The organism is Rhodococcus sp. IEGM1428 (assembly GCF_050321865.1).
In the GTDB taxonomy this organism is placed as follows: Bacteria; Actinomycetota; Actinomycetes; order Mycobacteriales; family Mycobacteriaceae; genus Rhodococcoides.
The window spans coordinates 522662-638004 of the sequence record NZ_JBNQFW010000001.1 but is presented as its reverse complement, the minus strand read 5'-3'; the positions used below and the strand labels follow the sequence as shown (position 1 = coordinate 638004).

General features: G+C 64.6%; 76 protein-coding genes (2 of these 76 running past the window's edge). 18 read left to right on the top strand and 58 right to left on the bottom strand.

Features of this window, described 5'->3' with window-relative positions:
* From ACQR3T_RS03005 to ACQR3T_RS02990, 4 genes are all read right to left on the bottom strand, one after another.
* On the bottom strand, positions 1-8297 hold the 5' portion of the coding sequence (locus tag ACQR3T_RS03005; protein WP_428692497.1) for a non-ribosomal peptide synthase/polyketide synthase. 13474 nt of this gene lie to the left of the window's left edge; the window shows 8297 of its 21771 coding nt (coding positions 1-8297); its start codon is at positions 8295-8297; its stop codon lies off the left edge, out of view.
* A 92-nt stretch (positions 8298-8389) separates the two neighbouring features.
* Entirely contained in the window at positions 8390-29314 is a 20925-nt protein-coding gene (locus ACQR3T_RS03000) for a non-ribosomal peptide synthase/polyketide synthase (RefSeq protein ID WP_428692496.1), read from the bottom strand.
* 268 nt (positions 29315-29582) lie between these two features.
* Positions 29583-30008, bottom strand: a complete 426-nt coding sequence (locus tag ACQR3T_RS02995) for a PPOX class F420-dependent oxidoreductase (protein WP_032376623.1) — start codon at positions 30006-30008, stop codon at positions 29583-29585.
* Between the two features lie 98 nt (positions 30009-30106).
* Positions 30107-31564: an amidohydrolase family protein gene (locus ACQR3T_RS02990; RefSeq protein ID WP_428692495.1), complete on the bottom strand. Its 1458-nt coding sequence runs from the start codon at positions 31562-31564 to the stop codon at positions 30107-30109.
* A 52-nt stretch (positions 31565-31616) separates the two neighbouring features.
* Between ACQR3T_RS02990 and ACQR3T_RS02985 the strand changes: the two genes are divergently transcribed.
* Entirely contained in the window at positions 31617-32072 is a 456-nt protein-coding gene (locus ACQR3T_RS02985; protein WP_371829136.1) for an acyl-CoA thioesterase, read from the top strand.
* Here the strand turns inward: ACQR3T_RS02985 and ACQR3T_RS02980 are convergent.
* The 12 genes from ACQR3T_RS02980 to mftE form a co-directional block, all read right to left on the bottom strand.
* The gene (locus ACQR3T_RS02980) at positions 32048-33994 is read right to left on the bottom strand and encodes an acetoacetate--CoA ligase (protein ID WP_032376620.1); all 1947 of its coding nucleotides are present in this window, start codon (positions 33992-33994) and stop codon (positions 32048-32050) included. The genes ACQR3T_RS02985 and ACQR3T_RS02980 overlap by 25 nt on opposite strands.
* Positions 33995-34025: 31 nt before the next feature.
* Positions 34026-35642: an AMP-binding protein gene (locus ACQR3T_RS02975; protein WP_428692494.1), complete on the bottom strand. Its 1617-nt coding sequence runs from the start codon at positions 35640-35642 to the stop codon at positions 34026-34028.
* A 53-nt stretch (positions 35643-35695) separates the two neighbouring features.
* Entirely contained in the window at positions 35696-36469 is a 774-nt protein-coding gene (gene eutC / locus ACQR3T_RS02970) for an ethanolamine ammonia-lyase subunit EutC (RefSeq protein ID WP_032376618.1), read from the bottom strand.
* 47 nt (positions 36470-36516) lie between these two features.
* A complete protein-coding gene (locus ACQR3T_RS02965; RefSeq protein WP_032404654.1) occupies positions 36517-37929 on the bottom strand; it encodes an ethanolamine ammonia-lyase subunit EutB in 1413 nt (470 codons plus the stop codon).
* Positions 37926-39380: an ethanolamine permease gene (eat, locus tag ACQR3T_RS02960; RefSeq protein WP_032376616.1), complete on the bottom strand. Its 1455-nt coding sequence runs from the start codon at positions 39378-39380 to the stop codon at positions 37926-37928. The genes ACQR3T_RS02965 and eat overlap by 4 nt, the downstream gene beginning before the upstream one ends.
* 135 nt (positions 39381-39515) lie before the next feature.
* A complete protein-coding gene (locus ACQR3T_RS02955; protein ID WP_032376615.1) occupies positions 39516-40499 on the bottom strand; it encodes a cation diffusion facilitator family transporter in 984 nt (327 codons plus the stop codon).
* A gap of 84 nt (positions 40500-40583) precedes the next feature.
* On the bottom strand, positions 40584-41123 hold the full coding sequence (locus ACQR3T_RS02950) for a DUF779 domain-containing protein (protein WP_052070064.1): 540 nt from the start codon (positions 41121-41123) through the stop codon (positions 40584-40586).
* Positions 41123-42646, bottom strand: coding sequence for an acetaldehyde dehydrogenase ExaC (exaC, locus tag ACQR3T_RS02945; protein WP_032376614.1), 1524 nt, complete (start codon positions 42644-42646; stop codon positions 41123-41125). The genes ACQR3T_RS02950 and exaC overlap by 1 nt, the downstream gene beginning before the upstream one ends.
* Before the next feature lie 122 nt (positions 42647-42768).
* Entirely contained in the window at positions 42769-44064 is a 1296-nt protein-coding gene (locus ACQR3T_RS02940; RefSeq protein WP_428692493.1) for a transcriptional regulator, read from the bottom strand.
* 296 nt (positions 44065-44360) lie between these two features.
* On the bottom strand, positions 44361-45854 hold the full coding sequence (gene mftG, locus ACQR3T_RS02935; protein ID WP_428692492.1) for a mycofactocin dehydrogenase MftG: 1494 nt from the start codon (positions 45852-45854) through the stop codon (positions 44361-44363).
* Positions 45855-45887: 33 nt separating this feature from the next.
* A complete protein-coding gene (mftF, locus tag ACQR3T_RS02930) occupies positions 45888-47285 on the bottom strand; it encodes a mycofactocin biosynthesis glycosyltransferase MftF (protein ID WP_032378035.1) in 1398 nt (465 codons plus the stop codon).
* Positions 47286-47410: 125 nt separating this feature from the next.
* Complete coding sequence (gene mftE, locus ACQR3T_RS02925; protein ID WP_428692491.1) at positions 47411-48097, bottom strand: mycofactocin biosynthesis peptidyl-dipeptidase MftE; 687 nt, start codon at positions 48095-48097, stop codon at positions 47411-47413.
* 71 nt (positions 48098-48168) lie between these two features.
* Here mftE and ACQR3T_RS02920 point away from each other — a divergent pair, with 71 nt between their 5' ends.
* From ACQR3T_RS02920 to ACQR3T_RS02910, 3 genes are all read left to right on the top strand, one after another.
* Positions 48169-48894 carry a GntR family transcriptional regulator gene (locus ACQR3T_RS02920; RefSeq protein WP_428692490.1) on the top strand — a complete coding sequence of 242 codons (726 nt, stop codon included), beginning with the start codon at positions 48169-48171 and terminating at the stop codon, positions 48892-48894.
* 112 nt (positions 48895-49006) lie between these two features.
* Entirely contained in the window at positions 49007-50560 is a 1554-nt protein-coding gene (locus ACQR3T_RS02915; protein ID WP_094608118.1) for an NCS1 family nucleobase:cation symporter-1, read from the top strand.
* A 10-nt stretch (positions 50561-50570) separates the two neighbouring features.
* Positions 50571-51302: an aspartate/glutamate racemase family protein gene (locus ACQR3T_RS02910; protein WP_428692489.1), complete on the top strand. Its 732-nt coding sequence runs from the start codon at positions 50571-50573 to the stop codon at positions 51300-51302.
* 3 nt (positions 51303-51305) lie between these two features.
* Here the strand turns inward: ACQR3T_RS02910 and ACQR3T_RS02905 are convergent, their stop codons facing one another.
* On the bottom strand, positions 51306-51500 hold the full coding sequence (locus ACQR3T_RS02905; protein ID WP_428692488.1) for a hypothetical protein: 195 nt from the start codon (positions 51498-51500) through the stop codon (positions 51306-51308).
* Positions 51501-51526: 26 nt separating this feature from the next.
* A complete protein-coding gene (locus ACQR3T_RS02900; protein WP_428692487.1) occupies positions 51527-55300 on the bottom strand; it encodes a hypothetical protein in 3774 nt (1257 codons plus the stop codon).
* Between the two features lie 222 nt (positions 55301-55522).
* On the opposite strand from ACQR3T_RS02900, the gene ACQR3T_RS02895 reads away from it, so the two are divergent.
* Positions 55523-55849, top strand: a complete 327-nt coding sequence (locus ACQR3T_RS02895) for a LuxR C-terminal-related transcriptional regulator (RefSeq protein ID WP_428692486.1) — start codon at positions 55523-55525, stop codon at positions 55847-55849.
* Between the two features lie 13 nt (positions 55850-55862).
* Here ACQR3T_RS02895 and mftD (ACQR3T_RS02890) read toward each other — a convergent pair whose 3' ends face one another.
* Genes mftD (ACQR3T_RS02890) through mftA form a run of 5 tightly spaced genes read right to left on the bottom strand, consistent with a single transcriptional unit; the run spans position 55863 to position 59953 of the window.
* A complete protein-coding gene (gene mftD, locus ACQR3T_RS02890; protein ID WP_428692485.1) occupies positions 55863-57053 on the bottom strand; it encodes a pre-mycofactocin synthase MftD in 1191 nt (396 codons plus the stop codon).
* Between the two features lie 7 nt (positions 57054-57060).
* Positions 57061-58239: a pre-mycofactocin synthase MftD gene (gene mftD, locus ACQR3T_RS02885; RefSeq protein ID WP_428692484.1), complete on the bottom strand. Its 1179-nt coding sequence runs from the start codon at positions 58237-58239 to the stop codon at positions 57061-57063.
* 16 nt (positions 58240-58255) lie between these two features.
* Positions 58256-59509 (bottom strand): mycofactocin radical SAM maturase, encoded by a 1254-nt coding sequence (gene mftC, locus ACQR3T_RS02880; protein WP_428692483.1) that lies wholly within the window; start codon positions 59507-59509, stop codon positions 58256-58258.
* A gap of 34 nt (positions 59510-59543) precedes the next feature.
* Positions 59544-59837 carry a mycofactocin biosynthesis chaperone MftB gene (mftB, locus tag ACQR3T_RS02875; RefSeq protein ID WP_428692482.1) on the bottom strand — a complete coding sequence of 98 codons (294 nt, stop codon included), beginning with the start codon at positions 59835-59837 and terminating at the stop codon, positions 59544-59546.
* Positions 59838-59839: 2 nt separating this feature from the next.
* Positions 59840-59953: a mycofactocin precursor MftA gene (gene mftA / locus ACQR3T_RS02870; RefSeq protein WP_080734238.1), complete on the bottom strand. Its 114-nt coding sequence runs from the start codon at positions 59951-59953 to the stop codon at positions 59840-59842.
* A gap of 294 nt (positions 59954-60247) precedes the next feature.
* Between mftA and mftM the strand changes: the two genes are divergently transcribed.
* Complete coding sequence (gene mftM, locus ACQR3T_RS02865) at positions 60248-61075, top strand: mycofactocin oligosaccharide methyltransferase MftM (protein WP_428692481.1); 828 nt, start codon at positions 60248-60250, stop codon at positions 61073-61075.
* 33 nt (positions 61076-61108) lie between these two features.
* Here mftM and ACQR3T_RS02860 read toward each other — a convergent pair whose 3' ends face one another.
* From ACQR3T_RS02860 to ACQR3T_RS02825, 8 genes are all read right to left on the bottom strand, one after another.
* A complete protein-coding gene (locus tag ACQR3T_RS02860) occupies positions 61109-63397 on the bottom strand; it encodes a DUF222 domain-containing protein (RefSeq protein WP_428692480.1) in 2289 nt (762 codons plus the stop codon).
* 207 nt (positions 63398-63604) lie between these two features.
* Complete coding sequence (trpS, locus tag ACQR3T_RS02855; protein WP_428692479.1) at positions 63605-64645, bottom strand: tryptophan--tRNA ligase; 1041 nt, start codon at positions 64643-64645, stop codon at positions 63605-63607.
* 233 nt (positions 64646-64878) lie between these two features.
* The gene (locus ACQR3T_RS02850) at positions 64879-66144 is read right to left on the bottom strand and encodes an acyl-CoA dehydrogenase family protein (RefSeq protein WP_428692478.1); all 1266 of its coding nucleotides are present in this window, start codon (positions 66142-66144) and stop codon (positions 64879-64881) included.
* Positions 66145-66295: 151 nt separating this feature from the next.
* On the bottom strand, positions 66296-67303 hold the full coding sequence (locus ACQR3T_RS02845; RefSeq protein ID WP_428692477.1) for a helix-turn-helix domain-containing protein: 1008 nt from the start codon (positions 67301-67303) through the stop codon (positions 66296-66298).
* A 132-nt stretch (positions 67304-67435) separates the two neighbouring features.
* On the bottom strand, positions 67436-68695 hold the full coding sequence (locus ACQR3T_RS02840; protein ID WP_428693040.1) for a molybdopterin molybdotransferase MoeA: 1260 nt from the start codon (positions 68693-68695) through the stop codon (positions 67436-67438).
* The gene (locus tag ACQR3T_RS02835; protein WP_428692476.1) at positions 68695-68952 is read right to left on the bottom strand and encodes a MoaD/ThiS family protein; all 258 of its coding nucleotides are present in this window, start codon (positions 68950-68952) and stop codon (positions 68695-68697) included. Before ACQR3T_RS02835 ends, ACQR3T_RS02840 begins: the two co-directional genes overlap by 1 nt.
* 3 nt (positions 68953-68955) lie before the next feature.
* A complete protein-coding gene (gene moaA / locus ACQR3T_RS02830; RefSeq protein ID WP_428692475.1) occupies positions 68956-69993 on the bottom strand; it encodes a GTP 3',8-cyclase MoaA in 1038 nt (345 codons plus the stop codon).
* Positions 69990-70556 (bottom strand): molybdenum cofactor biosynthesis protein MoaE, encoded by a 567-nt coding sequence (locus ACQR3T_RS02825; protein ID WP_428692474.1) that lies wholly within the window; start codon positions 70554-70556, stop codon positions 69990-69992. The genes moaA and ACQR3T_RS02825 overlap by 4 nt, the downstream gene beginning before the upstream one ends.
* Positions 70557-70835: 279 nt before the next feature.
* On the opposite strand from ACQR3T_RS02825, the gene ACQR3T_RS02820 reads away from it, so the two are divergent.
* Positions 70836-71798, top strand: coding sequence for a helix-turn-helix domain-containing protein (locus tag ACQR3T_RS02820; RefSeq protein ID WP_428692473.1), 963 nt, complete (start codon positions 70836-70838; stop codon positions 71796-71798).
* 18 nt (positions 71799-71816) lie between these two features.
* On the opposite strand, the gene ACQR3T_RS02815 is transcribed toward ACQR3T_RS02820, so the two are convergent.
* The 12 genes from ACQR3T_RS02815 to ACQR3T_RS02760 form a co-directional block, all read right to left on the bottom strand.
* Positions 71817-72806 carry an NAD(P)/FAD-dependent oxidoreductase gene (locus ACQR3T_RS02815; RefSeq protein WP_428692472.1) on the bottom strand — a complete coding sequence of 330 codons (990 nt, stop codon included), beginning with the start codon at positions 72804-72806 and terminating at the stop codon, positions 71817-71819.
* Positions 72803-73117: a ferredoxin gene (gene fdxA / locus ACQR3T_RS02810; protein WP_428692471.1), complete on the bottom strand. Its 315-nt coding sequence runs from the start codon at positions 73115-73117 to the stop codon at positions 72803-72805. Before fdxA ends, ACQR3T_RS02815 begins: the two co-directional genes overlap by 4 nt.
* 34 nt (positions 73118-73151) lie before the next feature.
* Positions 73152-75332 (bottom strand): molybdopterin-containing oxidoreductase family protein, encoded by a 2181-nt coding sequence (locus ACQR3T_RS02805; RefSeq protein WP_428692470.1) that lies wholly within the window; start codon positions 75330-75332, stop codon positions 73152-73154.
* 119 nt (positions 75333-75451) lie between these two features.
* Positions 75452-76105, bottom strand: coding sequence for a MadR family response regulator transcription factor (locus ACQR3T_RS02800; protein WP_032378026.1), 654 nt, complete (start codon positions 76103-76105; stop codon positions 75452-75454).
* Between the two features lie 23 nt (positions 76106-76128).
* The gene (locus ACQR3T_RS02795) at positions 76129-77484 is read right to left on the bottom strand and encodes a MadS family sensor histidine kinase (RefSeq protein WP_032376595.1); all 1356 of its coding nucleotides are present in this window, start codon (positions 77482-77484) and stop codon (positions 76129-76131) included.
* Positions 77481-78668: an iron-containing alcohol dehydrogenase gene (locus ACQR3T_RS02790; RefSeq protein WP_428693039.1), complete on the bottom strand. Its 1188-nt coding sequence runs from the start codon at positions 78666-78668 to the stop codon at positions 77481-77483. The genes ACQR3T_RS02795 and ACQR3T_RS02790 overlap by 4 nt, the downstream gene beginning before the upstream one ends.
* A 178-nt stretch (positions 78669-78846) precedes the next feature.
* Positions 78847-80364 carry a MadC family VWA domain-containing protein gene (gene madC / locus ACQR3T_RS02785; protein ID WP_428692469.1) on the bottom strand — a complete coding sequence of 506 codons (1518 nt, stop codon included), beginning with the start codon at positions 80362-80364 and terminating at the stop codon, positions 78847-78849.
* Positions 80361-81398, bottom strand: a complete 1038-nt coding sequence (locus tag ACQR3T_RS02780; protein ID WP_428692468.1) for a MadB family AAA-type ATPase — start codon at positions 81396-81398, stop codon at positions 80361-80363. The genes madC and ACQR3T_RS02780 overlap by 4 nt, the downstream gene beginning before the upstream one ends.
* Before the next feature lie 82 nt (positions 81399-81480).
* Positions 81481-82752 (bottom strand): NDMA-dependent methanol dehydrogenase, encoded by a 1272-nt coding sequence (mdo, locus tag ACQR3T_RS02775; RefSeq protein ID WP_428692467.1) that lies wholly within the window; start codon positions 82750-82752, stop codon positions 81481-81483.
* A 196-nt stretch (positions 82753-82948) separates the two neighbouring features.
* A complete protein-coding gene (locus ACQR3T_RS02770; protein WP_230594469.1) occupies positions 82949-84133 on the bottom strand; it encodes an MFS transporter in 1185 nt (394 codons plus the stop codon).
* A 123-nt stretch (positions 84134-84256) separates the two neighbouring features.
* Positions 84257-85033 (bottom strand): glutamate racemase, encoded by a 777-nt coding sequence (locus ACQR3T_RS02765; protein ID WP_428692466.1) that lies wholly within the window; start codon positions 85031-85033, stop codon positions 84257-84259.
* Positions 85030-86202 (bottom strand): cystathionine gamma-synthase, encoded by a 1173-nt coding sequence (locus ACQR3T_RS02760; protein WP_428692465.1) that lies wholly within the window; start codon positions 86200-86202, stop codon positions 85030-85032. The genes ACQR3T_RS02765 and ACQR3T_RS02760 overlap by 4 nt, the downstream gene beginning before the upstream one ends.
* Positions 86203-86283: 81 nt before the next feature.
* Between ACQR3T_RS02760 and ACQR3T_RS02755 the strand changes: the two genes are divergently transcribed.
* Positions 86284-87456 (top strand): acyl-CoA dehydrogenase family protein, encoded by a 1173-nt coding sequence (locus ACQR3T_RS02755; protein WP_428692464.1) that lies wholly within the window; start codon positions 86284-86286, stop codon positions 87454-87456.
* A gap of 57 nt (positions 87457-87513) precedes the next feature.
* Here ACQR3T_RS02755 and ACQR3T_RS02750 read toward each other — a convergent pair whose 3' ends face one another.
* Entirely contained in the window at positions 87514-88899 is a 1386-nt protein-coding gene (locus tag ACQR3T_RS02750; RefSeq protein WP_032376587.1) for a cystathionine beta-synthase, read from the bottom strand.
* Positions 88900-88995: 96 nt separating this feature from the next.
* Here ACQR3T_RS02750 and ACQR3T_RS02745 point away from each other — a divergent pair, with 96 nt between their 5' ends.
* Positions 88996-90009 (top strand): SGNH/GDSL hydrolase family protein, encoded by a 1014-nt coding sequence (locus ACQR3T_RS02745; protein WP_428692463.1) that lies wholly within the window; start codon positions 88996-88998, stop codon positions 90007-90009.
* Between the two features lie 71 nt (positions 90010-90080).
* A complete protein-coding gene (locus ACQR3T_RS02740; RefSeq protein ID WP_032376585.1) occupies positions 90081-91301 on the top strand; it encodes an acetyl-CoA C-acetyltransferase in 1221 nt (406 codons plus the stop codon).
* Positions 91302-91367: 66 nt separating this feature from the next.
* Here the strand turns inward: ACQR3T_RS02740 and ACQR3T_RS02735 are convergent, their stop codons facing one another.
* Positions 91368-92216, bottom strand: a complete 849-nt coding sequence (locus ACQR3T_RS02735; RefSeq protein ID WP_032376584.1) for a Bax inhibitor-1/YccA family protein — start codon at positions 92214-92216, stop codon at positions 91368-91370.
* 197 nt (positions 92217-92413) lie between these two features.
* Between ACQR3T_RS02735 and ACQR3T_RS02730 the strand changes: the two genes are divergently transcribed.
* Positions 92414-92839, top strand: coding sequence for a hypothetical protein (locus ACQR3T_RS02730; protein ID WP_032376583.1), 426 nt, complete (start codon positions 92414-92416; stop codon positions 92837-92839).
* 3 nt (positions 92840-92842) lie between these two features.
* Here the strand turns inward: ACQR3T_RS02730 and ACQR3T_RS02725 are convergent, their stop codons facing one another.
* The 4 genes from ACQR3T_RS02725 to ACQR3T_RS02710 form a co-directional block, all read right to left on the bottom strand.
* Entirely contained in the window at positions 92843-93970 is a 1128-nt protein-coding gene (locus tag ACQR3T_RS02725; protein ID WP_428692462.1) for a class I SAM-dependent methyltransferase, read from the bottom strand.
* 312 nt (positions 93971-94282) lie between these two features.
* Entirely contained in the window at positions 94283-94807 is a 525-nt protein-coding gene (locus ACQR3T_RS02720) for a peroxiredoxin (RefSeq protein ID WP_428692461.1), read from the bottom strand.
* Positions 94808-94824: 17 nt separating this feature from the next.
* On the bottom strand, positions 94825-95592 hold the full coding sequence (locus ACQR3T_RS02715; RefSeq protein WP_428692460.1) for a tyrosine-protein phosphatase: 768 nt from the start codon (positions 95590-95592) through the stop codon (positions 94825-94827).
* Positions 95593-95638: 46 nt separating this feature from the next.
* Positions 95639-96211 (bottom strand): antibiotic biosynthesis monooxygenase, encoded by a 573-nt coding sequence (locus ACQR3T_RS02710; protein ID WP_094616422.1) that lies wholly within the window; start codon positions 96209-96211, stop codon positions 95639-95641.
* A 170-nt stretch (positions 96212-96381) separates the two neighbouring features.
* Here ACQR3T_RS02710 and ACQR3T_RS02705 point away from each other — a divergent pair, with 170 nt between their 5' ends.
* The gene (locus ACQR3T_RS02705) at positions 96382-96888 is read left to right on the top strand and encodes an Lrp/AsnC family transcriptional regulator (protein WP_428692459.1); all 507 of its coding nucleotides are present in this window, start codon (positions 96382-96384) and stop codon (positions 96886-96888) included.
* Entirely contained in the window at positions 96885-98030 is a 1146-nt protein-coding gene (locus ACQR3T_RS02700; protein WP_428692458.1) for an NAD(P)/FAD-dependent oxidoreductase, read from the top strand. Before ACQR3T_RS02705 ends, ACQR3T_RS02700 begins: the two co-directional genes overlap by 4 nt.
* A gap of 67 nt (positions 98031-98097) precedes the next feature.
* Here the strand turns inward: ACQR3T_RS02700 and ACQR3T_RS02695 are convergent, their stop codons facing one another.
* Entirely contained in the window at positions 98098-98715 is a 618-nt protein-coding gene (locus ACQR3T_RS02695; protein WP_428692457.1) for a TetR/AcrR family transcriptional regulator, read from the bottom strand.
* Between the two features lie 145 nt (positions 98716-98860).
* Here ACQR3T_RS02695 and ACQR3T_RS02690 point away from each other — a divergent pair, with 145 nt between their 5' ends.
* Positions 98861-100333: an MDR family MFS transporter gene (locus ACQR3T_RS02690; RefSeq protein ID WP_428692456.1), complete on the top strand. Its 1473-nt coding sequence runs from the start codon at positions 98861-98863 to the stop codon at positions 100331-100333.
* A gap of 1 nt (position 100334) precedes the next feature.
* On the opposite strand, the gene ACQR3T_RS02685 is transcribed toward ACQR3T_RS02690, so the two are convergent.
* The 4 genes from ACQR3T_RS02685 to pdhA are packed head-to-tail and all read right to left on the bottom strand — an operon-like array spanning position 100335 to position 105962.
* Positions 100335-102482, bottom strand: a complete 2148-nt coding sequence (locus ACQR3T_RS02685; RefSeq protein WP_428692455.1) for a thiamine pyrophosphate-dependent enzyme — start codon at positions 102480-102482, stop codon at positions 100335-100337.
* Between the two features lie 47 nt (positions 102483-102529).
* On the bottom strand, positions 102530-103819 hold the full coding sequence (locus tag ACQR3T_RS02680) for a dihydrolipoamide acetyltransferase family protein (protein ID WP_428692454.1): 1290 nt from the start codon (positions 103817-103819) through the stop codon (positions 102530-102532).
* A gap of 44 nt (positions 103820-103863) precedes the next feature.
* The gene (locus ACQR3T_RS02675) at positions 103864-104874 is read right to left on the bottom strand and encodes an alpha-ketoacid dehydrogenase subunit beta (RefSeq protein ID WP_428693038.1); all 1011 of its coding nucleotides are present in this window, start codon (positions 104872-104874) and stop codon (positions 103864-103866) included.
* Positions 104875-104879: 5 nt separating this feature from the next.
* On the bottom strand, positions 104880-105962 hold the full coding sequence (gene pdhA / locus ACQR3T_RS02670) for a pyruvate dehydrogenase (acetyl-transferring) E1 component subunit alpha (RefSeq protein ID WP_428692453.1): 1083 nt from the start codon (positions 105960-105962) through the stop codon (positions 104880-104882).
* Positions 105963-106096: 134 nt separating this feature from the next.
* Between pdhA and ACQR3T_RS02665 the strand changes: the two genes are divergently transcribed.
* Positions 106097-106576 (top strand): Lrp/AsnC family transcriptional regulator, encoded by a 480-nt coding sequence (locus ACQR3T_RS02665; RefSeq protein WP_032376573.1) that lies wholly within the window; start codon positions 106097-106099, stop codon positions 106574-106576.
* Positions 106577-106833: 257 nt separating this feature from the next.
* Entirely contained in the window at positions 106834-107862 is a 1029-nt protein-coding gene (locus ACQR3T_RS02660; protein ID WP_428693037.1) for a Glu/Leu/Phe/Val family dehydrogenase, read from the top strand.
* Positions 107863-107951: 89 nt separating this feature from the next.
* Here ACQR3T_RS02660 and ACQR3T_RS02655 read toward each other — a convergent pair whose 3' ends face one another.
* Together ACQR3T_RS02655 and gabT are read right to left on the bottom strand one after the other, a co-directional pair.
* Positions 107952-109403, bottom strand: coding sequence for an NAD-dependent succinate-semialdehyde dehydrogenase (locus ACQR3T_RS02655; RefSeq protein ID WP_428692452.1), 1452 nt, complete (start codon positions 109401-109403; stop codon positions 107952-107954).
* Position 109404: 1 nt separating this feature from the next.
* The gene (gabT, locus tag ACQR3T_RS02650) at positions 109405-110769 is read right to left on the bottom strand and encodes a 4-aminobutyrate--2-oxoglutarate transaminase (RefSeq protein ID WP_032378022.1); all 1365 of its coding nucleotides are present in this window, start codon (positions 110767-110769) and stop codon (positions 109405-109407) included.
* A 120-nt stretch (positions 110770-110889) separates the two neighbouring features.
* On the opposite strand from gabT, the gene ACQR3T_RS02645 reads away from it, so the two are divergent.
* Positions 110890-112392 carry a PucR family transcriptional regulator gene (locus ACQR3T_RS02645; protein ID WP_428692451.1) on the top strand — a complete coding sequence of 501 codons (1503 nt, stop codon included), beginning with the start codon at positions 110890-110892 and terminating at the stop codon, positions 112390-112392.
* Between the two features lie 52 nt (positions 112393-112444).
* Positions 112445-113155 carry a YoaK family protein gene (locus ACQR3T_RS02640; RefSeq protein ID WP_032376569.1) on the top strand — a complete coding sequence of 237 codons (711 nt, stop codon included), beginning with the start codon at positions 112445-112447 and terminating at the stop codon, positions 113153-113155.
* Here the strand turns inward: ACQR3T_RS02640 and ACQR3T_RS02635 are convergent.
* Together ACQR3T_RS02635 and ACQR3T_RS02630 are read right to left on the bottom strand one after the other, a co-directional pair.
* Positions 113152-114837: a flavin monoamine oxidase family protein gene (locus ACQR3T_RS02635; protein WP_428692450.1), complete on the bottom strand. Its 1686-nt coding sequence runs from the start codon at positions 114835-114837 to the stop codon at positions 113152-113154. The genes ACQR3T_RS02640 and ACQR3T_RS02635 overlap by 4 nt on opposite strands.
* Positions 114834-115343: the 3' portion of a carbon-nitrogen hydrolase family protein gene (locus tag ACQR3T_RS02630; protein ID WP_428692449.1), read on the bottom strand. Its footprint extends 327 nt past the window's final position; the window shows 510 of its 837 coding nt (coding positions 328-837); its start codon lies beyond the right edge, outside the window; it ends in the stop codon at positions 114834-114836. Before ACQR3T_RS02630 ends, ACQR3T_RS02635 begins: the two co-directional genes overlap by 4 nt.

The following is a 115343-nucleotide window of genomic DNA, read 5'->3' as shown; positions in this document are numbered from 1 at the left end:
GCTCCCACCCGATCGACTCCCAGCACCTCCGCGAACACGGTCGCCACGCTCTGCTCCACCGCGGTGGCCGGCTCGACGAACTCGCGTGCCTCGAACGCCGGAGCGGGAAGCGCTGCCCGATCGAGCTTGCCGACCGATGTCAGCGGCACCGCGTCGAGCACCGTGATAGATGCAGGAATCATGTAGTTGGGCAACGCTTTTCCGACGAACGCCGTCAGGTCGTCCACGTCGACCGATGCGTCGCGGACCGGAAGTACGTACGAGACGAGCGTGGTGACGCCCGAGAGCAACCGGTGTCCGAGTGTCACGGCGAACTCGACACTCGGGTACGCGGTCAGTGCCGAGTCGATCTCGCCGAGTTCGATACGGAACCCACGCACCTTCACCTGGAAATCGGTGCGGCCCACGAACTGGAGTTGAAGATCCTCGGTCCAACGCACCACGTCTCCGGTGCGATACATCCGGCCGCCGCCGACACCGTAGGGGTTGGCAACGAAGCGCTCGGAGGACAGCATGGGCCGACCGAGATAACCGCGAGCGAGAGCGCCGCCGGCCAGATAGAGCTCACCGGCAACTCCGGACGGCACCGGACGCAATCGATCGTCGAGAATCAGTGCCGACATACCGTGAATGGGCCGTCCGACGGTGATCGGTTCGCCGGGAGTCAGGTCTGCGAAGCTCGAGATGATGGTCGTCTCGGTCGGTCCGTAGCCGTTGAAGTACTTACGGCCAGGGGCCCATCGCGCGAGCAGTTCCGGTGTGGTGACGTCGCCGCCGACCGAGAGCACTTCGAGCGCGTCGAGACCCGCCGGATCCATCGTGCCGAGCACGGCGGGAGTGATGATGGAATGGCTGACCCGCTCGGCCTTCAGCAGCTCGGACAACTCGGTACCGCCCAGGATCTCGGCGGGCACGATCACCAGAGTTGCGCCTACCGAGAACGCCGCCATCCACTCGAGGACGGACGGATCGAAGTTCGGCGAGCAGATGTGCAGGAATCGCGCCGACGGTGTCAGGTGGTACAGATCGCCGGCGGCGTCGAGCACGCCCCCGAGCCCGGCATGCGTCACCACGACGCCCTTGGGCTTACCGGTCGAGCCCGAGGTGTAGATGACGTACGCCGGATTCTGGAACACCGACGGCCGCAGTCGATCTGCATCCGTGATCGGATCGGCGGAGTGAGCGCGCACCGCCGCCACCACGTCGTCGTCGTCGAGACGGATCCAGTCCGGACCGCCGCTCGATCCCTGCACCGACGCCAGGTGTGCCGCGGCGGTCAGGCCGAGTACCGCCCCGGAATCACCGACCATGTGGGCAATGCGGTCGCTCGGATATGTCGGGTCGACCGGGAGGTGGGCACCGCCGGCCTTGGCCACGGCCCAGACCCCGAGCACCATCTCGTAGGAGCGCTGGAACCCGAGCGCGACGACGGTCTCCGGCCCCACGCCCCTGGAGATGAGCAGACGGGCGAGCTGAGACGACGTGCTGTCGAGTTCGGCGTACGTGATGGAGCGATCGCGGTAGCGGATGGCAATCGCCTGCGGATCGAGAGCGGCTCCGGCAGCGAAGATCTCGGCGAGAGTGCCGCCTGCCAACACCTCGTCGCCGTGTACGTGGGTCAAGCGGTCGTATTCGTCCTCGTAGAGAATCCCCAGGTCGCCGACCGGAGTACTCGGATCCGCCACCACGCCGTCGAGAAGACGGCGGAAGCGGTCGGCGAAGCCCACGATGGTCGACTCGTCGAACAGATCGCGCGAGTAGAGCCACGCCGCGGACATACCGCCGCCGTCGGACTCACGCAACGTCAGCGACAGATCGAACTTGGCCGTCTCGACGTCGAGATCGACGGCCGAGACCTCCAACCCGGGCAGCGCGAAGGTGCTCGGCGGCAGGTTCTCGAAGGCGATCGCCACTTGGAACAGTGGGTGTCGTGAAGCGGAGCGTTCGGGGTCGAGAAGATCGACCAGACGCTCGAACGGGATATCGGCATGCGCGAAGGCCGCCAGATCGACCTCACGGACGTCGGCAAGCATGCCGTCGAAGCCCTTGCCCGGGTGCACCTCGGTACGCAGCACCAGGGTGTTGACGAACATTCCGATCACGTCGTCGAGTGCGGCATCTCCGCGGCCGGCGATGGCCGTGCCGACGGCGATGTCCGTCGAATTCGACATGCGCGCAAGGAATACCGCGAGGGCGGTATGCAGCACCATGAACGTCGTAGTGCCGCTCTCCCTGGCCAGGGCAGTGAGACCGGCATGGACGTCGGGGGCGATCTCGAATTCGACGCGGCCACCGGCCCCCGAGGACTCGGCGGGACGTGGCCGATCGTGCGGAAGAGCGAGCTCGGCCGGCATCTCTGCCAGCGTCTCGCGCCAGAACGACGCCTGCCGGGAGATCAGGCTCGCCGAATCCGCCTGGCTACCGAGTACCGAGCGCTGCCACAGCGTGAAGTCGATGTACTGAACCGCCAGTGGCTGCCAGGACGGTGACTCGCCCGCCACTCGTGCGAGGTACGCGGTCATCACATCGCGGGTCAGCGGACCCATGGACCAACCGTCGGCGCTGATGTGATGCACCACGAACACCAAGACATGTTCCTGCTCCGAGACCTCGAACAGCCTCACGCGCAACGGAACTGCAGCAGTGACGTCGAAGCCTGCGGCCACGAAGGCGGTCACGTCGGCCACGATCGAATCGGCAGTTGCCCCGACCGGCTCGAGATTCGGGACGACGGTCCGGGTGGGGAGCACGAGTTGGTGTCCGGAGCCGTCCACAGCCGGGTACACCGTGCGCAGGGATTCGTGGCGCTCGAGGACGTCCGACACGGCAGCGCGCAGCGCAGCCGTGTCCAACGAACCACGCAACCGGATGGCCACCGGAATGTTGTTCACGGCCGACTCGGGATCGAATCGGTTCAGGAACCATATCCGCTGCTGCGCCATCGACAGCGGAACCGTCTCCGGCCGAGCCTGCGGAACCAGCGGTGCCGCGGCACCGTCACCCAGGTGACTCTCCACCCGAACCGCCAGTGCCGCAACTGTACTGGCCTCGAACAGTGCACGGACCGGAACGGTGGCATCCAGTTCGCTACCCAATCGCGAGACCACCTGGGTGGCGACGAGAGAGTTGCCACCGAGGGCGAAGAAATCGTCGTCGACGCCGATGCGGTCGACTCCGAGAACGTCCGCGAACACCCGAGCGACGATCTCCTCGACGGGATTCGACGGTGCGCGATACTCGACTTCCTCGATCTCGGGATCCGGCAGAGCCTTGCGGTCCAGCTTGCCGCTGGCACCGAGGGGCAGAGCATCGAGAACGACGATCACGGCGGGCACCATGTACGAGGCGAGGCGCTCGCTCAATGCATCACGCAGAGACTGCGTGTCCACGCTCCCGGTGCCGACCACATAGGCCACCAACCGATCGGCACGGACCACGGTGACCGCCTGGCTCACCGACGGCTGCTCGAGCAGGGCCGCTTCGATTTCACCCAGTTCGATCCGTAGACCGCGAAGCTTGACCTGGAAGTCCGAACGTCCGACGTAGTCGAGTTCGCCGCCGGGCAGCCAACGCACCACGTCGCCCGTGCGATACATCCGGGCTCCGTCCTCGCCGAACGGGTTGGGCAGGAAGCGATCCGCCGTCAGATCCGGTCGCCCCACGTAGCCCCGAGCAAGCTGCGTTCCGGCGAGGTAGAGCTCTCCGTGCACTCCGATCGGCACCGGTCGCAGAGCGGAGTCCAGTACGTAGACGGCCGTGTTCCAGACCGGCGCACCGATCGGTACGACGGCGGTGTCGTCGTCGGTGACTCGGTGGTACGTCACGTCCACCGCGGCTTCGGTCGGGCCGTAGAGGTTGTGGATCTCGATGGCCGTCAGCGCCCGGCGCAGCGCCTGCGCAGTCGTCGGTGTCAACGCCTCACCGGAGGCGAACACCAGCCGCAGGGTTGCCGTGGACTCGGCGCGCGCAACGACCTCGGGCACGAACACCGACATCATCGAGGGAACGAAGTGAACTACCGAGACTTGTTCGAGCGCAATGATATCGAGCAGATACGCGGGGTCCCGATGGCCGTCCGGTACAGCGACTGCCACCGAGGCACCGTTCTGCAGAGCCCAGAAGAACTCCCAGACCGAGACGTCGAACGTCGCGGGCGTCTTCTGCAGCACCACGTCGGAGGCGGTCAGCGGATACTCGTCCTGCATCCACGACAGACGGTTGACGATCGATTCGTGCGAGACGCCGACGCCTTTGGGGCGGCCGGTGGATCCGGACGTGAAGATGACGTAGGCGAGGTTGTGCGGGCGCAACGGACCCCGGCGATCGGCGTCGACGAGGGGTTCGGCCGAATGTGCCGAGACGTCCAGCGCGTCGATGTCGACCGTTTCGAATCCGTCGAGTTCGAGGTGATCACGGGTCGAGGACAACACCAGAACCGGATTCGCCGTCTCGACGATGTAGTCGTTGCGCTCGCGCGGCTGGCTCGGATCGACGGGCACGTAGGCCCCACCGGCCGTCACGATCGCGTACATGCCCACGAACAGCTCGATGCTGCGCTCCATCGCGAGAGCGACCAACGTGTCCGGACCGACACCACGCGAGACAAGTTCTCGTGCAACACGATTGACCCGGGCGTTGAACTCGGCATAGGTAAGCCGTTCGCCCTCGAACACCAACGCCTGTGCATCGGGTGTGGCCTCGACCTGCGCTCGGAACATCTCGACCAGCGTCAGGTCCGACGACACCTCGTGGCCGGTCGCGTTCCATGCTCGAAGCACCTGCAACCGTTCCTCGGCATCGAGCACATCGATCTCGGCGATGGGCGCGGCAGGTGCACGAGTCACCGATTCGAGGACCCGCAGGAACCGTTCGCCGAATGCGGCCATCGTCGACGCGTCGAACAGATCGGCCGAGTACGTCAGCGCTACGGTCAAACCGGCCGGATCGGTCCCCTCGGCCACCGAGTTCCACAGTGTCACTTGCAGATCGAACTTCGCGAGATCGGCCTCGTAATCGAGTGCGCTCACCCGAAGACCGGGGATCTCCACGGACGTGGCGTCCAGGTTCTGGAATGTCAGCATGACCTGGAACAGTGGATGACGAGCGGTCGAGCGAGTGGGCTGGAGAACCTCGACCAGTCGCTCGAACGGAACCTCGGCGTGCGAGAACGCGGCGAGATCGGTCTCGCGTACTCGGCCCAGCAGATCCTCGAAGTCAGCCGCGGGGTCGATCGTGGTGCGCAGCACGAGCGTGTTGACGAACATGCCGACGACGTCGTCGAGAACGGCGTCGCCACGACCGGCGACCGGTGTTCCGATCGTGACGTCGTCGGTAGCGGACAACGTCGCCAGCAGAACGGCCAGTGCCGAGTGGACCACCATGAAGGTCGTGGCCCCGTGGGTACGCCCGAGTTGTTCGATCGCCGCGGCGAGGTCCGCATCGATCTCGAACAGGTGTGTACCACCGTGGGTGGTTGCCACCGCCGGCCTCGGTCGATCCGTCGGCAGGTCGAGCTGTTCGGGTGCGCCGGCCAGCTGCGAACGCCAGTAGGCCTCCTGAGCGGCGATCAGCGAGGTCGGATCGTTCTCGTCTCCGAGCACCGACCGCTGCCAGAGCGTGTAGTCGGCGTACTGGACGGGCAACGGCGTCCACGCCGGCTCCAGTCCGGAACTGCGGGCCACGTACGCGGTCACCACGTCTCGCGTCAACGGTGCCATCGAGAATCCGTCGGCCGCGATGTGATGGACCACGAGGGCCAGAACGTGTTCGGTTCGAGACAGCGCCAGTACGGCGGCGCGCACGGGCAAACCGGTCGAGACGTCGAACGGCCGAAGAGCGAACTCGAGCAACGTCTCCGGCAGCCGAGCCTCATCGACGTCCGAGAACTCCACGTCCACCGTGGCGGAGCCGGGTTCGAGCACCTGCTGGTACCCCACTCCGGCGTGATCCGGATAGATCGTCCGCAGGGATTCGTGCCTGCCCAGTACGTCCGAGACTGCCGCACGCAACGCATCGAGATCGAGCTCGCCGGACAGCGAGATCGCGACCGGGATGTTGTTGACGGCCGACTCGGGCTCGAAACGGTTGAGGAACCACATTCGCTGCTGAGCCAACGACAACGGAACACGCTCCGGCCGCGGCTGTGCAGTGAGCGCCGCACGGGGTGCACCACTCGACGCCTCCGCCGCATCGACCACAGCGGCGAGCTCGGCCACGGTGGGAGCATCGAAGAACGCGCGAACGTCCACGGACACACCGCGTTCGGCGTTGACGCGCGCGACGACTCGGGTGGCGTTGAGAGAGTTTCCCCCGACCGCGAAGAAGTCGTCGTCGATGCCGACGCGGTCCATACCGAGGACGTTCTGGAAGATCTCGACGAGCGCGGACTCGGTCTCGGTGTCCGGAGCTCGGTATTCACGGACGAGTGACCCGAAGTCGGGAGCCGGCAACGCCTTCCGGTCGAGCTTGCCACTCGAATTGAGCGGGAACTCGTCGAGCACGACGAACAAGGACGGCACCATGTAGTCCGGTGTGCGACGCCGTACCGCAGCTGCGAGATCACTGTGGTCGATCTCGGGGTCGGACGAGACGACATAACCGACCAGATGCTCACCCAGCTCCGCATGGGCCTCGTCGGAATGAACCAGCACCGCAGCCTGGCTCACGTTCGGCTCGGCGAGCAGAGCCGATTCGATCTCGCCGAGTTCGATACGCAGGCCGCGCAGCTTCACCTGGAAGTCGGTGCGGCCGATGTAGTCGATCAGCCCGTCGGAGCGCCTGCGCACCAGGTCTCCGGTGCGGTACATCCGATCGCCTGGCCCGCCGAACGGGTCGGCGACGAAACGATCCGCGGTGAGGTCGCCTCGGCGCAGATAGCCGCGCGCGAGCTGCACTCCGGCGAGGTACAGCTCGCCCTCGACGCCTCTCGGCACCCGGTGCAGCGACTCGTCCAGAACGTAGAGCTCGGTGTCGGCCACCGCGGCACCGATCGGGACAGCAGCATCCTCGACATCCTGCGTGCGGTAGTACGTGACGTCGACCGCAGCCTCGGTGGGGCCGTAGAGGTTGTGCAGCGACGCGGCAGAGATCCGGTGGAAGGCGTTGACGGTGCGCGCCGGCAGTGCTTCACCCGATGCGAACACGGTCGTCAGCGACGTCACCTGTGCTGCAGCGGGTTCGGCGACGTACACCGAGAGCATCGACGGCACGAAGTGGGCAATCGTGACGCTCTGCTCACCGATGATTCGGGCCAGGTACGCGGGATCCCGATGACCGTCGGGCTCCGCGATCACCAGCCGGGCACCGATCTGCAACGGCCAGAAGAACTCCCACACCGACACGTCGAAGGTGAACGGCGTCTTCTGCAGCACGACGTCCGTGGCAGTCATGACGTATTCGCGCTGCCGCCACGCGATGTTGGCCACGATCGCGCTGTGCCCCACCGCGACGCCCTTGGGCCGACCGGTCGACCCGGAAGTGAAGATGACGTACGCGAGATCGCTGGACGACAGTGGGGCGCGGCGGTCTTCGTCGGTCACCGGGCCGGCGGAGTACCCGGACAGATCGACCGTATCCACCGACACGGTCTCGGTGGACGCCGGCACGTCGGGGTGATCGGTGGAGGTCGTGACCACCACCACCGGCTCGGCGATATCGAGGACGTACCCCAACCGATCGGACGGATGATCCGGGTCGAGAGGAACGTACGCGCCACCGGCGGCGGTGATCGCGTACATGCCGATCAGCAGATCCATCGATCGACGAATCGACAGGCCCACTCGGGCGTCCGGGCCGACACCGCGCTCGATCAGGTGTCGGGCCAACCGGTTCACCGAATCCGCGAACTGCGAGTACGTCAGCGTCTCGCCGGCGAACGTCAGGGCAGGAGCGTCCGGGGTCCGCTCGACCTGCCCGACGAAACGCCGATAGAGCGTGTCGGCCTCGGCCGAACTCCGTGGTCCGGCCGCTGCGGCCGAAACTGCTGCCGTGTCGTGTCCCAACACCGACACCGCATCGTCGAGGAGGCCCGCCACGACGGCGTCGAGGCCACCCTCGGTTGCCTCGATCAGACCGGGGACAGCGGTGGACAGCACCACGGGCACCAGGGCGTCGGGCCCGAGGGCGCCGCCCATGGCCGTGTCGAGGGCGGTGATCTCCGCATCCAGACCGACGTACGTCAGCTCCGCACCGAGGTGCGTCAGCGCCACCCGATCCGGTTCGAGCGCACCGACGCTCCGAACCAGCCGAGGCAGATCCTCGATAGTCGAAGAGCTACCGCCGAGGCCGCCTGACGCCATCTATCCATTCCTCCTGATCGAAAACCGTGCCGTGTCGTTCTCGTTGGCCCCGCGCGGTCGGCGGGGATACGTGCCGCCGGGATCGCCGCCGCTCACGATGACGCGATCACCGACTCCGCACGTTCGATCAACGATGCCAGAGCCGTGGTGAGCCCTTGTGCACCGAGGGCCGGAAGTATGCCGGGCACCAGAGCGGACAATGTCACCGTCATGAGCGCCTGCGGCTTCATGGCACCGCCCATCGTCGCCGACGTCTGCGCCACTCTGGTGTTCATCGCCGCGAACGTCACTCGCGTCGACTCGTGCTCGAACGCGATCTCGTCCGGTGCCACGGCCGCGGCCTGCGCCACCAACTCGGGCAGGTCGTCGATCGTATTCGGAGTGGCCTTGGGTGCGAACTCGGCCTTCTCGTCGTCGGTGAGAACGTCGATGGAGCCCACTGCCACCGTCGGATCGGCCGTGACCGCCTCGAGAATCTTCCCGAAGCGCTCGGCGAAGGTCGCGACACTCGCCTCGGTGAACAGCGCCGTGGCGTAGGTGAACGTCGCCTCGATCGCAGCGAGTGATCCCGCCTCGTCGAACGACTCGACCGCGGTCAACTGCAAGTCGAACTTCGCCTGGTCGTCGCCGGCGTCGAGCGCCTCGATGCGTAGTCCTGGCAGCTCGAACGTTCCGGTGGTGTGGTTCTGGAACGTCAGCATCACCTGGAACAACGGCGTGTACGCAGTGGACCTGGCCCGACCGAGCGCATCGACGAGCCGCTCGAACGGCACGTCCGCGTTGCCGAACGCAGCGAGATCGGTCTCCTTGGCCTGCTGCAGCAGATCCAGGAACGAATCGGCGCGCTGCACTCGGGTTCGCAGAACCAGGGTGTTGACGAACATGCCGACCAAGTCGTCCAGTTTCTGCTCACCGCGACCGGCGCTCGGCGTGCCGATGCTGATGTCGGTGGAGTTGCTCAGCCGCGAGAGCAGGACGGCGAACGCACTGTGGACCACCATGAACGTGGTGGCCGCGTGCTCGCGCGCGATCGCCTCGATGCGACCGGCGACATCCCGGCCGATGGTGAACCGATAGGCCGCGCCGTGCATCGACGGCCGAGCCGGACGCGGTGAATCCGTCGGCAGTTCGAGCACTTCCGGAGCACCGGACAGTCGCTCGGTCCAGTAGGACAGCTGTCGGGCGAGTGCGCTGTCCGGGTCGGCCTCGCTGCCGAGTACCTCGCGCTGCCAGATCGCGAAGTCGGCGTACTGGACGTCGAGCGGCTCCCACGTGGGCATGCCTCCGTCGACGCGTGCCGTGTAGGCCACCATCACGTCACGGATGAGCGGGCCCATGGAGAAACCGTCGGCAGAAATATGGTGCGCGACAACGGCCAGTACGTGCTCGTCCGCACCGATCTCGAGCAGAGCTGCACGGACCGGCACCGCCGTGGTGACGTCGAAGCCGGTTCCCAGTACTTCCATCAGGCGGGCAGGCAACGCGTCTCGGTCGACCTTCTCCGGGGTCAGGTCGACCCCGACGTCGGCGACCGATCCGATGAGTTGCATCGGACCGTCCGTGCCCTCCGGATACCGGGTCCGCAGAATCTCGTGTCGGGCCACCACGTCGTCGAACGCCGCCGCGAGAGCAGCTACGTCGAGCTCGCCGGTCAGTCGGACCGCCACCGGGATGTTGTACGCGGCGGACTCCGGATCGACTCGGTTGATCGTCCACATCCGGTCCTGGGCCACCGAGAGCGGCAGCACGTCAGGCCGCGCGACCGAGGTCAGCTCCCGACGGGCTCCCCCGCCGACGAGGGGTGCGATGTGAGCTGCAAGGCCCTCGACCGTCGACGCGGTGAACACTGCGCGCACCGGAACCTGCGCATCGAGCGCCTGTCCGAGACGGGACACCAACTGCGTTGCGATCAGCGAGTTGCCGCCGAGCGCGAAGAAATCGTCGTCTCGTCCGGCGCGGTCGAGGCCGAGCAGATCGACGACGGTCTGCGCGACGATCTCCTCGACGTGTCCCACCGGTGCCCGGAACTCGGCTGTCTCGAACTGCGGGTGCGGAAGTGCCGCGCGATCGAGCTTGCCGTTGGCGTTGAGCGGAAGCCGTTCGAGCACAACGAACGCGGCCGGGACCATGTACGACGGCAGTACGCGCGCCAGATCCTTCTCGGCCGCCGCCGTGTCGGGAGCCGATCCGTCGACACCCACCAGGTACGCGACCAACTGTTGACCGACCACCGAGTCCCGGTGGACCACCACGGTGGTCTCGGCGATCTGAGGCAGTGCGCGCACGGCGGCTTCGATCTCGCCGAGCTCGATCCGGAATCCCCGGATCTTGACCTGGAAGTCGACTCGGTCGACGTACTCGAGTCGTGCACTTTCGGCACCCTCGGAATCGCCGTCCGCCAGACGCCACCGCACCAGGTCTCCGGTGCGGTACATCCGCCCGCCGTCCACCGAGAACGGGTTCGCAACGAACCGTTCCGCAGTGAGATCCTCGCGGCCGAAGTACCCGCGTGCGAGCTGATCACCGGCGAGGTACAGCTCGCCCGTGATTCCCGCCGGAACCGGGTGCAGACGCGAATCGAGAACGTGGACAGCAGTGTTCGCTTCCGGCACACCGATGGGGACGACAACCGTGTCGGCATCGGTCACCGGGTGAGCCGTCACCGACACAGCGGCCTCGGTCGGCCCGTACAGGTTGTACAGCTCGGCGGTGTTCCGACGCCGGAAGTCCTGCGCCAGAGCAGCCGGAAGTGCCTCGCCGATGGCCAGCACACGACGCAAGGAGGGTCCGAGGGAACCGCCGGCGACAGTGGTCAGCATCGTCAACGTCGACGGCACCAGATGCAGCGTCGTCACCTCGTGCTCGCGGATTGCCGCCAGGAGATAATCCGGATCGCGATGCCCGTCGGGAGCCGCGATGACGACTCGTCCGCCCGACGTCGGCTGAGACCAGAACTCCCACACCGAGAGGTCGAACGTTGCCGCCGTCTTGAGCAGCGACGCGTCCGCGGTACCGAGGCCGTACTCCTCACGCATCCACTCGAGTTGATTGACGATGGCACCGTGGCTCACCGCGACGCCCTTGGGTCGACCGGTCGAACCGGAGGTGAAGATGACGTACGCGGTGTTCTCCGGGCGCAGCACCGACGTCCGCTCGTGCGGAGCCACCGGCTCGGCGGAATAGCCGGACAGGTCCAGCTGTGTGATGTCGACGGCCGTCGCGACCGAGGCGATCCCGTCCTCGTCTGCACCGTTCGCCGCGACGAGCACACACAGGGGTTCGGCCGTCTCGAGGACGAACGAGTTGCGCTCGAAAGGCTGATCCGGGTCGAGCGGAACATACGCACCGCCCGCGGCCGAGATCGCGTACATGCCGACGAGCAAATCGACGGAGCGCCGAATTGCAAGGCCCACACGCACTTCGGGTCCGACCCCCACAGAGATCAGATGACGCGCCAGCCGTGCAACGCGATCGGAGAACTCGCCGTAGGTGAGTGTGCCGTCGTCGTGGATCAGAGCCACGGCGCTGCGATCTCGCGCGGCCGATGCAGCGAACAGGTCGGTCAGCGTGCTCTCGGAGATGCTGCGATGCGTGTCGTTCCAGCGCGAGACGATGGTCTCGCGCTCGTCGCCGAGCAGGAGATCCAGATCGCCGATGGCGGTCGCAGGCGATGCGACGATTGCGGCCAACAGTTGCTGGAACCGATCGACCAGAGTCCGGGCGGTTCGCTCGTCGAACAGATCTGTGGCGTAGGTCAACATCGCCCCGAACCCGCCGAGCTCCCCGCTCTGCGAGTCGCTCGATCCGGGCGTATCGGTGACGATCAGGTGCAGATCGAACTGAGACGTCGTCGAGTCGGTGTCGAGTGCCGAGATGTCGAGACCGTCCAACTCGAAGCTGCGGCGCACGAAGTTCTGGAAGGAGAAGCCCACCTGGAACAGCGGATGCCGAGCCGTCGAACGTGCCGGATTCACCACCTCGACCAGACGCTCGAACGGAATGTCCGCATGGGCGAATGCCTGCAGGTCGGTCTCGCGAGCCGCTACCAGAAGGTCCTCGAAACTGGCATCGGCGCGCGCGTCGAGACGCAACACCAACGTGTTGACGAACATGCCGACGAGATTCTCGATCTCCGCTTCGCCGCGGCCTGCGATCGGAGTACCGACCACGATGTCCTGCGATCCGGAAATGCGAGCCAGCAGCGTCGCGAATGCTGCGTGCACGGCCATGAACACCGTGGCGTTGTGGGTACGCGCGAGTGCGACCAGAGCAGCCCGGACCTCGGCATCGATGTGGAAATCGATGCGGCTGCCGCGGAAGGTCTGCTCGGCAGGCCGTGGGTGATCCAACGGCAGATCAAGTTGCTCGGGAAGGTCGGCCAACGCGTCCGTCCAGTACCGAATCTGTTGCGCTGCGATCGAGTCGGCATCGCCGTCGTCGCCTAGTACCTCCCGCTGCCAGAGCGCGTAGTCGGCGTATTGGACGGCCAATGGAGACCACTGCGGATCGGATCGACGGGAACGCGCGGCGTACGCCGTCATCACGTCGGTCGAGAGGGGAACCGTGGACAACCCGTCGGCGCTGATGTGGTGGATGACCATTCCGAGCACGAACTCGGTGTCGGACACCCGAAAGAGTACCGCCTGCAACGGGATCGACGCGGTGACGTCGAAGGTGGTCGCCAACAGTTCACCGACGCGGGTAGCGACGGATTCGGCATCGGTGTCCACGACGGTCAGTGCTGTGCGCACCTCGGACATCGGCACGATTACCTGATGAGGCCCGTCCGGCGAGTCCGGGTACACCGAACGCAAGGTCTCGTGGCGTTCGATCACGTCGAGGACGGCCTGCTCGAGCGCGTCGACGTCGAGGTTGCCGCTCAACCGCATCGCGAACGGGATGTTGTAGGCCGTCGACGAGTTGTCGAACCGGTTGAGGAACCACATGCGCTGCTGCGCCAGCGACAACGGGACGAAGTCCGGTCGCGGTCGCGCCACCAGTGCAGGGCGCTCGGGCCCGGAGCTGCGTTCCACACGGTGCGCCAGCGACTCGACCGTCGATGCCTCGAACAACATCCGCACCGGCACGTTTCGGCCGAGAGCGGCACCGATCCGAGAGACCACCTGGGTTGCGACCAGCGAATTTCCACCGAGCTCGAAGAAGTCGTCGTCGAGTCCGACGCGATCCACTCCCAGCACACCGGCGAAGACACCGGCAACGATCTCCTCGATCGGCGTGGACGGCGAACGGAACTGCCGAAGCTGAGCTGCGGGCGCGGGAAGCGCGCGCCGGTCGAGCTTTCCGTTGACCGTCAACGGAATGGTGTCGAGTACGACGAACGCGGACGGCACCATGTAGTCGGGGAGGTTCTCGGCGACCGACGAGCGCAGGGTGTCGACATCCACGACAGCACCCGCAGCGGGCACCACGTATGCAACCAGTCGCGCCGAGCCCGGAGTGTCCTCGCGAGCGATCACGGCTGCCTGGCCCACGGTCGCCGCTGCGGCGACAGCGGATTCGACCTCGCCCAGCTCGATCCGGAATCCGCGGATCTTGACCTGATCGTCGGCTCGCCCGACGAACTCGAGTTCGCCCGAAGCGGACCACCGTGCGACATCGCCGGTGCGGTACAGCACCGATCCGTCCGCAGCGAACGGATCGGCCACGAAACGGGTGGCGCTCAATCCTGCTCGGCCGAGATATCCGCGCGCGACCTGGCCGCCCGAGACGTACATCTCACCGGGAACTCCGACCGGAAGAAGCCCGAGCCGAGAGTCGAGTACATAGACCGCGAGTCCTGAAATCGCCCGTCCCACCAGAGATCCCGAGGCGGACGCGGCCGAGGTCACATCGAGCTCGCGGTGCGACACGTGCACCGTGGTCTCGGTGATTCCGTACATGTTGACCAGTCGCGGACGACTGTCACCGTGCCTGGCGAACCAGCCGGACAGCCTGCGCAGCTCGAGTGCCTCGCCACCGAAGATCACGAACCGCAACGCGTAATCGGCCGCTGTGGCGGCGGTTCGATCGGCCTCGTCCAGCTGGTAGAAGGCCGACGGTGTCTGGTTGAGCACGGTGACCCGCTCGGAAACCAGCAACTCGCGCAGAGCTTCCGGTGACCGTGACGTGTAGTAGTCCACGACGACCACGGTGCCGCCGGTGGTGAGCGGCCCCCACAGCTCCCAGACCGAGAAGTCGAAAGCGAAGGAATGGAACAGCGTCCACACGTCCTCGGGACCGAAGTCGAACTCGCTCTGCGTGTTCGCAAGCAGGCGAACGACATTGCGATGCGGAATCACCACGCCCTTGGGCTTACCGGTGGACCCCGACGTGTAGATCACGTAGGCGACGTGTGCGTCGGAGCGCGGTGAACGCAGTTCGGTCGGTTCCAACGGCGCAGTGTCGACCGCGTCGTCGGACGAGTCGATCTCCACGCGCGGCAATGTCGTCGGTAGATCCACCTCGACCCCGGACCAGGTCAACAGGGCGGCAGGACGCGAGTCGGTCAGGACGAACTCGATGCGATCGGCCGGGTAGGACGGATCTATCGGGACGTAGCCGCCACCTGCTTTGAGCACGCCGAGCAAGCCGACGACGAGGTCGGTGGACCGCGGAAGAACTACGGCGACAAGGCTTTCCGGGCCCACTCCGACCGTCGACAGACGTCGGGCCAGTGCATTGGATGCCTCGTTGATCTGCCGGTAGGTCCAGGTGCGATCGCCGAACACCACGGCCACCGACTCGGGTGCCTCGGCGGCGCGAGCGGCGAACAGGTCCACCAGCGTCTCCGGCGTATCCGCGACGGCGGGTGCCGTACGGGCAAGCGCCAGAACGTGGTCGCGCTCGGCCGTGTCCATCAACTCGATGGTTCCCACCGGAGCGCCGTAGTTCTCGGCGACCGTGTCGAGGATGCGCAGCAACCGGGTACCGAAGCTGCGGGCGGTGTCCTCGTCGTAGAGGTCGCGAGCATAGGTGACGTCGAGTCGCGTGCTGCCGTCGGCATTGTCGGTGAACGTGAACTGCAGATCGAACTTGGCCGTGACGATGTCGAGGTCGAGTCCGCGCACGTGCAGTCCGGGCAGCTCGAGTTCGGTCTGCTCCATGTTCTGCACCGTCAGCATCACCTGGATCAACGGGTGTCGCGCGGCCGAACGAGCCGGATCGAGAGCCTCGACGAGACGCTCGAACGGAACGTCCGCGTGGCCGAAGGCCGACAGATCCGTTTCTCGGACATGTTCCAGCGCAGCGACGAACGACGAATCCAGCGCGAAGTCCGTGCGCAACACCAGGGTGTTGACGAACATGCCGATCACATCGTCCAGTGCCGCGTCGCCGCGGCCTGCGACCGGTGTACCGATCGCGATGTCCCGCTCACCCGACAGTCGTGCGAGCAGTACGGCAAGTGCGGTGTGCAGCACCATGAACAGAGACGACCGATGATCGCGAGCCAGATCCACCAGGCTCGCCCGGGTTGCAGCACCGACAGTGAGGACGACGTTTCCGCCGCGATACGACGCGGTGTCCGGGCGAGGCCGATCACCGGGGAACGTGATTTCGTCGGGCAGTCCGGACAGCGTGTGCGACCAGTGCCGAATCTGCGTCGCGATCGGCGACTGCGGGTCGTCCTCGGAACCGAGCTCGGCGAGCTGCCACAGGGTGTAGTCCACGTAGCGAACCGGCAGTGGCTCCCAGTTCGGCGCCACGCCGGAAGACCTGGCCCCGTAGGCGATCATCAGATCACGGGTCAACGGTCCCATCGAGTAGCCGTCGGCAGCGATGTGGTGGGTCACGAACGCCAGGACGTAACGGCCCTGTTCGATCTGCAGCAACGCTGCGCGCAGCGGCGGTACCGTCGCAACGTCGAATCCGCCCATGAACAGATCGGTGAGCGCACCGACGACCTCGGCCTCGGCGACCGAACGGGCGTGCAGTTCCGGCACGACCTGCGCGGCGTCGACGATGACCTGCGACGCAGTTCCGTCGACCTCGGGATACATCGTGCGCAACGACTCGTGCCGCTCGACGACGTCGGCGACGGCGGTAGCCAGGGCTTCGACGTCGAGCGTGCCGGTCAGCTCGATGGCCACCGGAAGGTTGTTCGTTGCGGCGTCGACGTCGAACTGGTTCAGGAACCACATTCGGCGTTGCGCGAGCGAGAGCGGGATTGTCTTGGGCAACTCGCTGCGCACCAACGACTTTCGTCCACCGGAACCGGTCTGCTCGTCGAGTCGGGCTGCGAGCGCAGACACCGTGGCGGCCTCGAAGATCGCGCGAACCGACACGGTGGTGTCGAGTGCGACGCCGATACGCGACGCCACTCTCGTCGCCACCAGCGAATTTCCACCGAGTGCGAAGAACTCGTCGTCCGCACCCACTCGGTCTACGCCCAGAATCTCGCGGAACACATCGGACACAACCATTTCCGTGGCCGTGCTCGGTGCTCTGAACTCGCGCTGAACGATCTCGGGATCCGGGAGCGATCGACGGTCGAGCTTGCCGCTCGGTGTGAGAGGCAGGGAATCGAGCACGACGAACGCCGCAGGAACCATGTACGAGATCAGTGAACCTGCGGCTGTCTCGGTCAACTCGGCCGGGTCGAGGGTCGACCCAGAAGTAGGCACGACGTACGCAACGAGCTGATCACCGGTCACCTCGCTCGAATGCACGAGCACCACAGCCGATCCGACACCGGGATGGCGCCGCAACACGGTTTCGATCTCGCCCAGTTCGATGCGCAGGCCGCGAAGCTTGACCTGGAAGTCGGTGCGGCCCAGGTATTCCAGAACCCCACCCGACCCGGTGGTGCCCGGACCGTTCTCGTCACGCCAGCGCACCAGGTCGCCGGTGCGATACATTCTGTCGCCGCGCTCGCCGTACGGGTCGGCGACAAAACGGTCGGCGGTCAGATCGGAACGGTCCAGATATCCGCGCGCCAACTGCACACCCGCGAGATAGAGCTCGCCTGCGACTCCGGGAGCCACCGGTCGCAAGCGTGAATCCAGCACGTACGTGTGGGTGTTCCACACCGGAGCACCGATCGGCACCACGTCGACGTCGGCCTCGGTCACCTCGTACGAGGTCACCTCGACCGCAGCCTCGGTCGGACCGTACAGATTGTGCAGAGTCGTGTTCGGCAACACGGCCCGCAGTCGAGCGCCCACGCCTGCGGACAGAGCCTCACCGGAGGCGAACACCATCCGCAGCGACTCGGCGCGCGAAACACCGTCCTCGCCGACGAACACCTCGAGCAGTGCAGGCACGAAATGAGCAGCGGTGATGGATCGTTCGACGATGAGATCGACGAGATACGTCGGGTCGCGGTGACCGTCCGGTTTCGCGATCACCAACGTCGCACCGATCTGCAACGGGAAGAACAGCTCCGGTACCGAGACGTCGAACGTCACCGGCGTCTTCTGCAGCATCACGTCGTCGGCCGTCAGAGGGAAGTGCTCTCGCATCCACGACAGACGGTTGACGATGGACATGTGTGTCACCGCAACGCCCTTGGGGGTACCGGTGGAACCCGAGGTGAAGATCACGTACGCGGCGTTCGACGGCAGCAGTGGAGCACGTCGATCCGCGTCACCGATCGGAGCGTCCGACACGTCGAGACCCGCGGCCGAATTCTCGGCGATGTCGAGAACCGGGACGTCCGAGCCGAAGGAGAACCCGTCGCGGTCGGTCGTCAGGATGCAGACCGGAGCCGCGGTGTCGAGGATGTGGCCCGTACGTTCGGCAGGCTGGTCCGGATCGATGGGGACGTAGGCACCGCCGGCCGTGACGATGGCATGAATGGCGACGAGCAGCTCGATCGACCGACGAGCGGCGACGGCAACCGATGTTTCCGGCCCGACTCCGCGAGAGATCAGCACGCGAGCGAGTCGGTTGACGCGACCAGAGAACTCCTCGTACGTCAGCGACTCACCCTCGAACACCAGAGCCGTTGCGTCCGGGGTCTTCTCGACCTGGGCCTCGAACAACGAGACCAAGGTCTGCGAGCGGTCGACGGGATGCTCGGTGTCGTTCCACTCACGAAGGACTCGGGTGCGTTCGCTGTCGTCGAGAAGCTCGATCTCGCCGACCACGGCCGCGGGATTCTCCGCGACCGAACCCAGGACGGTGACCAACCGCTCGCACAGAACGAGGACGGTGTCCTCGTCGAACAGATCCGTCGCGTAGGTGACGTCGACGACCATGCCCTGTGGGGCACCGGCCGGACCGATCTTCTCCACGAAGGTGAATTGGAGATCGAACAGCGAGACCACGGTTTCGAAGTCGACGGTGGACACCGACAGTCCCGGCAGTTCCAGGTCTTTCTGACCCAGGTTCTGGAACGCGAGAACCACCTGTACGAGGGGATGACGCGCCGTGGAACGGGCAGGGTTGAGGATCTCGACGAGCCGCTCGAACGGAACGTCGAGGTGAGCCAGCGCAGAGAGGTCGGTCTCTCGGGTGTCGGCGAGTACCTGGTCGAACCGCCGCGACGTATCGATCTCGGTGCGCAGGACCAGGGTGTTGACGAACATGCCGATCAGGTCGTCGAGAGCCGCCTCGCCGCGACCGGCGACCGGAGTGCCGATCGCGATGTCGGCTTCACCGGACAACCGCGACAGCAGTACCGCCAGCGAGGTGTGCACCACCATGAACAGCGAGGCGTTCTCGGCTCTCGCAGCGTCGATCAGGCCGCGATGCAGATCCTCGTCGATCGAGAAGCGCACCAGCGCACCGCTGTTCGACGCAACGGCGGGCCGCGGACGATCCGACGGCACATCCAACTGGTCGGGTAGACCGGCCAATGCCGTTGTCCAGTAGTCGATCTGCTGCGAGACGATGGAGGTGGGATCGCTCTCGGAACCGAGGACCTCGCGCTGCCAGAGGCTGTAGTCGGCGTAATCGACCGGAAGCGGAGACCAGTACGGTTCCTGGTTCATCGACCGCGCGGCATAGGCATTCATCACGTCACGAGTCAGCGGACCCAGTGAGAATCCGTCGGCCGCGATGTGATGGACGACGAATACGAGCAGGTGCTCGGTGGGACTGACCTCGAACAGCCTCGTCCGGAACGGCAGGTCCTTGGACAGGTCGAAGCCGGTGGTGGCCAGTTCGCGCATCGCGTCCGCCACGTCGTGTGCGGCTATGTCGACAGGCGTCAGGTCGGGGGTGGCCGACTGCGCGTCGACGATCACCTGATGTGCGGTGCCGTCCGTCTCGGGGAACACCGTGCGCAGGGATTCGTGCCGAGCAACGACGTCGGACACCGCGATCTGCATCGCGCGGCGGTCGAGCAGACCGGACAGGCGCACGGCGATCGGGATGTTGTTGGCAGCCGATTCCACGTCGAACTTGTTCAGGAACCACATGCGCTGCTGGGCCAACGACAGCGGTATGTGTTCCGGCCGCTCCTGCGGCACCAGTGGCGGGCGACTACCGGTGGCGACCAGCGTGCCCAACCGAGCGGCGAGGTCGGCCACTGTCGACGTGTCGAAGAGCTCCCGCACCGCGATGCGGGTATCCAGAGCGACGCCCAGCCTGGACACCAACTGTGTCGCGATGAGCGAGTTTCCGCCGAGATCGAAGAAGTCGTCGTCGAGACCGACCCGCTCGATACCCAGCACCTGAGCAAAGACGTCGGCGACGACACGTTCGATGTCGTTCGTCGGCTCCCGGTACTCGGTCACCTCGAAGGCAGGATCGGGCAACGTCTTTCGATCGAGCTTGCCGCTCGCGCCCAATGGGAACTCCGCGAGCACGATGAGAGTCGACGGCACCATGTATTCAGCCAGTCGTGCCCGAAGCGCGGCCAGTACGGCTCCGGTGTCCACCGAGGCACCGGACGGTACGACGTACCCGACGAGTTGTTCGCGGCGCACGACGACGACCGCCTGGGAGATCGAACGCTGTGCCAGCAGTGCCGATTCGATCTCGCCGAGTTCGATGCGCAGGCCGCGAAGCTTGACCTGGAAGTCGGAACGTCCGACGTATTCCAGTTCGCCGTGTCGGTTCCACCGCACGACGTCGCCGGTGCGGTAGAGACGAGCTCCGCCCGTAGCGAACGGATGCGCCACGAATCGATCCGCGGTCAGATCGGGGCGACCGACGTAGCCACGAGCCAACTGTGTACCCGCCAGATAGAGCTCACCCGCGACTCCGACGGGAGTGGGGTTCAGTCGCGAATCCAGCACGTACACCGCGGTGTTCCACACCGGAGCACCGATCGGCATGACATCCGAGTCTTCGTCCGTCACAGCGTGATACGTCACGTCGACCGCGGCCTCCGTCGGACCGTACAGGTTGTGCAGCGCCACTCCCCCGATCGCGCGGCGCAGTGCCCGGGCAGTGGTGGGAGCCAGAGCCTCACCGGATGCGAACACCAGCCGCAGCGTGGCACCCGACGTCCTGCGCCGTTCCACCTCAGGAACGAAGACGGACATCATGGAGGGCACGAAGTGCACCACCGAGACATGCTCGCGTGCAATGACATCGAGCAGGTACAACGCGTCTCGGTGACCGTCCGGGACGGCGATGGCCACGGACGCGCCGTTCTGCAGGGCCCAGAAGAACTCCCACACCGACACGTCGAAGGTCGACGGAGTCTTCTGCAGCACCACGTCGTCGACATTCAACCGGTACTCGTGCTGCATCCACAGCAGGCGGTTGACAATCGCTTCGTGCGACACCCCGACGCCCTTGGGTCGGCCTGTCGATCCGGACGTGAAGATCACGTAGGCGGTGTTCGAGGGTCGTAGCGGGGCGATTCGATCGGCATCGGTCAGCGGAGCCGACGACAACGTCGACACGTCGAGCGTGTCGATGTCGATCGTTTCGACTCCGGCGAACTCCACGTGATCGCGCGTGATGGACAGCACTCGGATCGGTGCCGCCGTGGCGACGATGTACTCGTTGCGGTCGGCCGGCTGCTTCGGGTCGATCGGAACGTAACCAGCCCCCGCCTTGACGATCGCATACATACCGACGAACAGGTCGAGGCTTCGACCGACAGCGAGTCCGACGAGGGAGTCGGGCCCGACTCCGATCGACACCAGATGGCGCGCAAGGCGATTGGCTCTCGCGGCGAACTCCGCATACGTCAGCCGCTCGCCCTCGAACACCAGCGCCGGTGCATCGGGAGTCTCGGCGACCTGACGGTCGAACAGGTCGACCAGCGTCACCTGCTTCGGCACGTCGTGTTCGGTGTGGTTCCACGCCGTCACGACTCGCGCGCGCTCACCGTCGTCGAGAAGATCGATGTCTCCCACCGACACCGACGGATCGGCCACCACCGCGGTGAGCATCCGCACGAAACGATCGGAGAAGCCGCGCACCGTCTCGGCATCGAACAGGTCGGTCGCGTAGGTCAACTCGGCGGCCATGCCCTGTCCGCGCCCGTCCACTCCGATCGACTCGGTGACGGTCAGCTGGAGGTCGAACTTCGCCACCTCGGCGTCGAGTGCAACGCTGTCCACCGATAGACCCGGCAGGTCCACGTGCGTACGGGTGAGGTTCTCGAACGAGAGCATCACCTGGAAGAGCGGGTGCCGCGCCTGCGAACGCGACGGATTCAGCACCTCGACCAAGCGCTCGAACGGAAGATCGGCGTGCCCGAACGCACCGAGCGCCACTTCCCTCGCGCGCCCGATCTGCTCCGAGAACGTGCGACCCGCTTCGATATCGGTACGCAGTACGAGCGTGTTGACGAACATGCCGACCACGTCGTCGAGGGCTGCGTCGCCGCGACCGGCGACCGGGGTGCCGATCGCAATGTCCTCGGTGCCCGAGAGGCGCGCGAGCAACACTGCCAGAGCAGCGTGGACGACCATGAACAGGGACGCGTTGTGCGTATGGGCCAGCGCAGAGAGGCCGCGATGGACCTCGGCCGGCACCTCGAAGCGGATCGACGAGCCCTGGTAGGACTGGCGATTCGGGCGAGGCCGGTCGGTCGGCAGATCGAGCTGATCCGGCAACCCGGCCAGCATCTGAGCCCAGTACTCGACCTGGCCGGAGATCAGCGATTGCGGATCGTCCTCGGATCCGAGAACCGAGCGCTGCCACAGGCTGTAATCGGCGTACTGCACCTCCAACGGCATCCACGCCGGGTTCTCCCAGGCAGTGCGCGAGGCATACGCGATCATGATGTCGCGCGCCAGCGGGCCCATGGACCATCCGTCGGCCGAAATGTGGTGCACCACCATGGCGATGACGTGTTCGCGCGGGCCGATCTCGAACAGTCGGGCCTGAATCGGAACATTGACGGTCACGTCGAACGTCGTCGAAGCCAACGTGAAAACCTGCCGCTGGATGTCGACCGCAGACGTCGGAATGGGCATCAGGTTCGGCACCGTCTGAGCGGCGTCGAGAATGGACTGTTGTGGGCCGTGGGCGGTATCGGGATACACCGTGCGCAGCGACTCGTGCCGGTCGATCACGTCCATGATCGCAACCTGCAGTGCCGCGACATCGAGCTCGCCGGTCAACTTCAACGCGAACGGAATGTTGTACGCGGTGGAATCTGCGTCGAACCGGTTGAGGAACCACATTCGCTGCTGCGCCAGCGACAGCGGAATTCGCTCCGGCCGCACCGCCGCGACCAGCGCGGTGCGTCCACCTTCGCCCGCTGCTTGCTCGACCCGCACCGCGAGCAGGGCGACGGTCGAGGCTTCGAACAACATGCGCACCGGCACAGTGGCATCGAGCGCCACTCCCAATCGTGAGACCACCTGGGTGGCGATCAACGAGTTGCCGCCGAGCTCGAAGAAGTCGTCGTCGAGCCCCACCCGCTCGACCCCGAGCACGTCTGCGAAGACGTCGGCGACGATCTCCTCGATCGGGGTGGTCGGAGCGCGGAACTCGCGTACCTCGAACACCGGTGCCGGCAGTGCCCGGCGATCGAGCTTGCCGTTGACCGTCAACGGAATGGCGTCCAGCACAACGAAAGCGGACGGCACCATGTATTCCGGAAGAGCTGCAGCGATACCGGCCCTGAGGTCTTCGATGTCGACGATCGGGCGGCCCTCGACTGCCGCGGAGACCACGTACGCCACCAGACGCGCCGCACCCGGCGAATCCTCACGAACGACGACGGCCGCCTGGGTGACCGTCGGCTGCGCTGTCACTGCAGCCTCGACCTCGCCCAGCTCGATGCGGAATCCGCGCACCTTGACCTGATCGTCCGAGCGTCCGAGGTACTCGAGTTCTCCCCCGGCGTTCCATTGCGCGAGGTCACCCGTTCGGTACAGCAGCGACCCATCCTCGGACCCCGAGGCGAACGGGTTCGCCACGAAGCGGGTCGATGTCAGCGCTCGGCGACCCAGGTAACCGCGGGCGAGTTGTCCACCGCCGACGTACATTTCGCCGGGAACACCCACCGGAACCGGATGCAGTCGGGTATCGAGCACGAACACGCGCAGACCGGCGATCGGCTTGCCGACCACCGATGCACTGGTCCCCACGGACGCAGAACCGAGCTCACGGTACGACACGTGGACGGTGGTCTCGGTGATGCCGTACATGTTGATCAGCCGCGGCGCAGTGTCCCCGTGCCGCTCGAACCACCCGGTGAGTCGGCGCTGTTCGAGTGCTTCACCGCCGAAGATCACATACCGCAGTGACAGCTCACCGCCGTCGGTCACCGCGACGCGATCGGCCTCGGAGAGCTGATAGAACGCCGATGGCGTCTGGTTGAGCACCGTCACCCGCTCGTCGACGAGCAGTCGGTGGAATGCCTCGGGCGATCGCGAGGTGAAGTAGTCCACGACCACCAACGTGCCGCCGTAGAGCAACGGACCCCACAGCTCCCAGACCGAGAAGTCGAATGCGTAGGAGTGGAACATGGTCCACACGTCGTCGGCACCGAAGCTGTAGACCGAATCGGTGTTGGCGAGCAGCCGAACCACGTTGCGATGCGGCACCATCACGCCCTTGGGGCGACCGGTCGAGCCCGAGGTGTAGATGACGTAGGCGACGTTGTCGGGACGCAAGGGACGCGTCCGTTCGTCGTCGGTGACGACGCCGTCCGCCATCGACGCGAGATCGACGGTGTCCATGTCGAGCAACGTTGCGCCGGTGTGTGATTCGACATCCACCGGCAACTCGACGCCTTCGGCACCGGAGTACAGCACGGTGGTGGGTCGAGCATCGTCGAGCATGTACTCGACGCGGTCGAGCGGGTAGCTCGGATCCACCGGAAGATAACCGCCGCCGGCCTTGACGACCGCCACGAGGGCGACGATGAGCTCTGCCGACCTCGGCAGGGCGACGGCGACCAGGCTCTCGGGGCCGACGCCATGGGAGATCAGAACTCGGGCAAGACGATTGGTGCGGGCATCGAACTCGGCGTACGTCATAGACGTGCCGCCGAAGCGCACCGCGACGGCGTTCGGCTTCTCGGACGCCGCTGCGTCCAGGAGGTCGACCAGTGTGACCTCGCGAGAGACGTCGACTCCCGACGCGTTCCATTGCGATGCCACGCATTCGTACTCCGCGGCATCGACGATGTCGACGTCACCGACAGGAACCGTCGGGTCGATGGTGACAGCGTCCAGAATGTCGAGGAATCGGCGCGCGAAACTGTCGACGAGTTCTGCGTCGAAGAGATCTGTGGCGTATTCGAACACCGCGTCGATGCCCGCGGGCACTCCGTCGTCGAGGTGCTCGGTCAGCCACAGCTGGACGTCGAATTTAGCGATGGGAACATCGAATTCGGCGGCTTCCGCGCGGAGTCCACCGACTGTGAGCTCGCGCGACATCGCAGATTCCAACGAGATCGCAACCTGGAACAACGGATGCCTCGACGTCGAGCGCACCGGATTGAGCACCTCGACGAGTCGCTCGAACGGCACATCGGCATGGGCGTATGCAGACAGGTCGGTGTCGCGGACTCGTTCGAGCAGTTCCTCGAACGTCAATGCGGGATCGACGTCGGTGCGCAACACCAGGGTGTTGACGAACATGCCGACCAGGTCGTCGAGTGCGGGCTCGCCGCGGCCCGCAACCGGCGCTCCGATGGCGATGTCGGTGGTGCCGCTCAGTCGGGCGAGCAGCAGCGCGTACGCGGCCTGCATCACCATGAACAGCGAGGCGTTGTTCGCGCGCGCCAGGTGTGCCAACGAGGCGTGCAGCCCCGCCGGAACGTCGACGCGCAGCTTGCTGCCGGCGTTCGAGGACACCGCAGGGCGCGGCCTGCTCGACGGCAGGGCCAGCTGATCGGGCAGATCCTCGAGAGTCGCACTCCAGTAGGCGATTTCACGGGAGGCCATCGACAGCGGATCGGTCTCGGGGCCCAGCACAGCCCGCTGCCACAACGCATAGTCCGCGTACTGGACCTCGAGCGGCGTCCATTCCGGTGCGCGCCCGTTGATCCGGCTCGCGTATGCCACGAGCACGTCCCGTGCGAGCGGACCGAACGACGCGCCGTCGGCGGCGATGTGGTGCAGCACCATGGCGAGTTCGTGCTCGGTCGGTGAGATCTCGAAGAGCGCGATTCGGAAGGGTGTGTCGACCGTGACGTCGAAGCCCTTTCCGACCAGTTCGTGCAGGCGGCCGCCCAGGTCGCGGCGGTCGATGCGCACCGGCAGGATCGTTGCCGGGGTGCGAGCTGCCTCGAGCACGACCTGCTCGGGTGAGCCGTCCACCTCGGGGTAGACGGTCCGTAGCGTCTCGTGTCGATCGACGACGTCGGCGAATGCAGCCGACAGGGCGACCACGTCGAGAGGGCCGGTCAGACGGACGGAGAACGGCAGGTTGTACACCGCAGTGGTGGGGTCGAAACGGTTGAGGAACCACATGCGCTGCTGCGCAGGCGAAAGCGGGATGCGCTCGGGCCGTTCCTTGGCCTCCAGCACCGGTACGTCCGCGCCGAGCCGAGCCGCCGATTCCGCCCTGGCCGCGAGCGCGCCGACGGTGGGCGCCTCGAACAGTTCCCGGACGCCGAGCCGCACTCCCAGTGCACTGCCCACTCGGGTCACCAACTGAGTAGCGATCAGCGAGTTGCCACCGAGCTCGAAGAAGTCTTCGTCCAGACCGACCTTGGAGGCCCCGAGAAGATCCTCGTAGATGCCCGCCACCACGTAGTCCGCACGGCTCTTCGGTGCCCGATACTTCTTCGCGCTGCTGAACACGGGTTCCGGCAACGCTTTTCGATCCAGCTTTCCGCTGGTGTTCAGCGGGAGAGCATCGAGGACCACCACCGCCGCCGGCACCATGTACGACGGCAACGCGTGTCCTGCGAATTCGATCGCCGCTGCGGATTCGATGGATCGCCCCGGAGCCGCGACGACATAGGCCACCAACTGGTCGCCGGTGACCGTCTGAGCCACCAGAGTCACTGCCTGCGAGATGGATTCGTGGGACAGCAGAACCGTCTCGATCTCGCCGAGCTCGATGCGCTGGCCGCGGAACTTCACCTGGAAATCGGTGCGTCCTATGTAATCCAGAACTCCGTCACTACGCCAGCGCACGAGGTCGCCGGTGCGGTACATCCGGTCGCCGCCGACGCCGAACGGATTGGCCACGAAGCGATCCGAACTCAGATCCGGCCGGCCCACGTACCCGCGCGCGAGCTGCACTCCGGAGAGGTAGAGCTCACCCGACTCGCCGATCGGTGTGGGGCGCAAGCGACTGTCGAGAACGAACGCCTTCGTGTTCCATTCGGGCACACCGATAGGAACTGTCCGACTGTCCTGCGGGCCGCTGGGGTAGTACGTCACGGAGACGGCAGCCTCGGTGGGGCCGTAGAGATTGTGCAGTCCCGCAGGGGATATCGCCCGGAACGACGCGGCGGTCTCGACCGGCAGCGCCTCACCGATCACGAACACGTGTCGCAGCGAACTGCACGTGTGCACCGGCGCATTGGCGACGAACACCGTCAACATGGACGGCACGAAATCGGTGACGGTGACCCGGTGTTCGGCAATCTTGTTGGCCACGTACACCGAATCGCGATGCCCGTCGGGTGTCGCGAGCACCATCGTCGCGCCGACCCGCAACGGAAGGAAGAACCCCCAGAGCGAGACGTCGAAGGTGGTGGCCGTCTTCTGCAGATAGACGTCGGAGGCGTCCATCGGGTACTCCGCGAGCATCCACTCCATCTGGTTGTGGATCGCCCGATGCTCGACCGCCACGCCCTTCGGTCTTCCGGTCGAGCCGGACGTGTAGATCACGTATGCGGTGTTCGAAAGACGCAGTGGCGCTGTACGTTCGGCGTCGCGGATCGGCGCGGTGGACCGCGAGGCGTAGTCGAGGAGATCGACTGCCACCGTCTCGGTTCCCTCGGGCAGGGCAACGTCGTCGGACGAGGAGATCAACACACAGCGCGGCTGCGCGGAGTCCAGGATGTACGCCGTGCGCTCGGCGGGGTGGTCGGGATCGATCGGCACCCAGGCACCACCGGCCGCCACGACGGCATACATGCCGACGACGAGGTCGAACGAACGACGGATCGAGAGTCCGACGAGCGTCTCGGGGCCTACGCCCATCTCGATCAGGTGTCGAGCGAGCACATTCACTCGCGCCGAGAGATCGCCGTAGGTGAGCGCCTCGCCCTCGTACACCAGCGCTGTTGCGCGGGGGTTCGCTGCAGCTGCCGCTTCGAAGGCCGACAGTAGCGTGCGCGGGTCGGTTTCGTGATCGGTGGCGTTCCATTGCGCCACGACCAACTCACGCTCGTCACCGTCCGTCAGCGCGAGATCCCACACCCGATCCGTCGGAGCCGACGCCACGAACCGACCGATGAAATCGACGAACCGTTCGTGGTTTCGCCCGGACTGCTCCGACCCGTACAAATTGGGGTTGGACTCGAAGTCGATGTGGGTCGAGGAACCGGCGACGCTCGTGTACAGGTTGAGCCCGAAATCCTCGATCAGGCCGGTGGAGAGAATGTTGATGCCGCCGACCATCGAACCCAGGCGTACCTCGCCGAAGAACAGCATGATGTTGACCCACGGGCCGAAGAACGATGCCTGACCGCTGGCACCGCCTGCGTCACGGCGGATGTCCTCGTGCCGGTATCGCTGGTGCCGCAGGGCTCCGGAGACCTCGGCGTTGACGCGTGCGAGAAGGGTTTCGACGGTGGTGTCGCCTGCGACATCGAGCCGCAGCGGCACGACGTTGGAGACCATTCCGCCGGAGCGGCGAAGGACCGCGGTGGTACGCGCGGTCACCGGGAGCGAGAGCACGACGTCCTCGCGGCCGGTCATCTGAGCGAGGTAGGCGGCGAAAGCACCGATGACGATGGTGGCCATCGTCGTGTCGGTCCGGGCGCGCAGGGCCTCGAGCCGTTCCATGGTCTCGGCGGACAGAGCTGTGCTGTCGATCTGACTCTTCGCCGCGGGCGGGGCCGTGTGACCGGCCAGGGTGGTGACCCCGTCGATGCCCTCGATGCGCGACGCCCAGTACTCGCGGTCGGCCTCGAAGCGGGTCGAGTCTCGGTAGGCCACGTCGATGTCGTAGACCTTGGTCAGATCCGACGCCAGATTCTTGGTCGGCTCGATGCCGTCCACTTCTGCCGTGTACAGCTCCGCCGCGCGGTTCATGAAGGTGACGGCACCGAAACCGTCGAGCACCACGTGGTGAACGCGCTCGTACCAGAACCACACATCGTCGTCCAGGCGCAGAACGGTGGCGGCGATCAACCGGTCTCGGAGGATGTCGATGGGCGCGCTGTAGTCGTCGTGCATCCACTTCAGAGCCGCCGCGCGCGGGTCGGCTTCACCGCGCAGATCCAAGCAGTTCAGGGAGTCGTCGAGAGTGGGGTCGACGGTCTGCCGAGGCTCGGCATCGATCTCGAGGAGACGCACGAATCCGGACTGCAGCTCGAGCGCGGCCTGGGACGAAGCCCGGCGGAGTAGCTCCACATCGAGATCACCGTGCAGCTCGATGTACTGGGCGATGTTCGCGGGTACCGCAGGGTCCACGTGCTGCGCGAACCACATTCCCAATTGGGCCGGTGACAGGGGGAACGACGAATGCTCAGGACTGGCGACTCCGTCGTCGTGTCCAGCACCGTCCACACCTAGCGGGTCCAATCGATGCCTCTCTTTCCCACAATCACACGCGCCCCCACCGGCTGCTGAACCAGCAGCGATCGGTGGGCACCGAACACGTCGAGCAAGTTGCTTACTTCGTTCTCTATTTTCTCACCGGCGACAACTCGAAGTTACCTTTCAGTACATATCCGTACGTATGTACAGGACCGTTACAAGTCGGTACCCGTTTCGGGCTCACCCGACACACTCCGACTCGATTCGGCACCCGGTCAATCTACAGTGCCGACCGAGGAGAGATCGTCGGTCGTCATGCCGTCATGTCGAAAGCGGCGATCACCTTGTTCGGCGTCACCCGAACGATCAATTCACCCGGAACACCGTTCCTGGTGCCGAACTCCTCGGCGCGCTCGCGGCCCATGTACCGGGCTCCGATCTCGGTTGCGGTGCGAACCAGCTCCGCCGGGTCCTCGTCGACGGATGCGATGCCCTGCACCTGGACGAAACCGTACGGTGGCTGCTCGAGATCGACGGTCAGGACCACGCGGGGGTCACGGCGAATCGACTTGCCCTTGGCCGTGTCTGCTCCCGTGTTGAACACGATCTGGTCGCCTTCGACGAGGAACCAGATGGGTGCCACCAGGGGCCTCCCGTCGGAGGCGAGGTACCCGAGCTTGCCGGTACGGGTTCCCGAAGACAGAAACTCGCGCACGCGCGGATCGGTGATCGACGTCATCGCAGTCACGCTACGCGGCCACACCGACAACATCGATCACCTCGTGCGCGTTTTGCGTACCTCTGCCTACGCAAAGCGCGCACGAGGGTCGGGTGCGCCTACACCGCAGCCGCGTGGGTGAGCGCGCCTGCACAGATCGTGGCTCGGATCTCCGTTTCCGCGAGATCGTGCACCGCGCGGTGCTCGGGATGCTCGACGAGCACGACGATGTCCGCCGCGTCCCCCACTCGAAGCGCCCGGCGACCGCCACACGCGGCCTGCAGCGCGGCGTCGAGGGGCACTGCTTCCTCGACGTGCCACGGCGGTCGGTCGTCGTCCGTTCGAAACACCGCGGCGGCGACTCCGGCCAGCGGTTCGGGTGGACTGACCGGGGCATCGGAGCCGAAGAGCAGTCGCGCCCCGCTGCGGTGAAGCGTTCCGTAGCCGTAGGCCACCGAGCGCCGCCCGGACCACAGATTCTCGGCTATGTCGCGGTCGGACATGGCGTGCTGCGGCTGCACCGACGCCGTGACACCCAGTGCGGCGAAACGTTCGATGTCCTCCGGCAGGATCTGCTGCGCGTGTTCGATTCGACCACCGCAGCCGGCCCGCTCGAACGCATCGAGCGCGACGCTGTTGGCGCGGTCGCCGATCGCATGGATCGCCGGCACGATGCCACTGCGCGACGCCCGCGAGACGAGCTCGAACAGACTCTCCTGGGTCTCGAGCAACAGACCGAACGCGTCGTCGCCCTCGATGCCCGGGTACCGGTCGTGGCAGCACGCCGTTCTGGTGTTGAGCGAACCGTCGAGCATCACCTTGAGCGGTCCGCGCCTGATCAGTTCCGAGAGCGCCGAGACGTCGCCGGTCCGCTCACCGCGTTCGATTGCCTCGTCGAGCCACTGCGGCCATACCGTCGTATCGACGCGTACCGCGGGAGAACCGGCCGACAGGCGTCGATCCCAGACCGTTCTGTTGTCTGCGAACTCGAAATCGACGACGCCGGTGACTCCGCGAACCGCCAGCGCTGCGGTGGCGTCGAGTACGGCCCGATCGAGTTCCGCCGGGTCTTCCTGTTCCTCGAGTGCCATGACCGCTTCGAGGCCGTCGACATCGCGGAGCACCCCGGTGGGGTGATCGATTCCCAGATCTGCGAGCAATGCCGGGCTCAGCCACAGCGTGTGCAGGTCCATGCTCGTCATTGCCACCCGGGCACCGGGCAGTGCATTCTCGAGCAGATCCTTGTGCGGCTCCTCGGGCCACTGTGCGTCCCGGAAGCCGTTGGCGCGCACCACCGAATCGCCTGCTGTCCGCGCATAGGGGTACACCAGCGCGACGGCATCGGCCGCCGACGTGGCAGGCCCGACATCGATACGCCGACGCGCCGCCGCCCATTGAGTCAGGTGTACGTGACTGTCCACAAATCCGGGCAGGGCAACCCCACCTCCCCCGTCGAGCACCTCGACGCCGGTACCGCATGGACTGCCGGCGGGGACGATCGACGCGATGACCGAGCCGACGAGTTCGATGTCGAAGAGCACGCCGGAACCATCCAGTGCGACGTTGGCGATAATCACCCCTGGGACTCTAGAGCGTCGTCTTCGCAGTCGCGCATGCCATCCTCTAGCAATGAAAACAGAGCCTGGCGCGATGCAGACAGAGCCGACCGGACCCGTCGGGTATCACGCGACCGTCACAGTGCGCTGGTCGGACATGGACGCATTTGCGCACATCAATCACGCCCGGATGGTCACCTTGCTCGAAGAGGCGCGTATCGAGTGGCTGCTCAGTGAGGGCGAGGCGAACGAGAGCTTGATCAAGAGTGCGTTGATCGCGAATGTGACCATCGCATACAAGAAACCGCTCCGGCACTCGGACGGTCCGCTCGACGTCACACTGTGGTTCGAGAAGGTGCGAGCCGTCGACTTCACCATCGGGTACGAGGTGCGGGCAGCAGGCGCGGCATCGGATTCGCCACCGGCGGTGGTGGCGACCACCCGAATGGCGATGGTCGACGTCGGTGCCGAGACCTTGCGCCGCATCGCGCCGGAAGAGAAAGCCTATCTCGCCCGCTGGACTCGCTGATATTCTGCCGCCCGGTCGACGAACCACGCCAACGCAGCCGGATCGTCGACGGCGCTGGATTCGAGAGTGCTTGTCGCCGTGGCTCCTTGGAAGAGTCGCTTGAGCGGCACCTCCAGCTTCTTCCCGGTTCGCGTGTGCGGGATTGCCGGCACCGCGATGACGTCGTCGGGAACGTGCCGCGGCGACGCCTGCGTTCTGATGATCGATTCGATGTGTCCGCGCAGTTCGTCGGTGAGACCGTCCGGAACGACCACGAACAAGGGCATCCAGTAACCACCGTCTGCCAGCTCGATACCCAGAACGAGTGCCTCGGTGATCTGGTCCAGTGACTCCACGGCCTGATAGATGTCGGCGCTCCCCATTCGAATACCATTGCGGTTCAGTGTCGAATCCGATCGACCGTGCACGAGAACGCTGCCGCGATCGGTGATGGTGATCCAATCGCCGTGACGCCAGATTCTCGGGTAGGTGTCGAAATAAGCGTCGCGGTAGCGAGTTCCGTCGGCGTCGTTCCAGAAGTGCAGCGGCATCGACGGCATGGGCTCGGTGACGACCAATTCACCGACCGACCCCCGCACCGAGTCGCCGTCCTCGTCGAAGGCGTCGAGCGCAACGCCGAGGAACGGCACGGAGAGCTCTCCGGCCCATACCGGGGCGGTTCGCACTCCCCCGGCGAACGCCGACACGACGTCGGTACCGCCCGAGATGGAGAAGACCGGAATCTGCGCACCGATGTTCTCCGACAACCAGATCGATGACGATGCAGGCATCGCAGACCCGGTGATACCGACCGCTCGCAGAGCCGACAAGTCGTGATCGGCACCGGGATGCGTGTCGGCCTTGATGCACGAGAGCACATAGCCGGGGCTGGTACCGAGGTACGTCACACCCAGCCTGGCTGCGATGTCCCACAATGCATCCGGCGTGGGGAACGACGGATTACCGTCCGCACACACGATGGTGGCACCGGTCAGCAGGCCGGCTGTCTGGAAGTTCCACATCATCCAGCTCGGGCTGGTGTACCAGAAGAAGACATCCTCGGGACCCAGATCGGAGTGCAGGGCAACAGATTTGAGGTGCTCGAGCACCACACCACCGTGACCGTGCACGATCCCCTTTGGTAGACCTGTGGTGCCCGACGAGAACACGACCCACAGTGGGTGATCGAACGGGACGGCCACCGGTACCAGGTTTCGGCTCTCGGCGGTGGCGTCGGACCAACTCTGGGCCGTTCCCGACGGTTCGCCGATCGTCACCACTGCCCGCAGAGTCGGAAGGCCTCCGACGAGGGCATCGACATCGGCGGCCTTGTCTCGGAACTTCCCTCCGTAGGTGTACCCGGCGGCGGTGATCAGTGCCGTGGGTTCGAGTTGTCCCAGTCGATCACGCGCGGCCGAGGCCGAATAGTCCTGCCCACAGGCGGACCACACCGCACCCAGGCTCGCGGTCGCCAGAAAAGCGATCACCGCCTCCGGGATGTTCGGCAGATATCCGACGACTCGATCGCCGCGCCGAACCCCCTTGTCAGTGAGCGTCCCCGCGAGCGCGCCCGCCTGCTCGATCATCTCCGCCCATGTCACGGTCCGGACGGAACCGTCCTCGCGAGCATGGACGATGGCCGCGCGATCGGGGCGAGCATGCCTGATCACCTGGTCCACGTAGTTCAGCTCGGTTCCCGGAAACCACTGCGCGCCCGGCATTCCGCGTTCACCGAGCACGACGGTCGGCTCGGCGGCCGAGCGGATCTCGAAGAAATCCCACACTGCTCGCCAGAACAGTTCCAGCTCGGTCGTCGACCAACGCCACAGCGCCTGATAGTCAGGCAACGTCAGAGCGTGACGTTGCTCGACGAACCGCGCGAACTCGGTCACCCGAGCCTCGGCGAGATCGGAATCCGTCGGCGTCCACAGCGCACTGTCCATGCATGCAAGTATGTCAGCCGAGTGATCGTCGTCAGATCAATCCGAGCGACCGTTCCCGCATTTCCACCTTGCGCACCTTGCCGGTGACCGTCATCGGAAACTCGTCGACGACGTGCACGTACCGCGGGATCTTGTAGTGCGCGAGCCGGCCATCGCAGAACGCGCGCAGCGTGTCCGAATCCAGCGGCGCGGCATCGTCTCTCATCCTGATCCACACCATGAGCTCCTCGCCGTACTTCTGATCGGGAACACCGATCACCTGTGCGTCGAGTATGTCGGGATGGGTGTACAGAAACTCTTCGACTTCGCGGGGATAGATGTTCTCACCGCCGCGAATCACCATGTCCTTGATCCGTCCGGTGATGGCTACGTAGCCGTCTTCGTCCATCACCCCGATGTCGCCGGTGTGCATCCACCCCTCGGCGTCGATGGCTTCGGCAGTCTTCTCCGGCTGCTCCCAGTAGCCCAGCATCACCGAGTAGCCGCGCGTGCACAGCTCGCCCGCCTCCCCGCGCGGCAAGGTGCTGCCCTCCATCGGGTCGACGATCTTCACTTCGAGATGCGGACCCACACGACCGACGGTGGACACTCGCTGTTCGATGGAGTCGTCGCTTCGAGTCTGCAGCGACACCGGGGACGTCTCGGTCATTCCGTAGCAGATCGACACCTCCGTCATCCCCATGCGCTCGATCACCTGCTTCATCACCTCGGTAGGGCACGGTGATCCGGCCATGATTCCGGTACGCAGACTGCTCAGATCGAAGTCGTCGAAGTTCTCGAGAGCCAGTTCGGCGATGAACATCGTCGGGACGCCGTAGAGCGACGTGCATTTCTCCGATTCCACGGCGGTCAGTGTCGCGACCGGATCGAAGGAGAGTCCGGGAATCACCATCGCCGAGCCGTGCGAGGTACACGCGAGGTTGCCCATCACCATGCCGAAGCAGTGATAGAACGGCACCGGAATACACACTCGGTCCTCGGCGGTGTAGTGGCAGAGCTCGCCGACGAAGAAGCCGTTGTTGAGGATGTTCCGGTGACTCAGCGTCGCGCCCTTCGGGAAACCCGTCGTCCCCGAGGTGTATTGAATGTTGATCGCGTCATCGGCACGGAGCTGTTCGGACACGTCGGTGATCATGTTCGGAGTCTTCGCCAAAGCACGGTGCCCGCGATCGGTCATCGCTTCCCATTGAATGCTGCCGATGAACAAGACCTCACGCAGCGACGGCACCTCGGGTCGCGCGTTCTCGATCATCGCGGCATAGTCCGAACCCTTGAAGTCCATGGCCGACAACAACACCGAGACCCCGGCCTGCTTCAGGACGAATTGCAGCTCGTGTGACCGATACGCAGGGTTGATGTTGACCAGCACCGCCCCGATCTTCGCTGTCGCGTACTGCGCCAGGACCCATTCGGGACAGTTGGGTGCCCACATCCCCACTCGGTCACCCACCGCGACACCGGCCACCAGTAGTCCGGCCGCCAACAGATCGACGTCGGCGACGAACTCCGAATAGGTCCACCGTCGCCCGGAGGCAACATCGATCAATGCATCACGATCCGAGTACCGCGCCGCAGTGCGATCCAGATTCGCGCCGATCGTGTCGTCCAGAACTGCGGTGTCCGACGTACCGGAAGAATAACTGTCCATGCCCCCACGGTAGTGACCGCCGTCACGCGCAGCCACCCCCGAATAGGGGGATGTCACTCCAGCGTGAGAGCCTCGGTCGCCTCGAGCACATCGGCCCGTGAGGTGTCCTTGAGCGCCACTCCGGACCGTCCGAGCTTCCTTGCCCCGGACAGGAGGCCCGCTACTATTCGCGCCGACTGTGCGTATCCCTGTCCCTCGGGCGGATGGATATTGGAGATGCAGTTGCGGTCGGCATCGGTGCAGCCCGGCTTCGGCAGATGCGTCAGGTAGATGCCGAGACTGTCCGCAACCGACAACCCCGGGCGCTCCCCGATCAGAACCAGTACCGTCCGCACTCCCATCGCCGCGGCGATGTGATCGCCCAACGCCACCCGCGCCTCGGTCGCGATCACCGGAGCCGCTATCGAATACCGATCGGCCAGTTCGGATTTCAATGCCTCCAGCATCGGCACACCGTGATCGGCGAGTGCGCGGGGGGACAACCCGTCACTCAATACGATTCCGATCTCGTCCTCGGAATGCGGCACCGCCGACAGATCCTCGGGTTGCCGGCCGAGATCGGGCCGTCGAAGATACTCCGCACGACTGGTCGCCAACGACGTCACCACTGCCGGCGCACCGAGTCCCACCTGCTCTACCCGGCTCACGAATTCCTCGACATCGAGCGGCATGTGTACCGCATCCCTCGCGGCAGCGTGCGCCGAGCGAAACTCCAGCACCCGCGTGGTCGGCAAGGAATCACCGATACGCCCCAGCCCGATTCGGGCCTGAGTCATCGCCCGCAACTCGCCCCAGAACTCTGTTTCCGGCCGTTCCGCAGGCTCCACTCCTGCTGTTTCCGGTCGTTCCGCAGGCACTGCTCCTGATGTGTCTGTCATCGCGCACTCATCAAGGCCCGCAACGGTGATCCCGCAGCATCGACGTCCAGAACTCGACCGTCGGCGTCCACCATGCCCAGACGCGAGAGCCACGACTCGAACTCCGGTGCGGGCCGCAGGCCGAGAACCTGCCGAACGTAGAGCACGTCGTGAAAGCTCAGAGACTGGTATCCGAGCATGACGTCGTCGGCTCCCGGCACCGCGATGACGAATGCAACTCCGGCCGCACCCAGCAGCGTGAGCAACGTGTCCATGTCGTCCTGATCGGCCTCGGCATGGTTGGTGTAGCAGACGTCGACGCCCATCGGCAGTCCCAGCAGCTTGCCGCAGAAGTGATCTTCGAGTCCGGCCCTGATGATCTGCTTGCCGTCGTACAGGTACTCCGGCCCGATGAACCCGACGACGGTATTGATCAGCAACGGCTCGAGATCGCGGGCCACCGCGTACGCGCGTGTCTCGAGGGTCTGCTGATCGACCGGTCGATCGCCGGTGCCGATGTGCGCACCCGCCGACAGCGCCGAGCCCTGACCGGTTTCGAGGTACATGACGTTGTTCCCGACGGTTCCGCGGTGCAGCGATCGGCCGGCCTCGTTGGCCTGCCGAAGCAGCGGAATGTTCACGCCGAAGCTCGAATTGGCTCCTTCGGTGCCGGCGATGGACTGGAACACCAGGTCGACGGGAACTCCCTTGTCGATCAGTTCCATCGTCGTCGTCACGTGCGAGAGCACGCAGGATTGCGTGGGAATCTCGAAGCGTTGTCGAATCTCGTCGAGCAGATGCAGCAGATCGGCTGTGGCCTGAGGTGAGTCGGTCGCGGGATTGATCCCGATGACCGCGTCGCCCGATCCGAGCAGCAAACCGTCGAGCGTGGCCGCCGCGATTCCACGCGGATCGTCGGTCGGGTGATTGGGTTGCAAACGCGTGGTGAGGGTTCCGGGTAGCCCGATCGTCGTCCGGAACGCCGACGTCACCTGCACCGCCCGAGACACTGCGATCAGATCCTGATTTCGCATGATCTTGCTGACGGCAGCGACCATCTCGGGCGTCAATCCTGCCGCGACCGATCGCAGCGTCGCGGCCGCGTCGGGCCCCGCGGTCACCTGCAGCAGCCAATCCCGTAGACCTCCTACGGTCAGGTGCGAGACGGCCCCGAATGCGATGCGGTCGTGGGAATCGATGATGAGCCGAGTGACCTCGTCGCTCTCGTACGGAACGAGCAGATCGTGCAGGAAGACATCGAGTGAAACCTCCGACAATGCCCACTGCGCGGCAGCCCGTTCGGCATCCGATTCGGCTGCGCAACCGGCCAACTCGTCACCCGACCGCAGCGGGGTCGCCTTGGCCATCAGGTCCACCAGACCGTCGAACGTGTAGGTGGTACCCGAGACCTGTTGGGTGTAGATCGTCATTCCAGTTCGGCCTCGGCCTCGGCCAGTGCGGCGAACTCCTCGTCCGGCGAATTCGCGACGAGGTGATGCCTGCTGTAGATGCCGAAGTACGCCATGAACGCCACGAACACGGCCAGACACCACAGTGCCGCAGTGGAATCGACGACGAAGGTGGCGACAACGGCGAGTGCCGCGATGATCAACGCGAATCCGGTGGTCACGACACCCCCGGGAGTTCGGTACGGCCGTTCCATGTTCGGCTCGTTGCGACGGAGCACGATGTGGCTGACCATCATCAGAACGTAGCTCAGCGCCGCGCCGAACACGGCCATGTTGAGCAACATTCCGCCCTGACCGGTCAGAGAGAGCAGGAAGCCGATGACGCCGGGCACGATCAGTGCGAGAGTCGGGGCCTTGCGAGAGTTGGTGATGGACAGTGTCTTCGGCAGGTATCCCGCGCGAGAGAGCGCAAAGAGCTGGCGCGAGTACGCGTACATGATCGAGAAGAAGGACGCGACCAATCCGGCCAGGCCGATGTAGTTCACGATCTTGCTCGCCGTTCCGTCACCGAGGGCTTCCACCAACGGGTTTCCCGATTCCTTGACGGCGTCGGCCCCGCCTGCTCCGGTCACCAGGAACAGGACGACGGCACCGGTGACGAGCAGAACACCCATGGCGGCGATGATGCCGCGCGGGACGTTCTTGGTCGGATCCTTGGCCTCCTCCGCGGCCAGCGGCACGCCCTCGATGGCGAGGAAGAACCAGATGGCGAACGGCACGGCCGCCCAGATGCCGAGGTAGCCGAACGGCAGGAATCCCGAAGCCCCGGCAGCGTCGGTGGGCGCGATGTCGGTCAGGTTGCTCGCGTCGAACTGACCGATGGCTGCGATGGCGAACACGACGAGTCCGACCAAGGCGATGCCGGTGATGACGAACATGATCTTGAGTGCTTCGCCCGCGCCGGAGAGGTGGATTCCGATGAACACCGCATAGACCACCAGGTAGACCCACCACCCGTCGGTGATCCCGAACAGTCCGAGCGATTCGACGTAGGCACCGATGAACGTCGCGATCGCGGCAGGCGCGATCGCATACTCGATGAGAATCGCTGTACCGGTGGCGAATCCGCCCCACGGTCCCATGGCCCGGCGGGCGAAGGTGTAGCCGCCGCCTGCCGCGGGCAGCGCAGACGACATCTCTGCCATACCGAGGACCATGGCGAGGTACATACCCGCGATGATGATCGCCGCGATCAGAAGGCCACCGAAACCGCCCTCGGCGAGACCGAGGTTCCACCCCGAGTAGTCGCCGGAGATCACGTAGCTGACTCCGAGGCCGGCCAGCAGTACCCAGCCCGCGGTCCCCTTCTTCAGGGTGCGCTTGGCCAGGTAGTCACCGCCCTCGACGTGCGACTGTGTGCTCTCGTGCGAGCCGGTTTTCGGATGAGACGACTGGGGGTCTACTACGGACATTGCAAGCCTCTCGTAGCCGTTGCGCTCGGAGCGGGTTCACGCCCGAGGGGACGATTCACAACACGTGTGGCGCGCGAATCGGTTCACGATAGGCCCGTGATGTAAGCGCCGCGTCATCGATGAATGACGGGCGAATTACGCCTGGTGCCCCACCGCGTTGATGTCACCTATGTCGCCCTCGTCCGGTTCGGCGACTGTCAGTACCGCGTCCACCACAGCTCTGTTGGTTTCCAACTCACGCTCCAGCCGCCGGAGCGTGTGCGCGATGCGTGATTCGGCGAAATCACCGACGAGATCGACACTCGCCACCACGTAGATCTGTTTGGGACCGACGAACTCGATGCGCACGAACCGGACCGACGCCACCTCGGGGAGTTGCTCGATTCGCTGCACCACCGCATTCCATAATGCTCTCGATCCCGGTTCACCGGTGAGAAATCGGCGGTTTCGATCGATCAGTACGAACGCGACGATTCCGAGTAGTACTCCCACCAGAATGGACCCGATGGCGTCGAAGGCGGCGTTACCGGTCAGTTGGTGCAATCCGATTCCGGCACCGGCGATCACGATGCCGATCAATGCTGCACTGTCCTCTGCGAACACTGCGCGCAGCGTCGGGTCCGAGGTCTCGAGTGCGTAATCGAGAAAGTCCTTGTCGTATTCGGCTGCTTCACCGCGAATCTGCCGAACCGATTGCAGGAACGAGACTCCCTCGAGCAGAAATGCGATGGCGAGCACCACGTACGCGACGAGGTAGTTCTCACTGCTCGATTCGCCGGCGAGCAACGAGGTGATGCCGTGCCACACCGATACCGCGGCACCGGCGACGAAGAGCCCGATGGCTGCGAGTGTCGACCAGAAGTAGGTCTCGCGTCCGTAGCCGAGCGGCCGACGATCGTCCGGCCCGCGTGAACCCCGACGATTGGCGACGAGCAGAAAGATCTCGTTACCGGTGTCGGCCCACGAGTGCGCAGCTTCGGCGACCATCGACGCCGACCCGGTGAACACCGCTGCGAACGTCTTGGCGATCGCGACGCCGAGATTGGCAACGAACGCGATCACCACCGTGCGCAGACTTTCGCCGCCCTCGGCCGGGTCGGATTTCGATGAGCTCTTCATCGTTCGCACTGTATGCGCTCCGCGCAGTGGTGCGGTCGAGTGCCGCCTGGGGCATTCAACCGCGCCACTGCGGCGCAGCCGCACTCAGCCCTGGAGCATCCCCGGGACGGGACATGCGTCGACTGCCTCGGCGACCACCAGAGGTTCGTCGGGAACCTCGGGCCGTCGACCCTCTTCCCAGTCGACACCGACGAGCGGCGGGTGCTCGGCCAGGATCTCGTTCTCCTCGGCGGTGTACGCGCGGCCTCGGCTCAGGAACCGAACCCCTTCCGGGGACTCGAGCGAGAACCCACCACCGCGGCCGGGCACGACGTCGAGTACCAGCTGGGTGTGTTTCCATGCCTGGAACTGCGACCCCGAAATCCAGACCGCGACCCCGTCGGCACCCTCGGGCAGAGTCGTCGCAACCTCACCCACTCCGAGCCTCAGGTCGATGAACCCGAGCAGCACGTCGCGGTCACCGACGATGAATTCTCCTGCGGGATAACACATCGGCGACGAGCCGTCACAGCATCCGCCGGACTGATGCATCATCAGTTCCCCGTGGATACCGCCGAGGCGACGGAGCAAGTCCATCGCCCCGGCGGTGGTCTTCAGCCGCGCAGGCGGCCGAGCGTCCAGCATCAGAAGAAGCCCTGTGCCTTCTGCGCGTAGCTCACCAACAGGTTCTTCGTCTGCTGGTAGTGATCGAGCATCATCTTGTGGTTCTCGCGACCGATACCGGACTGCTTGTAGCCACCGAACGCGGCGTGCGCCGGGTACTGGTGGTACGTGTTGGTCCACACGCGACCGGCCTGAATATCGCGGCCGGCGCGGTAGGCAATGCCGCCGTCGCGAGACCAGACGCCTGCGCCGAGACCGTAGAGGGTGTCGTTGGCGATCTCGATGGCGTTGTCGTAGTCGGTGAACGACGTGACCGAGACGACCGGTCCGAAGATCTCCTCCTGGAAGATGCGCATGTTGTTCTTGCCGGTGAAGATGGTGGGCTGCATGTAGTAGCCGCCGTTGAGGTCGCCGCCGAGCTGTGCGCGCTCGCCGCCGGTGACCACCTGTGCGCCTTCGCCCTTGCCGATCTCGATGTACGAGAGAATCTTCTCGAGCTGATCGTTCGATGCCTGGGCACCGATCATGGTCTCGGTGTCGAGCGGATCTCCCTGTCGCACAGCCTTGGTCCGGATGGCAGCGAGGGCGAGGAACTCGTCGAAGATGTCCGCCTGAATCAGCGAGCGCGACGGGCACGTGCATACCTCACCCTGGTTGAGGGCGAACATCGTGAAGCCCTCGAGGGCCTTGTCCTGGTAGTCGTCGTTGGCCTGCAGCACGTCGGAGAAGAAGACGTTGGGGCTCTTGCCACCGAGCTCCAGTGTCACCGGAATCAGATTCTGCGAGGCGTACTGCATGATCAGGCGGCCGGTGGTGGTCTCGCCGGTGAACGCGATCTTGGAGATACGCGGGCTCGATGCCAGCGGCTTTCCTGCCTCGACACCGAAACCGTTGACGATGTTGATCACGCCCGGGGGCAGCAGGTCACCGATGATCGAGATCAGGTGCAGGATCGACGCGGGGGTCTGCTCGGCGGGCTTGAGCACCACGGCATTACCCGCCGCGAGTGCCGGCGCGAGCTTCCACACGGCCATGAGGATCGGGAAGTTCCACGGGATGATCTGTCCGACTACGCCGAGCGGCTCATGGAAGTGGTAAGCCACTGTGTCACTGTCGATTTCGGAGAGCGAGCCCTCCTGCGCGCGAATGCAACCGGCGAAGTACCGGAAGTGATCGATGGCCAACGGAATATCGGCGTTGAGGGTTTCGCGGATCGGCTTGCCGTTGTCCCAGGATTCTGCCAGCGCGATGGACTCGAGGTTCTCGGCGATGCGGTCGGCGATCTTGTTGAGGATCACCGCGCGCTCGGCGGCGGACGTCTTACCCCACGCGGGAGCTGCGGCGTGTGCTGCGTCGAGTGCGAGTTCGATGTCCTCGGACGTGGAGCGGGCGACCTCACAGAAGTTCTCACCGGTGACGGGAGTCGGGTTCTCGAAGTACTGACCCTTGACAGGCGGGACCCACTCGCCGCCGATCCAGTTGTCGTAGCGCGACTGGAACGACATGACGGAATCGGCGGTACCTGGACGGGCGTAGACGGACATTGATAATCCTCCTGATCGACACGTGCTTCACAGTTGATGCGGTGTGTGATTCAGGACACTAGGCCGTGCAACGTTGCAAGTACGTTGCCGATATTTCGGACAGGCTCGGCTCGACGGGTGCGTCAGATTCCGAGTTCGCGATCGAGTAGTTCGATGCGCGCGCTCACCTGACCGTAGAGCGCAGAATCCCTGCTCAGAGTGGCCCGGTAGGCCTCCCAGGCGATGACGTCCGTGCGGCCGTGGATGGACGAGGTCCACTGCGCGAGCAGCACCGGATCTCCGAGCCGCAGCAGCGCGGCCTGCATACGAGACCGCAGTTCCTCCCGGATGCTCTCGATTCCGGGCGCGGACGACCCCGGGAGCACCGGACCGGAGTAGATCCGTAGAGCAGCGTCGACGTCGCCGCGGTCGAGGGCGCGCCGAATGTCGCCGACGTCGGAGGTCAATTCGCCGACCAGACGGTAGGGCCGCGATGCCAGACCTGCGGTGCCGAAGGTCTTGCGCAGTCTCGACATCTCGGCGCGGATGGTGACGGAGTCGAGTTCCTGCTCGTCGAGGAGCACCGCGAGGTGGTCCGAGCTGAGCCCTTCAGGATGCTCACCCAACAGCAGCAAGATCTCGGCATGTCGCTGGGAGAGCGGCACCCGGCCGGATCCGCGAACCACCCCCGGCCGACCGGATCCGAGAACTTCGAGACGAGGAGCCGTGTCGCCCAACGATTTCGGCGAGTTCATCAGGTGCAGACGCAACTCGGATTCGGCCGCGGCAACGGTGGCACGCACCAGCGAGAGCACTTCGGGCACCGCCACCCGCGGACCACCGGTGATGTCGATGGCTCCCAGAATGTGACCGCTGGTGGGGTGGTGCACGGGTGCCGCCGAGCAGCTCCACTCGTGCACCGACCGAGAGAAATGCTCCGACGCGAAGATCTGCACACTGTGGTCGACCGCGAGCGCGGTACCGGGAGCATTGGTGCCCTTGCTCTCCTCGCTCCAGTCGACGCCTTCGGCGAAGTCCATCGTGAGCGCCCGATCCTTCGCCGCTGAATCACCCTCCACCCACAGCAGGCGTCCTTCCGCATCCGAAATCGCCACGAGCAATCCCGTATCGGAGGCGTCCTCGACCAGTAGCCTGCGAATGACCGGGCGGATGATGGCCATCGGATGACCTTTTCGGTAGCGCTCGAGATCCGGCCCGGTCAGAATCGGAGTGTCGTTTCCACCGTCGGGATCGACGCCCTTGGTGCGACTGCGCATCCAGGAATCGAGCACGACGGACCGAACCGTCGAACCGTGCGTACGGATGTCGTCGACGAAAGACTGATGGGCACTGGACATTTGGCGCGCCAGAACGGCGACGTCCTCACCCGGGCGCACTGCGACCCAGGGGTTGCCGCCACTGTCCGATCGGCTTGCCATTCGACGCTTCCTCCGTGACCTGTCCACATTGCTGTAACCCAGCTCACAAACAAGGATACAGCCGTGGTCGACGCGAGCGGTGGGCCCGGTCACGTCGACCGCGAGTGGCTACTTCTTCTTGACGGCCGAGGTGATGATGTCGTTGCTGGTGTCACCACTGGACTTCGCCCGCTTGTCTGCGCGCTTGTCCTTGAGAGATTTGCCGGTTTTCTTGGTCATCGTGTTGCGAGGCGATTTGTCCGACATGGCAGTAACCCATCTATTGGGGAACCTGAACGGTCCCCAGACCACGAACGCTACGCTCCCCCGCGCCGATCGTGGTCTGCAATCAAATCGGCGGCGCGCTCGGCGAACATGATGGCCGTCGCGTGTGGCCCACGGCTGGGCACCACCGGGAATGCCGAGGTATCGACGACGAAGAGTCCGTCGACACCGCGCACCCGGCAGTGATCGTCGAGTACCGAACTCGGATCCGACTCGGGCCCCATCCTGGCGCTACCGGACAGGTGCAGTGATGTGCCGAGCGCCGCGAGGGGATTCTCGATCGTGGGCACTTCCACGGTCTCCGACATGATGGGCGACGCCAGCAGATCGCGCGCAAGTTCGACGCCCTCGCGCATAGCGCGCCGGTCGACCTCCGATTCGAGATAGTGGTACCGCACGTCCGGAGCCTCGAACGGGTCCGTACTGCGCAGCGCAATGCTCCCGCGACTCGTCGATCGCATGAGGCCGACGCCGACTACGTGGGGCCCGGGCTCGAGACCGGAGATCAGCCGGTCGAACTTTCTGGTGTACGGCCTGATCTCCACAGCGCCGGCATGTAGAACTGCCTCCAGCGCAGACGATTTCGACGGAACTTCGTTCCTTTCGACGACAGGAACAGCAACCTCGGGATGGTCACTGAAACCTCGACCCACACCAGGGCTGTCGACCACGACCGACATGCCCAGCGCGACAAGATCATCAGCGGGACCGATACCCGATCGAAGCAACAGTGCCGGGGTGTGCACAGCACCCGCAGACAGAATCACCGTGTCGGACCTCACGATACTGCGCACGCCGTCGACGACGATCTCGACGCCGATCACCTTGCTGCCGTCGAACATCAACGACGTCACCGTCGAATTTCCCTGCACGCGTAGGTTCTGCCGATCCAGAATCGGCAAAAGGTATGCGAGAGCGGCACTTACGCGGGTGCCGTTGTGGATGTTCAACGGCACGGAACCGACTCCCCCGGCGGACGCTCCGGGAGAATTCAGGTCCTGTTGCATCGAAAATCCCGCATTCACTGCAGAATCGACGAATGCCGTCGTGATCGGATGTCGAGTGTGTACCGGGGTACGCGCGACCGGCATGGGTCCGCGAGATCCGTGCCACTGCCTCTGCATCCCGGCATCGAGATCAGTTTCGGAGCCGAGGTAGAACGGCAGCACCTGCTCGAAAGACCACAGCGGCTGCGGCCAGGCGTCGAAGTCCGTGGGCGTGGCACGAACGAAGTAGCCACCGTTCACTGCGCCCGAGCCGCCCAGAACCCGGCCTCGAGCAATTGTTCGGCCGACGCCGGAGGTGAGTTCGGCCGAATACGTTCCCACCCATTCGCTGCCGGGTCCGATGGGAAGCATCGACGCGCCGGTCAGGTCGGCCGGGACTTCGGCGACAGCCGAGAACGTGGGTCCGGCTTCGAGCAACAACACCGATCGATCGGGATTCTCGCTCGACCGAGAGGCGACGACACAGCCGCAGGAGCCACCGCCGACGACGATGACGTCCGCGTACTCGGTCCGGTTCACACCATCGACGGATCGGGCCGGGCTCGCACCGCGTCAGCCGTCCAAGCGTGGCTTGAGCGCATCGATGCTTCGGGCCGACAGAGCGCCTTTCCACAACCCCGCACCGTAGGCAATATCGTCGGCTCGTTTGAAGAAGGCATAGCGCACCGGATCGAGACCGCCGAGCTCGCGGTGCTTACTCCAATCCGAGAATGCTTCTGCCACAGCCAATCCGAGTGCAATTTTTCGAATCCGACTGGACAGCACCACGGCGAGAAGAGTGATCGGCCAATAATGTCGGCACAAGGCCGACGCCAGTTGCCACAACCCCGCCACAAAACCTTCCGCGGCAAGAATCGCCGCGATGCGAGTGGGCTGATCCAAGCCGACGAACATCTTGCGAAGTCGAACAACCGTCACGCCGAGTGTCGCAGCTGCGCCGACGAGTCCGATCCGCGTCAGGCTCGCAGCGAGCAGGCACGCGATGAGCGTCCACGGAGACATCGCAATCGGCGGCACCATTCCCGGATGACGAGCGGACAACGGTGTGGCACCGGTTCCGTAGAACAACTTGCGAGCGAACCATTCGACGAAGGTGACGCGGTGCTCGTGAGCAACGTGGGCGACGGGCTCGTAGCGCAACCGCCATCCTGCCTCCTGCAGCCGCCAGCACAGGTCCACATCCTCGGCCACGTGCATCGACTCGTCGAATCCCTCGCAGTCCATCGCCACGGACCGGCGCAGCAACATCGCGGCGCTGGGTACGTATGACACCGAGCTCCCGGCCCGCACTGCGGCTTCTCTGCGACCGAGATCGAGCGACGAGCGTGCGTGCTCGTATCGGGCCAGCGCACTGCCTTCGGGCTCGAGCGCGACGATGCGGGGTGCCACCAATGCCACAGCAGGATCCGAGAAATGACCGAGCATCACCTCGAGCCAGCCCTTGCGCGGCACGACGTCCGAATCCAGAAAGGCGACAAAATCAGTTGTAGCGCAGCGCAATCCAGTATTTCGCGCCGCAGCCGGTCCGCGTGAGCGCTCGTGCCGGAGCACCGTCACACTGCCCACACTGCACGCCATCCGCGGCACTGCGACCGGGATGTCCGACCCGTCGTCGACGATGATCACATGCAGCCCGTGCAACGCCGTGATCAGACGCTCGAGCCCGGCCTCGTTGTTCTTGAGCGGAACGACGACGGTGACGTCGGACGGCGACGGGATCGACATCGGGCGCGGGTTGCCGACTCCCGAGTCGAGAAGTTTGCGTGCGACGAGCGCGGACTGCGAGTCGGTCACTTCGATGAAACCGTCGCCGATCATCGCGGCCGCCGTCGGTGCGAGTGTGAGCATCCGTGTCGGCGAACCACCGATCAGGACGCGTCCTTCGGAGAATGTGCGTACACGTGGATCGACTCTCACCCCGAAGCCATCAGGCAACCGACCTTCACCCATCAGGAGATCGTAAGCGGACAAGCCTCTGGTGTGTCGGCCACCCGCAAAATCGGACGGAACATACCTGCTGCCCGTTTCTCCGGAATCGATCGTGGGACGCTGAACAGGCGTTTCACCCAGGTCGGTCACGCGATCACTCCATGCTCGGAGGGACTCCATCTCCGCACCGCATCGCCGGCGCGGGCTCGAAGTAGGTCGAACGCTCGACGCCCCTCCTCCGGATCGGCTCCGGAGGGGTCGCCGAGCACACCGTTTGCAGCGATAGATGCGACGCCGTCGGCGCGCAGCGCAGGAAGTAGGGCGGCGATGTCGGTCACATTGCCCACCTCCGCCTTGCTCATGTCCACTACCTCGGGCGAAAGGTGCAGCAGCATCGACGTTTCGGTGCGCCCAGCGTGAGCATCTGCTCCGGGCACCGCGCACGGGAACCAGACGACGTCACGCCCCTCGTAGCGCAGCAGCAATACTGCAGATCGCAGGGTTGGCCCGTTGCCGCCGTGCCCGTTGACGAACACCACCCGCTCGGCCCACCGGCACGCGGAGCGCCCGTATTCCACCAGCACCGCCTCGAGTGCTGCAGCGCCGATCGACACGGTGCCGGGAAATCCCTCGTGCTCGCCGCTGGACCCGTACGCGATCGCGGGAGCAACGATTGCGTTGTCGATGGTGTGCGCAACGGCGGTGGCGATCCTGGTGTCGGTATCGAGCGGCAGGTGCGGTCCGTGTTGCTCGATCGAGCCGACCGGCACCACGAGGGTCCTGGACCCATCGACGTCCGGCCAGTACTGCGTACCGAGGGGGTCCGTGGCCATGGGTGCCGATGCTATCGGTATGGAACGAGAACGTCACGCTGTCGAAACACTGCGCCGCTAACCTTCGGTTCGTGCCACCCCGTCGCCGGTCGATATTTCTCTCGCAATTGTCGATAACGACGCCGGGTGGTCCACAGCCGACAATTCTGCGAGAGCTGCGCCGAGTAATTCTCGCCGGCGATGCACCACCGAATACTCCGATTCCACTCAACGAAGTAGCGGAGCTTTTCGGGGTGAGCAGAATCCCGGTGCGCGAATCCCTCAAAACCCTCATCGGTGAGGGATTGGTCGATCATCGACCGAACCTCGGTTACACGGTGGCTCAGTTGACCGCGGCAGAGCTCCGCGAAATGTACATCGTACGAGAGGTTCTGGAGACCGCGGCCCTTCCGGTGGCTGTGAATCTCGCCACCGAGGACGACCGCGCCCACCTCATCGAGGTGAATCGCCTGCTCGAGGCCTCGCTCACGCAGGACGACTCGCGTGAATACCACCGTCTCTCGCGTGAATTCCACCTGTCCCTGACTCGCCCCTGCCGCATGCATCGCTTGCTTCACATGCTCGAATCTGCCTGGAACATAACCGAACCCATTCAACCGATGGTCCATGTGGCCGGATCGGACAGAGCATCATTGCACAGCGATCACGCGGATATGCTCACGGCCTTTCTGGCCGGCGATTCCGCGGGCCTGCTGCGAGCCGCGCAGCATCATCACACGCGTCTCAATTCGGTCATTTCGACATTGTCGAACGACCACGGATTGTTCGCCGATCCACCGCCCGACCAGACTCGATAAAAATTCCTCGAAAGATATATCGCTTTCGTCACGAGCGCGCAACACTTCGCCGCTAGCTTTTCCTCATTCACCACCTTCGTTCACCTCATACGCCATGCCGTCAGGAGCATCGATGACAGATACAGCGCACGGTCCCGCCCAAACGGGAGATCTTGTGGAAGCCGCGGGCCACCCCGTCGGTGGTGGACTGATCAAGGACAGTTACGACCCGCGGCTGACCAACGAGGATCTTGCTCCGCTGAAGAAGCAGACCTGGACCTCGTACAACCTGTTCGCGTTCTGGATGTCGGACGTGCACTCGGTCGGTGGGTACGTGACCGCGGGCAGCCTGTTCGCACTCGGGTTGGCCAGCTGGCAGGTGCTGATCGCACTTCTCGTCGGCATCACGATCGTCTACTTCTTCTGCAATCTCGTCGCCAAGCCGAGCCAGGTGTCGGGGGTTCCCTACCCGGTCATCTGCCGCAGCGTCTTCGGCGTCCTCGGTGCCAATATTCCCGCCATCATCCGCGGTCTGATCGCGGTGGCCTGGTACGGCATTCAGACGTTCCTGGCCTCGGCCGCACTCGACATCGTGCTGATCAAGTTGTTCCCGTCACTGGCTCCGTACGCGGTGACTGCGGATTACGGTTTCGTCGGACTCTCGCTGCTCGGCTGGGCGAGCTTCCTGTTCCTCTGGGTCGTGCAAGCCGCGGTGTTCTGGCGCGGCATGGAGTCCATCCGTAAGTTCATCGACTTCTGCGGCCCTGCGGTGTACGTCGTGATGTTCATGCTGTGCGGCTACTTGATCTGGAAAGCCGGCTGGGGCGCTATCGATCTCAACCTCGGCGAGGTCGAGCACACAGGTCTGAGCTCCATCCCGGTGATGCTCGGTGCGATCGCGCTGGTGGTCTCCTACTTCTCCGGTCCGATGCTCAACTTCGGCGACTTCTCGCGCTACGGCAAATCCTATGCCGCAGTGAAGAAGGGCAACTTCCTCGGCCTGCCGGTGAACTTCCTGGTGTTCTCGATTCTGGTCGTCGTCACCGCCTCCCTGACGCTGCCGGTGTTCGGTGAGCTGATCACCGATCCGGTCGAGACCGTCGCCCGAATCGACAGCACGTTCGCCATCGTCCTCGGTGCCCTGACCTTCACGATCGCCACGATCGGCATCAACATCGTCGCCAACTTCATCTCGCCGGCATTCGACTTCTCCAACGTCAGCCCCCAGAAGATCAGCTGGCGTGCAGGCGGCATGATCGCCGCGATCGGCTCGGTGCTCATCACCCCGTGGAACCTGTACAACAATCCCGAGGTCATTCACCTGACGCTGGAAACTCTCGGCGCATTCATCGGACCGCTGTTCGGCATCCTGATCGCCGACTACTACCTGGTCCGCAAGCAGAAAGTCGTTGTCGACGAACTGTTCTCGATGTCGCCGACCGGGTTGTACTGGTACTCGAAGGGTTACAACCCAGCGGCGGTGTACTCCACCGTCGTCGGCGCGCTCGTAGCCATGTTCACCGTGCTCTTCAACGGAGCGATCGACGGCATGGAGATCGCCGGTATGTCGACGGCCTCGAAGTACAGTTGGTTCATCGGCTGCGGCATCGGCTTCGTCATGTACTTCTATCTGGCGACGAAGACCAAGCTCGCTGTCACCAACTTCGACGTTCCAGCCAAGGCATAGGATTTCGCACGTGCTCATCAAGGTCATCAATCCGAACACCACCGGCTCGATGACCGCAACGATCGGTGACTGTGCCCGGGCCGTAGTAGGCCCGGGCACAGTCATCGATGCGGTCAGCCCCTCGATGGGGCCGGTATCCATCGAAAGCCACGTGGACGAAGCCCTCAGTGTCCCCGGCATTCTCGCCGAGATCGCCAGTGGCGAAGCTGCGGGGGTCGACGGCTACGTCATTGCCTGCTTCGGCGATCCCGGCATCGACGCGGCCCGCGAATCTGCGTCCGGACCGGTCATCGGTATCGCGGAGGCGGCAATGCACGCCGCGAGTTTCCTGGGCCGCGGGTTCAGTGTCGTCACCACCCTCGGCCGCACCGTCGGCCGGGCACAGGATCTGGCGCATCACTACGGCTTCGGCCGACACTGCCTCGGCATCCATGCGTGCGACTTGCCGGTCCTCGATCTCGAGACCGACCCCGACGCCCGCAAGATCGTCACCGAAGCGTGCCGCGTCGCCGTCGAAACGGACGGTAGCGATGCTGTGGTTCTCGGCTGCGCGGGCATGGCCGATCTCTGCCAACACATTTCGGCCGAGATCGGTGTACCCGTCGTCGACGGTGTGGCCGCGGGAACACTGTTCGTGCAGTCACTTGTAACCCTCGGCCTGCGCACCGGAAAGCGCGGCGAATTCGCGGCGCCGCCGCCCAAGCTCTACACGGGAATGCTCGAAGGATTCAGTAGGCCCTGAGCCTTACCTGGACCGACCGAGCTTGGTAACGGTGTAACCGATTGCTGCACCGGCAACCAGTACGCCGACGAGCAGCAGCACAACCTGCAGGGTCGTGGACATCGAGTTTTCGAACAACCCGACGTAGATCACGACGCAGGACGCCACGAGCGCGACCAGAGCGGACGTCGTGGCGCTTCTCGGAAACCTGGCTGTCATTGCGCAAGTACACCATCCCCAGTCGGTCAGCTGCTACACAACTTTCGGTATGGAACGCCAGGGAGGTACTGGGCCCATTCGGCCTCTGTGACCACCGACCCTCCTGATCCGCACAGGCGACTGCGTACCTCCTCCGGCTCGGTGCGCCAGATGCGAACATCACGGGCCGTACCACCGCCGAACACCACGCGTCCGTCTGCGGCGAAACCCGCATCGTTGACGCGCTGACCGTACGCGGAGAGGGCCGCGTACTGCTCGGGTGCGGTGCGGTCGCCTACGTTCCACAACCAGAGCGTCGATCCCCCGTCACCGGCAGCCATCCGTCCACCGGACCTATCGAACGAGAGCGAGTAGATCGGGCTGGACGGCCCGACGATGCGAGCCAGGTGCTGCGGCTCGGCCGAGTTCGCCATGTCCCACAATCGAATCGAACGATCCGCACTGCCCGCGGCAAGAGTGTGCCCATCCGGTGAGATGGCCACGGCCTGGACGCTACTTCCGAAACCGCCGAGCACGGCCGTCCGGCGCGGATCGGTCGGGTCGCCGACATCCCACAGTTCGACCACGCCCCCCACACTGGCGATGGCGAGTACCGAACCGTCGGGCGACAGCGCCATTCCCGCGGGGTAGTTCCCCGCCTCCAGGGTCGACAACGCCCGTGGGGTTGTGGGCTCGGCCAGCGACCACAACGACACGTCGTTCGAGTTCTGGCCGGACGCGACCAGCAGGGTCCCGGTGCGGTCGAAGACCAACACAGCAGTCAAGCTGGTAGTTGCCGCCCGAACGGTACCGAGCGCCACCGGATCGGTGAGATCGGTTGTGTCCCACAGCTGGAAACCACCGGTCGTCGTACCGACCGCAGCCCGATTGCCGTCGACGGTGAGCGCCACCGCACCCGTCTGGTCCATACCGTCACCGACCACCAACGGTGCCGACGCCACCGGATGCTCGACGTCCGAGACGTCCCAGAGCGTCGTGGCGGAGGCTCGGGTGCCTGCTCCGGCGAGCAAACGCGTGCCCGATGCACCGATGGGGTTCTGAAAGATCGTGTCGCCGGCGTCGGCGAGGGCCGGCCCAGGAAGCGGCCAGATTCGGGTGATGCCATCGCCACTGGCAGTGACGATCGACGAGCGATCCGGCGTGAATACGAGCGAACTCACCTCGGAAGGACCGGGAAGCGTCAGTTCTGGCGTTCCCGAGGCCGCGTCCCAAACTTTCGATGAATTGTCCGAACTCGCCGCAGCGATCAGAGTCCCATCCCCACTGAACACCACATCGTTGACATAGCTGGTGAATCCCGTCAACGCCGGCAGAGGAGACAACCGGCCGCCGTCGACAGCCCACCGCAGAACCTCGCGACCTGTAGTACCCGCGATCAGCGTGGTGCCGTCGGGAGAGAAAGCCAGCTGTTGCGCGGTGTAGGTCGATCCGTCCGAGGGGATGTCGATCAGCGGAACGGAGGCGGCTGCTGGAGACGCGGTCAGCCTGCTCGCGTCCCACAACCGCATCGCGCGCCCGGGGCCGACCGTCACCAGGTACCGACCATCGGGACTGAATTCGGTCGCTGTCGGCGAACCGGGTTGAGCCACCTCGGCCGCTGCGGTCGGCCGGGCGGGGTCGGCGACGTCGAGCAGCGGCAACGACTCGGCCCCGGTACCGACGACGAGCAAGCGGCCATCAGCAGAGTAGGACAGGCTTCGTACCTCGTCGACATCGTTGCGCGACAACATCATCGGTTCCGTCGGATCCGACACGTCCCACAGTTCGACGCCGTAGAACCCACCCACGGCGAGAACGCCACCCCGCGGATCGAACGTCAGCGCGGACACGTCCCTGGAGACGATCTCGCCGAGCTGCGCGTGTCCGTCCGCGAGGGACCACATCCGCACGCGCCCGTCGGAACCCGCTGTAGTCACGATGCTTCCGCGAGGGTCGACCGCAGTCACCGCCCCGCCCTCCACACCGAGTAACCGCACCGGTGTGTGGATCGCGGAGGAATCGAGCAGTGCCGATCGCGCCTCCGACGTTCGGTCCACCTCGTACGACGCCAACGCGAAGTACGCCGCCAGACCGGGATCTTGGTTCCTCAATTGCTTTGCGACACCGGCGATCTGACGAGATACGGCCTCGGCCTCCGCGTGTTCGGCGTCGACCCGCCGGCTGTTCGCATCCGATCGGGCAACGAACGCGGTCACCGCCAGTGTCACGGCCAGCACGGTCAGAAACGCGAGTGCTGCGACAAGCGTCTCGAGGGTGCGCCGACGGCGACGATCGCTTCGGTTCTGTTGCTCGACTCGTTCCGCGCTCGCTTCCAGGTAGAGCCTCTCGACGGCATTGAGGTCTCGCCGACGCACCGGGCCGATGGATTCCTGCACCAGCAGCAGCCTCGACGCAGACAGCAGCGAACCGTCGTCTCGGTCGTTGTTGTTCCACAGTTCTGCCGCCTGGGTGAGTCGACGGTGTTCGACGAGCCACTGACGATCGTCGTCGAGCCATTCACCGAGCCGCGGCCACGCCGTGAGCAGCGCCTCGTGGGTCACCTGGACCGTCTCTTCTTCGACGGTCAGCAGTCTGCGCGCGGCAAACCGCTCGACCACCACATCGACGTCGGTGACGGCGTCTGCGTTCTCGTTTCCGTAGAACAGCCCGACACGATCGACGCGGCGACGCGTCACCACGTCGTCGTCGAGATTGACCAGACGCATGAAGATGCGTCGTGCTTCGCGTTGCTGTTCGGCGGTCAGGGCCGAGAACACTTCCTCGGCGCTCTGCCCCACCGCACCTCCGATCCCGCCGGTCGCGAGGTAGTCCGCGACGGTCAGCGTCCTGCCTCTCGACACCTGCCACGTCGTCAGCAGCGCGTGCGAGAGCAACGGCAGGGCACCGGAGTCGTGGGCGAACTGCGATCCACGCGGACCCAATTCGCCGACCAACACCTGCACCAGGGCGTCGTCGACGGTGAAGCCGGCCTTCGCGGCAGGCGACACGATGACATCACGCAGTTGCGTTTCGGTGAGACGCCCGACGACAACCGGGTTGTCCGAAAGTCCGGCAAGCAGCGCATCCTCCGACACGGCGTTCTGGTAGAAGTCGGCCCGCAGGCCGACCACGAGGACCGAATCGGAGTTCGGCAGCGACGATGCCGCACGGAGAAAGCTCTCGCGCTCACCCGCTGACGCCAGCGTCCACAGCTCCTCGGCTTGATCCAGGACGAGAACAGAACCCGGCGCGAACGATTCCATTCGCTCGGGGAATGCCCGAATATCGCCGACGCCGGAATGGACTTGCGAGCCAGGGAACCTCGATGCCAATCCAGCGCGCAGGAGCGAGGACTTACCCGAGCCCGAAGCGCCGACCACGAAGACAATGCCGCCGCCGGAGTCGAGGGCGTCACGGACGCGCACGCCGAGTCGCTCGATCACATCGTCTCGTCCGAAAAACCACTCTGCATCGGCGGACTCGAACGCTTCCAGGCCCTTGTACGGAGGGTCGCCCTTCACCGGATCGACAGTCCGCCTGCCCGGGATGGACCGCACCCTCGACACCGCATTCCACCACCGTGCGCGCTCGCCTTCGTCGTCGACTCCGCATGCGACGAGGACGGCCGAGAACATCTCGGCGCTGGCTTTGGTCGGAAGGTGGTGACCGGAAAACCAGCCGCTGATGGTGCCGTGCAGACCACCGGAATGCTCGACTATTTCACGAACTGTTGCACCCGCATCGATCCTGATCGAACGCAGCGCCGCCGCGAATTCGCTGCGGTCCGAGATCGACGAGGGATCCGGGCGCTCAGTGGTCATGAGCGCACTATAGAGCCGGTAAATCACCTAAAGATGCGCGCGAACGCTTCGCTGAGCAGCAGAAACAGCAAGTTACTCCGTTCGAATGACGGTCGCATCGAATCCGAGGTCGTCCGTATTGACCCTGTATGGAGTTCAGTGCACCGCTGGATCCGCCCCAGATTTTCTTCGACGATGGACGCTGCAGTACAAGAGATCGGTCGAAAGTCGAGGGGGAAATTCATGCTCGAACAGATGCTGACGTCGGCGGCGCATCACTCGTTCCGGACGCCGGTACAGCCGGCACTCGTTGCACGCCCGACGCGGCTCGACCCGCTTCACCGCAAGCCTGCGCTGAGCGCACGCGAGATCGAGGTCATGCTTGCCTGGTTCGCCTCGGACTCGAAGACGGTTGCAGCTCGGTCCGTTTATATCTCGGTCGGCACGATCAACACGCACATCACCCGTATCCGGCAGAAATACGCGGCAGTCGGACGCACCGCTCCGACGAAGGCCGCTCTGTTCGCTCGGGCGCTCCAGGACGGTCATACTCACCTGTCCGAATGGTGACTGTCGGTTCGTATCAACTGCGCCGGGTGGGCTGAGTCGAGCGAGCGAAGCCTGGCGGCACCACGACGTCGCTTGGGCCGAGGGTGTGCACCGATGCATGTCCGAGTCCGAGGACCGCGGAGTCCAGGCCGCCGCGCAGAATGTCGAGCACGTTCTCCACCCCGGCTTGACCGTTCGCCGCCAGACCCCACAGATACGCCCGCCCGATCAGGACGGCTCGCGCACCGAGCGCCAGTGCTTTCGCCACGTCACTTCCCCGCCTGATGCCGCCGTCGAGGGAGATCTCCACCTGATCCCCCACCGCCTCGGCGATGGACGGCAACACCCGAATCGACGCTGGGGAACCGTCGAGATTGTTCCCACCGTGATTGGACACCGAGATAGCGGTGACGCCTGCGTCCACGGCCCGCAACGCGTCGTCGACCCGCGAAATCCCCTTGAGCATGAACGGCCCGCCCCACTGCGCACGTAGCCAGGCGATGTCCTCCCACGACGGCAACGGTGTGGACTTCCACTCCCGGTACGCAGCGAAGAACGTGGGCGCAGGCCCACCGGGCGGAGCGAGATTCGGGGCCGTCAGATCCGGGAACGCACCCGCACGTCCCCACCGGGCGAGCCATCGCGGGCGCGCCAGCACTTCGGGTGCCAACCGCAGCATCGCCCGCACGTCGAGGCGTTCGGGAATCACCGGACTCCCCCAGTCACGGCCCTCCGAGAACGACCAGTCCATCGTCAGAATCAGCCCGACCGCACCCGCAGCGCGCGCACGATCGAGCATGTGCCCCAACAACTCCCGCGAACCCACCCAATGCAGCTGAAAAAACGTCTGCGGATTCGCCGCGACGACCTCCTCGATGGGCTTGCTCGCGAACAACGACAATCCCATCGACACACCGCGCGCCGCTGCTGCTCTCGCCACCGCGACCTCACCGCCGGGGTGCACCGCCTGCACACCCGTCGGGGAGATCATCACCGGGAACGCCAGCGGTTGACCCATCAGCGTCGTCGACAACTCGCGGCAGTCCGACAAACCTGCCACGTGCGGGGCGAACCCGAGTTCACCGAACGCAGCCGTATTGTCCGCCGCAGTCAGACCCTGCTCCGAGCCCGCCACCAGAGCCGCATAGACGGACTTCGGCAGACGCCTCTTCGCACGCCGCTCCGCCTCGGCGACGGTCTCGAACCACTCTGTCTTGCTGGACATCCTCCGCTCAGACGCCGAGCCTGCGGTCGAACCCGGCCGGCATCACCACATCCGACGGCGACAGATCATGCACCGAGGTATGCCCGAGCCCGAGAACAGCGGAATCGACTCCGCCGCGCAGGATGTCGAGCACGTTCTCCACACCCGCCTGACCACCGGCAGACAGACCCCACAGGTACGCGCGGCCGATCAACACCGCCCGCGCACCCAACGCCAGTGCCTTCACGACGTCACTGCCACGTCGGATTCCGCCATCGAGGGTGATCTCGATCTGATCGCCGACGGCCTCGGCGATCGCAGGCAGCGCCCGGATCGGTGCCGGCGTGCCATCGAGATTGTTACCTCCGTGATTGGACACCGAGATCGCGGTGCACCCCGCGTCGACAGCCTTCTTGGCGTCGTCGACGCGCATCACGCCCTTGAGCATGAACGGCCCACCCCACTGCTCACGCAGCCACGCCACGTCCTCCCACGTCGGCAACGGAGTACCCATCCATTCCCCGTACGCACCGAAGAACGTCGGAGCCGGACCACCCGTCGGCGGGGTCAGATTCGGGGTCGTCAGATCGGGGATCTTGCCGGTCTTGGCGAACTCCCACAACCACTTCGGTCGCATGATACCCTCCGGCGCGAACTGAACCATCGCTTTGAGGTCCATCTTCTCCGGGATCGACGGGCTACCCCAGTCGCGGCCGTTCGAGAACGACCAGTCCAGGGTCATGATCAACCCGACAGCTCCCGCGGCACGGGCCCGCTCCATCCGCTGCAGCAGGATCTCACGCGACCCCACCCAGTACATCTGGAAGAAGGTCTGCGGGTTTGCCGCCGCGACCTCTTCCACCGACTTGCTGGCGAACGACGACAAGCCGATCGGAATCCCGCGCGCTGCAGCAGCTCTCGCGACAGCGACCTCACCGTCCGGGTGCACGGCCTGCACACCCGTCGGGGAGATCATCACCGGGAACGACAGCGTCTGCCCCATCACCGTCGTCGACAAGTCACGTTTGTCCGACAACCCCGCCACATGCGGGGCGAAGCCGAGCTCGCCGAACGCCGCCATGTTGTCGTCGATCGTCAACCCGCGCTCCGAGCCGGCCACCAACGCGGCGTACACGGACTTCGGTAGACGCTTCTTCGCACGCCGCTGCGCTTCGGCAACGGTCTCGAACCACTCACTCTTGGCCATTACTGTGCCTTCTGTTTCATGACTGTTCCTGTTCCATTCCTGCGAGCGGGTTCTCGTCGCAGATCTTCGCCGGTGGACGCATCATCAACGTCAACGGCACCGACTTACGGGGTGTCTTGCGCTGCCCGGTCCGGGAATGATCGACGCTCGATTTGGGGATCTCCCCCGCTGCCGCCAACGCCATTTCGCCGTTACCGATGACGCATTCGGGATCCGGACCGTCCATGGGGAGGCCGGTGAAGAATTTCGCTGCCATGCATCCACCACGGCACGAATCGAAATGGGCGCACTTGGTGCAGGCGCCGGAGGTCTGCGGCGAGCGGAGTTCCTGGAACAACTCCGATGTCTGCCACACCGATTGGAACCCACCCATAGCCGCCGATGTCTCGGTAGCAACAGTCGCATCGCGGACGATGTTGCCGGCGAGGAAGTTCTCGTGGATCGCGAAGGGGCACGCGTACACGTCGCCGATCGGGTCGATCAGGCACACCACCCGTCCCGCACCGCACAAGTTCAGCCCCGGCAGAGCGTCACCGAACGCCGAGAGGTGGAAGAACGAATCCCCCGTCAACACACCCTCACCGTTCGCGACGAGCCAGTTGTAGAGCTCGCGCTGCTGACCGGCCGTCGGGTGCAGATCGTCCCAGACATCCGCGCCGCGGCCCGACGGCCGCAGACGCGTGATACGCAGTGTCGCAGCGTATTTGTCGGCCAACGCTTTGAAGTCGTCGAGCTGACTCACGTTGTGTCGGGTGACGACGACCGAGATCTTCGCGTCCCGGAACCCGGCCTCTTTCAAATTTTCCAACGCACGGCAGGCCATGTCGAACGAACCGGGCCCGCGCACCGCATCGTTGACCTCTGCCGTCGCGCCGTCGATGGAAATCTGCACATCGACGTAGTCCGACGCCGCCAACCGCGCGGCGACCTTCTGGTCGATCTTGACCCCGTTGGTGGAGAACTTCACCCCCACCTGATGCGCAGTCGCGTAATCGACGAGCTCCCAGAAGTCCGAGCGCACCGTCGGCTCGCCGCCGCCGATGTTGACGTAGAACACCTGCATCTTCTGCAACTCGTCGATGATCGACTTGCACTGCTCGGTGCTCAACTCGCGCGGATCACGACGACCCGACGAGGACAGGCAGTGCACGCACGACAGGTTGCAGGCGTAGGTCAGCTCCCACGTCAGACAGATCGGTGCGTCGAGCCCGAGCTCGAACTGATCGACGAGTTTTCCTACCGGAGCGGGTCTTTCGAGGGTGGAGGTCATGGGCGGAAGTCCTCTTCTGCAGTAGGTCAGGGCTTTACGGGCGGGTGATCATCTTCGAGTGGGCCAGCGTCGCGAGCGCCGTGACGTAGGGGGCCGACTGCGACTCGGTGATTCCCGCGGCTGCGATCGCCGAACGCATGTCCGAGTGATCGGGCAGCGATTCGATGATCGCAACGATCGTGCGGTTCTTCAGAAAGGAGAGCTTGCGAGTTCCGAAGTGATACAGCAACGCTCCGAACGACTCCGGACGCAGCGCTACCTGCGGATGCAGAGCCCACGGCACATCCAGATCGAACTCGTCGAGGTCCTCGCGCACTGCAGCGGTCATGATCAGTACACGCCGCACATGCCGTCGATCGACACTTCCTCGACCAACGACTCTTCGACCAGATCGGATTCGACAACAGCCGCACCGACCACAGCATTCTCGTTCTTCTTCGACATCTGAAACCTCCTACGAAATTTGCTCGGTCACAATCCAATTGGTTGTGTCTCGGGTCACCACGCTAACGGCCCACACCGTCCCTGAAGCGGCATGACGATCGGAACTGGTCGGCCGTCGCGATCAACCGTCCGTTCGGGTAGGTACCAACCCGTCCGGCGCGCGGGGTCGACGGTGCCCGAGCGGGCCGACCTGGTGCACAACGGCCGAATCACCCGCTGTGTATGCAACGCTCGACCTCACCGAAGGGACAGCCCTGACCAACGATCGGCATACGACGAGCAGAAACGACTCCGATGACTGAATTGGATGCACTTGCACCGGGCTCCGACGGAGTCTGGGCTCACGAGAACGTGGTGGTTCGGCACATGCGTGGACTCGAATTCGACGCTGTGCGTGTGGGCTCGACGGTGCAGGTCTGTCATGGCCTGACGTCGGCCGAGATCGGAGAGCGCCTCGTTCCGATGGTCACCGCACAGGCCCGGCACGTCGGTCTCTCCCAGCGTGAGTTCGAGTTGGTGTTGGTCGGACTCGTTCGCACCACCGTCACAGAACCGATCGACGCGTGGTCCACCTACTACCGCAACTCTCTGGACGAGCTACTCGGCGGCACCGCCGATTTCGCTCCCGTCCATGCGCGCGCCGAGGATTTGGTCGTCGGTTCGTTGCTCGACCTGGGATCGTGCTTCGGTTTCTTTCCGCTACGACTGGCGATGAAGGGCCACTCGGTGACTGCGACAGACCTGTCCGCCGGAACCATGCGCCTGCTCGCCACCGTTGCCCCGCATCTCGGGATCACGCTCGACACCGTGGTGTGTGATGCTGCCGATGTTCCAGTCGCAGACAACAGTGTCGACACCGTGACAGCGCTGCACCTCCTCGAACATGTCGACGCCGAGACAGGCTCTCGGATCGTGGCCGAAGCGCTCCGTATCGCACGCAGGCGTGTCGTCGTCGCCGTGCCATTCGAGACCGAGACCACCGCCTGCCATGGACACATCCGCACGTTCGACGAGGCATCGTTGGTCGAGCTCGGTCGCTCGTCCGGTGCGCAGTTCGAGACATCGGAGCACCACGGCGGATGGCTCGTGATCGACAAGGTCGCCGCACCACAGTTCACCTGAAGACGTTCTGCACCGGACTGTGAACCCGCACGCCTAGAACGGCGGTACTGCGGTGTCGTCTGTCTCGGGTTGTTGGTTGTCGGGTGGGTCGGGGTAGGCGATGATGCCGGATCGTCTGGGTTTGGTGGGGATGTGTGGCCTCAGGTCGTTGCCGATGATGGGTACGGCTGTTCCTTTGGCTGGCAGGGTGATTCGGGTGGTCTTCGAGGTGGAGGTCCACAGAATCGCACCACCGGGGAGCATGACGGCTTTCCAGTAGCCGGCGGTTTTGACGGTGTGGTGGAACTCGCAGAGGCATTGGAGGTTGTTGACGGTGGTCCAGCCGCCGCCGAGGGGGTTGGCGTGATCGAAGGGGATTACGTGGTCGAGTTGGCAGCGGTCGGCGGGGCGGTGGCAGCCGGGGAAGCGGCAGTGTCGATCTCGGAGGCGGACTGCTGCCGCGGTGAGGGTGTCGGGTCGGTAGATCAGGGCTCGGTCGGTCAGTGGGTCGCGTGCGACGGATTTTCCGAGTGTGGGGTCGGCGGCGATAGCTGCTTCGAGTGCAGCGGCCAGTGATGCGTTGCCGAGGTAGATGCCACCAGGTGTGTGCATGCTTCGGCTAGGCCGAAGTGACGAGCCCAGGTCGAGGGCAGAGCTGTGCCGTGTGCCCCGGCCGACGGGTGTGTGGGTGCAGAACAGGGCTGCAGCGGAGGTGAGCGACTGGAGGCGACGCTGAGGTCGATCGTCGCCAGGTGCCGGGTCGGTCGGACCAGCCTCTGCTGGGACTGGATCCGGTAACGAACTTTGCTCGGCCGGAGGCTTCGGAGTAGGCGATGACACGGTGTCCGCCGCTGGTTCAGGTACGGGCGTCGGACCGGCTGTTGTGGAGCCGGGTGCCGTTGTGGAGCCGGATGCAGTTGTGGAAGAGCCTGATTCCGAACAGCGCGGTGCGATATCAAGTGCCGGCGATGTCAGTTCCGCAGGTGATCGTGGAACTGACGCGGGTTCGGACGATGCCTCACGGTCGGTGTCCGACGTTGCCTCCGCTAGCGGGTCGGACACCGGCGCCCCTGAGCGTGTTGCCGCGTGCTTCCGGACTGAATCGGCGGCACCCGGGTCGAGGGTTGCCAACGGGTCGTCGGTCGCAGGTACGGGCGTGGAGTCTTCGGTCTCGTCGACCTTGCCTTCCGCTGAACTGGCCGAAGTCGGTTCGGTCGACGAACCAGCCTCCGCCCCCGAAGCCATAGCCGACCCCATTCCCTCATCGGCATCAGCATCACCAGCCGCATCAGCAGCCGAATCCGCGTCTTCGTCTCTGTCTGCGCCTGCGTCGGCATCTGCGTCTACGTCTGGTTCCGTCGCTGTTCCCGCCTCGGGTCCTGTTGCACCCCCTGCTTTCTCGCCGTCCGAGCGTCGTTCCCATTCCCCGGTTTCCGGGTTCTGCACAGCCAGTCCCAGTTTCTCCGCGAGGGTGACAGCGTCGGTGAGCAGGATCTGCCACTGACTGTTCCGCGCCAACTCCCGCGCGAGATCGGGGTCGATGGATCCGTGGCCGGCCAGATACGCCGGGTTCGCGAGCAGTCCGATGAGGGTGGCGATGTCGACGGTGATCATCGTCAACGGCACCCGACGATCCGGCAATGCCGCATCCTTTTTCGGGCAGCCATCGCGTTGGCACAGGCATGCTAGTCGGGATTTGCCGTGCATGCGGGCCATGAACGCATCACACAAGCGATCTTGTTTGCCGCGAGGGTCTTTCGGGCAGAGGGTGTCGGCCATCTCCTCGAGCAACTGCCACGCCGCCGCGGCCTCGGGGGCGGTCAATTCCGCCCGAATCCGCGCCAACTCACCGGCCGGGCTGTACGAAACATGACGGAACCGTTTCGCGAACTCCCGCAGCGCTGCCGCTTCCTCGGGCGCGACCCGCAGCAGGATGTCCCAGATCTCCTTCTCCAGCGGACCCGGTGACGACCTGCGGGCGGCCTCGACGATCTCGTCCTCGACGGATGTGACTATGTCGTCGGAGAGGTTGTCGAGGATCCGGCACACCGTCCGTACCCGCGGGAGGTCGATTTCCCCGGCCTCGAATGCTGCCCGCAGCAGTGGGAGTCGGGTATGCAGGGCAACGCCCACGGAGACGTACGATTCGGCGACGGTGGCGGAGCATCCCAACGCCACTGCCATCTCGGTGCGTCCGTACCGGCTGTAGTGCTTGTACTTGGAATCGAGGGTGATCCAGTCGCAGTGCACGCGGTAGCAGGCAGCGACCTTCCGGGCAGCGTGACGATTTTCTGCACGCGCGGCAGCAGTCAATGCCTCCAGCGACACGATCGGTACTGCCATCCCCATTCACCCCCCGGTGACCCGAAACAAGAACGCATGTTCGAACAGAATGAACAGTAACCCGGACCACCGACAAGAAACCGAAGGGCAAGCTCGGCAGGTCGTGTCGACCTCACCGAGCAGGACCGATCACCCGAGGTCGAACTCTGGACGTCGTGAGCTGAACCTCTTTTCGATCGCATCGACGACCGTCTCGAGCAGGCGGGCCTAATACGCGGTACCCATCGCCGCGCGCACCTCGCTCAACGTCTGCTCGGCGATCTCGTTGGCTCGCGCGTTTCCGTGACGCACCACCGACCGAACGTAGTCGGGGTCCGCAGCCATGTCGGCACGCCGACGTCGATGTTCTGCGAGCAATGAGTTGACCGACTCGGCCACAAAGTCTTTCAATGATCCTGCTCCCCCACCACCTATGTCGGCGGCAATCGCCCCTGGGTCCCGCCCCGTACACAAGCCGGCGATGGTGAGCAGTGCGGATACTCCCGGCCTGGCAGCTGGGTCGTAGGAAATGTCTCGATCCGAATCGGTAGGAGTTCGTCGCACCACCGCGGCTGTCTCATCCGGCGTCATGGACAGCGTGATCGCATTGCCGAAGCTCTTGGACATCTTGCGGCCATCGAGTCCAGGAACGGCGGGGCTCGAGGTGAGCAGACCCTGCGGCTCCTCGAATACCGCGCCGTAACGGGAGTTGAATCGCCGCGCGATGGTCCTCGCCATCTCGATGTGCGGAAGTTGGTCTTTTCCGACAGGCACCACGTTCGCTTTGCAGAACAGGATGTCGGCCGCCTGGTGCACCGGGTACGTCAGCAACAGTCCACTCAGTGCGCGGCCACTAGCGGCGAGTTCTGCTTTGACAGTAGGGTTTCGGTGAAGCTCCGCCTCGGTCACCAGGCTCAGAAGTGGCAGGATCAACTGGTTGAGGGCGGGTACTGCCGAATGCGTGAAGATCATGGACTTCTCGGGGTCGATACCCGCGGCCATGTTGTCCAACGCAGCGTCGTACACATGTTGCCGCACTTGCCCCATTGCGTCGCGATCGGTGATCACCTGGTAGTCGGCCAAGACCACCATTGTTCGGACCCCGATGTCCTGCAGCCGAACTCGCTCTCGAATTGTTCCGAAGAGATGACCGAGATGCAGTGGACCGGTTGGCCGTTCGCCGGTCAACACGGTATAACTACCTGGATCGGCAGCGATGTCGGAGGCGAGCGCCTCGCTGCGGCCGATGCTGGACAAGTAAGTGTCCATCGAATTCCTCCTGAAAGAACGAAGGGCTGTACCGACCGCGCTTCGATCCGAATTCAGGACATCGGCGGGCTGAGTACAGCCCGCGGGACATGATCGACCGGGCTGCTAGTGCAGCCACCACCAAGCCTGTCGAGTGTCGATCATCTCGAAAGGCTACCAAGACTCGGATCGACGGGAGCGACCGATGTGGTGTCAGGATCGCAATGGATCCTGACACCACTGCCACTGTGGGTCTAGGCGTGCTCGGGCACCGACAGTCGATTCTCTGCAGCGGCGAGTGAGTCGAATCCGTCTGCCTTGAGCAGATTGTGGACGTTGCGCCGTCGGACGCCCATGTTGCCTCCGTCATACACCGGGAAACACAGGACGTCTTCCATGATCGCAGCGATCGGTGTCAGGTTCGTGTACGCATCGACGCCGACGAGACGCATGGCGTCGTACACCACCTGCACGGCCGTCTCGGATGCAAAGATCTTTGCCTCGTTGGCCAATTCGCGGTCACGTCCGCCGGTACGGTCGAAATGATCGGCGGCCTTCCATGCAAAGTAGCGGACCGCTTCGATGCGAGTCTTGATGTCCACCAACATGTATCCGGCGTTCTGATACTCGATGACGGGTACCGGACCTGACCGATGGTCGGTCTTGGCGAAGTGCAGTGAGTAGTCGAATGCAGCTCGCATCCTGCCCACGCACGCGGCAGCGATGGACGAGCAGGTCCAGGAGAAGGCAGTGGCGACGATGTCCAACCCGTCGCCCGGCTTGCCGATGAGGTTGCCGACCGGCACCCGCACGTCGCGGAATTCCACCCGCGGCGAATTGGTGGCGCGATGTCCGATGGTGTCGATCATGTCGGTGATCTCGACCCCCGGCGTTCCCTTCTCCACGACGATGACGGCCAGCGACTCCGACGGCGGCAGTGCAGGATCGGTACGACAGACCACACTGATCAGGTCGGCACCCTGACCGTCCCAGCCCGAGGCATTGGTGGTGTAGTGCTTGGCACCGTTGATGACCCATTCGTCGCCCTCGCGACGCGCGAAGGTCCGGATTCCGACGGTCGGGTCTTCCGAGTCATAATTTGCTCCGCCGGTCACCTCTGTGTAGGCGATCGCAGCCAATCGGGGTTCGCCGTCGCAGAACAACGGGAGCCAGCGATTCTTCTGTTCCTCGGTGCCGAAATTGATGATCGGGTTGAGTCCCAATCCGGTGCCGAGCAATGCACTGGGAGTGTTGATGTCGACCCGAGCGAGTTCCTCGGCCGCGAGCGCGAAGGTGAGATTGTCGAAGTACGCGCCGCCGTATTGATCGGGAACCAGTCCCTTGACGAATCCGAGACCGGCCAGCTGCTTGTAGACCGGCTGCAGTGCGTAGAAGCGATCCTCGGGGCGCGGTATGGAGGAAATAGCGGGCGCTACTTCGCTCAGAATCTCGTCCGCCACTTGCCGCGCCTGCATGCGCACTGCCATCTGCTCGGGGCTGAGCTCGAAACTCAGGGTCATGTGAGACTCCTCGATAAGTGTCCTGGTGGGGGTGAAGAACGGAATCGGGCGACGCTGCCCTGCACACCATGTTTCACGGCCCGATGCATCCCGGTCTTGTACCGGACTGCGCCGTCATCGGTACCGTTCTGCACTCCCGAACAGAGAGTCCCTACGCCAACTGCGGCATGTCCCCTGTCTTCACCGACGCCCGGTATTCGACCGGACTGCATCCGAAGCGCGATCGAAAGGTCTTGGCCAGATGGGCCGAATCCGAGAATCCCCACGCTGCAGCGATCGTTCCGATCGATCGAGTGTCACGTGAATCGGCAAGCTCACGGCGACACGCTTCGACGCGATGCTCACGTACGACGGCACCGAAAGTGGTTCCCGTCCTCTCGAAGAGGGCATGGAGCGTGCGTACCGATACCCCGACATGGTGGGCCGCATCGGTAGCGGGAACACGGCCGAAAGGAAGCCTGGAGTCGATGTACCGAACTGCGGAGACCCGAAGTGCTTCGTCGGTCTCCGACGAGCATCCAGTGCCCCGTTGTGTCCCTCCCAGGACTGCACGGAGCAGATCTACATGGGCAGCACCGATCATCTGCCGCTCCGCGGTCTGCAGCGAGGAATCGGTCCGCCAGGTCTCCACCATCAACGAGCCGAGCAAGCGAGCAGAACCCGACGAGCTCGAAAAACGCCGCGCAGTGGTCGCTGCCGACGGGCCGACCACATCTGCCAGCAGAGGGCGCGGCAGTCGGAAGGACAACACTCGCCACAGTTCGTCGTTACCCGGCTCGACGAACTCGAGCCGGTAGGGGCGAGTCGAATCGACAATGGCGAATTCGCCTCGGGAGACGGTGCACTGCCGCCCGTCCTGAGTGGTCGTACAGTGCCCGTCCAATTGCAGGTTGACAAAAACGACGTCCTCGTCGGCTCTGGCAACTTCACGTTTTCCATGGTCGATTCGCTGTGTGCAGGAAGCAATCTCCGCTGCATTGCCACCCCCGATTGCCGCCGATCGCACCCACCCGGGAAGTCCGGAACTCGAGGAGCTGCGTTCGACGTGGTCCCGGGATCGCCACGGCGCAAGCGGGGTGAATGCCTGGCAGAGGACGTCGGCCCAATAGCTCATCTGATCGGCCGGACCGAGTCCCCTGGTTGTCCAATATGACGTCATGATGCACTCCGCGCTAGGTTCGAGTGCACCCACGGTAGGCCTTGGGCGTAAGCCATCCGAGGCATTTGCGTTACGAAATGCGTGCACTCTCCTCACACCGACGCGAGAGTCGCGGAGAGATTCTTCGAGTTTTCAGATGTAGGTACCTCGCCGCGTCGACGCGACCGAGTCCAGCATCCAGGCGGGGTACTCACCCGGCGGACCCAGGCCGCCGTCGGAGGGCGGAATTACGATCACACAGTTGGCATGGGCGAGCGCACCGACCGAGTGCGATCGAACGATCGCGGCGCTTTCACCGTCGACGACGCCCAACATCACCCGAGGTATCGGCGAGGCGGGAACCGTCTCCCCATCCACCCTGACCGTTCTCATCGTCCTGCCTGCCTGTGGGTTTCGCAATGCCGCCACGATCACCGGCCGGACGAACAATTCGTACGAGACCAACGCACTGACCGGATTTCCGGGCAGACACACGATCGGTATTCCCTCGACCTTCCCGCAGGCCTGAGGTTTGCCCGGTTTGACTGCTACCGAAACGAATTCGACATCCTGGCCCCGCAGTGCGAGCCGAATCACCTCTTCGGTACCCGCACTGATCCCACCGGTGGTGACAATGACGTCGGCAACCGCGGCGCATCGGGCCAGTGCCGCCCGACACGCGTTCACGTCGTCGGCAACGGCCGGTTCGAGGTGAACGTCGGCACCGCACCGAAGCAGATCTGCGACGAGCATCGCCGAGTTGACGTCGTGGCATTCGCCCCGCTCGAGTTCTGTCCCGACAGCTCGAATCTCGGATCCTGTCGAGAGCACCGCCACGATCGGGGCCGACTCGACCAGCACACGAGTGCGGCCGAGGGCAGCCAATACACCGACCTGCGCCGGAGTCACCACCGTGCCGGCCCTGACGGCAACGTCGCCGACCTCGAAGTCCGACGCACGACTGCGGACGTTGCTCTTGGAGTCGACCGAGTGAATCGTCACCTCCTCTACTCCGAACGCCTCGACGAACCCGCTGGTCACTTCGACCGGAACGACCATGTCTGCCCCCAGCGGGACTACGGCACCGGTCATGACCTGTACCGACTCGCCCGAACGAACGTGCAGCGGTGCCGTTTGCCTCCCTGCGACACTGCACGCGGAGACGAGCAACCGGACGGGCAGACGTTCCGGACCGACGACATCGGCAGCCCGAACGGCGAATCCGTCGACCGCCGAATTGTCGAATGCCGGAAGCGCGCGGTCGGCAACGACATCCTCGGCCAGCACCGCCCCCACCGCATCGCCGATCGGCACGGAACGTGCCTTCGCAGCTACTCTCAGTTTCGCTATCGCACAACGATGTTGGTCCACCGTCCGGAGAGGGGCAGGAACGATGTCGACCGTCGTCGACATCATCCGCCGGAGATCGGGGGTAGGACCGCGATTTCATCGGTATCACAGCACGAAGAATCCTCTGCCCGCGCGAGAGACTGCCCGTTGATCCAGATCCTGGACACGGCAAGCACATCCGCAAAGGATGCGCCGTATCTTCCGACGGCGGTGTCGAGCACTTCCCGAACCGTCGATCCGGGAATATCTCGAGACGCCTCACCTGCGATCTGACGTGCCGCAGCGAACATCACCAATTCGGCCATACGATCACCACTCACCGATCATCCACCGATGTAGGACATTTCGATGCGATCGCGCACCGGTCCGTCGTTCGTTCCCGCTCGGAGTTCCGAATAGCGATCATCGCGTTGCAGCCACAGCGTGGACAGGCGTTCGACGAGGTCGTCCTGCGATGCCTCCGAGCGCAGCAACGCACGTAGGTCGGTGCCGGTGGAGGAGAACAGACAGGTGTACACCTTTCCATCCGCGGACAACCGTGCACGAGTGCAGGATCCGCAGAACGGTTCCGAGACGGACCCGATCACACCGATCTCGCCGCCACCGTCGAGATACCGGTACCGAGTCGCCACTTCGCCGTCGTACTCCGCGTCGACCGGTGCCAGCGGATAGACCTGTCCGATCGTCTGCACTATCGAGTCGACGTCGACAACCTCGGACAACTCCCACCGATTCGTTGCCCCTACGTCCATGTACTCGATGAAGCGCACCACGACGCCGGTGCCTCTGAACCGCTCGGCCAGAGCGAGAATCGAACCTTCGTTGACGCCGCGACGCACCACGACATTGACCTTCACCGGCGACATTCCGGCCCGCACCGCCGTGTCGATTCCGGCGAGCACGGTCTGCACGGGTACCCGGGTGTCACTCATCCGAGCGAACGTTGCCGGATCCGTCGAATCGAGGCTGACGGTCACGCGCCCCAAACCCGCGTCGACCAAGGCTGCCGCGTGGGCACCGAGCAGAGAACCGTTGGTGGTCATCGCCAGATCGATACCGTCGATGGCACTCAATCGTTCGACGAGCGTGACGATTCCGGCGCGCAGCAGAGGTTCGCCACCGGTCAGGCGCACTTTCCGAATGCCGATGGTGGCGGCGGCGCGGGCGACTCTCTCGATCTCGTCGAACGACAGCAGTTTTCCGGTATTCAAGAATTCGTGGTCCGGACCGAATTCGGCCCGGGGCATGCAGTAGACGCAGCGGAAGTTGCACCGGTCGGTGACGGAAATACGTAGATCCCGAAGTGGTCGCCCCCGAACGTCTCTCGTGCCGGCCTCGACGTCGCTCACGGAGTCACTCACGAAGCGACCCCGCACGTGAGCGGCGACCACTGCGAGGCTGCCTGTTCGACAGTCTCGATCTGCACGCCTGTCTTCACCCAAGTTTGGGCAGCGGCGCGCTGTTCGAGCTTCCACACCGGAACGCACGCCTCGAGAATGTCGATGCAGAACTGAGCTGCCAGGAATGCGTCCACGCGATGGCCCGAGGACACGCAGACCAGGACGCTGGCCTCACCGACTGCGACGGATGCGATCCGGTGCAGCAGGACGATACGTCCGATTCCGGGCCTACGCTGTTGGGCTACCTCCGCAATCTCCAGCAGCCGCGCACGCGCAACCGACTCGTAGGACTGGTAGTCGATCGCCACGACCCCGTCTGCACGCAGACCCGTGATGTCCTTCGAGTACTCGCGAACCACCCCGGTGAAGGTGACCACGGCTCCGCAACGCGGCAGTGTTGCCCACTCGATCACGGCCTCGACCGACAGCACGTCGGAGGTCACGGCGACATACACGTCACCCGCGCGGGATTCGCTGTCGTTCGCTTTCTCGTCCCGGTGTAGGACAGTGTCGACTTCGCCCACGGCACACCCCTTTCGTTGTTCCGACCTCAGAATGGTCGAGACATGTGCTTGTCACTTGACCGCCAGCGACCGTTAGTTGACCTGCAGGGACTGCCGCATGCAGATGTGATCGGACTTTCCGGCATTGTTACGAACAGCGCATCAACCGGAAACATTGCGCGCTAACCTCGAACACAGCTCCTGCATCGCCGTGAGCGTCTACGACAAGGGGTTCCCATGCTGTCTCGATCCGGATTCTCGATCCCGACTCGGACGACCAGCCGAGGCGACTGGTGCGACATGTTGAACGAACACTTCGTCGCACTCGACGTCGCGGACGTGGCCGACAGTCGATTCACCGGAGCTGTTCGGTCCATGTCCCTTGCGCACCTTCAGGTTTCGAGTGTCCGATCCACCACGCAGCACATCGCGCGTACCGACTCGCTGATCGAGCAGGATCGCATCGAGTACGTCCAGATCGGGATGATCAGGCGTGGGTCGGCAGTCGTCGTGCAGGACGGCCGCGAATGCACGTTGACGCGCGGCGACTTCGCCATCTACGACACCTCGCGCCCGTTCGATTGGATCATCGACGGCCATCCCGACGACGATCAGTGGGAGCTGGAAGTCTTCACCTGGCCCCGTCACATGCTTCGGCTCGATGCACGCGAATCCAGTGACATGACGGCGATGGCGTTCGACGGATCGGCCGGATTCAGCGGACTCCTGGCGCGATTCCTCCACGACCTGGGTTCGACGCGCTCGTCACTGGACATCAGCGGCGCGCAGGCCATAGCCGACGAGGTCGGCGACCTCGTCAGTGTGATTGCCCGCAACACCACCTCGAACTCGACCATCGACTCACCAGGCGTAGCGCTGGTGCGAGCAGCGCAACGGTACATCGACGACCACCTCGCAGACACCGAGCTCTCACCCACGTCGGTCGCGTCGGCGATGCTGGTATCGACCCGTCAGTTGCATCGAGTGTTCGCCTCGAGCGGCACGACGGTGGCCCGCACCATCCGAACCAAACGACTCGAGCGCTGTCGCCGCGAGATCATCGGCAGCATCAGCCTCGACCGATCTCTCGGGCAGATCAGTCGGCGATGGGGTTTCGCGGACCTCGCCGTGTTCAGCCGCGCTTTTCGGGAGCAGTACGGGATGAGTCCGCGGCAGTACCGAGCCAGTGTCTGCGCCCGGTCGGACGACCCACGTGCGGTGACGCGTTCGACACGACCGACCGACCGAGAGCAGAGGTACTGACCCGACGAGCGACTCGACTCAGTGGATCGAGTCGCTCGAATGGCCCGGCACGATCGGTGCCGAACCGTCCACCAGCGGTGCTATGTGATTGACCGCGGTCGCTGCCTCGGCGAACCCGACCGCGATCAGCTTGACCTTGTCCTGATGCCCCGCAACATCACCGACGGCGAACACCCGTCGCCGGTTGGTTCGCATCGTCCGGTCGACGGCGATATCGCGCTGGTGCTTGTCCAGCCCCCATGTCCCGATGGGACCGAGCGCTGCTTTGAACCCCAATGCAGCAACAACACTCGATACTGCCAGTCGACGGCGTTCGGTTCCGGCACCGTCGACGATCGTCACCGATTCGACGGTGCCCGATCCCGCGATCTCCTCGACTTCGTACGGAGTCAGGACGTCGACACTCGACCGCTCCAACAGTCCCAAGCTGTGAGCATGAGCCCGAAACTCGTTGCGGCGGTGCACCAATACCACCGACTTCGCGATCGGCTCCAAACTCAGAGCCCAATCCACTGCCGAATCACCGCCCCCGACGATCATCACGTGTTCGCCGGCCAGCTCGTTCAGTCTCGGCACGAAGTAGCGGAGCCCACGATCGTGGAACTCCGATCCCGTCGATAACGGTCTCGGCGTGAATTTCCCGATCCCCGCTGCCACCAGCACGGCCTTCCCGACCACGGTGACGCCCTTGTCCGTCGTGATCCGAACGCAGTCTTCGGATTCTTCGAGCTCTGTCGCGACGTGTCCCATCAGATACGTCGGCTTCGCCTGCTCTGCTTGCTCCACCAACGCGTCGACCAAATGCTGTGCCTTGATTGCCGGGAAGCCTGCAACGTCGAAGATCTTCTTCTCCGGATACAACGCGGCCAGCTGACCACCTGGGTGCGGTAGGGCGTCGATGACGGTGACCGTCAGTCCTCGGAAACCCGCGTAGTAGGCACCGTACAGACCGGCAGGACCAGCGCCGACGATGATCAGGTCACACTCGGAAACCGTTGCACCACTCACTTCTTCGTCACTTCGTCGATGGCCCGATGGTCGTGGCCGACCGGACCGAGGTCCTCCGCCCCTCCCGACGCGTCGGCGTCCTCGCAGAATTCGACTGCGATATCGACGAATCGCTTCTGCTCTTCCGGGATCTTGTGTTCCCAGAAGATGGCGTCGTTCGGGCAGGCGGGCATGCACTTTCCGCAGTCGACGCACTCGTCGGGATTGATGTACATCATCCGAGCGCCCTCGTAGATGCAGTCGACGGGGCATTCCTCGGTACATGCCTTGTCGAGCAGGTCGATGCACGCTTCGGTAACGACGTAAGCCATGGCGAAATCCTCGTATTCGTAGGAGTAAGGGTTGTCAGACGTCGAGCGCTGCGACCTGAACCAGGGTGTCGGAGAACGTCGGAGCGTTTCCGAGATCCGCGAACACTGTCGGGTTGAGCGATGCCGGGGTCGACAGCGACAGCATGTTCTTGCGCCACGCACCCATCGCACACACCGTGACACCCACCATGACGGATTTGTCGAGCTTGGCAACAACGGTGAACTCACCGCGATCGTTGAAGACCCGCACCACATCACCGGAGACGATTCCCCGGTGTTCACCGTCGACAGGATTGATCAACAGCGTCGGCTCCTTCTGTACCTTTCGGTGCATGTCGAGGTTTCCGAAACTCGAATTCAAGTACGCATGCGACTTGGGCGTAAGAAGGTTCAGCGGATACTTTTCTGCCAGAACCGGATTGGTCCGTGACGACTCTCGTGGCGCGATGTAGTGCGGGAGTGGATCCACCGGCTGCCCGGGCTGGTGATCGTTCGACCCCTGACGGAACAGAGGAAGCACGAAGTTGCCGCCCGCCGCTGCCGAGGACAGGAACTCCGTTTTGCCGGACGGTGTCCGGAAGTTTCCTTCTGCGTGCGGTGCGTACTCGTCAGGTCCGGGAAGATTGAGACGCTGCCACCCGAGCTGTTTGAGCGACTCGATCGAGATGCCCTCCATTGCAGGGGCATTCCAGTCGTAGGACAGTGCGATCAGTTCCTCGTCCGTACGCGAGAACACCGGCTCGGTGAAGCCCATCGCGGCCGCCAGCCGGCGGAACAGCTCGGTGTTGGGGACTGCTTCACCGAGCGGTTCGATCGATCGATTGTTGTACGTGACGAACAGATGACCCCAGGAGAAGTTGATGTCGTCCTGTTCCAGTTGGGTCGTGGCAGGCAGGATGATGTCCGCGTAATCGGCTGTGTCGGTGATGAAATGGTCGCTGACGACGGTGAACAGATCCTCGCGACCGAGCCCGTCGATCATTCGCTTCTGATCGGGACACACCACCACCGGGTTCGAGTTGTAGACCATCAGACCTTTGAGCGGCGTGTCCAGGTTCAACCCACCGGTCAGTGCTTCGCCGAGCTGGTACAGGTTGATCACGCGAGTGCCGGGTGTCTGCAGGTCCGTCTGCAGGAATTCGGGCCAGTTCACCGGGAACGCCCACAGGGGTAGCTGGAGAATTCCGCCACCGGGCTTACGCCAGGCACCCACCAGCGATGGCAGGCACGAGATTGCCCGAACGCTCTGTCCACCACCGGCGCTTCGCTCGATCGCGACGCCGATGCGGATCACGGCCGGCTGACTCTGTGCGTATTCCCGCGCCAGGGTGTAGATGTCCTCGACCGGAATGCCCGTCTCCTCGGACGCCCATTGCGGGGTGTACTGCTGCACCCGCTCCGCCAACTCGTCGAAACCGATCGTGTGGCGCTCGATGTAATCCGCGTCCGTCAGACCCTCGTCGATGATCACGTGCATCATCGCCAGGGCGAGCGCGCCGTCGGTGCCGGGACGAATGGGGATGTACCAGCTGGCAGCTTTCGCGGTTCTGGTCTTGACCGGATCGATCACCACCACCTTGGCACCGCGCTTCTTGGCCTCGGCGACGTACGGCCAGAGGTGCAGATTGGTGCTCATGATGTTCGACGCCCAGATCAGAATGAACTTGGAGTGGACGAAGCTTTCGGGATCGACACCCGCCGTGTCGCCGACCGTCATTGCATAGGCAGTACAGGACCCCGCGTCGCAATAAGTTCGCTCGGCAACGGTCGCCCCCAGCCGGTTGAAGAACGCATCCCCCACGTTCAGTCCTTGCGTGATCCCCTGGGTGCCGAGGTAGTTGCACGGCATGATCGCCTCGGGGCCGAATTCTTCGGCGATGGAGGTGAATTTCTCGGCGATGGTGGCCACGGCCTCGTCCCACGAGATCCGCTCGAACATTCCCGAGCCCTTGGGTCCGGATCGCTTGAGCGGGTACAGAACTCGCTCGGGGCTGTAGACCTTGTCCAGGTAGTTGTCCACCTTCACACACAGGCCACCGTTGGTGTACGGGTTGGTCTTGCTCCCGCTGACACTCGTCGCCACACCGTCCTCGACGGTGACCACCATCGAGCACGAATCCGGACAGTCCTGCCCGCACGCCCCGAGGACGGTGAGCTCCTCGGGGCGGTCAGCAGCAGCGTCGTGTGGGCGCGTGTCGTCCTGAACAGTCGTCATGGGTACTCCTCGGCATGGATATCACTGGTGTGTGTTATCCGTAGCCTGCACCGCCCGGACGCTCTCGACAGGACACCGAGCGCCGTCTACTTTGCTTTCTGCGCCCGAAGGCTCTGCGGTCAGATCAAGCCTTGCTTACTCGCTGCGTACACCGCCTCGGCTCGCCGGGAGACGGCGAGCTTGCGCATGATGTTGCTGACGTGAAATTTCACCGTCGTTGCCGAGATGAACAGTCGGGTTCCGATCATGTTGTTGGACAAGCCCGTCGCGAGCAGCCTGAGCACTTCGAGCTCACGGTCGGTCAAGCGCTCGATGCTGCTCGGTGTGCCGTTGAGTGATCGAACGACGGCAGAGGCACTGCGTGAATCGAAGGCGCTCTCCCCGCGCGAGACGGCACGGATCGCACGAACCAACTCGGTGGTGTCGACATCCTTGACCACGTATCCACGCGCCCCGGCGTGCACGGCCTCCACCACGAGTCGGTCGTCGAGAAATGTCGTGAGCACCAGCAGACCGATTCCGTTGTGCGCCTTCGCCAGTTGCGCGCACAGAGCAAGCCCCTCGTAGTCCGAGCTGGCGGAGAGCTTGAGGTCCATCAGCACGATGTCGGGCTCGACCCGCGCGACGACGGCCAACCCCTCCTCCCGGGTGGACGCTTCTCCCACGATCGTCAGATCCGACTCGCGTTCGAGTACCGAGCGCAGCCCGTCCCGCAGAATTGCGTGGTCGTCGACCAGCACGATGCGCACCGTAGGTGCCGCCACCTGCCCCATGCCCGTGCGAACCGTCGGAACGCTCACTGTGTTTCGCCCTTCTCGGATTGGTTCTGGAACGGAATGCGCACTGCAACGCGCACACCGCCGGTTCGGGCTCGGCGGATCTCGAGGACCCCGCCGTGTTCGCGGGTACGGGCCGCCATGTTCGCCAGTCCGCGGTGACGGCCGTCGACGTCGGTGGATTCGGCCATGTGCAGCATCATGCGCAAGTGGGCCGGATCGCCGTCGCCGTCGTCGGCAATCGACAGCTGCACCTGATCGGGCGAATAGGTCAAACGCAGAATTGCTCTCGAGGCATGCGCGTGCACCGCGGTGTTGAACAATGCTTCGCCTGCAATGCGGAGCAACGCGTGCTCGCATTCGCTGCTCAACTCGACGGGAGTTCCCTCCACGCGCAGCGAGACCTGCAGTTCGTCGGGCATGTGAACCACGGAAAGCTGTTCGAGCATTTCGGGAAGCGACGTCCGATCGGCGTCCTGCGGGTGATTGAGCGCGTAGATCGCCGACCGCAGCTGATCCACAGCTCTACGAGTCAGATCCTTGGCAAGATCCAGCCTGCCACTGCGCTCTTCGTCCGAGATGGCGCTTCGACACACTTCGATCTGCATACCTGCGGACAACACGGCCTGGGTAACGCTGTCGTGCAGTTCGCGAGCGATGCGGTGGCGTTCGTCGTCGAGCACCTGATGGCGATGCGCGGCACCCAGTTGCCGTTGTGTCAGCAACAGTTCGGCATTGCGGGCTGCGAGATCTGCCGCTGTTCGGTTCGCCTCGGCATAGGCACTCTCGGTGCGCTCGAGTAAATGCCGCCGACTCTGAAACAGAGCCGAATTCTGCAGGGCCACAGCAGTTTGGCTGGCGAGAATGCTCAATACCGCGGCATCGGTGGCGTCCAGCACCCGCTGCTCACCGGTCCAGGCAGCAAAGGCGCCCACGACGCCGCCGTCGAACGCGATCGGCACGAAAGCATGATGAGCAGAGATCACAGGGGTCAGCCCGTCGCCGCACGTCGACTGTCGGATCGACTCGAGGCAATCGACGACGTCGTCCGGCAGCGGTGGCCCCTCGACGTTGTCCACCAGAAACGGTGTGGCGTCGGGACCGAGTACCAGTCGGCGCGGTCCGGCATCGGGGAACGCGCCGTCGGCGAGTGCGAAGACGACCCAACGCGCACTCAGGTGCGCGCGGGCGGCCTCCGCCACCGCGCACACCAGTGTTTCCGGACCGTCTACCGTGCGCACCAGCGCCCGTGAGATCAGCTCCAGCGCATAGACAACACGTTCCAAACGTTCTGCCGCGCCGCGATACTGGGGGTAGAACGTGTTCTTGCCCGAGCGGAGCCCGGTGAGCAACGACAGGTCGGGCCCGGATGTCACAGCGCACTCCTGAACAGCTCGACCATTTCGCGGTGCGTGGCCGACCGTGGATTGGTGGACATGCAGGCATCACGTAATGCATTGGTGGCCAAAACATCCAGATCCGATTCGCTCACACCGATCTCCGCAAGACCGGTAGGAACACCGACCTGACGCGCGAGGCGGTCGACTCGGTCTGCCACGGCCATGGCGGCCTCCTCCGGCCTGGCCCTGCCCTCGGGCAATCCGAGGCTCGTGGCGATGGCCACGTAGGGCAACGGATCCTCCGCGGCATTGAAGCGGATGACGTGCGGTAGCAGCACCCCGTTGATCACTCCGTGCGGGAGGTCGAGCAGTCCTCCCACCTGATGGCTCATGGCATGCGTGGCACCGAGGATGGCGTTGGTGAAGGCCAGGCCGGCTTCCAGGCTTGCCTGCGCCATCGACCCGCGCGCCGCCATGTCGGTGGGCTCGTCGATGGTGCGAGCCAACTGTGACATCACCATGGTGATGGCTCGGAGGGCATGGTGGTCGGTGAGCTGGTTGTGACCCAGCGAGACGAATGCCTCGATTCCGTGCGTCAGGGCATCCAAACCGGTTGCTGCGTTGAGCCATTCGGGCATCGTGGTGAGCAACATCGGATCGATCACGGTGATGTCAGGAACGAGGGCACGGCCGAGGATGGTGATCTTGGTCGAGCGTGCGGTATCGGTGACGATGCAGAACTGCGAGACGTCGGCCCCGGTGCCGGATGTCGTCGGCACCATCACCAGCGGCGGGATCGGCCGAGTGGCCTGATCGACCCCCTCGTAGTCCAGGATTCTGCCGCCGTTGCCCGCAAGGATGGCAATCCCCTTGGCCGCATCCATGACCGACCCTCCGCCGATGGCCACCAACACGTCGCAGCCGAAGTCTGCGTAGTAACCGTGCCCGGCCTCGATCTCGACATCTTTGGGATTGGGTGTCAGCGCACTCCAGACCTGTGGCTCGAGTCCCTGCGCAACCAGTAGGTCGACCAGCTGCCCTGCCCAGCCGCTGTCGATCAGCCCCGAGTCCGTGACGAGCATCGGCCGGACCCCGCCGAGGCGGCGCGTCGCGTGCGCGACCTCGCCCAGCGAATCCGGACCGAACACGATCTCGGGCGCATGGAACTTGAGCACTCGCGGTGTCTCGGCCCTGCTGCGCTGCGCATCGAGGTCGTGCAGCGCCTTGCCGACGTTCGCCGTAGCTGCCTGGTCCACCGTTCACACCCTCGCTGTCTTCGGTCCACACTATCCGGACCTGTGATTCAGGTTACAACCTTACGAGCGGGACGGGTGCGATCCCACCAGCACCGGGCCAGGTTCGTACCTACCCGATCGGGTAGGTACCGGTGCGATCCGGTCAGGACAGCGCATGCCCCAGTTCGGCCGCCTGGGCCGTCAACTGCTCCCCGTCCCGCGCGACCACCACCCGGTCGCAGATCTGCTCGTATTCCTCCATCGAGCACGCAGCCTGCGCCCAGTAGCGGCGAGCTTCGGGGGTGATCCACGCGATTCGGTGCACCTTGGACCGAATCTCTTCCAGTGCGTCGAGTCCGGACGGGCGTCCGTTGCATCGACCGTCCCCCACGATGATCACAGCAGTGCGCTTGTTCAGCACATCCCCGTGCGAGTCCAGGAGATCGGTGAAGGTCTTGCCGTAATCGCTGCTGGCTTCGAGGTCCAGTCGAGCATCCGCGAGTACGGCTGCCAACGCACCGTCGCCGGTGCTACCGAGCAAGGTGGTCGTCACGTCCACCGGCGCGTCCACGAAGCCCATCACCGTGCACCGGTGCGCGCGCGAATGCATGGCCTGCGCGAGTCTGAGCGTGAATGCGGTGATCGGCCGCACCGAGAGCGAAACATCAGCCAGTACGAGCAGTCTCACCTTGTCGGGTACAGGTGTATTTGTCATCAGACGGAAGGGAATTCCGTCGGTACGCAGACTGGAACGGACGGTGCGTCGCATGTCGAGTGGGCCGCGTGAATGTTCGCGTGGTCGGGGGCGTGGAGTTCCCCGCATGTGTTTCAGAACTTCGTGACTCGCACGCTCGATCTCGGCATGCCGGCCGATCGCCTGCACCGCGCCGTCGACCGGCACCGGTGACGACATCGTCCCGGTCACATCTCCCAGCGCCGCAACGAACGCCTCGACGGCATCGGTGATCCGATCCCACATTGCCGCACTCAGCTCGCCGGAATCGCCGCCGTCACCGTAGACGCTGCTCGGATCGTATGCGTCGAACCACGCCAGGATTCCGGCCGGATCCTCCCAGTTCAGCTGTCCTGCAACGGCTCCACTCGTGCTCGACGCCAACTCCCCGGCCGCCGTCGACCCGGAACGCTCGAGGTCCACTGTGTAGGTGACGCCCCGTCGGCCCATGTCGCCGTCGGTGTCGATGGACAGATCGTGATCCTCGGACGACAGACTGATGTCGTCGTCGTCCTTGTGGGGGTTGAAGCCCTTGTCTGCTTCGGGAGCGTCGAGCAGATCGCCGATCTCGACGGCTCGCTCGTTGTACTCGGCGTACTTCGCCGCCTCCTGGTCCGCTCCCACGTCCAGGTCCGTGGGAAGTCCGCCTGCCACTTGCACGCCGACCGACGAACGATGCTCGTCCACAACGCTTTCTGCCGCGTCTCGAAACAACGTCTCGAACGCGAGATCGAAACCATGCTGTTCATGGTCGTACTTCGCACACGTCGCGCGCAACGCCGCGCGCAGAACCGTCAGGTCACGTGCACCGAGAAGGCCGAGGACGCGTCGCACTTCGATGACCTCGGCCGGCGACGCAGCGACACCGTAGCGGCGCAGCGTCCGCCCGAACACTGCGGCGAGGACATCGAGTACCACCGATGCCGAGAATGTCCGGTGCACAGTCATCGTCGTATTCCGATGCCACCCTTGTCGCGTCCGCCGTGCCCACGAAATGCGGTCGCGGTCGTGTTGACTATCGCCCCAAGCGATGTCGGTGCGTGGGTTGTCTCCGCGATCGGTCCCGCCATCGCGATCTTCATGTCCGACGAATATTTGACCAGGGCCGCGAGCAGGTACTTGCGGGTCTCGTCGGTATGACCGAAAACCGACGCGATACGTGCCGCGTCGATCACTTCCGAGATCGACGGACTCTTGCGCAGCGGTAGTTCGCGCAGTTCGGTTGCCAAATCGACGATCTCGGCCACGATGTGCGCGGGCACCTCGGGCGCGCGAGCGGTGACGATCTCTCGTTCACGCGCAGCCGTCGGGTAATCGAGATGGAAGTGCAGGCAGCGTCGCTTGAGCGCCGAGGACAGCTCACGAGTGTCGTTGGAGGTCAATATCACCCACGGATCGCTGCGTGCGGTGAAGGTGCCGACCTCGGGAATGGTCACCTGCTTCTCGGCGAGCACTTCGAGCAGCAGGGCCTCCATGGACTCCTCGGTGCGATCGACCTCGTCGACGAGCAGAACCACCGGCTCCTCGGACAGCACCGATTCCAGCAGGGGACGCACCGACAGGAACGGTTCGGAGTACAAACCGAAGTCTTTGGCCGCAAGCATCTTCGAGGCGTCGTCGATGTCGGTGACGTGTTGGGTGAGCGCGCCGATGTGCTCGCGCAGCATCTGCACGTGCAGCAGTTGCTTGGCGTAGTCCCACTCGTACAGCGCTCGGTTGTCGTCGAGACCCTCGTAACACTGCAGGCGCACCAGCTTGCGGCCACTGGCCGCAGCAAGGGATTTGGCAAGCTCCGTTTTGCCCACGCCCGCAGGGCCTTCGAGCAGCAGCGGGCGATCGAGCGCTGTCGCAAGATGCACCACGGTGGCGAGGTCGTCGTCGGCGATGTAGTCCTGCTCCCCGAGCGCGCGCTGCAGATCGGCGGAATCGGTGAATCGAACGGTGCCGGGGTCGTCGCTACGCACTGTCGACAGCGAGGTCATGTGTTTCCCTTCGTGGTGCGGCGGAGCCGCAGTGGTGCGGTTATGCGCCGCCCGGGGCACATAACCACACCACTGCGAAGCATCAGTACGACTCGTTGATCGCGTGCGAGACGACGGGGATCATCGATTCGACGGTGACCTCACGGGGGTTACCCGGGGTGCACCAGTCTTCCTGGATGTGCTCGGAGATCTTCAGAACCGACTTCTCGTCGCCCTTGATCACGTCGCCCTTGCCGGAGTACTTGCCGGTGTTCATCCGGTTCTTGTCGTAGGTCGCCGAGCGAATCGATCCGAAGTTGTCGGGAATGCCGACGTCCTTGGCGAGGCGGATGGCGGCTTCGACGGCAGCGTCGGCGGCTTGAACGGTGGTCATGTTCTTGGTGTCGACGCCCATGGCCACGGCGATCTCCGCATAGCGCTCGTAGCGTGAGGGCAGGTTGTACTCCCACACGCGCGGCAGAGCGATGGCGTTGTTCAGGCCGTGAGCGCTGTCGTAGAAAGCACTGATCGCGTGCGAGATCGAGTGGATGACACCGAGTCCGCCGGAGTTGAACGCCTGCGTGGCGATGTACTGGGCATTCATCATGCCCTCGCGAGCCTTCAGATTGCCCGGGTCGTACACGGCCTCGCGGAGGTGCTTGGACACCAAGCCGATCGAGTAGATCGCGTTACCCAGCGACGGCGCGAAATCGAGACGCGAGACGTACGGCTCGGCACCGTGCGCGAGGACGTCGAAGCCACAGAACGCGGTCCACTGCTGGGGGCAGGTGTAGTAGAGCAGCGGATCGTCCAGTGCCAGAGTCGGTGTCGACGCCTCGTCGAAGGCGAGCCACTTGTGCGGCTTCTCCATGTCCGAGGTGTCGGTGATCACGTAGGCCCAAGATGTCTCCGAACCCGTTCCGGCAGTGGTCGATACGGCGATGTGCGGCGGGTTCTGCTTGTTCGTGGACTTGGAGAATCCCTCGAACTCGTTGATGTTGCGGCCGTCGTGAGCGACCACGACGCGGATGCCCTTGGCTGCGTCGTGGCTCGAGCCACCACCGACGGAGATGACGCTGTCGCACTGCTCCTTCTGATAGAGCGCGGCGCCGTCCATGACGTTGTAGTCCTTGGGGTTCGACTCGACCTTGTCGTAGAGAACCACCTCGACGCCCTGGTACTCGATCTTGCCGATCAGTTCCTCGATGATGCCCGATCCGCGCAGACCGGTCGTGACGAGCAGCGAGCGCTTGAACCCGAGTTCCTTGGCCTCGACACCGATCATGTCGTGGGCACCGACTCCCAGCTTGGCGCGCGGCAGCGGGTGAAACTCCTTGATGGGAAATTCCCAGATCTGATTGAGCTCGATAACCATCGGTGTCTCCTCGGTGAGTGTGAGTCGAAGACGCCTTCCTCTGTGATCGGCGTCTCACTGGTGACCACACTGACTGCCCGGCACCGCGATGGGAACACCCAGCCGGGCGAACTCTGCCAACGACGCACCGAACTACCCGATCGGGCAGGGCTCCTCGCTCATCCTCGGTAGGGGCCACTCGACCGAGATTGCTGCACTAGCGATCTCGACGCTGAGCCATGGAAAAGCCGAGAACCGAGATCAGCGCGAGCGTGATGACGAATCCTCCGTACAGTTCCACCGTCGTGCTCAGACCGAGGCGGTGCACCGCCAGCCCGGCGACCACTGCGGGCACGCTGAACGCGAGGTAGCTGATGACGAACGTCGTGGCGAACACTCCGCCTCGCTCCGCAGCGGGGACGAGCGCACCGAGCGTGCGCATCGCGCCGAGAAAAGTTGCTCCCCAACCCGACCCGGCGATCACAGCACCGACGAAGTACAGCCCGATCGAGCCGATCTCGACCGAGACCAAGGTCAGCGCCACACCGATTGCGAGCACAGTGGCGCCGATCATCATCACCCTGCGAGGAAATCCGTTGCGCACCACGGCAGCTGCTATCGAACCCGAACCGAACAGCGCGAAGATCTCCAACCCGCCCACGATGTGGTTGTCGACACCGAAGACAGTGCCGATGATCGAAGGACCGAGCGAGAGGTGAAACCCGCCCAGTGACCAGGTGGCGAACAGAGCCGGCGCTATCAGAAGAAACGGTGCCCGCACGGACTTCGGAATCGACGCTCGCGGCAGCAGCGTCGACGCGAGGTGGCGTCGAGAATCGAAGCCGCGCATCGCCGACGTCTCCGGCACGAACAGCAGCGCCACCGCGAGGACGAGCGCCGCGCCGACCAACAGAGCGAACACGAGGATCTCCGGTGCCGGTGCCAACTGCACCAGCAACCCGGCACCGAGTGCCCCGCCCGCCAACCCGAGAGAGGGCGCGATGCTGTTGAGCAGCGGCCCGGTCGATACGTTCGGCTGCAGATCGATGACCGCTGCGCTCATCGCACCCGTGGCCGCGCCTGCAGCAATTCCCTGTACTACGCGAGCCGCGATGAGAAGGGGCACACTGTCGGCGACGATGAACAGCACCAGGCTGACGATCAGCAACAGCAGCGACGCGATCAGAATGGGCTTGCGCCCGATGTGGTCCGACAGACTGCCGACGGTGAGCAACGTGAGCAGCAGAGCAAGTGCATACACGGCGAAGATGACCGTGAGCGTGATCGCGCTGAATCCCCAGGCCTGCTGGTAGACCGGATACAACGGGGACGGTGCCGCCGAGGACGCCATCAGAACGATGAAGGCGACGCCGACAACCCAGAAGGCGTACCGGTGCGGCATCCTCACCGCAGTCCTTCCGGTACTACTCCGAACGTCCACGTCGACCATGTGTTGTCCCTCCACTGCAGCGACCGTTACCTCAGTGAAGGACAACGCGTAGGAAGGTCTTACATTCCCGACGACTCAGAATCGCTGCACACCTGCGCTGTCGAGCAGCAGCTGTCCCTCGCGGTAACGCTGCGCGCTCGCAGGCAGTTCGCCCTCGACTCCACTGAGCCACACCGATACGCGACCGGTTCCGGAAACAGCCGAACCGACCTCGTCGACGCGTCGAACCGTCTGGTTGGCAACGGCCTCGGCGCTGTCGAACATCGACACCTGGGTGGGCAGCTTCGCCACGATCTCGCCGAGCACCAGCGGATAGTGCGTGCACCCCATCACGATGGACTCGACGTCGTCGGGAGTGGACGCCACTGCAGCGGTGATCGCTGCGCTGATGCCAGTCGCGTCTCCGCGGTCGATCGCATCGGCAAGACCATGGCAGGCCACACTCGTCACCGTCCGATGCGACGCGAATTCCTCGATCAAGCGCGCTTGATACGCACTTGCCGTCGTCGCTGCCGTCGCCCAGATCGCGATCCGATCACTCACCGCCGCAGCGGGTTTGATCGCCGGCACGGTCCCCACCACCGGCACGGAATCACCCAGCGCGGCCCGCACGTGGCTCAGCGCCGTCACACTGGCGGTATTGCACGGCAGCACGACCACCTCGGCACCGAGGTCGACGGCGTGCTGCGCGGTACCGACCACCCGGTCGATGACCCACCGGTCCGGCTTGGGGCCCCACGGGGCGTTGTCGGGGTCCATCATCAGCACCAGATCGAGCTCGGGACGCAGACTGCGCAGCCGTGCAGCCGTCGGGACCATTCCCAGACCCGAGTCGATCAGTGCGACGATCATGCCAGCGCTTGCTCGACGTCACCGACCAGATCGGCGCCGTCCTCGATACCGACCGACAGCCGCACCAGGTCGTCGGGAACTTCGAGCAACGAACCGGCAGTCGACGCATGGGTCATGGCACCGGGATGTTCGATCAATGATTCGACGCCGCCGAGAGACTCTGCGAGAGTGAAGATTTCGGTCTTGGCGCAGAAGTCGAGTGCCGCCTGCTTGCCGCCCGCCAGGCGAACCGAGACCATGCCGCCGAAGCGTCGCATCTGCTTCGCGGCAACCGTGTGAGACGGGTGCGATTCGAGTCCGGGGTAGATGACCTGCGAGATGGCCGGGTGCCCGTCGAGGAATTCGACGATCTTCTCGGCGTTGTCGCTGTGCCGTTCCATCCGCAGCGCGAGGGTCTTGATGCCGCGCAAGGTCAGGAACGCGTCGAACGGTCCCGGTACTCCGCCCGCTCCGTTCTGCAGGAACGCGAACGCCGTATCGAGTTCTTCGCTGTCGGTCACCAATGCGCCGCCGACGACATCGGAGTGTCCGCCGATGTACTTGGTGGTCGAGTGCAGCACCACGTCGGCACCGAGGCTCAGGGGCTGCTGCAGGTACGGCGACGCGAAGGTGTTGTCGACAACGAGCTTGGCCCCACCCTCGTGCGCGACGCCCGACAGCGCCTCGATATCACCGACGTTGAGCAACGGGTTGGTGGGCGTCTCCACCCAGACGAGCTTGGTGTTCGGGCGCATCGCTGCGCGCACCTCGTCGACGTCCGACACCGCGGCCACCGAGTACTCGATGCCCCACTGGGTGAACACCTTGTCGATCAATCGGTACGTGCCGCCGTAGGCGTCGTTGGGGATGACGAGATGGTCGCCGGGACGCAGCGCCGAGCGAAGCAGGCAGTCCGTGGCCGCCATGCCCGAGGAGAACGCCCGACCGTAGGTGCCGGACTCGATGGCCGCGAGATTGGCTTCGAGCGGACGACGCGTCGGGTTGCCGGTGCGCGCGTACTCGAATCCGCTGCGCATGCCGCCGACGCCGTCCTGGGCGAAGGTCGAGCTGGCGTAGATCGGCACGTTCACTGCGCCGGTCAGCGGATCCGGCTCGTAGCCGGCGTGCACCGCCTTGGTGGAAAAGCCCTGCCAGGACGTGTTGTCTGCCTTGCTGCGCTGCTCACTCATGGCCTCCACCCTAATCGGCCTGCGTCGCCCGGCGGGGGCGTGGGTAACCTGCGAAGACAACCCCCAGCGGAAAGAGGCACCGTGGCCAACTCCCAGAGCGTCGACGAACTGTTCGCGATCGATTCACTCCTCGACGACGAGGAACGCCAGATCCGGGACACCGTCCGCAAGTTCGGCAACGAGCGCATCCGTCCGCACATCGCCGACTGGTTCGACGAGGGCACGGTGCCGGCGCGAGAACTCGCCAAGGAACTGGGCTCGCTCGGCCTGCTCGGCATGCACCTCGAGGGCTACGGCTGCGCCGGAACGTCCGCGACGGCATACGGCCTGGCCTGCCTCGAACTCGAAGCCATCGACTCCGGCATCCGTTCGCTGGTTTCGGTGCAGGGCTCGCTGGCGATGTTCGCGATCTGGAAGTACGGCTCCGAGGAGCAGAAGCAGCAGTGGCTCCCGGGAATGGCCGAGGGTTCGCTGATCGGCTGTTTCGGTCTCACCGAAGCCGATTTCGGATCGAACCCCGGCGGCATGCTCACCCGCGCCAAGCGCGACGGTGACGACTGGATCCTCAACGGCAGCAAGATGTGGATCACCAACGGACCGGTCGCCGACGTCGCCGTCGTATGGGCGCAGACCGACGACAAGATCCGTGGTTTCGTCGTACCGACCGACGCACCGGGATTCACCGCGAACACGGTCAAGAAGAAGCTCTCGCTGCGTGCCTCGATCACCGGCGAGTTGGTTTTCGACGACGTTCGACTGCCCGCCGACGCGATGCTGCCCCAGGCCCGCGGTCTGAGCGGACCGTTGAGCTGCCTCAACGAGGCCCGCTTCGGCATCGTCTTCGGCGCGATGGGCGCAGCTCGGGACTGCATCGAATCGGCCATCGAGTACTCGAAGACCCGCGCAGTATTCGACAAGCCCCTCGCCGGATATCAGATCACCCAGGCCAAGCTCGCGAACATGGCCCTCGAACTCGGTAAGGGGCAGCTACTCGCACTGCACCTGGGTCGGCTCAAGGACAAGGGTCAACTGCCGGGTGAGCGAGTGTCCCTGGGCAAGCTCAACAACGTGCGTGAGGCCATCAAGATTGCTCGAGAATGCCGAACGATCCTGGGAGCCAACGGAATCACGCTCGAATACCCGGTGCTTCGACACGCCAACAACCTCGAGTCCGTCCTCACCTACGAGGGCACGTCCGAGGTACATCAACTAGTGATCGGGCAGGCGCTGACCGGCTCGAGCGCGGTGCGGTAGAGGCTCTGGGTCGTGCGCGTTTTGCGTACTTCAGGGTACGCAAAACGCGCACGAGGGCTAGGCACCCTTGCTGAGGAATCCGAGCAGGTCGTGGCGAGTGATGACGCCGACGGGCTTGCCTTCTTCTACGACCATCAGCGCATCGGATTCGCCGAGTGCCTTGGTGGCGTCGGAGACGGTTTCGCCCGCACCGATCAATGGGAACGGCTCGCTCATGTGCTTGGCGACCGGGTCGGCCAACGCTGCGCGACCCTCGAACACGGCACTGAGCAGATCCCGCTCGGTGACGCTTCCGGCAACCTCGCCTGCCATGACAGGCGGCTCGGCTCCGACGACCGGCATCTGGGAAACGCCGTACTCGCGCAGAATCTCGATGGCGTCGCGCACGGTCTCGGACGGGTGAGTGTGCACCAGATCCGGCAGGGCGCCGGACTTTCCGCGCAGCACTGCGCCGACGGAGGTCTCCTCGGTTGTGCCGTCCAGACGCGAACGCAGGAATCCGTACGACGACATCCACGAGTCGTTGAAGATCTTTGCCAGGTAACCGCGTCCGCCGTCGGGCAGCAGAACGACGACCAACGCGTCGGGACCTTCGCGCTCGGCAACCTGGATCGCAGCCACGGCAGCCATACCGCACGAGCCGCCGACCAACAGGCCTTCCTCGCGGGCGAGGCGACGGGTCATGTCGAAGGAGTCGGCGTCGGAGACGGCGATGATCTCGTCGGGGATGGACGGGTCGTAGGCGGTCGGCCAGAAGTCCTCACCGACACCTTCGACGAGGTACGGGCGTCCCGTGCCGCCGGAGTAGACCGACCCCTCGGGGTCGACGCCGATGACCTTGACCTTGCCGCCGGAGACCTCTTTGAGGTACTTGCCGGTGCCGGAGATGGTGCCGCCGGTGCCGACGCCTGCGACGAAGTGAGTGATCTTTCCGTCGGTGTCGGCCCAGATCTCGGGGCCGGTGGTCTCGTAGTGGCTGGCCGGTCCGGCCGGGTTGGAGTACTGGTTGGGCTTCCAGGCTCCCTCGATCTCGCGAACGAGTCGATCGGAGACGCTGTAGTAGCTGTTGGGGTCCTCGGGTGCGACGGCCGTCGGGCAGACGACGACCTCGGCTCCGTAGGCGCGCAGCACGTTGCGCTTGTCCTCGCCGACCTTGTCGGGGCACACGAACACACACTTGTAACCGCGCTGTTGTGCGACGAGCGCGAGACCGACGCCGGTGTTGCCGGACGTGGGTTCGACGATGGTGCCGCCGGGCTTCAGTTCGCCGGACGCCTCGGCCGCGTCGATCATCTTCACGGCGATGCGGTCCTTGGACGAACCACCCGGGTTGAGGTACTCGATCTTGGCCGCGACCGTGCCTGCACCGTCGCCGATGACGGTGGACAACTTCACCAACGGGGTGTTGCCGATGAGTTCGGTGATGTGCTGAGCGATGCGCATTGCACCATCTTCCCAGATGCAGGTATTCGACTCTCGGCCACTGCCGTCGACGCCCGCCTACGATGGTGTCGACGGCGCGACGAGAGGGATCGATCTGTGACGGCGAGCGGATGGCGCACCGCTGCGAAAGCGAGCGCCGCGACGGTACTTGCGGGCTCTGGAGCAGGGACTGCATCCTGGGCCGCCTACCGACATCTCATGGGACAGGCCGCTGCGGCGCGCGGCGTCATCGGGCGTACCACCGCCAAGCCACCGGAGGCCGACGGCGTCTACACGGCGGGCTGCGCAGCCCCCGAACGGTGGCGATTGGGAAGTTCAGCAGATATTCATCTGATGATCTTCGGCGACTCCACGGCCGCGGGCGTCGGCTGTGTCGTTGCCGACGAAGTCCCGGGCGTTCTGCTCGCCCGCGGCCTGGCCGAGGAAACAGGTCAGCGAATCCGATTGAGTACCAAGGCAATTGCCGGTGCCACCTCGAAGGGCCTCGAAGGCCAGGTCGATGCGATGTTCGTCGCGGGTCCGCCGCCCGATGCGGCGGTCATCTTCGTCGGCGCGAACGACGTCACCAAGAAGTTCTCCATTCCCGCATCGGCGGCCAGACTGGGCGACGCGGTCGAGCGGTTGACGGCCAAGGGCTGTGTGGTCGCCGTGGGGACGTGCCCCGATCTCGGTGTCGTGACTGCCATTCCGCAGCCGCTGCGCACCGTCGTCCGCAATTGGGGTCGACGCCTGGCGCATGCTCAGACGGCCAGGACGCTCAGCGCGGGCGGACATCCGGTGGCCCTGGCGGATCTGCTCTCCCCCGAGTTTCTCGCGGCCCCCGACACGATGTTCTCGGCGGATCGCTTCCATCCTTCGGCCGCCGGCTACGAGCTCGCCGCGCAGCAGATTCTGCCGGTGCTCGCATCGGCGCTCGGGGTGTGGCACGGTGGCCCGCTGCCCGAGCTGCCGACCGTGTCCGCCGCCGCCGAATCACGCAAGGCCATCCCCCGCGCCACGGCCGCACTCGACCGCTTCCTGCGCAGGAGAACCGCCGAGCTCGATGCCGAGATCAGCACTGCGTGGGACGATCTCGTACGTCGTGGCGGCGGTGGATCGGCGGGGTTGTAAGTTCGATCGGGAGACATCGCCTACTCGGCGGTAACAGAGCAGGTAAGCAGTATCGATTCGAAGGAGATCTCATGCCAGAGGCAGTCATCGTCGCCACCGCGCGCTCACCGATCGGCAGGGCGATGAAGGGGTCGCTCAAGGACATTCGTCCCGACGACCTCACCGCTCAGATGGTCGCCGCCGCGCTGGCCAAGGTGCCTTCGCTGGACCCGAAGGACATCGACGACCTGCTCCTGGGCTGCGGTCTGCCCGGCGGCATGCAGGGCAACAACCTCGCTCGCATCGTCGCAGTGCAGCTCGGCTACGACTCCCTGCCAGGAACGACGATCACCCGCTACTGTTCGTCCTCGCTGCAGACCACCCGAATGGCGCTGCACGCGATCAAGGCAGGCGAGGGTGACGTGTTCATCTCCGCTGGTGTCGAGAGCGTGTCCAGCTTCATCCATGGCAGCTCCGACTCGCTGCCGGAGAGCCACAACCCGATCTTCGCCGACGCCGAGGCCCGCACCAAGAAGGCGCAGGAAGAGGGCGCGGACAGCTGGACCGATCCCCGCGAGAACGGCGAACTGCCCGACGCGTACATCGCGATGGGCCAGACGGCCGAGAACGTCGCGCTGCTCACCGGCATCACCCGCGAGGATCAGGACCACTGGGGCGTCCGCAGCCAGAACCGCGCAGAAGAGGCCATCAACGCCGGCTTCTTCGAGCGGGAGATCACCCCGGTGACCCTGCCCGACGGCACCGTCGTCAACACCGACGACGGCCCTCGCGCCGGCACCACGTACGAGAAGATCAGCCAGCTCAAGCCGGTCTTCCGTCCCAACGGCACCATCACCGCGGGCAACGCGTGCCCGCTCAACGACGGCGCAGCAGCACTCGTCATCATGAGCGACACCAAGGCCAAGGAACTGGGCTTGACGCCATTGGCGCGCATCGTCTCCACCGGAGTCACCGGCACGTCCCCCGAGATCATGGGCCTCGGCCCCATCGAGGCCACCCGTAAGGCGCTGAAGATCGCGGGGATGTCCATCTCCGACATCGACCTGTTCGAGATCAACGAGGCGTTCGCCGTGCAGGTACTCGGTTCGGCTCGCGACCTCGGCATCGAGGAGGACAAGCTCAACGTCTCCGGCGGTGCCATCGCGATCGGCCACCCCTTCGGCATGACCGGTGCGCGCATCACCACCACGCTGCTGAACAACCTGACGACACAGGACAAGACGTTCGGCGTCGAGACCATGTGCGTCGGCGGCGGCATGGGTATGGCCATGGTGCTCGAACGCCTCAGCTGATCCGAGACATCACAACGAAAAAGCCCCGCCCTCTTCAATGGAGTGGCGGGGCTTTTCGCGAGAGTACTAGTCGTTCTGGAAGTAGCTCAGCAGACGCAGGATCTCGACGTACAGCCAGACCAAGGTGATGGTCAGGCCGAGGGCGACGCCCCAGGCTGCCTTCTCCGGTGCCTGTGCACGGATCAGCTGATCGGCCTGATCGAAGTCCAGCAGGAAGCTGAACGCGGCGATACCGATGCAGACGAGGCTGAAGATGATGGCCAGCGGTCCGCCCGAGCGGAGTCCGAAGCCGTCTTCCATGAAGAAGCTGGCGACGAGGTTGCCGAGCATCAGCACGACGACACCGATGAGGGCACCGACGACCATGCGGGTCAAACGCGGGGTGACGCGGATCGCGCCGGTCTTGTAGACGATCAGCATGCCGAAGAACACGCCGAACGTGCCGAGTACTGCCTGACCGATGAGGGCGGATCCGCCGACCCCACCGAACTCGACACCGGTGAACATCAGCGACAGTGCACCGAGGAACACGCCTTCTGCGGCGGCGTAGGCGAGGACGATCGCCTTGTTGTCCATCTTGCGACCGAAGGTCGCGAACATGACCAGGCCGAACCCGATCAAGCCGCCGCCGATCACGAACGGCACGGCCAGGTCGGTGTTGTTGGAGACGAGCAGGTACGAGATGATCGCCGTCACGCTCAGCACACCGAGGGTGATGCCGGTCTTGGTGACGACGTCGTCGATCGTCATGGCCCGCTGTGCGGGCTGCGTGGTGTACGGATCGGCCTGCGTTCCGGGATGCTGGCCGAAGGTTGCGGCCTGCGAGGCTCCAGCCGTCGCAGATCCGAATGTGGCGTAGCCGCCGCCCTGCTGCTTGGGCAGGTTGCGGAACACCGGGTTGCTGGAGGTGCGCACCGTGTCTCTTCCCTTCGTAAGTTCTGATCCCCACCGGGGATCTCCCCGCCGGTCACCAGTAGAACGTCTGATATCCGGACAAAAGTTCCCGAACGGAGAACTTCTACGACGGACAAAACGGACTCTACCGGGTACGCCCTCCATACGCGGACACGACCGCGTGTGTGACACCGAATCGAAACGGGCACTATGAGGAAATGGCAATCGAAGACGGACCCGACCAGACTTTGGACCCCAGCGAAAGCGTCGACTCCGACGAGGTGCGCAACGACGACGGCGACACCGTGGTCGATCCCCCGGACCACTGGAGCGAGGCCAACAGCTTCGGCACCACAGCCCGTGAGGCTGCCGAGGGCGAGAGCCTGGACCTCAAGCTCAGCGAGGAAGAACCCGACATCGCGGTCGAGGAGGAGCTCGACCGCCCGATCACCGAGACCCCCGACGACGAGTTGACCGAGGAATTGGTCGACCACGTCGTCGAGGAATCCGACGAGGATCCCGATATCGACTACGCCGAAGGCCAGCGTCAGGCGGAGATCGTCGAAGGAACCCTCGTCGAGGACCGCGGGCGCAACCGCGGCCAGATCGACGGCTCCCCCGAAGACGGCGGCCCGGTCACCTGACACTCACCGTTGCTCGCTCGGCCGCACCGAGCGAGCAACGGTGAACTTGCCGTTGCGTCCCATGAGGTCGGTGGGACCAACGGCGTCGGCCAGTTCGCGTCGATAGTTCAGGTGAGTGTTGAACACAGTCCACAGTTGGCCGCCGGGCCGCAGCACCCGACCGGCGGCAGCGAACAGTTTGCTCGCCCCGCCCGTATGCACGGCAGCACCTTCGTGAAACGGCGGATTGCAGACCACCAGATCGACCGACTCCGATTCGAAGGTGGACATCGCATCGTCGGCGATCACCGCGATCCGAGTCCCGTTCGCCTCCGCCGTCGCCGCTGCCGACGCGATAGCTGCAGCCGAACGATCGGTAGCGATCACTTCTAGATCCGGCCTGGTTCGCGCCAGCTCTGCTGCGAGAATGCCTGTGCCACAGCCCAAGTCGACGGCCGTGCGAGCACGCGGCAACATCTTCGGAACGAACTCGAGCAGGAACCGTGTCCCGATGTCCAGGCCTGCGCCGGCGAACACAGCGCCATGGGCCACGACCGTCATGTCGATATCCGCGAGACGTTTGCTCACCGGATACGTCATCGCCGACGCCACCGCCCCGGTCGCGGTGAGCACTCGGGCTTTCTGCCGGCCGCGGCCGGCCGTGACCGTCGCGAAGGACCGTCGTAGCACGTCGTTCATGGCGGGGGTCATGTGTTTGTCTCGCCCACCTGCCAACACCACCACGTCCGCGGTCGCGTGCGCCGCGATGTGCTCGGCGATTTCGGTGAGCTCGGCCAGACCTCGCGGCAACTGCATCAGTACCGTGCCGACGCCGTCGAACAGCTCGGCACCGAGCCTGTGCTGGGTGTACGAACCGCTCATGGCAACCCGTGCAGCGTTCAGTTCGAGCGCCCGCACGCCGGTGACGGCGTCCTGATGGACCCGCACATCGGTGAAGCCCAACGCCACGGCACCGAGGGTGAGGGCACCGTACCGGTCGCCGATCACTGCGATCGGTGCCGTTCTGTCGACTCCCGGGCGCTCGTCGACGGTATCGAGTACCAGACGGTCCGCAGCGTCGACGGCGTGGAGGTTGGGTGCCTCGGCGTCGGGTTCGCGGCGCAGGGCGTCGAACAGAGTTTCATCAGGCACCCGAGCAGTATCCCACCCGGCTGCGTGTGACCTTTCGCGTTCGTTCCCCAGGCGCCACCGTCGTGCGCGTTTTGCGTAGGTGGACCTACGCAAAACGCGCACGAGGGGGTACGGGTTGCAGCAAAGCCAGCGCGGCGAGTGGCTATTGCGGTCGACTAGGGGCATGCTCGGGGAATGGAACACAAAGACAAGAACGAGGCACTCTTCAGCCATCCCGACGACGCGTCGACCGATGCACACGCCGAAGCTTCGAAGCCTGCCGTTTACACCGCCCTGTTCAGCGGCGCGAACGAATAACGGCGCACTTCGTCGTCAAGACAGATAACGCAGGTATTCCAAGGCCTTGGTCGCGTGCACGTGACCGCGTTCGCTCTGCACAACCATCCGCACCACTCGGTGCCGATCTATCACGAATGTCGTCCGCTTCACGGACAGTAGCTGCCGCAAGTACCCACGATTGGCCGCATGCGCCCGCCCGCGTTCGAGCTCACGAAGCCGACGCCGCCGGGTGAACCACCCACCTCGCCGCACTCCGAATTGTTCGGCCACCGCGCCGTCGGAATCGGACAGCAGTGGAAAGTCGAAGGACCTCTGCAGAGCGAAATGTTGATTCTTGTCGCGGGTGTCGGTGCTGATCCCCACTCGCTGCGCACCGAATCTGCTGAATTCTGTTCCGAGGTCGCGGAAATGGCAGGCCTCGGCGGTGCAAATGGGACTGTTGGCCGCAGGATAGAAGAACAGCACCACCGGGCCCGATGCCGTCAGCTCGGAGAGCGCACGGGATTCACCGGCATGATCGAGGAGCTCGAAATCCGGGGCCGTCTGTCCGATTCGCATGACGCAGAGGCTACCGCTCAGTCCTGAACCAATTCGGCGACGAGCCGCCCGCGCAGATGTTCATCGATACCCAGGTGACTCAGATAAGCCTCGAACGACCCGTGATTCGACGTCACAGCCTGCATTCCGCGCTCCAGATAGGACGCGCGGACTCCCAACAACGCCTCCCCGGGCCCTCGGGCGTCATCGGTACCTGCCCATGTCCGGCGCACATGGGCGAGCAGCGGCTCCACTGCAGCATTGCTGGCGAGGTAGTCGGCGAGGATCTCGTCCTCGCTCACTCCGGCGGCCCGCAGCACAGTCGCGACGGTCCACCCGGCCCGATCCTTACCCGCGGCGCAGTGCACCAGAACTCCGCCTCGCCCGGCGGCAATAGCCTCCGCCACCTGCTTGATCGCGTGCGCCGCCCCGTCCAGCACCGGAAACGACGCGTACGCGCGGAGCAGGTAGTCGACCTGACTCTGTTCTTCGTGGGTCGGAGCCTCGTGCGGAGCGCGCTCACCGCTGTCGTTGTGGAACGGCACCGAGATCGACTGCACGCCGTCCGGAACTCTGTCGACACCACTTCGTGCGATCTCGGAGTCACTGCGAAAATCGAACACCGTGCGTATCCCGAGATCGACCACGGCGCGTTGTCCGCTCTCGGTGAGAGCACTCAATTCCGATGCGCGATAGAACTTTCCGGGCCGAATCCTCGAGCCGTCGGCAGTGCGAACACCGCCGAGGTCTCGAAAGTTCCAGGCCCCGTCGAGAGCGAACTGATCGTGCACACGGGCGTCGGGCATGATCTCGACTGTATAGAAGTGAGGTGGTGGAGAAGCAAGGCCGGGCTCAGACGCGGGGTACGAGCCACTTCCGCAGCCGGGAGGTGACGAACGGCATCACTACATAGACCATCAACGGCGTGCACATCATCACCACGACCGCCGTTCGCAGGGCCACGTTCAACCCCGTCAAATGTGGTGTGAGAACGATGTTGACCAGCAAGCTGACGGCATAGAACGCCACGCCGATCGAAATCGCCTGCTTCCACCGGGGTGGCGGGCCGCCGATCACTCGAACTGCGTCGGTCAGGTTGGACTGCGGCTCGAACCATCCCTCCACGCCGGAAAGACGATGTGTTGCAACGTCGTCGGCGATGGGCCTGCCGCTGCTGAGCCAGCGGCGTCGAGAATCCGAGTGCAGCCACGCGTCGAGGTTGTCGTGGGTCTCGAACCGGTACACCACGTGGTAGTCGTTGGATCCGCCGGAACTGCGCAGCCAGCCGCCACCGAGAAAGCCGGGGAAAGTTCGAACGAGATCGATACCGCGATCGGTCCATTCGACGAAATCTGCTTCGTACCCCTCGCGAACGCGCCGTGCGACCGAGGTCGTGACGTGATCGAGCGTGTCCGTCGTGGTCATGCGGTACCCCTCCTGCACGTGTTCGTCTCGGCTTTTCCGTTCTACACAGAGTGCGGCCCAGTGGACCAGCTTTCAAATCAGGGGCCGAGATGTAGATGTATGGCCCTCGAGTGCGCCTGGTGTGGCAGTCTGTCCATACAGACCCCTCGTGAACGACCTGGAGTGGACGGATGGCACAAACCGAGTACGAGCTCGACGACGTGGATCGACGCATCGTCACCGAGCTGAGCCGTGACGGCCGAATGTCCATGCGCGCATTGGCCGAGGCAACTCACATCTCCCGGGCACACGCCTACGTACGCGTGGATCGCCTCCTCGACGAGGGCGTCATCGAGGGGTTCACCGCACGCATCGCCTACGAGAAGGCCGGAGTCGGCGCATCCGCCTATGTGGCACTGTCCATTCGGCAGGATTCGTGGCGTGCCGTCGCCGACGACCTGAGTACCTTCCCGTTCGTCGAGCACGTCAGCTTGATGGGCGGTGACTTCGATGCGCTCGTTCTGGTCCGTGCTCCTGACACATCGGCACTGCGACACCTGGTGCTGGACAAGTTGCAGGGACTCGACGGGATACTGTCGACCCGAACCTGGTTGATCTTCGACGAGGCGGTCGGTCCCGGCGCTCAGTGGACCGTCCAGCCTGAAATCACCCAGCCGAGGAATGGGAGAACTCGATGAGCACGTCTGTTCGCGACACGCCTACCACCGATGTAATAGTTGTCGGCGGCGGAATCGGCGGTGTCTCGCTCGGATACGAACTCGCGAGCGATCACCGAGTCACCCTGCTCGAGCGCGAGAAGACCCTGGCCTTCCATACCACCGGACGCTCGGCCGCGCTGTTTCTGGAGACCTACGGCAACAACACGATTCGTGCTCTGACGACGGCCAGCCGAGACTTCCTGGAGAACCCGCCGGAGCACTTTCGATCCGAACTGCTCGCCCCGCGCCCCCTGCTCCAGTTCGCGTCCATCGGACGAGGCGACGCGCTCGAAGCGATGTACGCCGACGTCAGCCGCTTGACGCCCGACGCACAACTGGTTTCGCCTGCCGACGCGCGCACATTCTTTCCGCCGCTGCGCCCCGAATTGATCGATTGCGCTCTGTACGAGCCGCATTCGATGGAAGTCGACGTGCACGCCCTGCATCAGGGCTACGTGCGAGGGCTCCGTACGCGGGGCGGGCGTGTCAACACCGGTACCGGGGTGAGTTCACTGAGGCGCATCGACGGCCTGTGGCACGCGCACACCACCGATGGGTCGACACACACTGCTCCGCTCGTCGTCGACGCCGCGGGCGCATGGGCGGATGTCCTCGGCGCGATGGCGGGTGCCGAGCCTATCGGACTCGTGCCCATGCGACGCTCGGTGTTCATGGTGGCCGCACCCGAGGACCTCGATACCGCACACCTGGCGACATTGAGCGACATCGACGAGAAGTTCTACATCAAACCCGAAGGCGCACAACTACTGTGCTCGCCTGCGGACGAGACGCCCATCGAGCCGAGCGATGCCCGTCCGGACGAGTTGGAGATCGCCCGAGCGTTCGACGACATTGCCGAGGCGACCACGTTGACGGCCCGGCATGTGCGGTCGTCCTGGGCCGGCCTGCGCAGCTTCGTGCCCGACCGAACTCCGGTCGTCGGATTCGATCCGAACATCGAGGGTTTCTTCTGGTGCGCCGGTCAGGGTGGGTACGGAATCCAGACGTGCGCGGCGCTGGCCAGAGTCGGCGCGACTCTGCTACGGCGGCAACCACTTCCGATCGATGTGACCGAGCGCGGGCTCGACGAAGCGGACCTGTCGCCCAGCCGCTTCGGGTGAGAGGCGCTTCGCGCCACGTGCACCAAAACTCGACCCCCACTACGAAGTTCCGCGCACGACGAGAAGCTCAGCCGGCGACGACGCGTCGCAGATCGTTCAGCGTGGTTCGGTAGATGTCTACCAGGTCGGCGTCCTGCCCGGTGTCGATGCGCTCGGCCCAGTCGTCGAAGGCGATTCGCATGGCCATTCCGGCCCCCTCGACCAACAACCGTGCATATGAACGTGATTCGTGATCACCTAGCTTGGCGGCCACCGAATCGGTGACGCGGCACAGCGTCATGGCGTCGGCCGTGAAGGCGGCGGCCCGCAGATGGTCGTCGCGACCGATCAACCGCCGGGTACGCAGGAGACGATCCCTGGCCTCGTACGGTGCAGCGGAAAATCGTTCGACGGATCGCTCGTACAGTGCTTCGATCGCCGTGAGGGTGATGCCTTGCGGTGCCGTCGATGCCAGCCAGGCGTCGATATCGAGCTCGAACTCCGGGGCGAGGCCGAGAACCGATTCCTCCTTGGATGCAAAGCTACGAAAGAACGTACTCGGCGATACTCCGGCCCGGCGTGCGATCTGATCGACCGTCGTGGTGGCGCAGCCCTGCGTCTCGAACAGATCGAGCGCAGCACGGGTGATCTCGAGGAGGGTTTCTCGACGACGTCGCTCGCGCAGATCCGGTACTCGATCGCTCATCGTCCTCCATCCATCGTCGACTCCCCTTCGTGTCGCTGTCAACATACCAGCAAAGTTCAAGTTGACAGTCACTGTCACTATGATTCAAGCTGTCTACATACGAATTGCTCCACACCTTGAACCCATACGCGAAAGTTCTCGACACATGACCACATCTGAGACCGACCACAAACCCGACGCGCAACTCGCGCCGGGCAGCAAGTTACTGATCGGCATCCTCGTCATCGCGGCGTTCGTCATGATCCTCAACGAAACGATCATGAGCGTGGCGCTGCCCACCCTGATGGTCGACCTCGACATCTCCGCGACGACGGCGCAGTGGCTCACCACCGGATTTCTGCTGACGATGGCGGTGGTCATTCCCATCACCGGCTTCCTGTTCCAGCGCTTCACTCTGCGTCAGGTGTTCGTGGCGGCCATGACGCTGTTCACTGTCGGCACTCTGTTCGCTGCCTCCGCTCCGGGATTCGAGCTGCTCCTGCTCGGACGCGTCACCCAGGCCAGCGGCACGGCGATCATGTTGCCGCTGTTGATGACAACGGTGCTCACCGTGGTTCCGGCGCACAAGCGCGGCGCGATGATGGGCGTGATCTCCATCGTCATCGCTGTGGCACCCGCGGTCGGTCCGACGATCTCGGGGATCATCCTCGATTCGCTCGACTGGCGTTGGATGTTCTGGCTCGTCCTTCCCATCGCCCTCATCGCGTTCGCCATCGGGACCACTCTGGTGAAGAACGTGACCCAGACCAGTCGGCCGTCGTTCGATCCCGCGTCGGTCGTGTTGTCCGCGTTGGCTTTCGGCGGCATCGTCTACGGCCTGAGCAGCCTGGGACATTCGGCCGAGGAGTCCGTGGTGCCGGTGTGGCTGCCGCTGGTCGTCGGTGCGCTCGCCCTCGTGGTGTTCGTTCTCCGGCAGATCTCCCGTCAGGAGCGCGGCGGCGCACTTCTGGATATGCGTCCGTTCCGCACTCCAACCTTCAGTATCGGACTCGGCATGATCGCGATTTCGATGATGGCCCTGTTCGGCGCACTGATCCTGCTACCGATGTATCTGCAGAACGTCCGCGGCCTCGACACTCTCGACACCGGACTGATGCTGCTCCCCGGCGGACTCTTGATGGGTCTGCTGGCCCCGTTCGTCGGTCGCATCTTCGATCGAATCGGCCCGCGCCCGTTGGTCATTCCCGGTGCCGTCGTGGTGAGCGCTGCACTGTGGTCGATGACCGTGCTCGACGCGCAGACCGCACTGCCGCTCGTGATCGGTATCCACATGCTGCTCTCGGCGGGTCTGGCTCTCATCATGACGCCGCTCATGACTTCGTCGCTGGGATCACTACCCACCCAGCTGTACTCGCACGGTAGTGCGATCTTCAACACGGTTCAGCAGTTGGCCGGCGCTGCCGGTACCGCGTTGTTCGTCACGGTGATGTCCAATACTGCGGCCGCCCGCGTCGCCGACGGCGTAAGTGCGGTGGGTGGTTCCGAGGCCGGAATTCACACCGCTTTCCTCTACGGCGGGGCCGTGTCACTGATCGCGGTGGCGGCCTCGTTCTTCGTCCGAGCGCCGGCACGAACCGATCAGGACGCGAGCGCAGTTCCCGCGCAATCGATTCACTGAATCAGCGGTCGTCCATCATCCGCACGGCTGCGGCAACGATCTCGTCTTCCGAGAGGAGGACGAGATCGGCCGCGCCGCCGAGGGGGACGAACGAATTCTTGCTCGAGACTCGCGCGATGGCACCGTTGTAGCCGCCCTCGACGAGAGCGGTCACGACGCCCTCACCCACTCCCCCGTCGTGCCGGGTCTCGTCGGCGATCAGCACTCGATCGAAGCGTGCCAGCCGGTGCAACAACTCCTCGGCCGGCAGCGGAACTATCCAACGTAGGTCCACGACCGTCACCGCGATCCCGCGTTCGCTCAACCGCGACGCGGCGCGTCGACTCATCACCACTCCGTTTCCGAACGTGACGATCACCAGGTCATCTCCGTCGAGATGGCTTGCGACGGTGCCGAAATCGCCCGATGAATTATCGGCACAGCGCAGTGCACCGTCGCCGTCGAGCAGATCGGTGCGGTGATAGAGCGCAATGGGCTCCAGAAACACGCACACTCGCCCCTCCTCCGAGGCCAGTGCCACACAGGTTCTCAAAAGACCAGCGGCCTCGGCCGCCGAACTCGGTACCGCAACCACGATGCCCGGAATATCGCGCAGAACAGCGACCGCATTGTCGTTGTGAAAGTGTCCGCCGAAACCGCGTTGATACGCCAAACCGGCGATGCGCACCACCATCCCGTTGGTGTACTGGGCGTCGGAGAAGAACTTCAGCGACGCGGCCTCACCGCGCAGCTGGTCCTCGGCATTGTGCAGGTACGCCAGATACTGAATCTCGGGTATCGGGACGAATCCAGCGAGCGCAGCACCGAGGGCGGTGCCGAGCACCGTCTGCTCGTCGAGCAGAGTGTCGAAGACTCGTGTTGCGCCGAACTTCTTGCGCAAACCCTTCGTGACGCCGTAGACGCCGCCTTTGACGGCCACGTCCTCGCCGAACACGAGCACGTCCGGTCGTGCCGTCATGATGTCGGTGAGAGTTCGGTTGATCATCGCGGCGAGCGTGAGACGTTGCTCGCTGGGTGCACCGCGCAGACCGGACTCGGTGGCGGCCACAGCGCTCGGTCGTCGTTCGGTGAGCGGAGCCATCACCGCATCTGCGGTAGCGAGACGCGACGATTCCCCGGAGCGCAGCGAGTCGACCGTCGCCTCGGCCTCGCCCATGACGGTCTCGCGCATCGCTTCGTAGCGGGCCTCGACATCGGCTGCCGAAAGAACACCGCCCCCGATGAGTGCACGTGCGCTCGCCAGCAACGGATCTCGCTCGTAGTCACCGACAATGTCTGCGCTCGAGCGGTAGGCGAGTTCGGCATCCGATCCGGCGTGACCCATCAGCCGCACCGTCTCGAGGTGGAGGACCACCGGACGCCGCCTCGCCCGTACCGTTGCAACCGCAGCGTCGACGGTGCGCATCAGTGCGATCGGATCATCGCCGTCGGCACGCACGTACTCGATCGACGGTAATCGGCTCAGCGACTGCGCGATCCATCCCCGCGGCGATCGGGTACTGATGCCGATTCCGTTGTCCTCGCAGACGAACAGGATCGGCATCGGAACGGACTGGTGTGCGCAATAGGCAGCCGAGTTGAGCGCACCCACCGTCGTCGAATGATTGGCCGAGGCGTCGCCGAAGCTGCACACCACAACGGCGTTCTCGGGCCACGGGGTTCGATGACGCAGCGCCTTTGCTCGGCCGAGCGCGAATGCCAGGCCGACCGCGCGCGGAACCTGCGACCCGATGGTCGACGTCTGCGGGACCATGCCCAGAGCCGGATGCCCGAACACCTTGTGGCGGCCGCCGGACATGGGATCGCGAGTCGAGGCGACCAGACTCGCCAGCACGTCCCGGATCGGGTTCGAGTGCGAATACTGTTGTGCGCGTGCGGCATAGAAACCACCGGAGCGGTAGTGCAGTAGTGCCGGGTCGGTGACCTCGGTCGCTGCTCCGACGACTGCATTGGCTTCGTGCCCGGACGATCCGATGGTGTAGTAACCGAAGCCCTCGGACTGCAACCAACGGGCCGCGAAGTCGAGATGCCTGCTGGCGAGCTGCGCATCGAAGTACCGAAGCAGTCGATCCGGATCGGCGACGACGGACCCACCGGGCCGGGCGGAGCGAACCTGCTTCAGGAAGTACTCGTCGATCGCCTCGGCCACGCGCGCCCCCTTGTCTCCATCGACCTGTGTCCATCGAGCCGCGGAAATCAGCTCAGGGCGATCATATCCATCGGAGTGCTGAGCAACCGGCCGACGAGGGCGAGGAATTGTGATCCCTGCTGGCCGTCGACGAGACGGTGATCGAACGACAGTGACAGCGTCGTCACCGAACGCAGTGCGATCGCACCCTCGTGTTCCCAGGGCATACGGCGGATCGAGCCGAAGCACAGGATGGCCGCTTCGCCGGGATTGAGGATGGGCGTCCCGGCGTCGACTCCGAACACACCGACGTTGGTGATCGTGATCGTGCCGTCGGCGAGGTCGGCCGGACTGCTCTTGCCTTCCTTCGCGGTACGGGTCAGATCTGCCAGCGCACGTGCGATGTCCACCAGCGAAAGCTCGTGCGCGTCCTTGATGTTCGGCACCATCAGGCCGCGTGGGGTCGCTGCGGCGATGCCGAGGTTGACGTAGCGCTTGGTGACGATCTCCTGAGCCGCCTCGTCCCAGGACGAGTTGAGGGACGGATTCGATCTCAGCGCAACGAGAACGGCCTTGCACACCAACGCCAGCGGAGTCAGCCGCACGTCCGCGAAGTGAGTCGAGGACCGGAGGGACTCCAGCAGAGTCAGGGTCTCGGTGACGTCCACGGTCACGAATTCGGTGACGTGTGGGGCGGTGAAGGCACTGCGCACCATCGCGTCCGCCGTATGTTTGCGCACCCCCTTGATCGGGGTTCGCTCTTCGCGGCCGCGCTTGCGGGGGTCCTGTTCGGCCGCAGTGGGTTCACCCTGCAGATACGACTCGACATCGTCGCGAGTGACGTCACCGCGGCTTCCTGTTGCCGGCATCTCGGCCAGGTCGACGGCGTTGTCCTTGGCGATCTTTCGCACCGGTGGTGCGGCGAGCGGCTTTCCGTTCTGCCCGTTCGGTGACGCAGTGACCGACGGTGTTCCCCGGCCTCCGCGTCGACTCGATCCTTCCTTCGCCACGCCGTAGCCGACGAGAACCGGGACGCGTTCGTCACTGTCTTCGGCGGGGCTTTCTTCGCGCACTTCGGCAGCAGCCACGACGACTTCGGGGTCCTCGCTGTCGCCGCCGACTCGGATGTCGATGATCGGTACCCCTACCTCGACGGTGTCGCCCTCCGAGACATGCAGCGAGACAACCACTCCCGCAAACGGTGACGGAAGTTCGACGGCAGCCTTGGCCGTTTCGACCTCGGCGATATTCTGATTCAACTCGATCGTGTCACCGACGGCGACGAGCCAGGTCAGCAGGTCGGCCTCGGTGAGACCCTCCCCGAGGTCGGGCAACGGAAAACTCTGGATGGTGGGCATCGTCGAATCCTGTTCGGTGTCTGTCGGAGGCAGTGAGCGAAAAGTCAGTGGGAGCGGCAGCGGTCGACGGCGTCGAGGATCCGGTCCACGTCGGGGAGATAGAACTTCTCGAGCTTGGACGCGGGGTACGGGGTCCCGAAGCCGCCGACGCGTAGCACCGGTGCCTCCAGGTTGTAGAAACACCGTTCGGATATACGAGCGGCGATCTCGGAGCCGATACCCATGAACACCGGCGCCTCGTGTGTGACGACCAGACGTCCGGTCTTGCGCACAGAGGCCTCGATGGTCTCGAAGTCGATCGGGGACAGCGAGCGCAGATCGATGACCTCGATCGAGATTCCCTCGTGGGCAGCAACTTCGGCGGCCTTGCGGGCGGTGGCGACGAGCGGGCCGTAGGCGATGAGGGTGACATCGGTGCCATCGGTGACCACCCGCGCCCGGTGCAGCGGGTACGACTCGTCGAGGTCGGTGGCGTCCAGGTCGATCGGGCTCTTCTCCCAGTACCGACGCTTCGGCTCGAAGAACAACACGGGGTCGTCGCTGGCAATGGCCTGTTGGATCATCGAGTAGCCGTCTGCAGAATTGCTACAGGTGACGACGCGTAGGCCCGCTGTCTGCGCGAAGTAGCCCTCGGGCGACTCCGAGTGATGCTCGACGGCACCGATTCCGCCGCCGTAGGGCACGCGAATCGTCATCGGAATCTTCACGTTTCCACTCGTGCGGTAGTGCAGTTTGGCGACCTGCGAGACGATCTGATCGAAGGCCGGGTAGATGAAGCCGTCGAACTGGATCTCGCACACCGGCCGGAATCCTCGCATCGCGAGTCCGACTGCGGTGCCGATGATGCCGGATTCGGCCAGCGGCATATCGAGAACACGACCGGGTCCGAAGTCCTTCTGCAGGCCGTCGGTGATGCGGAAGACTCCACCGAGCTTGCCGATGTCCTCGCCCATGAGGAGAACCTTGGGATCGTTCTCCATCGCTCGTCGCAGACCTGCATTGATGGCCTTGCCCAACGGAAGACTCGTGGGCCGCTGCGGCGCAATACTTTCCATGGTGGTCATGACGTGGCTCCTTCGAATCCGGCCTGGTACGAGGCAAATTGGGCTCGCTCGTCGTCCAGGAGGGGGTGTGGATCGGCGTAGACGTTGTCGAACACCGACATCGCTTCCGGCTCGACGGTCTCGAGGCACCCACGGCGGAGTTCCGCCGCGACGTCGTCGGCGGTGCGCTTCACCGAAGCGGCGAATGCATCGTCGTACACGCCGATTCGACGGAGCAGCTTCTCGATTCGATCGATCGGATCCTTCGCACGCCATTCGTCGTCGGTGGCACCCGAGCGGTATCGCGTCGGATCGTCGGACGTGGTGTGCGGGCCCATCCGGTAGGTGACGGCCTCGATGAGCGTCGGGCCACTACCCTCTCGGGCGCGCGCCAGCGCTGCTCTGGTCACCGCCAGGACGGCCAGAACGTCGTTGCCGTCGACGCGCACCGACGGAATACCGAAGCCCTCGCCGCGGGCCGCGATCGTCGCCTTGGTCTGTACCGTCACCGGTTCGGAGATCGCCCACTGATTGTTCTGGCAGAAGAACACCACGGGCGCATGGAAACTGGCGGCGAAACCGAGCGCCTCGGAGATGTCGCCCTGACTGGTCGCGCCGTCACCGAAGTAGGTGATGGCCGCACCTTCGGCGCCCTCGAGCTGCATGCCGATGGCGTACCCGGTCGCGTGCAGACCCTGCGATCCGACGATGATCGCCGGTGTGGTCATCCGGTACTCGTACGGGTCCCAGCCGGACAGCGTCGATCCGCGCCAGAACCGCAACATCTGGGTGGGGTCCACGCCGCGACAGTAAGCGACACCGTGCTCGCGATAGCTGGCGAACACGAAGTCCTCGGAGTCGAGCGCACGAGCGGATCCGACTTGCGCTGCTTCCTGACCGAGCAGCGGTGCCCACAGACCCAGTTCGCCCTGCCGCTGCAATGCGGTGGCCTCGGAATCGATGCGCCGGACGACGACGAGATCGCGATACATCTCCATCATCGCGGCCGTGTCGATATCGGCGACGAGAGGCGAGTAGGTCTCGTTGCGCACCACGGTTCCCGATTCTTTGATCAGCTGAACCAGCGAGTTGGTGTTCATGGTCCTGGCACTCTCCGTCCTGATGTGATGTCCTTCACAAGGACACCACCGACATCCAGACTGCACAAGTGATGACTTCGAAACTGCGCAACGTGCACAATATTGGCTAACGACCGAGCTACAGGAAGTGCGCAATGACCGATTTGGACAAGACCGACGCCAAGCTTCTCCTTGCCCTCTGCTCGAAGCCTCGCGCCACCGGGGTCGAACTCGCCACGACGCTGGGCTTGTCGCGAAACACCGTCCAGGCGCGCCTCGGTCGATGGGACGACAAGGGCTCACTCACTCCGATCGATCACCGCATACCGCCGAAGTCGCTGGGGCGACCGCTGCAGGCGTTCGTCACCGCACGGGTCAATCAGCACATGCTGGCGGCAGTCACCGAGAATCTCCGCACCATCCCTGAGGTACTCGAGGTGTTCGGGCTGTCCGGAGCTGCAGACATGCACATCCGCATCGCCGCCGTCGACGCCGACGACCTGTATCGCATCGCCGGTCTGATTCTCGAGATACCAGGAGTCGAGCGCACCAACATGTCCATCGCCATGTCGGAACTGATCCAGTACCGCACCAAGCCGTTGCTCGAACAGCTCGCCGAAGACGGCCGACGCTGAGCAGGCAGACCAGCTCTGCCAGACCGATTCAGCGTCCACCGTGCAAGATGCATGATCTCGGCGACGGCGGTTGACCAGCGTGCACGTTCACGGCACTCTTCGACGGACATGTCCCGGATACCACCCATTTCCGGGTACCGCCGCCTCATCACCGAAAGAGACCGCCTGTGTCCGTCGTTGCCGACCACCCCGCCGCCGTCACCAGCACCCCGCCCCGCTCCCTCTCCTCGGCAGCAGGCGTCTTCGACCGTCCCGACATGCCGCGCGACTCCGCACACGAACGCGTCGTGTTCTGCCAGGATCGCGATACCGGGCTGCGTGCGATCATCGCCGTCCACTCCACCGTTCTCGGGCCGGCCCTCGGCGGAACTCGCTTCTACCCCTACGCATCCGAGCAGGATGCGTTGACCGATGTACTGCGGCTCTCCCGCGGAATGACCTACAAGGCCGCCGTCGCGGGCGTCGACCTCGGCGGCGGAAAAGCCGTGATCATCGGCGATCCCACCGCCATCAAGACCCCGACGCTGCTGAACGCATACGGTCGTTTCGTCGAGTCGCTCGGTGGAACCTACGTCACCGCAGGCGATGTGGGCACCAACAGCAACGATCTCGACATCATTGCCGAAGAGACTGCGCACGTCGTCGGCAAGAACACCACTGCAGGCGGCACCGGCGACAGCGGTCCGCAGACCGCGCTCGGGGTCTTTCTTTCGCTCCGTGCGGCAGCCGAATCGGTCTGGGGGTCAGATGATCTGACCGGTAAGCGTGTCGCCGTCGAAGGCGCAGGAAAGGTCGGATACAACCTCGTCGCCCTGCTTCGGGATGCCGGTGCCGACGTGATCGTCAGCGACTCATATGCGCCCGCCCTCGAGCGCATCGTCACCGACTTCCCCGGTGTCACCGTCGAATCCGACATCATCGGTGCCGACGTCGACGTCTACGCACCGTGCGCCATGGGTGCCACCCTCGACGCCTCCTCGGTAGCCCGGTTGTCGGCGTCCATCGTCTGCGGCGCGGCCAACAATCAACTGCTCACACCCGACGTCGAAGAGATGTTGGCGGCGCGCGGAATCGTCTGGGTGCCCGATTACGTCGCCAACGCCGGCGGACTGATCCAGGTGGAAGGCGAACTGCGCGGTAAGGATTCGGACCAAGTGATGGCCACGATCGGGAAGATTCGCGACACGGTCTCCGGCATCTTCGCCATCGCGCGTGCCGAGGGCATTCTGCTGGGAGCCGCAGCCGATCGCATGGCCGAAGACCGGATCGCAGCCGCGCAGAGCTGAGAACGGACCGGCACGAATCGCTCCACTCTCGGCCGTCGAACGGGACTTCCCGTGCTGACGGTCGCAGAGTGGAGCGCTACGTGCACAGGCTACCGAAGCGCTATGTACTTGGTCTCGAGGTATTCCTCGATGCCCTCCGACCCGCCCTCACGGCCGAAGCCCGATTCCTTGACGCCACCGAAGGGGGCAGCCGCATCCGAGATCGCGCCACGATTGACCCCGACCATGCCGGTGTCCAGTGCCGCCGACACCCGCAGGGCCCGGTCGAGGTTCTCGGTGAAGAAGTACGCCACCAACCCGTAGCGGGTGTCGTTCGCGGCGGCCACCGCCTCGTCCTCGGTGTCGAATCCGATGATCGCTGCCACCGGGCCGAATATCTCGTCCTGCAACAGGTTCGCGTCCGCGGGGATACTGTCGAGAACCGTCGGCGTATAGAAGAATCCAGGTCCATCCGGCGCCGTGCCGCCGGTGCGCACCCGAGCACCCTTCGCGACGGCATCGTCGACCAGTGCGGTGACCGTTCCACGCTGTTTGTCGTTGATGAGCGGCCCGATGTCGGTGCCCTCTCGATCACCCGCACCGACCGTCAAGGCCTCGATTCGCGCCGTCAACTTCGCGGTGAATTCCTCGCGCACCGAGTTCGCGACGTACAGGCGGTTGGCCGCCGTGCATGCCTCGCCGCCGTTGCGCATCTTGGCAAGCATCGCCCCGTCCACGGCCGCGTCGATATCCGCGTCGTCGAACACGATGAAGGGGGCATTGCCACCGAGCTCCATCGACGTCCGTAGCAGGCGGTCGGCTGCGTTGCGTACCAACAGCTTTCCCACTCCGGTCGATCCGGTGAACGTGACCTTCCTCAGTCTGGGGTCGTCCATCAGCGGTCCGGTGACCGCCGCGGCGTCGGAGGCCGGAAGGATCGAGAGCACCCCATCGGGCAACCCCGCGTCGGCGAACACCTGCCCGAGAAGGAGCATCGTGAGCGGAGTGTCCTCGGCCGGCTTGACGATGACAGTGCATCCGGCAGCCAGAGCGGGCCCGATCTTGCGCGTTCCCATGGCCAACGGAAAGTTCCACGGGGTGATGGCCAGCACCGGACCGACGGGCATCTTGGTCACCAGGATTCGGCCGTTGCCTGCCGGCGCGGGAGTGAACCGGCCGCCGATCCGAACGGCTTCCTCGCTGAACCAGCGCAGGAATTCTCCGCCGTAGTTCACTTCACCGCGGCTCTCCGCCAACGACTTCCCCATTTCGAGGGTCATAAGCAAGGCGAAATCGGCCGCGCGCGCCTGCAGCAGGTCGAAGGCGCGCCGCAGAATCTCTGCCCGTTCGCGGGCAGGCGTCGCCGCCCACGCCCCCTGCGCCGCAACAGCGAGATCGAGCGCGGTGATGCCATCGCCCGCCGTGGCGTCGGCGACGGTGGTCAACTCCTCGCCGGTCGCCGGGTTCAGCACGGCGAATCGTGAACCCGACGCCGACGGTGTCTGCGCACCGCCGAGCCAGAGATCGGTGGGCAGCGAGGAGATCAGATCGTGGGCCGACATGTCAGTTCCCCCGTGCCACAGAGCGAAGCGCACCTTCGAGGACGGTGAGCGCGTCGTCCAACAGCTCGTCGGAGATCACGAGGGGCGGCAGCAGGCGGATGACGTTGCCGTAGGTACCGCACGTCAGCACGATCACCCCGGCCTCGAGTGCCGCAGCCGCAACGGCTTTGGTGGCCTCGGGATTGGGTTCGTGTCCACCGGGTACGACCAGTTCGACGGCCAGCATGGCTCCGCGTCCGCGAATGTCACCGATGATGGAGACGTCCGGAGTCAACGCGTGCAGCCGGTCGAGCACGATGCGTTCGATATCGCGGGCGCGGCCATTGAGGTCGAGCATCTCCATCTGCTCGATCGACGCCAAGGCAGCGGCGCAGGCGACGGGGTTGCCGCCGTAGGTTCCACCGAGTCCACCGGGGTGCACGGCGTCGATCAGGTCGGCGCGACCGGTGACCGCAGCCAGCGGCATGCCGCCTGCAATGCCCTTGGCCATGGTGATCAGGTCCGGCACGACTCCCTCGTGCTCACTGGCGAACCAGGCGCCGGTCCGGGTGAATCCGGATTGCACCTCGTCGGCGATGAAGACGACGTCGTTCTCGCGCGCCCAGTTCGCCAGTGCAGGCAGGAAGCCGTCGGCCGGCACGACGAAACCGCCCTCACCCTGAATCGGCTCGATGAGGATGGCCGCGAGATTGGCTGCACCGACCTGCTTTTCGATGACGGAGATCGCCCGTGCCGCGGCCTGCGCGCCCGTGACCGAGGAACCGTCGGAGTTCAGGCCCTCCCGGAACGGGTAGGACATCGGGGCCCGATAGACCTCGGGAGCGAACGGCCCGAAGCCACTCTTGTACGGCATCGACTTCGAGGTCAGTGCCATCGTCAGGTTGGTGCGGCCGTGGTAGGCGTGATCGAACACGACGACGGCCGAGCGTCCGGTGGCGTGCCGAGCGATCTTCACTGCGTTCTCGACTGCCTCGGCACCGCTGTTGAACAGGACGGTGCGCTTGTCGTGATCTCCTGGGGTGAGTTCGGCCAACTTCTCGGCAACTGCGATGTAACCCTCGTAGGGCGCGATCATGAAGCAGGTATGGGTGAAGTGAGCGACCTGATCCTGCACGGCGGCAACAACGGCCGAATTCGAGGCACCGACGGTTGTCACGGCAATTCCGGCACCGAGATCGATCAGCGAGTTGCCGTCCACATCGACGACGACGCCGCCGTCTGCGTCGGCCACGTAGACCGGCAGAGTGGACGCCACGCCTGCACCGACGACAGCCTTGCGGCGCTCCGCCAATGCCGACGACTTCGGTCCGGGGAACGCGGTGACGATCTTGCGCTCCTGCGGAAGTCGGTACTCGATCGAGGCCATGGTCGCACCTTTCGTCTGGGCTGTTTCAGCAAGTATGCGACTGCTCGATCGCCGGGTCAGCTGCCATTTCGTCCATCCCACGAGCCGATCGCACTCCTTTTCGTCGACCCCAGGATTACAATGCGACATGTGAGCGTGCAGATGTCCTGGCTGCTGAGGCAGCGACACCTTCGACTGAGTCATCGCGGCGGACCCGAGCGCAGTTCTGCGTCCATCACCTTCGCGCAGGCAACCGAGCTCACCGACCCCAGCCCCTGGCTGTCGGGCGGCGAGTTGATTCTGACGACCGGGCTGGGCTTCGACTCCGACGGTCCCGCGCTCGGGACCTACGTTCGAACCCTGGCGGCCGCGGGTGTTGCATGCCTCGGATTCGGAATCGGTCTGTCCCACAGCACGATTCCCCAGCATCTTCTCGACGCCGCAGACGAGGTGGGCCTGCCGGTCGTCGAAGTTCCCTACGACACTCCGTTCGCTGCTGTCATCCGAGCGGTCATGAAGCGAATCTCCGAGCAGGAGTACGAGCAGGTCGTTCGCGCTGCGTCGGTACAGAACCGCATCACGCGGGCAGCGCTGCACGGCGGCGTCGACGCGATCGTCCGGGAACTCGCAGTTGCCACGTCGACATCGGTGGCACTGATCGGTAGGCGCGCCGAGTCGTTCCATCCGACGGACGCATCGAATCTCGTCGAGCAGGCCCGCGACATCGCTCGCAGCATCCGCCCGTCGGCGTCACCTGCCACGGTCTCGGTGAGCGAACCGGGTCGCACCGTGAGTCTGCATTCAGTCCCGATCACCGGCAGCGCACCGACTTTCCTGGCCATCCGCACCGCTGGACCGATGACCGGGGTCGAGCAGATCCTGCTCGGGCATGCCGTTTCACTGGTGACCCTCGAACTCGAGAAACCGGCGCGCCTGCGCGCCGAACAGTCCAGGCTCAACACCTTGGCGCTCGGGCTGCTCCTCGACGGGCATCTGACCACGGACGACGATGTGCACGTGCCCAGCTATCTCGCCGATGCTGCCGACGACGACTCGCACATCAGGGTTGCGGTGGTTCGCGGACCATCCGAGCGCATCGTCGACGCGATCGATGCCGAGTCTCGGCTCCGGGGGCGGCCCACCTTCGCCCGGACGACCGACACCGGCTGCGCGCTCCTGCTCCGTGGCTCCGACGATGCCACCTTCGTTGCACGCATGATGGATTCGTTACCCCGATCGACGTGCGTCGGCCTCAGTGCCCGCCTTCACATCACCGAGTCCCCCGCGGCGCTTCGACAAGCCTCGCTCGCCTGCGCGGCTGCCGGATCCCACGATCGCATCGTCGAATTCACCGGATCTATGTTGCTGGCCTCCGAACCGGTGCAGGAGTCGTTACGAGCCATGGCCGCGGTGACCATCGCCGTGCTGGCCGAGTACGACCGCATCCATACCGCCGATCTGGTGGCGTCACTTCGGGCTTTCCTCGAGGCCAACGGGCATTGGGAAACCGCTGCCGCACAACTGTCCGTTCATCGGCACACGCTGCGAAACCGGATCACGCGATGCGAGGAACTACTCGCGGTGGATCTGACGTCCGCGCGAGTGCGCGCTGAATTGTTGCTCTCACTCCTGGCATCGACGTGAATGGAACGAACTGTCGAGCCATGATGGAAGGGCCCTGTGTCAGGATTTCTCGATGACCACGCCACGTCCTGAGCCCCACATCGCTGTCGCTACCGCGAAGTCGGTTCGACTCGGGGTACTTCTGGCCGCAGTCGGCGGTTTTCTCGACGCCTACACGTACGTCACTCGCGGCGGAGTGTTCGCAGGTGCCCAGACCGGCAACGTGGTGCTACTCGGCGTCGACATCGCCGGCGGGCGCTGGATCGACGCGCTGGCCTTTCTACCGCCGCTGGCGGCGTTCGTGCTGGGCGTCGCGACAGCGGAGTTCATCGCGTTGCCCGCGGTGGCCAAGATCGTGCGGCGACCGGTCCGTGCGGTACTCGTCTTCGAGATCCTCGTGGTTCTGGTCGTCGGATTTCTCCCGGCAACCGTGCCCGACGCCGTCGTCTCGGTCATCCTCGCGCATGTGGCCGGCGTGCAGGTGACCACCTTTCGCGTGCTGGTGGATTCGCCTTTCAACACCACGATGACGACCGGAAATCTGCGCAGCATGGCGATGGCCGCATTCCATCGTGTCGTCGACCACGATCGCGAGGAAGGGACGCGGGCGCGACGCTTCGCCGCGGTGATTTCCGGGTTCCTCGGCGGCGCACTGCTGGGTGCAGCTGCGGTCGAGCTGTTCGGACTGCGAGCGATCTGGGTCGTGGCGCTGATGTTGACGATCGCGCTGGCGCTGTTCGTGTTCGACGAGCGCGCACCGCGTTCGCTGCCGCCGAAGGGCTAATCCCCCAATCGAAGTGGCGCGATGGTCTCGAAGACGTCGCCCGGTCCCGGATTACCCTCGGCGGACGAACCGCCCAGATGATGCACGACGCCCCATACTGCGTTCAGCGCCGTATGAATCGCACCTTCCGCCCAGCCCGCGGTCCACGAGATGTCGTCGCCGGCGAGGAATATCCCGCGGTGCCTTGGGTCCAGCTCGTCCTGCACGAAGTGGGTGAACAGTCGTTCCTGATACCTGTAGTGACCCGGCAGGTTCGCTTTGAATGCACCCATGAAATCGCGTTCGGTCTCCCAGGACAGTGTCACCGGGGTCGAGATGATGTGGCTACGGAAGTCGACACCGGGATAGATCTCTTCGAGCGAGCGCAACATGATGTTCATCCGCTCGGTCGGGTCGAGGGCCAGCAGCTTGAGCGAATCGTCGGACCAGGTGTAGGACAGGCAGATCAGCCCCGGCTTGCCCTCGCCTTGATCGAGTAGGTAAGTGCCGCGGCTCATTCGATCGGTCAGCGTCATGCTGACCAGGTCTCGCCCGGTGACCGGATCCTTGTCCTTCCAGAACGGCCGATCGACGAGTGCGAACACCTTGGTCGACCCCATGTAGTGGGTGCGTTCGATGGCGGTCCAGTGATCGATGGGAAACAGGCCGTCGTCACATCTGATGTTGCTGAGCAACATCCAGCTCTGAGCCGTCACGACGGCGGCCGCATAGGTGCGGATGTTGCCGCGGTCGTCGTGGATCGTGGTGCCGCCGTCGGTGCGCCTGATCTCGGTGACACGCGACATCGTGGTGCCACCGTTCAGTGAGGCCACCGACGTGCCCGCCGGCCAGTGCACCATGTTCGCGGGCGAGTCGGTCCACAGCCGCATCGGCAGTTGCTGTGAGCCTCCGACGATTCCGCGATGGTGGTCGTCCGCTGCCGTGCTGACGACGCGGAGGATCTCGAGAATCGAGTTGGGATAGTCGGTGTCCCAGCCACCCGTTCCGAAACCTACCTGGCCGAACAACTCTCGCATCCGAAACGACGAGAAGTGCTCGGACGCAGCGAGGAAACCGTAGAAGGTCTGGTCGTCGAACTTCACGATCAGCTCGTTCCAGATCCTCTTGATCGCGGCCACGTCTCGCCTGCGAATGGCGCGCTGCAGCGGAATCAACTCCGCGTGTTCCTCGAGCGTGCGATTCCACGCGTCGGCAACCTCGGCGAAGATCGGCGGAAGTTCGTCGAGCTTGCGCGCGTAGTGGCTCTCGCCTTTGAGGTCGATCACCGTACTCGGTGTCACCTCTGCCAACGGATTCGGAAACGGCGTCGTCTCGAGCCCGACTGCGTCGAGGTAGTGGAACAGCGTGGTCGACGACGGCGGAAACCGCATTGCACCCATCTCGGCCACCACCCCGGGGTGCCCGTCGAACGGCACCGAGCGCATTCGTCCGCCGATCCGATCCGACTCGTACACAACCGGTTCCAGCCCGAGCTTGAGCAGCTCGTGGGCGACGACCATGCCCGCGAGTCCGCCGCCGATCACGGCGACCTGGGTACCGAGGGCCGCGTCGGGAATGCTGCCGAGACCGGCCGGATGCGCGAGGTAGTCGTCGTACGCGAACGGGAAGTCCGGGCCGAACATGGTGAGCGGCTGGTCGTCCTCGGATTCGATCGAGCTGTCCGGGGTGACGGGTGTGGTCATCGGTCGGTCTCCTGCTCGGGCCGCGAGGACCCTGTCGGGTCGAGAACTGTCCGGTACAGATCATGGCGACGATCGGCCAGATGGGTGTTGACGGAGCGGGATCGAGTGAGTTCGGCCGGATCCAAGTCCACCGTCAGCAGCTGCTCGTGTGTATCTGCTCGGGCGATGTCGGTACCGTCCGGCGCGACGGCGCAGGTGAGTCCGCAGTACGTCAGGCTGGCCTCGGCACCGCAGCGGTTCACGTAGGTGATGAACAGTTGACTCTCGTACGCCCTCGTCGGGACCACGTGAGTTGCGATGATCTCGAACGGCGTCATCAAACCGGTGGGGACGATCAACCATTGCGTTCCGGCATCGGCCTGCGCACGCACCGTTTCCGGGAATTCGACGTCGTAACAGGTGAGCAGGCCGCAGCGCAGACCTCCGAAGTCGAACTGCACCAACAGTTCCGGACCGGGAGCGAAGTGCGTGCGATCGAGTTCACCGAACAGGTGGGTCTTGCGGTA

Excerpts from the sequence above, each read along its gene's own strand:
- ACQR3T_RS02995 (WP_032376623.1), bottom strand. The coding sequence starts at position 30,008 with ATGACGTCGATCACCGATCCGCGCGTGCGCGAGTTTCTGTCTTCGGGA.
- ACQR3T_RS02985 (WP_371829136.1), top strand. The coding sequence starts at position 31,617 with ATGAAAACAGAGCCTGGCGCGATGCAGACAGAGCCGACCGGACCCGTC.
- ACQR3T_RS02980 (WP_032376620.1), bottom strand. The coding sequence starts at position 33,994 with ATGGACAGTGCGCTGTGGACGCCGACGGATTCCGATCTCGCCGAGGCT.
- ACQR3T_RS02975 (WP_428692494.1), bottom strand. The coding sequence starts at position 35,642 with ATGGACAGTTATTCTTCCGGTACGTCGGACACCGCAGTTCTGGACGAC.
- ACQR3T_RS02965 (WP_032404654.1), bottom strand. The coding sequence starts at position 37,929 with ATGACGATCTACACCCAACAGGTCTCGGGTACCACCTACACGTTCGAC.
- eat (WP_032376616.1), bottom strand. The coding sequence starts at position 39,380 with ATGTCCGTAGTAGACCCCCAGTCGTCTCATCCGAAAACCGGCTCGCAC.
- ACQR3T_RS02955 (WP_032376615.1), bottom strand. The coding sequence starts at position 40,499 with ATGAAGAGCTCATCGAAATCCGACCCGGCCGAGGGCGGCGAAAGTCTG.
- ACQR3T_RS02950 (WP_052070064.1), bottom strand. The coding sequence starts at position 41,123 with ATGCTGGACGCTCGGCCGCCTGCGCGGCTGAAGACCACCGCCGGGGCG.
- exaC (WP_032376614.1), bottom strand. The coding sequence starts at position 42,646 with ATGTCCGTCTACGCCCGTCCAGGTACCGCCGATTCCGTCATGTCGTTC.
- ACQR3T_RS02940 (WP_428692493.1), bottom strand. The coding sequence starts at position 44,064 with ATGGCAAGCCGATCGGACAGTGGCGGCAACCCCTGGGTCGCAGTGCGC.
- mftF (WP_032378035.1), bottom strand. The coding sequence starts at position 47,285 with ATGGGTGAAGGTCGGTTGCCTGATGGCTTCGGGGTGAGAGTCGATCCA.
- mftE (WP_428692491.1), bottom strand. The coding sequence starts at position 48,097 with ATGGCCACGGACCCCCTCGGTACGCAGTACTGGCCGGACGTCGATGGG.
- ACQR3T_RS02915 (WP_094608118.1), top strand. The coding sequence starts at position 49,007 with ATGACAGATACAGCGCACGGTCCCGCCCAAACGGGAGATCTTGTGGAA.
- ACQR3T_RS02905 (WP_428692488.1), bottom strand. The coding sequence starts at position 51,500 with ATGACAGCCAGGTTTCCGAGAAGCGCCACGACGTCCGCTCTGGTCGCG.
- ACQR3T_RS02900 (WP_428692487.1), bottom strand. The coding sequence starts at position 55,300 with ATGACCACTGAGCGCCCGGATCCCTCGTCGATCTCGGACCGCAGCGAA.
- ACQR3T_RS02895 (WP_428692486.1), top strand. The coding sequence starts at position 55,523 with ATGCTCGAACAGATGCTGACGTCGGCGGCGCATCACTCGTTCCGGACG.
- mftD (WP_428692485.1), bottom strand. The coding sequence starts at position 57,053 with ATGTCCAGCAAGACAGAGTGGTTCGAGACCGTCGCCGAGGCGGAGCGG.
- mftD (WP_428692484.1), bottom strand. The coding sequence starts at position 58,239 with ATGGCCAAGAGTGAGTGGTTCGAGACCGTTGCCGAAGCGCAGCGGCGT.
- mftC (WP_428692483.1), bottom strand. The coding sequence starts at position 59,509 with ATGACCTCCACCCTCGAAAGACCCGCTCCGGTAGGAAAACTCGTCGAT.
- mftB (WP_428692482.1), bottom strand. The coding sequence starts at position 59,837 with ATGACCGCTGCAGTGCGCGAGGACCTCGACGAGTTCGATCTGGATGTG.
- mftA (WP_080734238.1), bottom strand. The coding sequence starts at position 59,953 with ATGTCGAAGAAGAACGAGAATGCTGTGGTCGGTGCGGCTGTTGTCGAA.
- mftM (WP_428692481.1), top strand. The coding sequence starts at position 60,248 with ATGACTGAATTGGATGCACTTGCACCGGGCTCCGACGGAGTCTGGGCT.
- ACQR3T_RS02860 (WP_428692480.1), bottom strand. The coding sequence starts at position 63,397 with ATGGCAGTACCGATCGTGTCGCTGGAGGCATTGACTGCTGCCGCGCGT.
- trpS (WP_428692479.1), bottom strand. The coding sequence starts at position 64,645 with ATGGACACTTACTTGTCCAGCATCGGCCGCAGCGAGGCGCTCGCCTCC.
- ACQR3T_RS02850 (WP_428692478.1), bottom strand. The coding sequence starts at position 66,144 with ATGACCCTGAGTTTCGAGCTCAGCCCCGAGCAGATGGCAGTGCGCATG.
- ACQR3T_RS02845 (WP_428692477.1), bottom strand. The coding sequence starts at position 67,303 with ATGACGTCATATTGGACAACCAGGGGACTCGGTCCGGCCGATCAGATG.
- ACQR3T_RS02840 (WP_428693040.1), bottom strand. The coding sequence starts at position 68,695 with ATGTCGACGACGGTCGACATCGTTCCTGCCCCTCTCCGGACGGTGGAC.
- ACQR3T_RS02820 (WP_428692473.1), top strand. The coding sequence starts at position 70,836 with ATGTTGAACGAACACTTCGTCGCACTCGACGTCGCGGACGTGGCCGAC.
- fdxA (WP_428692471.1), bottom strand. The coding sequence starts at position 73,117 with ATGGCTTACGTCGTTACCGAAGCGTGCATCGACCTGCTCGACAAGGCA.
- ACQR3T_RS02805 (WP_428692470.1), bottom strand. The coding sequence starts at position 75,332 with ATGACGACTGTTCAGGACGACACGCGCCCACACGACGCTGCTGCTGAC.
- ACQR3T_RS02800 (WP_032378026.1), bottom strand. The coding sequence starts at position 76,105 with ATGGGGCAGGTGGCGGCACCTACGGTGCGCATCGTGCTGGTCGACGAC.
- madC (WP_428692469.1), bottom strand. The coding sequence starts at position 80,364 with ATGACTGTGCACCGGACATTCTCGGCATCGGTGGTACTCGATGTCCTC.
- ACQR3T_RS02780 (WP_428692468.1), bottom strand. The coding sequence starts at position 81,398 with ATGACCTCGCTGTCGACAGTGCGTAGCGACGACCCCGGCACCGTTCGA.
- mdo (WP_428692467.1), bottom strand. The coding sequence starts at position 82,752 with ATGGTTATCGAGCTCAATCAGATCTGGGAATTTCCCATCAAGGAGTTT.
- ACQR3T_RS02770 (WP_230594469.1), bottom strand. The coding sequence starts at position 84,133 with ATGCCGCACCGGTACGCCTTCTGGGTTGTCGGCGTCGCCTTCATCGTT.
- ACQR3T_RS02765 (WP_428692466.1), bottom strand. The coding sequence starts at position 85,033 with ATGATCGTCGCACTGATCGACTCGGGTCTGGGAATGGTCCCGACGGCT.
- ACQR3T_RS02760 (WP_428692465.1), bottom strand. The coding sequence starts at position 86,202 with ATGAGTGAGCAGCGCAGCAAGGCAGACAACACGTCCTGGCAGGGCTTT.
- ACQR3T_RS02750 (WP_032376587.1), bottom strand. The coding sequence starts at position 88,899 with ATGCGCATCGCTCAGCACATCACCGAACTCATCGGCAACACCCCGTTG.
- ACQR3T_RS02740 (WP_032376585.1), top strand. The coding sequence starts at position 90,081 with ATGCCAGAGGCAGTCATCGTCGCCACCGCGCGCTCACCGATCGGCAGG.
- ACQR3T_RS02730 (WP_032376583.1), top strand. The coding sequence starts at position 92,414 with ATGGCAATCGAAGACGGACCCGACCAGACTTTGGACCCCAGCGAAAGC.
- ACQR3T_RS02720 (WP_428692461.1), bottom strand. The coding sequence starts at position 94,807 with ATGCGAATCGGACAGACGGCCCCGGATTTCGAGCTCCTCGATCATGCC.
- ACQR3T_RS02715 (WP_428692460.1), bottom strand. The coding sequence starts at position 95,592 with ATGCCCGACGCCCGTGTGCACGATCAGTTCGCTCTCGACGGGGCCTGG.
- ACQR3T_RS02710 (WP_094616422.1), bottom strand. The coding sequence starts at position 96,211 with ATGACCACGACGGACACGCTCGATCACGTCACGACCTCGGTCGCACGG.
- ACQR3T_RS02705 (WP_428692459.1), top strand. The coding sequence starts at position 96,382 with ATGGCACAAACCGAGTACGAGCTCGACGACGTGGATCGACGCATCGTC.
- ACQR3T_RS02700 (WP_428692458.1), top strand. The coding sequence starts at position 96,885 with ATGAGCACGTCTGTTCGCGACACGCCTACCACCGATGTAATAGTTGTC.
- ACQR3T_RS02695 (WP_428692457.1), bottom strand. The coding sequence starts at position 98,715 with ATGAGCGATCGAGTACCGGATCTGCGCGAGCGACGTCGTCGAGAAACC.
- ACQR3T_RS02690 (WP_428692456.1), top strand. The coding sequence starts at position 98,861 with ATGACCACATCTGAGACCGACCACAAACCCGACGCGCAACTCGCGCCG.
- ACQR3T_RS02680 (WP_428692454.1), bottom strand. The coding sequence starts at position 103,819 with ATGCCCACCATCCAGAGTTTTCCGTTGCCCGACCTCGGGGAGGGTCTC.
- ACQR3T_RS02675 (WP_428693038.1), bottom strand. The coding sequence starts at position 104,874 with ATGGAAAGTATTGCGCCGCAGCGGCCCACGAGTCTTCCGTTGGGCAAG.
- pdhA (WP_428692453.1), bottom strand. The coding sequence starts at position 105,962 with ATGAACACCAACTCGCTGGTTCAGCTGATCAAAGAATCGGGAACCGTG.
- ACQR3T_RS02665 (WP_032376573.1), top strand. The coding sequence starts at position 106,097 with ATGACCGATTTGGACAAGACCGACGCCAAGCTTCTCCTTGCCCTCTGC.
- ACQR3T_RS02660 (WP_428693037.1), top strand. The coding sequence starts at position 106,834 with ATGCCGCGCGACTCCGCACACGAACGCGTCGTGTTCTGCCAGGATCGC.
- ACQR3T_RS02655 (WP_428692452.1), bottom strand. The coding sequence starts at position 109,403 with ATGTCGGCCCACGATCTGATCTCCTCGCTGCCCACCGATCTCTGGCTC.
- gabT (WP_032378022.1), bottom strand. The coding sequence starts at position 110,769 with ATGGCCTCGATCGAGTACCGACTTCCGCAGGAGCGCAAGATCGTCACC.
- ACQR3T_RS02645 (WP_428692451.1), top strand. The coding sequence starts at position 110,890 with ATGCGACATGTGAGCGTGCAGATGTCCTGGCTGCTGAGGCAGCGACAC.
- ACQR3T_RS02640 (WP_032376569.1), top strand. The coding sequence starts at position 112,445 with ATGACCACGCCACGTCCTGAGCCCCACATCGCTGTCGCTACCGCGAAG.
- ACQR3T_RS02635 (WP_428692450.1), bottom strand. The coding sequence starts at position 114,837 with ATGACCACACCCGTCACCCCGGACAGCTCGATCGAATCCGAGGACGAC.